General features: G+C 68.3%; 105 protein-coding genes and 1 pseudogene (1 of these 106 running past the window's edge). 39 read left to right on the plus strand and 67 right to left on the minus strand.

The annotated features are described in order from the left end of the window. Positions 1-507, plus strand: a 507-nt coding sequence (locus tag AMYHA_RS00005) for an IS630 family transposase (RefSeq protein WP_034275201.1), incomplete at its 5' end; no start/stop codon positions are given. 3 nt (positions 508-510) lie between these two features. On the opposite strand, the gene AMYHA_RS00010 is transcribed toward AMYHA_RS00005, so the two are convergent. Together AMYHA_RS00010 and AMYHA_RS00015 are read right to left on the minus strand one after the other, a co-directional pair. Next, positions 511-1902, minus strand: a complete 1392-nt coding sequence (locus tag AMYHA_RS00010; RefSeq protein WP_407919863.1) for a GntP family permease — start codon at positions 1900-1902, stop codon at positions 511-513. Further along, positions 1899-2462 carry a gluconokinase gene (locus AMYHA_RS00015; protein WP_034266634.1) on the minus strand — a complete coding sequence of 188 codons (564 nt, stop codon included), beginning with the start codon at positions 2460-2462 and terminating at the stop codon, positions 1899-1901. The genes AMYHA_RS00010 and AMYHA_RS00015 overlap by 4 nt, the downstream gene beginning before the upstream one ends. Positions 2463-2598: 136 nt before the next feature. On the opposite strand from AMYHA_RS00015, the gene AMYHA_RS00020 reads away from it, so the two are divergent. After that, entirely contained in the window at positions 2599-3309 is a 711-nt protein-coding gene (locus AMYHA_RS00020) for a FadR/GntR family transcriptional regulator (protein WP_051399372.1), read from the plus strand. A gap of 48 nt (positions 3310-3357) precedes the next feature. On the opposite strand, the gene AMYHA_RS00025 is transcribed toward AMYHA_RS00020, so the two are convergent. After that, positions 3358-4005, minus strand: a complete 648-nt coding sequence (locus tag AMYHA_RS00025) for a DUF1707 SHOCT-like domain-containing protein (RefSeq protein WP_231104580.1) — start codon at positions 4003-4005, stop codon at positions 3358-3360. 100 nt (positions 4006-4105) lie between these two features. Beyond that, positions 4106-5308 (minus strand): cation:proton antiporter domain-containing protein, encoded by a 1203-nt coding sequence (locus AMYHA_RS00030; RefSeq protein ID WP_034266637.1) that lies wholly within the window; start codon positions 5306-5308, stop codon positions 4106-4108. 86 nt (positions 5309-5394) lie between these two features. Between AMYHA_RS00030 and upp the strand changes: the two genes are divergently transcribed. From upp to AMYHA_RS00045, 3 genes are read left to right on the plus strand one after another with little or no spacing between them, the layout of a single operon-like run. Beyond that, positions 5395-6018, plus strand: coding sequence for a uracil phosphoribosyltransferase (upp, locus tag AMYHA_RS00035; protein WP_034266640.1), 624 nt, complete (start codon positions 5395-5397; stop codon positions 6016-6018). A gap of 42 nt (positions 6019-6060) precedes the next feature. After that, positions 6061-6339, plus strand: coding sequence for a FitA-like ribbon-helix-helix domain-containing protein (locus AMYHA_RS00040; RefSeq protein WP_034266642.1), 279 nt, complete (start codon positions 6061-6063; stop codon positions 6337-6339). Further along, positions 6324-6731: a type II toxin-antitoxin system VapC family toxin gene (locus AMYHA_RS00045; protein ID WP_231104581.1), complete on the plus strand. Its 408-nt coding sequence runs from the start codon at positions 6324-6326 to the stop codon at positions 6729-6731. The genes AMYHA_RS00040 and AMYHA_RS00045 overlap by 16 nt, the downstream gene beginning before the upstream one ends. Positions 6732-6763: 32 nt before the next feature. On the opposite strand, the gene AMYHA_RS00050 is transcribed toward AMYHA_RS00045, so the two are convergent. The 4 genes from AMYHA_RS00050 to AMYHA_RS00065 form a co-directional block, all read right to left on the minus strand. Further along, on the minus strand, positions 6764-8317 hold the full coding sequence (locus tag AMYHA_RS00050) for an MFS transporter (RefSeq protein ID WP_034266647.1): 1554 nt from the start codon (positions 8315-8317) through the stop codon (positions 6764-6766). Beyond that, the gene (locus tag AMYHA_RS00055; protein ID WP_034266650.1) at positions 8314-9009 is read right to left on the minus strand and encodes an LppX_LprAFG lipoprotein; all 696 of its coding nucleotides are present in this window, start codon (positions 9007-9009) and stop codon (positions 8314-8316) included. Before AMYHA_RS00055 ends, AMYHA_RS00050 begins: the two co-directional genes overlap by 4 nt. A 60-nt stretch (positions 9010-9069) precedes the next feature. Next, a complete protein-coding gene (locus tag AMYHA_RS00060; RefSeq protein WP_034266653.1) occupies positions 9070-10488 on the minus strand; it encodes an alanine/glycine:cation symporter family protein in 1419 nt (472 codons plus the stop codon). Between the two features lie 142 nt (positions 10489-10630). Further along, entirely contained in the window at positions 10631-13183 is a 2553-nt protein-coding gene (locus tag AMYHA_RS00065; RefSeq protein WP_034266656.1) for a DEAD/DEAH box helicase, read from the minus strand. A 189-nt stretch (positions 13184-13372) separates the two neighbouring features. Between AMYHA_RS00065 and AMYHA_RS00070 the strand changes: the two genes are divergently transcribed. Both AMYHA_RS00070 and AMYHA_RS00075 read left to right on the plus strand, forming a co-directional pair. Continuing rightward, on the plus strand, positions 13373-14614 hold the full coding sequence (locus tag AMYHA_RS00070; protein ID WP_034266659.1) for a hypothetical protein: 1242 nt from the start codon (positions 13373-13375) through the stop codon (positions 14612-14614). A gap of 327 nt (positions 14615-14941) precedes the next feature. After that, positions 14942-15973 (plus strand): hypothetical protein, encoded by a 1032-nt coding sequence (locus AMYHA_RS00075; protein ID WP_051399374.1) that lies wholly within the window; start codon positions 14942-14944, stop codon positions 15971-15973. A 215-nt stretch (positions 15974-16188) separates the two neighbouring features. On the opposite strand, the gene AMYHA_RS00080 is transcribed toward AMYHA_RS00075, so the two are convergent. The 6 genes from AMYHA_RS00080 to AMYHA_RS00105 all read right to left on the minus strand — a co-directional run bounded on the left by AMYHA_RS00080 (position 16189) and on the right by AMYHA_RS00105 (position 23057). Next, the gene (locus AMYHA_RS00080) at positions 16189-17469 is read right to left on the minus strand and encodes a thymidine phosphorylase (RefSeq protein WP_034266665.1); all 1281 of its coding nucleotides are present in this window, start codon (positions 17467-17469) and stop codon (positions 16189-16191) included. A gap of 42 nt (positions 17470-17511) precedes the next feature. Continuing rightward, a complete protein-coding gene (locus tag AMYHA_RS00085) occupies positions 17512-17898 on the minus strand; it encodes a cytidine deaminase (protein ID WP_269189773.1) in 387 nt (128 codons plus the stop codon). Positions 17899-17933: 35 nt separating this feature from the next. Then, a complete protein-coding gene (locus tag AMYHA_RS00090; protein ID WP_051399376.1) occupies positions 17934-19223 on the minus strand; it encodes an ABC transporter permease in 1290 nt (429 codons plus the stop codon). After that, entirely contained in the window at positions 19220-20431 is a 1212-nt protein-coding gene (locus tag AMYHA_RS00095) for an ABC transporter permease (protein WP_051399377.1), read from the minus strand. The genes AMYHA_RS00090 and AMYHA_RS00095 overlap by 4 nt, the downstream gene beginning before the upstream one ends. Further along, the gene (locus tag AMYHA_RS00100) at positions 20428-22002 is read right to left on the minus strand and encodes an ABC transporter ATP-binding protein (RefSeq protein WP_034266668.1); all 1575 of its coding nucleotides are present in this window, start codon (positions 22000-22002) and stop codon (positions 20428-20430) included. Before AMYHA_RS00100 ends, AMYHA_RS00095 begins: the two co-directional genes overlap by 4 nt. Positions 22003-22085: 83 nt before the next feature. Continuing rightward, complete coding sequence (locus AMYHA_RS00105; RefSeq protein ID WP_196776807.1) at positions 22086-23057, minus strand: BMP family lipoprotein; 972 nt, start codon at positions 23055-23057, stop codon at positions 22086-22088. Between the two features lie 544 nt (positions 23058-23601). Here AMYHA_RS00105 and sdhC point away from each other — a divergent pair. From sdhC to AMYHA_RS00125, 4 genes are read left to right on the plus strand one after another with little or no spacing between them, the layout of a single operon-like run. Further along, a complete protein-coding gene (gene sdhC, locus AMYHA_RS00110) occupies positions 23602-24030 on the plus strand; it encodes a succinate dehydrogenase, cytochrome b556 subunit (protein ID WP_034266671.1) in 429 nt (142 codons plus the stop codon). Between the two features lie 2 nt (positions 24031-24032). Beyond that, positions 24033-24461 (plus strand): succinate dehydrogenase hydrophobic membrane anchor subunit, encoded by a 429-nt coding sequence (locus AMYHA_RS00115; RefSeq protein WP_034266674.1) that lies wholly within the window; start codon positions 24033-24035, stop codon positions 24459-24461. A gap of 26 nt (positions 24462-24487) precedes the next feature. Beyond that, the gene (gene sdhA, locus AMYHA_RS00120) at positions 24488-26284 is read left to right on the plus strand and encodes a succinate dehydrogenase flavoprotein subunit (RefSeq protein ID WP_034266678.1); all 1797 of its coding nucleotides are present in this window, start codon (positions 24488-24490) and stop codon (positions 26282-26284) included. A 49-nt stretch (positions 26285-26333) separates the two neighbouring features. Then, positions 26334-27101, plus strand: coding sequence for a succinate dehydrogenase iron-sulfur subunit (locus tag AMYHA_RS00125; protein ID WP_157362417.1), 768 nt, complete (start codon positions 26334-26336; stop codon positions 27099-27101). A gap of 323 nt (positions 27102-27424) precedes the next feature. Here AMYHA_RS00125 and AMYHA_RS00130 read toward each other — a convergent pair whose 3' ends face one another. Together AMYHA_RS00130 and AMYHA_RS00135 are read right to left on the minus strand one after the other, a co-directional pair. Next, positions 27425-27775 (minus strand): hypothetical protein, encoded by a 351-nt coding sequence (locus AMYHA_RS00130; protein ID WP_034266684.1) that lies wholly within the window; start codon positions 27773-27775, stop codon positions 27425-27427. A gap of 21 nt (positions 27776-27796) precedes the next feature. Continuing rightward, on the minus strand, positions 27797-28039 hold the full coding sequence (locus AMYHA_RS00135) for an SCO4848 family membrane protein (protein WP_034266687.1): 243 nt from the start codon (positions 28037-28039) through the stop codon (positions 27797-27799). Positions 28040-28136: 97 nt separating this feature from the next. Between AMYHA_RS00135 and AMYHA_RS00140 the strand changes: the two genes are divergently transcribed. Next, complete coding sequence (locus AMYHA_RS00140; protein WP_051399378.1) at positions 28137-29387, plus strand: D-alanyl-D-alanine carboxypeptidase family protein; 1251 nt, start codon at positions 28137-28139, stop codon at positions 29385-29387. On the opposite strand, the gene AMYHA_RS00145 is transcribed toward AMYHA_RS00140, so the two are convergent. From AMYHA_RS00145 to AMYHA_RS25365, 3 genes are all read right to left on the minus strand, one after another. Then, the gene (locus tag AMYHA_RS00145) at positions 29388-30452 is read right to left on the minus strand and encodes a YhjD/YihY/BrkB family envelope integrity protein (protein WP_084036639.1); all 1065 of its coding nucleotides are present in this window, start codon (positions 30450-30452) and stop codon (positions 29388-29390) included. It lies immediately after the preceding gene. Positions 30453-30555: 103 nt separating this feature from the next. Continuing rightward, on the minus strand, positions 30556-33171 hold the full coding sequence (locus AMYHA_RS00150; RefSeq protein ID WP_034266690.1) for a bifunctional FO biosynthesis protein CofGH: 2616 nt from the start codon (positions 33169-33171) through the stop codon (positions 30556-30558). Positions 33172-33307: 136 nt separating this feature from the next. Next, positions 33308-33703: a hypothetical protein gene (locus AMYHA_RS25365; protein WP_157361668.1), complete on the minus strand. Its 396-nt coding sequence runs from the start codon at positions 33701-33703 to the stop codon at positions 33308-33310. A 336-nt stretch (positions 33704-34039) separates the two neighbouring features. On the opposite strand from AMYHA_RS25365, the gene AMYHA_RS00160 reads away from it, so the two are divergent. Next, entirely contained in the window at positions 34040-34753 is a 714-nt protein-coding gene (locus AMYHA_RS00160) for a hypothetical protein (RefSeq protein WP_034266693.1), read from the plus strand. A 46-nt stretch (positions 34754-34799) separates the two neighbouring features. On the opposite strand, the gene AMYHA_RS00165 is transcribed toward AMYHA_RS00160, so the two are convergent. The 4 genes from AMYHA_RS00165 to AMYHA_RS00180 form a co-directional block, all read right to left on the minus strand. Next, positions 34800-35537 (minus strand): Crp/Fnr family transcriptional regulator, encoded by a 738-nt coding sequence (locus tag AMYHA_RS00165; RefSeq protein WP_084036641.1) that lies wholly within the window; start codon positions 35535-35537, stop codon positions 34800-34802. 203 nt (positions 35538-35740) lie between these two features. Continuing rightward, on the minus strand, positions 35741-36418 hold the full coding sequence (locus tag AMYHA_RS00170) for a hypothetical protein (protein ID WP_051399380.1): 678 nt from the start codon (positions 36416-36418) through the stop codon (positions 35741-35743). Further along, positions 36415-37440 (minus strand): DUF3179 domain-containing protein, encoded by a 1026-nt coding sequence (locus tag AMYHA_RS00175; RefSeq protein ID WP_196776808.1) that lies wholly within the window; start codon positions 37438-37440, stop codon positions 36415-36417. The genes AMYHA_RS00170 and AMYHA_RS00175 overlap by 4 nt, the downstream gene beginning before the upstream one ends. Positions 37441-37561: 121 nt before the next feature. Further along, positions 37562-37819: a hypothetical protein gene (locus AMYHA_RS00180; protein WP_034266696.1), complete on the minus strand. Its 258-nt coding sequence runs from the start codon at positions 37817-37819 to the stop codon at positions 37562-37564. A 544-nt stretch (positions 37820-38363) separates the two neighbouring features. Between AMYHA_RS00180 and AMYHA_RS00185 the strand changes: the two genes are divergently transcribed. Genes AMYHA_RS00185 through AMYHA_RS00195 form a run of 3 tightly spaced genes read left to right on the plus strand, consistent with a single transcriptional unit; the run spans position 38364 to position 40457 of the window. After that, on the plus strand, positions 38364-38747 hold the full coding sequence (locus tag AMYHA_RS00185) for a hypothetical protein (RefSeq protein WP_034266698.1): 384 nt from the start codon (positions 38364-38366) through the stop codon (positions 38745-38747). Continuing rightward, the gene (locus tag AMYHA_RS00190; protein ID WP_034266701.1) at positions 38744-39064 is read left to right on the plus strand and encodes a glutaredoxin domain-containing protein; all 321 of its coding nucleotides are present in this window, start codon (positions 38744-38746) and stop codon (positions 39062-39064) included. Before AMYHA_RS00185 ends, AMYHA_RS00190 begins: the two co-directional genes overlap by 4 nt. A gap of 19 nt (positions 39065-39083) precedes the next feature. After that, entirely contained in the window at positions 39084-40457 is a 1374-nt protein-coding gene (locus AMYHA_RS00195) for a dihydrolipoyl dehydrogenase family protein (RefSeq protein ID WP_034266704.1), read from the plus strand. A gap of 6 nt (positions 40458-40463) precedes the next feature. Here the strand turns inward: AMYHA_RS00195 and AMYHA_RS00200 are convergent, their stop codons facing one another. Next, positions 40464-40877 carry a DoxX family protein gene (locus tag AMYHA_RS00200; protein ID WP_034275234.1) on the minus strand — a complete coding sequence of 138 codons (414 nt, stop codon included), beginning with the start codon at positions 40875-40877 and terminating at the stop codon, positions 40464-40466. 215 nt (positions 40878-41092) lie between these two features. Between AMYHA_RS00200 and senA the strand changes: the two genes are divergently transcribed. From senA to AMYHA_RS00225, 5 genes are read left to right on the plus strand one after another with little or no spacing between them, the layout of a single operon-like run. Beyond that, positions 41093-42376 (plus strand): selenoneine synthase SenA, encoded by a 1284-nt coding sequence (gene senA / locus AMYHA_RS00205; RefSeq protein ID WP_196776809.1) that lies wholly within the window; start codon positions 41093-41095, stop codon positions 42374-42376. Then, positions 42373-43347 carry a selenoneine biosynthesis selenosugar synthase SenB gene (senB, locus tag AMYHA_RS00210; RefSeq protein ID WP_034275240.1) on the plus strand — a complete coding sequence of 325 codons (975 nt, stop codon included), beginning with the start codon at positions 42373-42375 and terminating at the stop codon, positions 43345-43347. The genes senA and senB overlap by 4 nt, the downstream gene beginning before the upstream one ends. Before the next feature lie 10 nt (positions 43348-43357). Next, on the plus strand, positions 43358-44284 hold the full coding sequence (locus AMYHA_RS00215) for a putative selenate ABC transporter substrate-binding protein (protein ID WP_034266707.1): 927 nt from the start codon (positions 43358-43360) through the stop codon (positions 44282-44284). Between the two features lie 5 nt (positions 44285-44289). Further along, the gene (locus tag AMYHA_RS00220) at positions 44290-45054 is read left to right on the plus strand and encodes a phosphonate ABC transporter ATP-binding protein (RefSeq protein ID WP_157361673.1); all 765 of its coding nucleotides are present in this window, start codon (positions 44290-44292) and stop codon (positions 45052-45054) included. Beyond that, the gene (locus AMYHA_RS00225) at positions 45051-46784 is read left to right on the plus strand and encodes a PhnE/PtxC family ABC transporter permease (RefSeq protein ID WP_051399381.1); all 1734 of its coding nucleotides are present in this window, start codon (positions 45051-45053) and stop codon (positions 46782-46784) included. Before AMYHA_RS00220 ends, AMYHA_RS00225 begins: the two co-directional genes overlap by 4 nt. Positions 46785-46895: 111 nt before the next feature. Here the strand turns inward: AMYHA_RS00225 and selD are convergent, their stop codons facing one another. Further along, the gene (gene selD / locus AMYHA_RS00230; protein WP_034266713.1) at positions 46896-47963 is read right to left on the minus strand and encodes a selenide, water dikinase SelD; all 1068 of its coding nucleotides are present in this window, start codon (positions 47961-47963) and stop codon (positions 46896-46898) included. 376 nt (positions 47964-48339) lie between these two features. Between selD and AMYHA_RS00235 the strand changes: the two genes are divergently transcribed. Both AMYHA_RS00235 and AMYHA_RS00240 read left to right on the plus strand, forming a co-directional pair. After that, positions 48340-48630: a helix-turn-helix transcriptional regulator gene (locus tag AMYHA_RS00235; RefSeq protein ID WP_051399382.1), complete on the plus strand. Its 291-nt coding sequence runs from the start codon at positions 48340-48342 to the stop codon at positions 48628-48630. Continuing rightward, positions 48627-49898 (plus strand): type II toxin-antitoxin system HipA family toxin, encoded by a 1272-nt coding sequence (locus tag AMYHA_RS00240; RefSeq protein WP_051399383.1) that lies wholly within the window; start codon positions 48627-48629, stop codon positions 49896-49898. The genes AMYHA_RS00235 and AMYHA_RS00240 overlap by 4 nt, the downstream gene beginning before the upstream one ends. Before the next feature lie 160 nt (positions 49899-50058). Here AMYHA_RS00240 and AMYHA_RS00245 read toward each other — a convergent pair. The 4 genes and pseudogenes from AMYHA_RS00245 to AMYHA_RS00260 all read right to left on the minus strand — a co-directional run bounded on the left by AMYHA_RS00245 (position 50059) and on the right by AMYHA_RS00260 (position 53173). Next, positions 50059-50865, minus strand: a pseudogene (locus AMYHA_RS00245) (exodeoxyribonuclease III). 46 nt (positions 50866-50911) lie between these two features. Beyond that, on the minus strand, positions 50912-51241 hold the full coding sequence (locus AMYHA_RS00250; RefSeq protein ID WP_034266715.1) for an SH3 domain-containing protein: 330 nt from the start codon (positions 51239-51241) through the stop codon (positions 50912-50914). A 170-nt stretch (positions 51242-51411) separates the two neighbouring features. After that, positions 51412-52635 carry an NADP-dependent isocitrate dehydrogenase gene (locus AMYHA_RS00255; RefSeq protein WP_034266717.1) on the minus strand — a complete coding sequence of 408 codons (1224 nt, stop codon included), beginning with the start codon at positions 52633-52635 and terminating at the stop codon, positions 51412-51414. Positions 52636-52915: 280 nt separating this feature from the next. Continuing rightward, positions 52916-53173 carry a Prokaryotic metallothionein gene (locus AMYHA_RS00260; protein ID WP_034266720.1) on the minus strand — a complete coding sequence of 86 codons (258 nt, stop codon included), beginning with the start codon at positions 53171-53173 and terminating at the stop codon, positions 52916-52918. A gap of 193 nt (positions 53174-53366) precedes the next feature. On the opposite strand from AMYHA_RS00260, the gene AMYHA_RS00265 reads away from it, so the two are divergent. Beyond that, the gene (locus tag AMYHA_RS00265; protein ID WP_034266722.1) at positions 53367-53561 is read left to right on the plus strand and encodes a DUF1918 domain-containing protein; all 195 of its coding nucleotides are present in this window, start codon (positions 53367-53369) and stop codon (positions 53559-53561) included. A 7-nt stretch (positions 53562-53568) separates the two neighbouring features. Here AMYHA_RS00265 and AMYHA_RS00270 read toward each other — a convergent pair whose 3' ends face one another. The 3 genes from AMYHA_RS00270 to AMYHA_RS00280 are packed head-to-tail and all read right to left on the minus strand — an operon-like array spanning position 53569 to position 55718. Continuing rightward, the gene (locus AMYHA_RS00270) at positions 53569-53859 is read right to left on the minus strand and encodes a DUF3017 domain-containing protein (protein WP_034266725.1); all 291 of its coding nucleotides are present in this window, start codon (positions 53857-53859) and stop codon (positions 53569-53571) included. A gap of 1 nt (position 53860) precedes the next feature. Continuing rightward, positions 53861-54718 carry a bifunctional methylenetetrahydrofolate dehydrogenase/methenyltetrahydrofolate cyclohydrolase gene (locus AMYHA_RS00275; protein WP_034266727.1) on the minus strand — a complete coding sequence of 286 codons (858 nt, stop codon included), beginning with the start codon at positions 54716-54718 and terminating at the stop codon, positions 53861-53863. A 31-nt stretch (positions 54719-54749) separates the two neighbouring features. Next, positions 54750-55718, minus strand: coding sequence for a DMT family transporter (locus AMYHA_RS00280; RefSeq protein WP_231104582.1), 969 nt, complete (start codon positions 55716-55718; stop codon positions 54750-54752). A 175-nt stretch (positions 55719-55893) separates the two neighbouring features. Here AMYHA_RS00280 and AMYHA_RS00285 point away from each other — a divergent pair, with 175 nt between their 5' ends. Next, positions 55894-58329: a glycohydrolase toxin TNT-related protein gene (locus tag AMYHA_RS00285; RefSeq protein WP_034266730.1), complete on the plus strand. Its 2436-nt coding sequence runs from the start codon at positions 55894-55896 to the stop codon at positions 58327-58329. Between the two features lie 101 nt (positions 58330-58430). Here AMYHA_RS00285 and AMYHA_RS00290 read toward each other — a convergent pair whose 3' ends face one another. The 6 genes from AMYHA_RS00290 to AMYHA_RS00315 form a co-directional block, all read right to left on the minus strand. After that, positions 58431-61784: an error-prone DNA polymerase gene (locus AMYHA_RS00290; RefSeq protein WP_034266732.1), complete on the minus strand. Its 3354-nt coding sequence runs from the start codon at positions 61782-61784 to the stop codon at positions 58431-58433. Continuing rightward, positions 61784-63352, minus strand: a complete 1569-nt coding sequence (locus AMYHA_RS00295) for a DNA polymerase Y family protein (RefSeq protein WP_034275252.1) — start codon at positions 63350-63352, stop codon at positions 61784-61786. Before AMYHA_RS00295 ends, AMYHA_RS00290 begins: the two co-directional genes overlap by 1 nt. 29 nt (positions 63353-63381) lie before the next feature. Next, positions 63382-64119, minus strand: coding sequence for a hypothetical protein (locus tag AMYHA_RS00300; protein WP_231104584.1), 738 nt, complete (start codon positions 64117-64119; stop codon positions 63382-63384). Between the two features lie 266 nt (positions 64120-64385). Beyond that, positions 64386-65945, minus strand: coding sequence for a bifunctional phosphoribosylaminoimidazolecarboxamide formyltransferase/IMP cyclohydrolase (purH, locus tag AMYHA_RS00305; protein WP_034266735.1), 1560 nt, complete (start codon positions 65943-65945; stop codon positions 64386-64388). After that, a complete protein-coding gene (purN, locus tag AMYHA_RS00310; RefSeq protein ID WP_231104585.1) occupies positions 65938-66591 on the minus strand; it encodes a phosphoribosylglycinamide formyltransferase in 654 nt (217 codons plus the stop codon). The genes purH and purN overlap by 8 nt, the downstream gene beginning before the upstream one ends. Before the next feature lie 85 nt (positions 66592-66676). Beyond that, positions 66677-68368 carry a cell division protein PerM gene (locus AMYHA_RS00315; protein ID WP_157361674.1) on the minus strand — a complete coding sequence of 564 codons (1692 nt, stop codon included), beginning with the start codon at positions 68366-68368 and terminating at the stop codon, positions 66677-66679. 72 nt (positions 68369-68440) lie between these two features. Between AMYHA_RS00315 and AMYHA_RS00320 the strand changes: the two genes are divergently transcribed. After that, the gene (locus tag AMYHA_RS00320; protein ID WP_330758765.1) at positions 68441-69085 is read left to right on the plus strand and encodes a nucleoside/nucleotide kinase family protein; all 645 of its coding nucleotides are present in this window, start codon (positions 68441-68443) and stop codon (positions 69083-69085) included. A 64-nt stretch (positions 69086-69149) separates the two neighbouring features. On the opposite strand, the gene AMYHA_RS00325 is transcribed toward AMYHA_RS00320, so the two are convergent. The 4 genes from AMYHA_RS00325 to AMYHA_RS00340 all read right to left on the minus strand — a co-directional run bounded on the left by AMYHA_RS00325 (position 69150) and on the right by AMYHA_RS00340 (position 74243). After that, positions 69150-69956 carry a DUF5336 domain-containing protein gene (locus AMYHA_RS00325; protein ID WP_051399386.1) on the minus strand — a complete coding sequence of 269 codons (807 nt, stop codon included), beginning with the start codon at positions 69954-69956 and terminating at the stop codon, positions 69150-69152. A gap of 251 nt (positions 69957-70207) precedes the next feature. After that, entirely contained in the window at positions 70208-71095 is an 888-nt protein-coding gene (sucD, locus tag AMYHA_RS00330) for a succinate--CoA ligase subunit alpha (RefSeq protein WP_034266741.1), read from the minus strand. 3 nt (positions 71096-71098) lie between these two features. Beyond that, positions 71099-72277 carry an ADP-forming succinate--CoA ligase subunit beta gene (gene sucC / locus AMYHA_RS00335; protein ID WP_034266743.1) on the minus strand — a complete coding sequence of 393 codons (1179 nt, stop codon included), beginning with the start codon at positions 72275-72277 and terminating at the stop codon, positions 71099-71101. A 199-nt stretch (positions 72278-72476) separates the two neighbouring features. After that, complete coding sequence (locus AMYHA_RS00340) at positions 72477-74243, minus strand: hypothetical protein (RefSeq protein ID WP_157361677.1); 1767 nt, start codon at positions 74241-74243, stop codon at positions 72477-72479. Positions 74244-74857: 614 nt separating this feature from the next. Here AMYHA_RS00340 and AMYHA_RS00345 point away from each other — a divergent pair. Further along, positions 74858-75538, plus strand: a complete 681-nt coding sequence (locus AMYHA_RS00345; protein WP_034266749.1) for a M23 family metallopeptidase — start codon at positions 74858-74860, stop codon at positions 75536-75538. Positions 75539-75654: 116 nt separating this feature from the next. Here AMYHA_RS00345 and AMYHA_RS00350 read toward each other — a convergent pair whose 3' ends face one another. Further along, entirely contained in the window at positions 75655-75897 is a 243-nt protein-coding gene (locus tag AMYHA_RS00350) for a hypothetical protein (RefSeq protein WP_034266752.1), read from the minus strand. Between the two features lie 82 nt (positions 75898-75979). After that, positions 75980-78484 carry a DNA helicase PcrA gene (gene pcrA, locus AMYHA_RS00355; RefSeq protein WP_034266755.1) on the minus strand — a complete coding sequence of 835 codons (2505 nt, stop codon included), beginning with the start codon at positions 78482-78484 and terminating at the stop codon, positions 75980-75982. Positions 78485-78723: 239 nt separating this feature from the next. On the opposite strand from pcrA, the gene AMYHA_RS00360 reads away from it, so the two are divergent. The 6 genes from AMYHA_RS00360 to AMYHA_RS00385 all read left to right on the plus strand — a co-directional run bounded on the left by AMYHA_RS00360 (position 78724) and on the right by AMYHA_RS00385 (position 85288). Continuing rightward, the gene (locus tag AMYHA_RS00360) at positions 78724-79014 is read left to right on the plus strand and encodes a chorismate mutase (protein ID WP_034266758.1); all 291 of its coding nucleotides are present in this window, start codon (positions 78724-78726) and stop codon (positions 79012-79014) included. Positions 79015-79104: 90 nt separating this feature from the next. Further along, the gene (locus AMYHA_RS00365) at positions 79105-79422 is read left to right on the plus strand and encodes a hypothetical protein (protein WP_034266761.1); all 318 of its coding nucleotides are present in this window, start codon (positions 79105-79107) and stop codon (positions 79420-79422) included. 314 nt (positions 79423-79736) lie between these two features. Then, entirely contained in the window at positions 79737-81224 is a 1488-nt protein-coding gene (locus AMYHA_RS25370; RefSeq protein WP_051399387.1) for a hypothetical protein, read from the plus strand. Between the two features lie 229 nt (positions 81225-81453). Then, positions 81454-82314 carry a hypothetical protein gene (locus AMYHA_RS00375; RefSeq protein WP_157361681.1) on the plus strand — a complete coding sequence of 287 codons (861 nt, stop codon included), beginning with the start codon at positions 81454-81456 and terminating at the stop codon, positions 82312-82314. Positions 82315-82577: 263 nt separating this feature from the next. Beyond that, positions 82578-84089, plus strand: a complete 1512-nt coding sequence (locus AMYHA_RS00380; protein ID WP_034266766.1) for a serine/threonine-protein kinase — start codon at positions 82578-82580, stop codon at positions 84087-84089. 2 nt (positions 84090-84091) lie between these two features. Further along, complete coding sequence (locus AMYHA_RS00385; RefSeq protein ID WP_034266768.1) at positions 84092-85288, plus strand: serine/threonine-protein kinase; 1197 nt, start codon at positions 84092-84094, stop codon at positions 85286-85288. A 40-nt stretch (positions 85289-85328) separates the two neighbouring features. Here the strand turns inward: AMYHA_RS00385 and AMYHA_RS26120 are convergent, their stop codons facing one another. The 4 genes from AMYHA_RS26120 to AMYHA_RS00405 all read right to left on the minus strand — a co-directional run bounded on the left by AMYHA_RS26120 (position 85329) and on the right by AMYHA_RS00405 (position 89678). Further along, complete coding sequence (locus tag AMYHA_RS26120; protein WP_084036649.1) at positions 85329-86177, minus strand: DUF4393 domain-containing protein; 849 nt, start codon at positions 86175-86177, stop codon at positions 85329-85331. Positions 86178-86231: 54 nt separating this feature from the next. Continuing rightward, on the minus strand, positions 86232-87506 hold the full coding sequence (locus AMYHA_RS00395) for a hypothetical protein (protein WP_034266770.1): 1275 nt from the start codon (positions 87504-87506) through the stop codon (positions 86232-86234). 190 nt (positions 87507-87696) lie between these two features. Further along, complete coding sequence (locus tag AMYHA_RS00400; protein ID WP_034266772.1) at positions 87697-88380, minus strand: response regulator; 684 nt, start codon at positions 88378-88380, stop codon at positions 87697-87699. Next, positions 88377-89678, minus strand: a complete 1302-nt coding sequence (locus AMYHA_RS00405) for an ATP-binding protein (protein WP_051399388.1) — start codon at positions 89676-89678, stop codon at positions 88377-88379. Before AMYHA_RS00405 ends, AMYHA_RS00400 begins: the two co-directional genes overlap by 4 nt. 253 nt (positions 89679-89931) lie before the next feature. Here AMYHA_RS00405 and AMYHA_RS00410 point away from each other — a divergent pair, with 253 nt between their 5' ends. Both AMYHA_RS00410 and AMYHA_RS00415 read left to right on the plus strand, forming a co-directional pair. Further along, positions 89932-91341, plus strand: coding sequence for a PspC domain-containing protein (locus tag AMYHA_RS00410; protein ID WP_034266775.1), 1410 nt, complete (start codon positions 89932-89934; stop codon positions 91339-91341). Continuing rightward, positions 91334-91543 carry a hypothetical protein gene (locus AMYHA_RS00415; RefSeq protein WP_034266778.1) on the plus strand — a complete coding sequence of 70 codons (210 nt, stop codon included), beginning with the start codon at positions 91334-91336 and terminating at the stop codon, positions 91541-91543. The genes AMYHA_RS00410 and AMYHA_RS00415 overlap by 8 nt, the downstream gene beginning before the upstream one ends. A gap of 10 nt (positions 91544-91553) precedes the next feature. On the opposite strand, the gene guaA is transcribed toward AMYHA_RS00415, so the two are convergent. From guaA to guaB, 4 genes are all read right to left on the minus strand, one after another. Continuing rightward, positions 91554-93110: a glutamine-hydrolyzing GMP synthase gene (gene guaA / locus AMYHA_RS00420; RefSeq protein ID WP_034266782.1), complete on the minus strand. Its 1557-nt coding sequence runs from the start codon at positions 93108-93110 to the stop codon at positions 91554-91556. A 364-nt stretch (positions 93111-93474) separates the two neighbouring features. Then, positions 93475-95190, minus strand: a complete 1716-nt coding sequence (locus AMYHA_RS00425; protein WP_034266785.1) for an FAD-dependent oxidoreductase — start codon at positions 95188-95190, stop codon at positions 93475-93477. 56 nt (positions 95191-95246) lie between these two features. After that, a complete protein-coding gene (locus AMYHA_RS00430; RefSeq protein ID WP_034266788.1) occupies positions 95247-96383 on the minus strand; it encodes a GuaB3 family IMP dehydrogenase-related protein in 1137 nt (378 codons plus the stop codon). A 65-nt stretch (positions 96384-96448) separates the two neighbouring features. Then, a complete protein-coding gene (gene guaB / locus AMYHA_RS00435) occupies positions 96449-97984 on the minus strand; it encodes an IMP dehydrogenase (protein ID WP_034266791.1) in 1536 nt (511 codons plus the stop codon). A 173-nt stretch (positions 97985-98157) separates the two neighbouring features. On the opposite strand from guaB, the gene AMYHA_RS00440 reads away from it, so the two are divergent. After that, positions 98158-98544 carry a DUF5319 domain-containing protein gene (locus tag AMYHA_RS00440; RefSeq protein WP_407919864.1) on the plus strand — a complete coding sequence of 129 codons (387 nt, stop codon included), beginning with the start codon at positions 98158-98160 and terminating at the stop codon, positions 98542-98544. 121 nt (positions 98545-98665) lie between these two features. On the opposite strand, the gene AMYHA_RS00445 is transcribed toward AMYHA_RS00440, so the two are convergent. The 6 genes from AMYHA_RS00445 to AMYHA_RS00465 all read right to left on the minus strand — a co-directional run bounded on the left by AMYHA_RS00445 (position 98666) and on the right by AMYHA_RS00465 (position 103170). Then, positions 98666-99577, minus strand: a complete 912-nt coding sequence (locus tag AMYHA_RS00445; protein ID WP_051399389.1) for an anti-sigma-D factor RsdA — start codon at positions 99575-99577, stop codon at positions 98666-98668. Next, complete coding sequence (locus AMYHA_RS00450; RefSeq protein ID WP_034266796.1) at positions 99578-100150, minus strand: sigma-70 family RNA polymerase sigma factor; 573 nt, start codon at positions 100148-100150, stop codon at positions 99578-99580. A 185-nt stretch (positions 100151-100335) separates the two neighbouring features. Continuing rightward, positions 100336-100932, minus strand: coding sequence for a response regulator transcription factor (locus AMYHA_RS00455; RefSeq protein ID WP_034266799.1), 597 nt, complete (start codon positions 100930-100932; stop codon positions 100336-100338). Positions 100933-101079: 147 nt separating this feature from the next. Then, positions 101080-101553, minus strand: a complete 474-nt coding sequence (locus AMYHA_RS27695) for a hypothetical protein (protein WP_051399390.1) — start codon at positions 101551-101553, stop codon at positions 101080-101082. 111 nt (positions 101554-101664) lie between these two features. Next, positions 101665-102114 (minus strand): hypothetical protein, encoded by a 450-nt coding sequence (locus AMYHA_RS27700; protein WP_051399391.1) that lies wholly within the window; start codon positions 102112-102114, stop codon positions 101665-101667. A gap of 78 nt (positions 102115-102192) precedes the next feature. Beyond that, the gene (locus tag AMYHA_RS00465; protein ID WP_034266802.1) at positions 102193-103170 is read right to left on the minus strand and encodes a MerR family transcriptional regulator; all 978 of its coding nucleotides are present in this window, start codon (positions 103168-103170) and stop codon (positions 102193-102195) included. Between the two features lie 459 nt (positions 103171-103629). Between AMYHA_RS00465 and AMYHA_RS00470 the strand changes: the two genes are divergently transcribed. Further along, positions 103630-103932: a WhiB family transcriptional regulator gene (locus AMYHA_RS00470; protein WP_034266805.1), complete on the plus strand. Its 303-nt coding sequence runs from the start codon at positions 103630-103632 to the stop codon at positions 103930-103932. Between the two features lie 109 nt (positions 103933-104041). Here AMYHA_RS00470 and groL read toward each other — a convergent pair whose 3' ends face one another. Together groL and groES are read right to left on the minus strand one after the other, a co-directional pair. Further along, positions 104042-105640 carry a chaperonin GroEL gene (gene groL / locus AMYHA_RS00475; protein ID WP_034266807.1) on the minus strand — a complete coding sequence of 533 codons (1599 nt, stop codon included), beginning with the start codon at positions 105638-105640 and terminating at the stop codon, positions 104042-104044. 140 nt (positions 105641-105780) lie between these two features. Then, positions 105781-106074, minus strand: coding sequence for a co-chaperone GroES (gene groES / locus AMYHA_RS00480; RefSeq protein ID WP_034275274.1), 294 nt, complete (start codon positions 106072-106074; stop codon positions 105781-105783). A gap of 710 nt (positions 106075-106784) precedes the next feature. On the opposite strand from groES, the gene AMYHA_RS00485 reads away from it, so the two are divergent. After that, on the plus strand, positions 106785-108422 hold the full coding sequence (locus tag AMYHA_RS00485; RefSeq protein ID WP_034266809.1) for an alkaline phosphatase D family protein: 1638 nt from the start codon (positions 106785-106787) through the stop codon (positions 108420-108422). 33 nt (positions 108423-108455) lie between these two features. Here the strand turns inward: AMYHA_RS00485 and tsaD are convergent, their stop codons facing one another. From tsaD to tsaB, 3 genes are read right to left on the minus strand one after another with little or no spacing between them, the layout of a single operon-like run. After that, positions 108456-109532 carry a tRNA (adenosine(37)-N6)-threonylcarbamoyltransferase complex transferase subunit TsaD gene (gene tsaD, locus AMYHA_RS00490; protein WP_034266812.1) on the minus strand — a complete coding sequence of 359 codons (1077 nt, stop codon included), beginning with the start codon at positions 109530-109532 and terminating at the stop codon, positions 108456-108458. After that, a complete protein-coding gene (gene rimI, locus AMYHA_RS00495; RefSeq protein WP_051399392.1) occupies positions 109532-110056 on the minus strand; it encodes a ribosomal protein S18-alanine N-acetyltransferase in 525 nt (174 codons plus the stop codon). The genes tsaD and rimI overlap by 1 nt, the downstream gene beginning before the upstream one ends. Next, positions 110053-110715 carry a tRNA (adenosine(37)-N6)-threonylcarbamoyltransferase complex dimerization subunit type 1 TsaB gene (gene tsaB, locus AMYHA_RS00500; protein WP_034266813.1) on the minus strand — a complete coding sequence of 221 codons (663 nt, stop codon included), beginning with the start codon at positions 110713-110715 and terminating at the stop codon, positions 110053-110055. The genes rimI and tsaB overlap by 4 nt, the downstream gene beginning before the upstream one ends. A 63-nt stretch (positions 110716-110778) precedes the next feature. On the opposite strand from tsaB, the gene AMYHA_RS00505 reads away from it, so the two are divergent. After that, positions 110779-112275 carry an acyl-CoA synthetase gene (locus AMYHA_RS00505; RefSeq protein ID WP_034266814.1) on the plus strand — a complete coding sequence of 499 codons (1497 nt, stop codon included), beginning with the start codon at positions 110779-110781 and terminating at the stop codon, positions 112273-112275. A gap of 55 nt (positions 112276-112330) precedes the next feature. Here AMYHA_RS00505 and tsaE read toward each other — a convergent pair whose 3' ends face one another. The 4 genes in view from tsaE to AMYHA_RS00525 are tightly spaced (at most 48 nt apart) and all read right to left on the minus strand, a layout consistent with a single transcriptional unit that may run on beyond the window. Next, positions 112331-112783: a tRNA (adenosine(37)-N6)-threonylcarbamoyltransferase complex ATPase subunit type 1 TsaE gene (gene tsaE, locus AMYHA_RS00510; RefSeq protein ID WP_034266816.1), complete on the minus strand. Its 453-nt coding sequence runs from the start codon at positions 112781-112783 to the stop codon at positions 112331-112333. Continuing rightward, positions 112780-113925 (minus strand): alpha/beta fold hydrolase, encoded by a 1146-nt coding sequence (locus AMYHA_RS00515; protein WP_084036651.1) that lies wholly within the window; start codon positions 113923-113925, stop codon positions 112780-112782. Before AMYHA_RS00515 ends, tsaE begins: the two co-directional genes overlap by 4 nt. Further along, positions 113922-115061 (minus strand): alanine racemase, encoded by a 1140-nt coding sequence (alr, locus tag AMYHA_RS00520; RefSeq protein ID WP_034266817.1) that lies wholly within the window; start codon positions 115059-115061, stop codon positions 113922-113924. Before alr ends, AMYHA_RS00515 begins: the two co-directional genes overlap by 4 nt. 48 nt (positions 115062-115109) lie before the next feature. Further along, positions 115110-115343, minus strand: partial view of a bifunctional ADP-dependent NAD(P)H-hydrate dehydratase/NAD(P)H-hydrate epimerase gene (locus tag AMYHA_RS00525; RefSeq protein WP_034266819.1) — the end only. The gene runs 1236 nt beyond the window's last position; the window shows 234 of its 1470 coding nt (coding positions 1237-1470); its start codon lies beyond the right edge, outside the window; it ends in the stop codon at positions 115110-115112.

Raw genomic sequence — 115343 nt, forward strand, 5'->3', positions numbered from 1 at the left:
CCCCCGCCGATGCAGCCCGGACGTCCCGAGCGGCGGACCCACGACTACGTCCGCCACGGCACCACCACGCTGTTCGCCGCGTTGGAGATCGCCACCGGCACGGTGACCGCGGCCTGCAAACCAAGGCACCGGCATCAGGAGTTCCTCGCCTTCCTCAAGCAGGTCGCCAAGGCCTATCCCGATCGTGAACTGCATCTGGTGATGGACAACTACGCCACCCACAAGCGCGTCGAGGTCCGCGACTGGCTGGCGGCCAACCCACGGATCCACGTGCACTTCACCCCGACCTCCGGGTCGTGGCTCAACCTGGTCGAGGTGTGGTTCGGCATCATCGAACGCCAAGCCATCCACCGCGGCAGCTTCCGCTCCGTGCGCGACCTCAACACCAAAATCCGCGCCTTCATCACCGGCTGGAACGACCGCTGCCACCCCTTCATCTGGACCAAAACTCCAGACCAGATCCTGAAGAAAGCAAATCGTCAAACGACTTCAAACACGCGACACTAGGAGCTAGGCGATGACGTAGAAGAAGCTCGCGATCGCGAAGCCCATCAGGCCGATGAGCGTCTCCAGCACGGTCCACGTCTTCAGCGTCGTCTTGACGTCCATGCCGAAGAACCGCCCGACCAGCCAGAAGCCGGAGTCGTTGACGTGGCTGGCCATCACCGAGCCTGCCGACAGCGCGAGCACGATCGCGGCGAGCTGCACCGCGTTGTACTCGCCCGCGGCCACCACCGGCTGCACCAGCCCGGCCGAGGTGATCAGCGCGACGGTCGCCGAACCCTGCGCGATCCGCAGCGCGGTCGCGATGACAAAGCCGGCGACGATCACCGGCAGCCCGATGCCTTCGAGGCTGTCGGCGAGCGCATCACCAATACCGCTGGCCTGGAGCACGCCACCGAACATGCCACCGGCACCGGTGACCAGGATGATCGCGCACACCGGGCCGAGTGCGGAGTCGAGCAGCTTTTCGATGACGTCGCTGCCCCTGCCGCGCCGCTTACCGAGGACGTAGATGGCGACAAACACGGTGATCAACAGCGCGATGGGGGTCGCGCCGAACGTGCGCGCGACCGAGTACCAGGTCGCCTCGCCGTCCACCGCGCCAGCGGCCCGCAGCGTGTCGAGACCGGTGTTGAGGAAGATCAGCACCAGCGGGAGCAGCAGCAACCACACGACCGTGGCCGCGCGAGGCGGGTTGTCGTCGTGCTCAGCCTGCTCGCCACCGGCGAGGATGTCGCGGACCGGCAGCACCCAGCGCTTGCCCGCCCACAGGCCGAAGAGGTAGCTGGTGACGTACCAGGTCGGGATGGCCACGACCAGACCGAGCAGCAGCACGAGGCCGACGTCGGCGCCAAGCAGCTCACCGGCGGCGACCGGTCCGGGATGCGGTGGCACGAAGATGTGCATCACCGAGAACGCGCCCGCGACGGGAAGGCCGTAGCGCAGCACGCCGCCACCGACGCGCCGGGCGACGGTGAACAGGATCGGCAGCATCACGACGAGACCCGCGTCGAAGAAGATCGGAAAGCCGAAGATCAGCGAGGCGACACCAAGCGCCATCGGTGCGCGCTTCTCACCGAACTTGCCGATCAGCGCGTCCGTCAGCGCTTGCGCCCCGCCGCTGACCTCGACCATTCTGCCGAGCATCGCGCCGAGACCGACGAGTAGCGCGACGCTGCCCAGTGTCGCGCTGAAGCCCTCGCTGAGGGTGTCGATGATGTCGGCGGGCGGGATACCGGCGGCGAACGCGGTGAGCAGGCTGACCGTGACCAGCGCGAGGAACGCGTGCACGCGCAGACCGATGATCAGCACCAGCAGTAGCGCGATCGCGCCCGCCGCGATGCCGAGCAGCGGCCCAGCGCCCAGTGTCTGTACCCAGTCGTCGGTGGTGTCCATCATGAAGCTCCGTTGCTTGTTGACTGACGCGGGTCGGACGGCGGCGACGGCAGGCCGAGCCGGGCGAGCGCGGTTGCCGCGACCGCCCGCGGCGCACCCGCGGGATCGATCGAGACACCGTCCTCATCCGGCGCGAGCGGCTGGAGATCAGCGAACTGGGAACCGAGCAGCGCGGTCGGCATGAAATGACCGGACCGCCTGCTGAGCCGGTCACGCACCACGTCTTCCGCCGTGTGCAGGAAAACGAACCGCACCCGCGCGTCCGCCTTCCGCAGCACGTCGCGGTAGGACCGCTTCAGCGCGGAACACGTGACGACCACGCTCACCCCTGCCGCGCTGCGTTCACTGATCCAGTCCCGGATCGCGCCCAGCCAGGGCCGACGGTCGGCGTCGGTCAGCGGCAGCCCGGCCGACATCTTGTCGATGTTGGCACGGGGATGGAAGTCGTCCGCCTCGGCGAGCGGCCAGCCCAGCGTGTCCGCGATGAGCTGGGCCGTCGTGCTCTTGCCGACCCCGGAGACCCCCATGACGACCACGCAGGTCGCCTGCGAGCGATCGGACATCCACACCCTTCCCACAGCCCGGGCAGTTCGACAGTCCAGCCTGCCCACTGCCGTCCATTGATACTACCTTTGAGCGTGAAAGGTATCACCTAATGTGTGACACGGGAAGAGCCGCGACTCGGGATAGGCTGCGGAGGTGACCCCCCGAGCAGAACGCATCGCAGGCCAGGGCGCACTTCACGACTCCGTACTCGACGCGATCGGCATCCGCATCACCAGTGGCGAGCTGAGCGCGGGCGACGTGCTGACGCTGGAAGCGATCCAGGACCGCTACGGCGTCTCCCGCACCGTGGCGCGTGAAACGATGCGGCTGCTCGAATCGCGCGGGCTGGTGACGTCGAAACGGCGGGTCGGCATCACGGTGCAGCCGATGTCCTCCTGGCAGGTGTACGACCCGAAGGTGATCTGGTGGCGGCTGTCCGGCCCGGACCGCGACGCGCAGTTGCGCTCGCTCACCGAGCTGCGGATCGCCGTCGAACCGCTGGCCGCCGCCGCTGCGGCGCGCGGGGCGTCCGCTGCCGAACGGGACCGCGCGGTCGAACTGGCAGCCGCGATGCGCGAGCGCGGCGACGCCGGTGAGCTGAAGGAGTTCCTCGACCTGGACACCGAGTTCCACGCGCTGCTGCTGCGCGCGGGCGGCAACGAAATGTTCGCCGCGCTGACCGAGGTCGTCGCCGTGGTGCTGCGAGGGCGGACGACGCTGGGGCTGATGCCGCACAAGCCGGTCGCCAAGGCGCTCGACCTGCACGAAGCCGTCGCGGCGGCAGTGGCGGAGGGACGCCGCGAGGACGCCGAGGACGCGATGCGAGAACTGCTGGCCGAGGTCCGCGACGCCATGACGCGGTAGGTCACGTCATGGCAGAACCGTACCGTTTTCGGTACGGTTTTGCCGCGCTCAGATCATGCGGTGCTTGTCCGGCGGCGGCGTGCGGGGCTTGCGCTCGACCGAGACACCGCCCCAGAACGCGAGGCCGTTCACCGTGACGACCGGCCCGTTCGGGTCCGGCGCGGTGGTCGCGTCGCCGCTGCTGTCGAAGCCACCCATCAGGCCGATGCCGGTGACCTCGACGCGGACGTCGTCGGGCACCACGATGTCGATGCCACCCATGATCGCCACCGCCGTGATCGTAACGTGCTGCTGCGCGAACGTCGCCTGCCGCAGGTCGATGTCGATCCCGCCCCAGAACGCGAAGCTGGTGTGTTGCGCGGGCACGCACCAGTTGCCCTTGCGCGCGACGCCCGACATCACCGCGATGGAGAACGTCGACCCCGGCGTGCCGCCGATCAGCGGATGTCCGACGGCGGACTGCGCCGCTGGCACCGGTGCCGCCTGCGAGGACGACTCCGGCAGGTCGGCCGTCAGCGGCACGAGCTCGGCGTGCGTCTTGGCCGCGTAAACCGCGCTGAGCCGTTCCTCCAGCTCAGTCATGGTGATCCTGCCCTCGCCGAGCGCGCGATGCAGCACGCCGGCGACCCGTTCCCTATCGGCGTCCGACGCGCGCAGGGCGGGTGGTTGCGCCTCGTCTGGCTGGTCCTGACTCACGGCCCCGAGCGTAGCGCGCATACCGGACACGCAGGGGAGGTTTCCGGCGGCGGTTCTCCGAGACCCGGCCCGCAATCGTCGTGCCTCCGGCGCGTCCCGCCTACGAGCGTTCCGAATCCTCGCGCTCGCCGTGCGGCAGGTTGTCCGGCGGCTCGAACCGCAGCCGCTTCGCGATCGGGACGTCGGTCGAGGAGTGCAGCACGATCGACAGCGCGATGGTGATGGCGACCAGCTCGAACACGAGCTGGCTGTTGGGGATGTCCGAACGCAACACCAGTAATCCGTAGACGACCGACGCGAAACCCTTGGGCCCGAACCACGCCGCGACGAACTTCTCCGCCCACGGAAGCTGGGTGCGCAACAGCGACACATACATCGCGAGCGGCCGCACCACCACGATGATCGCCACGGCGAGCACCCACTCCATCGCGGACAGGTGCGAGAGCAGGTTCGGCGTCAGCAACGCGCCGAACAACAACAGCGCGCCGAACTTCGTCACCTCGGACAGCAGCTCACCGAACGGCTCGAAGTGCTCCGCGGCGATGCGGTCGATCGTGGCCAGCGTCGCCCCCGCCGCGAACGCGGCGAGGTACTGGTTCGCCTCGGTCAGATGACACAGCCCGAAGACGGCGACCGCGATGGCGAACCCACCGAGCGGCTGCAGCCTCGGCTCAAGGGTGAGCACCTTCAGCCGCCACGCCAGCGCGACCAACGCAGGCACCGCGATGCCGATCGCGAACCCGCCGACCAGCTCGAGGCCGATGAGCGTCCAGTGCGTGTCGGTGTGCTCCGCGATGGCGATGAAGACCAGCACGAACGGCAGCGCGAGGCCGTCGTTGAGCCCGGACTCGACGTTGAGCAGGCGCCGCACCCGCAGCGGGACGTCCTTCCTGCCGACGATGGCCGCCGCGAACACCGGGTCGGTCGGTGCCAGGATCGCACCGATCAGGAACGACGTCGTCCAGTCAAGGCCGAGCAAGAAGTGCGTCGGCAGCGTGATCAGCAGCATCGTCAGCGGCATCGCGACGCCGAGCGCGCGGCCGGACAGCCGCCACCCCTCCTTGAGCGCGGGCAGGTTGGCACGCTGACCGTCGGTGATCAGCACGGTGAACAGCGCGATGTCGGCGAGGATCGCGACGACCGGGTCCTGCGCGCTGATGTCGACGACGCCGAACCCGCCGTTGCCGAGCAGCGCGCCGCCGAGCAGGAACAGCAGCGACGTCGACAGCACGGTGCGTGCCGCGAGACCGGACAGCGACACACTCAGCAGGAGCATCAGCCCAAAGACGAAGACCAGTTCCATTCGCGACTCCCCAGGGTTGTCCGGCCGACCGGCGTCAGCGTACGGTGCGGCCTCACTCCGGTGTCCGGGGCGATACTGTCACCCCCATGGACGTGCTGCTCGTCGACCACCCACTCACCAAGGCCCGACTGTCGATCATGCGGGACAGCCGCACCGACAACGCGGGCTTCCGGCACGCACTGCACGAGCTGACGATGATGCTGGTGTACGAGGCGATGCGGGAAGCGCCGCTACGCATCGAGCAGATCAGTACACCGGTCGCGGAGACGGACGCGTATCGGCTCGCGGACCCGCCGCTGCTGGTGCCGGTGCTGCGCGCGGGGCTCGGCATGGCCGACCAGGCACATCGCATGGTGCCCGAGGCGCTGATGGGCTTCGTCGGGCTCGCCCGCGACGAGGAGACACTGCGGCCGACGCCGTACATGCAGTCGCTGCCGCCCGACCTGACCGGACGTCCGGTGTTCGTGCTCGACCCTATGCTGGCCACCGGTGGGTCGATGGAGTACACGATCCGACTGCTCGTCGAACGCGGCGCGACCGATGTCACGGCGGTATGCGCGCTCGCCGCGCCGGAAGGGCTAGACCGGCTCCGAGAGTCCGGGTTGCCGGTGCGCGTGGTGACCGCCGCCGTCGATGACGGCCTCAACGACGTCGGATTCATCCTGCCCGGTCTGGGTGACGCCGGGGATCGGCAGTACGGGGCCCGGTAAGCATGCTTGACTTTGACTTCACACTGACTGCAAAATGAATGCATGGCTGTGTTGACAGTTCGAGATGTGCCAGACGACGTCAAGGACTCGCTGGCTCGAGACGCGCGGGAGCGTGGGCAATCGTTGCAGGCGTTCGTGCTGAGCGTGCTGGAGCGGGAGGCGTCATTCGGCCGCAACCGGGAGTTGCTGGCCGAGATCGATCGCGAGTTGGCCGACGACGGCGGCGCCAACGAGGACGCGCCCGACGCGGCTGACCTGATCGCCGAGGCACGCGAGCGGCGGACGTCCATGCTGAGCGACGACGATTGCGACGAGATGTGATCGTCGTCGACGCCTCGGTGCTGACGAACATGCTGACGTACACCGACCAGCGCGGCCGCAAGGCCCGAGCAGTCCTGAGCAGGGACACGCGCTGGGCGGCACCCGAACACTGGAAGGCAGAGGTCTTCTCCGCGATCCGCGGCCTCGCACTCGGCGGCAAGATCACCACAGAGCGCGCGACCTGGGCACTTGACCGTCTGCCCCAGTTGGGCATGGACCACGTCTCGCTCGATGATCTACTGTCGCGAATGTGGCGGCTGCGCGAGAGTATTTCCGGCTATGACGCGGCCTACGTCGCACTGGCGGAGCAGCGCGGGCTGACGCTGACGACGTCCGATGCCCGACTAGCCCGTGCCGCGACGGCACACTGCCGCGTCGAGCTGGTGGCGTGAGCGGGCCCTGATAGAACCACTGCTACACCGGCTCAGCGTTGCTGCGTCGGGGCGGGCGAGGCGTCGTCGGGCCGGGACAGCGACGACGTCCGCGAGCCGATGAACGCCGCGAGCACCGCACCGGCGAGGCACACGAACGCCGTGATGAAGAAGATCTCGGTGTATTGCACGAGCAGCGCCTCATTGACCTGACGGCGGAACTCCGCCTCAAGCCGGGCGGCCTCCTGTTCGGACAGCCCGATGGTGATCGGCAGCGGCACCTCGGCCATCAGCGTGTTGAACCGGTGCAGCCCCCACGCCGACAGCGCCGCCACCCCGACCAGCATCCCGGTCATCCGCGCGACGACGACGGTGGCCGACGCGATGCCGTGCTGCGCGGCTGGCACCACCCGCAGCACCGCCGAGGAGATCGGCGCGATGACGACGCCAAGGCCGAGCCCGACGATCGCGAGGTCGGTGTCGAGTACCGGCAGCGAGACGACACCGAGGTCGTGCCGCGCGGCGAGCGGATCGGTAGGCCACGCCGACAGCAGCCAGAACCCGGCAGCGGCGACCAGCATCCCGCCGACCGCGACCCAGCGCTCCCCGAACCGGCCAGCCAGCACCCCGCCGAGCACCGCACCGATCGGCAGTGCGATGAGGAACCGCAGCAACAGCTCGATCGCGCCCGCGTCGTCGCGGCCGAGCAGCGACTGCGCGAACAGGTCGACGTCGACCAGCGTCACCATCAGCCCCGCGCCCGCGGCCGCACTGACACCCAGCGCGGCGAAGAACGGCCGCAGCCACACGCCCGTGGTGTCGATCAGCGTGGTGCGGGCTCGCTTTTCCCAGACCAGGAACGCCACCAGCGCGACGGCCGCGCCCGCCAGCAACCACGGCCCGCTTTCCGGTAGCACCTGCTTGCCGGGTTCCGGGTTGTAGAGGCCGATCACGACCAGCCCGAGGGCGACCGCGAGCAGCAGCCCGCCCACGACGTCCACCTTGCCGCGCCCATGCGCGCCCTTGCTCGGTAGCGCGATGTGCACCGCGACCATGGCCAGCACGGCGAGCGGCACGTTCACCCAGAACACACCCCGCCAGCCCGCGACAGCGGCGAGCAGCACGCCGTAGAGCGGGCCGATCACACTGCCGAGTTCCTGCGCCGCGCCGACCCCGCCGAGCACACTGGCCCTGCGGCGTTGCGCGAACAGGTCGGCGGCGAGCGCCATGGTCACCGGCAGCAGCGCGCCGCTGGCCACGCCCTGCACCACTCTGCCAGCCACGAGCACGTCGACGTCGCTGGCCAGCGCGGTGATCGCGGACCCTGCCGCGAAGCCGAACAGACAGGTCTGCAGCAGCAGCTTGCGGCCGAACCGGTCGGAGGCCTGCCCGAGCAGCGGCATCGCCGCGACGTAGCCGAGTAGGTAGCCGGTGACGATCGGAGTGAGCCGTTCCAGCCGGTTGATCGGGATACTCAGATCCTCGATGATCTGGCGGAACAGCGCGATGACGACGTAGGTGTCGAGCGCCCCGAGCAGGACGGCGAGCCCACCAGCCCCGATCGCGCTGAGCCGCGCGCCCCGAGACGGCGTCTCATCGAAGGTCATTGCGGCGGTTCGACCGTGACTGGCTCGTTGACCTGCGACAGCGTGACGGTCACCGTGCCGCCCTCACCGCCGCCACCTGGGAAGACAGCCTCAGCCTTGACCGGCTGGTTGCCCTCGTCCTTGCTGACCCACAGCGTGACGTCGACATCGCTCGACGCGCCTGGCACGAGGCCCGCGATGTCGTCTTTGGTCGCGGTGCCGGTGATCTTGTAGGTAGCGGTGCCGTTGACGTCTTCCTCGGCGACAGTCGTGGCCTCGGCGAGGTTGCCGATCAATTTGGCGATGCCTCGCTCGGGATCGAGCACGGCGGAGAAGTCGTAGACCATCGAAGCCTGCGCCGCAGGGATCTCGCGGTAGGTGCCACCGCCGGTGTCGAGGTAGAGGACGTCGTCGGCGAGCACGAAGTTCGCCTCGGCTGCCGAGCCGAACGCGGTGATCACCGCGATGCCCTTGGCCGCGACGCCGTTGCCTTCGGTAGTCAGGTCGCCGTCGATGTTCTCAACGGCCATGCCGGGCACCTCGCCGTTGACGTCAACGACGAAGTGGGTGCTGGTGATCTCCGCGGCCGTCTGCGCGGCGGTGTCGAGCAGGCCTGCCGCGCCGGGCAGGTCCGCTGCCTGACCGGACTCATCGGACGTACAGCCCGCGGTGACCAGGACGACTGCCAACAGGGCGGTCACGAATCGAAGCATGCCCGCATCGTACGGGTCCTCGGTGCCGCGCGACGCTGGACGCCGCGCGGCACCGAGTACTTACTCAGGTCGCGATGGTCGCGGGCTGAGGAAATCGTCGGCGACCTTCCAATCCGGACGCCGGAAGAACTCGCGAGTCTCGCGCACGACCAGGCCGGAGAGCACGATCAACCCCACGAGGTTGGGCAGCGCCATGAGCCCGTTGAGGATGTCCGCGATGGTCCAGACCGTGGTCAGTTCCGTGACGGCTCCGATGAAGATGGCCACGATGAAGGCGACCCGGTAGGGCGTCACCAGGCCCCGGCCGAAAAGCCGGTCCATGCACCGTTCCCCGTAGTAGGCCCAGCCGAGCAGAGTGGAGAACGCGAAGAACACGACACCGATCGAGACGATCAACCCGCCCCACTCACCGGGCAGGCCGGAGTCGAACGCCGCCTGGGTCAGCGGTGCGCCGATCAGTGCCTCACCAGCGGCGTCGAGCTGCGTCCAGGCGCCAGTGACCACGATCGTCAGGCCGGTGAAGCTGACAACGACCAGGGTGTCGAGGAACGTCTGCGTCATCGACACCAGTGCCTGCCGGACCGGGTGGGTCGTCATCGCCGCCGCTGCCGCGATACCGCCCGTGCCGAGGCCGGACTCGTTGGAGAAGATTCCCCGTGCCACACCCCAGCGCAGTGCGGCCAGGAAGCCAACACCGACGAAGCCACCGGTCGCCGCGGTGCCGGTGAACGCGTCGCTGAAGACGGTGGCCAGCGCGGAGGGAAGCTCGGTGATGTTGAGCAGCAGCACAACCGTCGCGCCGAGCACGTAGATGATCGCCATGAACGGAACGAACGCCGCGGTGAACCGCCCGATGCTCTTGATGCCGCCCAGGATGACCGCCGCCGCGGCGAACATCAGGATCAGCCCGGTGAGCCAGAACGGGATCCCCCACTCGGTATTGACGGCGTCCGCGACGCTGTTGGCCTGCACCATGTTGCCGATGCCGAACGCCGCGATGGCGCCGAAGATGGCGAACGAGATCCCGAGGACCTTGCCGAAGTTGTTCCTGATGCCTTCGCTGAGGTAGAACATCGGGCCGCCGCTCTGCTCGCCCTTGGCGTCGACCCGGCGAAACTTCACTCCCAGGAAGGCCTCGGCGTATTTGGTGGCCATGCCCACCAGACCGGTGATCCACATCCAGAACAACGCACCCGGTCCACCCAGTGCGATAGCGGTTCCCACACCGGCGATGTTGCCGACACCGATGGTCGCCGCCAGCGCCACCGTAAGCGCCTGGTAGTGGCTGATGTCGCCCTCGGCGCCCTCCTCCTTGCGCTTGATCAGCGCAAGCCAGAAGGCGTGCCCGAACCTGCGGAACTGCAGCCCCTGCAGCACCGTCGTCAGATACAGGCCGGTGAACAACAGCAGCGGGATCAGTAGCCACGGTCCCCAGATGAAACTCGAGATCTCCCCAAGCGCGGTGTCGAGCCACTCCATCGCCGAGATCCTCCCTATGTCAGCGGAGCGTGACAATCCACCGCATAGTAGACCTTCCCGGCAGCTGGGGACAGAGCCGCTGACGAAGTGTCATCGAATGGCCGCACGCTGAGTGCGCGACCGGCTCGTACGACCAGTTCGGTCAGAGTTCGCCGACGTGGAGAACGCGGACGACGGCGCTGCCCGCCTCGTCGGACGCCGCGAGATCGACCTCCGCCGAGATCGCCCAGTCGTGGTTGCCCTCCGGGTCGGCCAGCACCTGACGCACTCGCCAGACATCGGCGTCACCGTCGCCATGGCCGTCGGCTTCGATACGGAACAGCGCTGGCCCGCGCGCATCAGGCCCGGTGCCGATCTCGTCGTACTCCGCGAAGTAGTCGTCCAGCGCGTTCGCCCATGACTCGGCGTCCCAGCCGTCCTCGCCGTCCAGCTCGCCCAGCGTGTCGTAGTCCTCGCGTGCGGCCAGCTCGACGCGGCGGAACAGCTCGTTGCGCACCAGCACACGGAACGCCCGCTCGTTGCCAGTGACCGGACGCGGTGGATGGATCTCGGGGCGGGTGACCGGGGCGTCCTCATCCTCCGGATGCCGGAGCGCCTCCCACTCATCGAGCAGGCTGGAATCGACCTGCCGCACCAATTCGCCAAGCCACTCGATCAGGTCAAGCAGCGGCTCGGTCTTGGCCTCGTCGGGCACGGTGTGTCGCAGCGAGTCGTAGACGTCGGTGAGGTACCGCAGCACCAGCCCCTCCGACCGGGCGATGCGGTAGTAACCGATGTATTCGACGAAGTTCATCGCGCGCTCGTACATGTCGCGCACGACCGACTTCGGCGACGGCCAGGTATCGACCACCCACGGATGCCCCTGGCGGTAAGTCTCGAACGCGGCCTCGATCATCTCTTCGAGCGGCTTCGGATACGTGACGTCCTCCAGCGCCTCCATCCGCTCCTCGTACTCCATACCCTCGGCCTTCATCGCCGAGACGGCTTCGCCGCGCGCGAGGAACTGCTGCTGGGAGAGCACGGGACGCGGATCGTCCACGGTGGACTCGATGATGGAGACGACGTCCAGCGCGTACGACGGCGACTCGGGGTCGAGCAGCTCGATCGCGGCCAGCGCGAACGGCGACAGCGGCTGGTTCAGCGCGAAGTCGAACTGCAGGTCGACGGTCAGCCGCGCCATCCTGCCGAACTCGTCCGGCGAGTCCAGTTCCTCAACCACGCCCGCGGTGCGCAGTCCCCGGTAGATCGCGATGGCCCGCAGGATGTGCTTACGCTGCCGATCACGCGGCTCGTGGTTGTCCTCGAGCAGCCGCCGCATGGCGTCATACGCATTGCCGGGGCGACCGATGACGTTGAGCAGCATCGAATGGCTGACCGCGAAGCTGGACACCAGCGGCTCCGGCGGCGACTCGATCAGCCGCTCGTAGGTCGACTCGGTCCAGTTGACGAAACCCTCAGGGGCCTTCTTGCGCACGATCTTGCGCTTCTTCTTCGGGTCGTCACCCACCTTGGCCAGCGCCTTCGCGTTCTCCACGACGTGCTCCGGCGCCTGCACAACGACGTAGCCGTCGGTGTCGTAGCCAGCACGGCCAGCGCGTCCCGCGATCTGGTGAAACTCACGCGCCTTGAGGTGCCGCTGCCGGGTGCCATCGAACTTCGTCAGCGCGGTGAGCACCACGGTGCGAATCGGCACGTTGATGCCAACGCCGAGGGTGTCCGTCCCGCAGATCACCTTGAGCAGTCCCGCTTGCGCCAACTGCTCAACCAGGCGTCGGTATTTCGGCAACATCCCGGCGTGGTGGACGCCGATGCCGTGGCGCACCAGCCGCGACAGCGTCTTGCCGAAGCCCTTGGTGAACCGGAAGTCGCCGATCGTCTCCGCGATCGCTGCCTTCTCCGCTTTGCTACAGACGTTGATGCTCATCAGCGACTGCGCCCGCTCGACGGCGGCGGCCTGCGCGAAGTGCACCACGTAGACCGGGGCCTGCCCGCCGGACAGCAGTTCCTCGATCGTTTCGTGCAGCGGCGTCATCGCGTAGCGGTAGGTCAGCGGCACCGGACGTTCGGCCGAGGTCACCACCGCCGTCGACCGGCCGGTGCGCCGGGTCAGGTCCTTCTCGAAGAACGAGACGTCGCCCAGCGTCGCCGACATCAGCACGAACTGCGCGTCCGGCAGTTCGAGCAGCGGCACCTGCCACGCCCAGCCCCTGTCCGGCTCGGCGTAGAAGTGGAACTCGTCCATGACGACCTGGCCGACGTCCGCGACCGAGCCGGTGCGCAGCGCGATGTTGGCCAGGATCTCGGCCGTGCAGCAGATGATCGGCGCGTCCGGGTTGACGGCGGAGTCGCCGGTCATCATGCCGACCGAATCGGTGCCGAACACCTCGATGAGCGAGAAGAACTTCTCCGACACCAGTGCCTTGATCGGCGCGGTGTAGTACGACCGCCTGCCGTCGGCGAGCGCGGCGAAATGCGCCCCCATCGCGACCAGGCTCTTGCCGGAACCGGTCGGCGTCGACAGGACCACGTTCGCACCGGAAACGATCTCGATGAGCGCTTCCTCCTGCGCGGGGTACAGGTCGAACCCTTTGTCAGTAGCCCAGGTCGAGAAGGCGTCGAAGAGGGCGTCAGGGTCGGTACCGCCGGGCAACGCATCACGCAGTGTGGTGGCAGCGGACGTTCGGGAAGCAGTCATTAGTACTAAGGGTGCCATCATGGTGCGGCCATTCGAGCGGCGCTCCTACCGCGATCGGTGCTCGTTGCGGCCCACGCGCTCACGGTTTGCCGATACCGGCATCGCCCTCTCACTGGGAAACCCGTAGGCTGCGCGTGCGCGTTAACCCTATACGTGTACAGGTCGTATGGCTGTTCAGCGGAGGATGCAGTGGCAACCGACATCATCCCGATCGAACTCGGGCTGCCCCAAGGCGATCTCGTCACCCTCTGGGCGCCCCGGTGGCGAGAGGACGGCGAAGAGTGGGAGGCCTTCCTCGGCGATGAGGAGGACCTGTTCGGCTTCCCCGACGCGGCGCACCTAGCGGCCTACGTGCGCACCGCGGAGCAGCACGACCTCATCGACCACCCGTCGTGGAGCATCGTGCCAGCCCTCAACGTGCCCGAGCTGATCCCGGACGACGACCACTCCTACGACCTGGTCGGTGTGCCTGAGCTGGTTGCCGAAGAGCCAGACTCGTGGACGATCGGCGAGCTCGCCGAGATCGTCGGCATCGTGCGCTCGCTGGCCGACGTCTGCGAGCTGGACGAGGTGCACGAGGTGCTCGACGCGCACGAAGGCTTCTCGCTGCTGCACCAGGGCAGGCTGCCATTCACCGGCCGCGAGGGCGCGAAACTCTGGGACGACCTCACGGCCGCTGTCTCCGAGAAGTGGGACACCGTGCTGGATGCCATCGACGATCTGGTGACCGTGCCCGAGATCGACAAGTCCACCCTCGACGAGACCGCCGAGGAGCTGGCCGCGTTCCACGAGGAGTCAGCTGAGTCCGAGGCGGGGGTCGATAAGGAAGGCACCCGCGCGGGCGGTGGCGACGACATGGACGAGGACGCCCCGACCGGCTTCTGGGGCGAGGTCGGCATCGACCCGATCAAGATCATCACGTCCAACAACGAGTACTTCAGTCTGCGCTGCTACCTGGACGACGAGCCGTACTTCCTCGGTTCGAACAGCAGGATCGACGTCTTCACCTCCGCGCGGGCGCTTGCCCGCAAGCTCGCCGACGCCGGTGAACTCGGCGAGAACGACCTCGCCGAGATGCCGACCTGGCAGGACGTCGTCACCAAGGCGACGACCGGGGAGCTGGACGTCGAGGTCACCGATGTCAACACCTACGTGCTCGCCGGGCTGGACGAGGACATCGCGGACGGCCCTGAGGCCATCGACCCCAACCAGCTCGACCTCGCCGTCGAGCTCCTGACCGACGCGGCGGATTGGGCAGGCGACGACAGCGTCGCTGATGCGCTCGTCGAGTCCGAGCGGCTCGGCTGGCTGGCGTCGTTCGTCCTCAAACCGGACCTGAACCGGCTGGAGCCGAGCCCGCCGTTCGACGAGGAGGTCGCGGCGTGGCAGAAGCTGGTCAACGACCTTGAGGACCGGTTCAGGGTCCATTGATCAACTTCTTAACGCGATCTTGACCGCCGTTATGACACTGTTGCACCCGCGGCGGCACCGCGCATATTGTGCGTTGCGTCACCAGAACTGTGCGGTCGGTGATCTTCACAGCTTCGGCCTACACCGGCCTCACCCTGAGGTGCAGGTTCAGCCTCGTCGCCCGTTGTCGTTGGGCCAAACGGCTGACCTGGGGATGCGCGACACACCTGGGGGTGCGACAGACCGCCACTCGGCTATGGCTAAGCTCTCACACACTCCTCACCCCAAACCGTGCCGACGAAGGTCAATGCCGTGACTGAAAACTCCATTGCCCCGTCTTTCGACCGCATGCGGAATATGCTCGTGCGTGCGGCCGAAGTCCGGGAGAGCGAACAGCAGCAGGTCTTCGACGCCCTCGATGACATCTACGCGAGGTTGTCGCCCGTCGAATCGCTCGGCGCCGTGCGCAAGCGTCTGTCCGAGCTGCCCGACCGCACCGAGGTCGGCGTGCTCGCCGAGCGCATCGACGAAACGATGTCCCGCCTGGAAGCCCAGGACAAAGCGATGGCCGCGATCGCGCGAGCCGTCGACGGCATCGTCGACAAGCTCGCCAAGCCCTTCGCCGAGCTCGGCGGACGCCTCGACGGCGTCGCCGGCAAGTTCGAAGGCGTCGCAGGCCGCATGGACGGCCTCGAAGACAAGCTGCAGAACATCCACCGCAGGCTCGACGAGCTCGAGATGCACCTCGACAAGCAGGACAGCAGGCTGGAGAGCATCCCGAGTGCGGTGCACGGCCCCGTCCGCGAGCGGGTCGAGACCGCGGAGTCCGCACTGCGCGAGCGCATCGACGCACTCGATGCCGAGTCCAAGCAGCGGGCGACCGAGTCCGAGGCCGCTTACCGCGACCAGCTCAGCGAGACCGAGTCGACGCTGCGGGAGCGCATCCGCGAGGCAACGACGAAGCTCGACGCCTCCGAGACGCTCAGCTCGATCACCGACAAGGTCGAGTACCTCGGCGTGAGCCTGGAAGAGCTGGACTCGCGCATCAACAAGGTCGAAGAGGGCATGTCGACGCGCTTCGGCGACCTCGACGGCGTCGTCAAGGCCCGCATCGCAGGTGTCGAGGGCATCCTCGGTGACCGGCCGGACTCCGACGCGGTGAACTCGATCGTGCGTAAGAGCAACGAGGAATCCGAGCGCCGCATCGGTGGCCAGCTCGACGAAGCGATGGCGACGTTCGCCGAGCTGATGCTCGGCGGCGGCCCGCAGCAGGTGGCGCAGCCGACGCCGCCGCCGCGCCAGCCGCGTCGGACCCGCACCAACAATCGGGCCCGCAACGGCACCAAGAAGGAAGACACCGCAGACGTCTCAGGCGACTGACGACGTCCGGCCGGAAACGCCCCGCTGCGCACCGCGCGGCGGGGCGTTTCGTTTACCGGCGGGTGCGGGCCGGCGTCGTGCCTTCAACGCGATTCCCACGCGCCGTCCCTTGTCCCGGTCTCAGAGTGGATCTTGAGACTTTCCGGTCGTCATAGCGCCCAGAACGCCTCAAGATCCATTCGCGTAGGAATCGCGCTTACCGTGCGGCGCCGCGTCTACCGCACGACGTCGAGCACCAACGGACCCGGCTCCTGTGCGGTGTCGGCGATGCGAACACCGTCCGATAGCGCCGCCATGGCGGCGGGGATGGCGTCCGCCGTGTCGGTATGCAGCTCCGCAAGGGGCTGGCCAGCAGTGACCCGTTCGCCAGGGCGCGCGAAGAGCCGCACACCCGCCGCGTACTGCACTGGCTCGCCCGGCGCTGACCGGCCGGCGCCGAGACGCCAGGCGGCCATGCCGACGGCGAGGGCGTCCAACTCGGCCAGCACCCCATCGCGCTCGGCCTCGATCACGTGCCAATGCGCGGGCTGCGGCAGCGGCGCGTCCGGGTCACCACCCTGCGCGCGGATCATCGCGCACCACGTCTCGTACGCGTGGCCCGACGCCAGCACCTCGGCAGGATCGACGTCGGTCACGCCAGCCAGCGCCAGCATCTCTCGCGCCAGTACCAGCGTCAGCTCGATGACGTCCGACGGACCGCCACCACGCAGCACGTCCACGGCCTCAGCGACCTCGACGGCGTTGCCCGCCGTCAGACCGAGCGGACGCGACATATCGGTCAGCACCGCGGACGTCGCCACCCCGTGCGAACGCCCGATGCCGATCATGGTGCGGGCCAGCTCGATGGCGTCCTCCCGAGTCTTCATGAACGCCCCGGAACCGACCTTGACGTCGAGCACCAGCGACTGCGGCCCCGCCGCGATCTTCTTGCTCATGATGGAGCTGGCGATGAGCGGGATGGACTCCACCGTTCCGGTGACGTCACGGAGCGCGTAAAGCTTCCGATCAGCCGGTGCCAGAGCAGTGCTCGCAGCCGCGACCACTGCTCCGGCATCGGCTAGCTGCGCCAGCATGTCCGCCGTGGTGAGATCGGCCCGCCAGCCGGGGATGGCCTCCAGTTTGTCCAGCGTGCCGCCGGTGTGGCCGAGCCCGCGCCCCGACAGCTGCGGCACGGCGGCTCCGCACGCCGCGACCAGCGGCGCGAGCACCAGCGTGATCTTGTCACCGACGCCTCCGGTGGAGTGCTTGTCCACGGTCGGCCTGCCGACGTCGAGGCGCAGCGTCTCCCCCGAACCGATCATCGCGGCGGTCCAGCGGGCGATCTCGTCGCCGTCCATGCCGCGCAGCAGGATCGCCATCGCTAGCGCCGCCATCTGTTCCTCGGCGACGACGCCGCGGGTGTAGGCGTCCACCACCCAGTCGATCTGCGCGTTGGTCAGTCGCCCGCCATCCCGCTTGGCCCGGATGACGTCGACGGCAGCGAACGGTTCAGCCATACCCGCCCCCGTCACCCGCGGCGAAAGCGTCGACCAGCGCGGTCACGGTAGATCCTCCGGGCCGAAGGCGTCCGGCAGCACGTCCGACATCGGCACCACGCCGCGCGGGGTGTCGACAAGGCACGACGACCCGCCCAACTCGAACAGGATCTGGCGGCACCGACCGCATGGCATCAGCAGCTCGCCGTCGCCGCCGCGGCAAGCCACCGCCACCAGCCGTCCGCCGCCGGTCATCCGCAGCTGCCCGGCCAGCGTGCACTCAGCACACAGGCCGACGCCGTAGGAGGCGTTCTCCACGTTGCAGCCAGTGACGACCCTGCCGTCGTCGACAAGCGCGGCGGCACCGACCCGCAGCCCGGAGTACGGGCAATACGCGCTCGCCGCCGCCATCACGGCCGCCTCCCGCAGCGCTGGCCAGTCGATGGGCACGTCCACGGCGCGCTCCACGGCATCCTCCCCCGGCGTCATGACTTGAGGTAGGGCTGGCCGTTGAACGCTGGCGGCCGAATCCGCCCGACGAGACCGGCCACCGCGAAGATCGTCAGCAGATACGGCGCCATCAGCATGAACTCGCTCGGGATCGGCGAGCCGATGATGCCAAGCACGCTCTGCAGGTTGTTGGCGAAACCGAACAGCAGCGCGGCGAACACCGCACCGATCGGCGTCCATCGGCCCATGATCATCGCAGCGAGCGCGATGAATCCGGCACCAGCCGTCATCTCCGGACTGAACAGGCCGACCGCGCCGAGCGTGAAGTACGCCCCGCCGAGCCCGGCCAGCGCGCCGCCAAGCAGCACGTTGCGGAACCGCACCTCGTTCACCTGGATGCCTGCCGTGTCAGCCGCCTCCGGATGCTCGCCGACGGCCCTGACCCGCAGGCCCCACCGGGTGCGGAACAAGGCGATATGGGCCAGCACCACCACGACGTACATGATGTAGACGATGATGGTCTGGTGGAACAGCACCGGCCCGATCACCGGAATCTCACTCAACAGCGGGATTTCCAGCCGGGGGAACCGGCCCGGCGAGTTCCAGGTCTCCTTCAGCGGGCTGAGCAGCCTGCTGTACAGGAAGTTCGTCACGCCGAGGACCAGCACGTTCAGCACGACGCCGACGATGATCTGGTTGACGAAGTAGCGGACCGTGAATACCGCGAGCACCCACGCGACCAGCAGGCCCGCGATCGGTGCGGCGATCAACCCCACCCACAGATTGCCCACCAGCGAGGCGACGACACCGGACAGGAACGCGCCCGCGAGCAGCTGCCCCTCGATCGCGATGTTGATGACGCCGGTGCGCTCACCCATCATGCCGCACAGCGCACCGAAGATCAGCGGCACCGACAACGCGAGCGTGCCCTGCAACGCTGAGGTCAGCGAGATCTCCGACCCGGCGACGGACCAGGTCAGAAACGCCAGTACGAAGGCGAGGCCGAAGGTGATCGACAGCCACAACGGCACCCTGCGACCCAGGTACGTCTGCCACGTCGCGTACGCCGCGATCCCGAGACACACCAGGGCGAGCAGGATCGCGGCCAGCTTCGACGGCACCGTGATCGGCGCGAGCTGAATGGCGTCGTCGCGAAGCGAAAGGCCGAACGTGCTCTCTCGTCCGCCGTCCGGCAGGAGGCCGAAGACGACGAGGGCGAGCAGCCCGAACACACCGAACATGATCGGCGTGCGCCAGTGCCGGGTCAGGACGACGGCCGCTTCCGTCTCACGGCTTTCGGCGGGGCGAGTCGCAACCTGTGTCATGCCGCCTTCCCCCCGACCTCGGCCGCCATCGGCGACGCTGCCCGCACCTTGATCCGGAACACCGCCCGCACCAGCGGCGGCGCCGCGATGAACAGCACGATCAACGACTGCACCACCAGCACGATGTCGATCGGGGTGCCGGTCTGCGCCTGCATTGTCACCGCACCAGCCCGCAGCGCGCCGAACAGCAGACTCGCCGCGACGGTGCCGATCGGGCTCGACCGGCCAAGCAGCGCGACGGTGATCGCGTCGAAGCCCAGCTCACCGGCGATGCTGGTGGACAGATAGCTCTCGGTGCCGAGCACCTGCGACGCACCCGCGATGCCGGCGAGACCGCCGCCGATGAACATCACCGCCGTGTACGACCGCCCGACCGAGATGCCAGCCGTCGTCGCGGCGTGGGGGTTGTGGCCGACCGCCTTGAACCGGAAGCCCATGGTGCTCCGGGACAGCAGCCACCAGCTGTAGACGGCAGCCAACAGCACCACGAACAGGCCGAGGTGCAGCCGGGAGCCGTCGAAGAATCTCGGCAGCGCCGCTGAGTCAGCCACGAACGGACTGATCGGGGCGGCCTGACCCTCGCGCCGGAACAACTGCGTGGTCAGCAGGTACGCCAGCAGCAGCGCCGCGATGTGGTTGAGCATGATCGTCACGATCACCTCGTGCGCGCCAGTCTTAGCCTTGATGAACCCGGCGATGCCGCCCCAGATCGCGCCGCCGAGGAACCCGGCGAGCACCGCGAATCCGATGTGAACCACGGCGGGCAGGTCCATCCCGAATCCGACGAGGCCAGCCAGCGTCGCGCCGATGAGGATCTGGCCCTGAGCCCCGATGTTCAGCAGCCCGGCGCGGAAGGCCAGTGCCACCGCGAGCCCCGCCCCGATCAGCGGCGTCGCGTAGGTCAGCGTGTCCGCGAGCGGAATCAGCGCGTCGCCAACCGACGCGGCGTCGAAATCGATGATGGCCCCGGCGAACATCGCGGAGTAGGCGCTGCTCGCGGACTCCCAGATGGCCAGCAGCGTGTCGGTCGGCCGGGAGAAGAAGTATGCCGCCGTGCCCTGCACGTCGGGATCGGAGACCACGATCAGCACCGCGCCGATCAGCATGGCGAGCAGGATCGACAGCAGTGTCAGCGCCGTGCCGCCGGTGGTCAGCTCCCGGAAGAACCGCTGGCCGACGGTCAGTTCGTTGCTGGCGTTCTCACTCATTCGTCACCGTCCTTGCCCGCCGCGAGCCCCTCGATCAGCGTGTGATGCTGCCGCGCGCGTTCGGCCGCCTCATCGGCTGGCACTCCGGCCATCATCAGGCCGAGCACCTCGCGGTCGGTGTCGCCAGGCACGACGCCGACAACGGTGCCGCGATACATCACCAGCACGCGGTCCGCGATCGCGCTGACCTCGTCCAACTCGGTCGACACGATCAGCACCGCCATCCCCTTGTCGCGTTCCGCGACCAGGCGGCGGTGCACGAACTCGATCGAGCCGACGTCGAGGCCGCGCGTCGGCTGTGCGGCGATCAACACCCGCAACGGCCGCGACAGCTCCCGCGCGATGACGACCTTCTGCTGGTTGCCGCCGGATAGCGTCCTGGCGAGCGTGGCGCCGCTGCCCGTCCTGATATCGAACTCCGCGATGCTGTCCTCCGCGAGGCGGCGGATGACAGCGGGCTTGAGCATCGGGCCGGAGGCGAACGGCGCCTCGTCGTGCCGGTCGAGGACCAGGTTCTCGGCCACCGAGAACTCCCCGACGAGGCCGTCGACCTTGCGGTCCTCCGGCACGAAGCCGACCCCGGCGCGCAGTACCGCACGCACCGACTTGCCGAGCAGTTCGACGTCGCCAAGCAGCACGGACCCGGTCGCCCGCCGCTGCAGGCCCATGATCGCCTCGGTCAGCTCGGTCTGGCCGTTGCCCTGCACCCCGGCGACCGCCAGGATCTCGCCTGCCCGCACATCGAACGAGACGTCGTCCACCACGATGTAGTCCCGCTCGTCCACGACGGTCAAGCCACGGACGTCGACGACGACGTCCCCGACGTCGGCCGGTTCCTTGTCCACGGCGAGCGTCACCGCGCGGCCGACCATCAGCGAAGCCAGCTCGCTCTCGCTGGCCGAGACGTCCGGCTCACCGACGACCTTCCCGAGCCGGATCACGGTGATCCGGTCCGCGATCGCGCGGACCTCCCGCAGCTTGTGGGTGATGAACACGATCGAGGTGCCGTTGGCCTTGAGCTGGCGCATGATCTCGATCAGCTCATCGGTCTCCTGCGGAGTGAGCACCGCGGTCGGCTCATCCAGGATGAGCACGTGCGCGTCGCGGACGAGGGCCTTGATGATCTCCACCCGCTGCTGCACGCCGACCGGAAGGTTCTCCACAACCGCGTCCGGGTCGACATGGAAGCCATAGCGGGCGGAGATCTCACGGACCTGCTCACGCGCGGCGTCGATGTCGAGGAAGTCAGGCCCGTAGGTCTGCTCCGCGCCGAGCATCACGTTTTCCGCGACGGTGAACACCGGCACCAGCATGAAGTGCTGGTGCACCATGCCGATGCCAGCCGCCATCGCGTCGGCGGGGTTGTGGCAGACGACCGGTTCGCCGTCGACGAGAATCTCGCCCTCGTCCGGCCGCAGCAGGCCGTAGATCACGTTCATCAGCGTGCTCTTGCCAGCACCATTCTCACCGAGCAGACAGTGGATCTCACCCTGCTCGACGGTCAGGTCGATGCGGTCGTTGGCGACGAGCGAGCCGAACCTTTTGGTGATCCCCCTCAGTTGCAGCTTCACATTCTCACGCTTCCATCACGCCACCGGCATGGGCGCCGACTGGGTGAGCCGGTGCCCATGCCGGTGGCTGGTGTGTTGCTCGCCTAGGAAGAGAAGGCGGCGTCGGACTCGACCTTTAGCTCACCAGAGATGATCTGCTGCCGCAGCTCATCAACTTCCTTCTTGAGCTCATCGTCCAGCTTGTCTTCGAAGGCGTGATACGGCGCGATCGAGACGCCCTCGTTCTCCAGCGTGCCGATGAAGGACTCGTTGCTGAAGTTGCCCTCCGCGGTCGCCGTCACAGCCTTCTCCACCGCGACGTCCATGCCCTTGACCACGCTGGTGAGCAGGATGTCGCGGTACTCGGTGAGCGTCTTATAGCCGTCGGTGTCGACCCAGATGAGGGCGACGTCGCCCGCGTCCTTGGCCGCGACGGCGGCGGACTCACCGATCGGACCGGCCACCGGCATGACCACGTCGGCGCCGCGCGAGATCAGGTTCTCGGAGAGCTGCTTGGCCACCGTCGAGTTGCTGAAGTCACCGACGAACTGCCCGTCCTGGGACTTCTTGTCCCAGCCGAGCACCTGCACGTCGGCGTCGTTGACCTCGTTGTAGTGCTGCGCACCGTCGTAGAAGCCGTCCATGAAGATCGTCACCGTCGGGATCTTCATGCCGCCCCAGGTCGCGACCTTGCCCGTCTCGGAGTGACCAGCGGCGAGGTACCCCGCGAGGAAGGCCGCCTCCTGGGTGTTGAACACCAGGGACTTGACGTTGTCGATGGGCGTCGGCTCGAACGTCTCCTGGTCGACGTAGAGGTGGTCGACGATGGCGTACTTCTGGTCGGGGTTGGCCTCAGCGGATGCCTTGGTCGCGTCCGCGAGGTTGAAGCCGACCGTGACGATCATTCCGCAGTCGTCGCGGACCATGTTCTTGAGGTTGGGTTCGTAGTCGCTTGCCGACTTCGGTTCGACGTACTTCGGCTCGGCGATGACACCCGCCTCATAGGCGTTGAGCAGGCCGTTCCACGACGTCTCGTTGAACGACTTGTCGTCGACACCGCCTTCGTCAGTGACCATGCAAGCGAGGAAATCGCTCTCCGACTGCTCGCCGCCTGGCTCGTTCGCCGGTGGCGGCTCGCCGCACGCCGAGACGGCCAACGCGATGGCGCCTATGGCAGCGATCGCGCGCGTGCGCTGAATTCTCCGTGTTGGACGCCGTGTCTGACGCACAGTGTCACTCCCTCCCCGCCCCGATCCGGTGACGGTCTCTAGCAATATCCGGCTGTACCGCCGGGATCGACGGCGAGGAAGATTACCGCTCCCGGGTGAGACGCGACACGTCAACCGACGATGAAATCGCCCCGCGTAACCGAATCGTTGAGGACGTTGCGCCAGGTGGGCCCTCCTCCACCCGGTTGTCTCGTCGATCACACCAGGGAACCCGACGTTCAGCCGATGGCAAACGGCGGGTTTAGAGTCCTGCTAATGAAGGTCGTGGCCGGTCAGTCCAGGGGCCATGACGAGAAGTCGACCGTAAGGACCGCGTGCAGGGCCGAACCCCAAACGGCGAGGGCTACTCGCGGGTCCGAGCGATTAACACTGACGATGGAGGCCGTTCACGATGCCCACCACGGCTAGTCCCCCAGGAGCGATGGCGGGCACGTCACGCAGGAGCGGAACGCTCTACATCGGCGACCCCGGTATGTGGTCCTGGGTAGCCCACCGCATCACCGGCGTGCTCACGTTCTTCTTCCTGTTCGTGCATGTGCTCGACACGGCGCTCGTCCGGGTGTCGCCCAGCGCCTACAACGCGGTCATCGAAACCTACAAGACCCCGCTCGTGGCGCTGCTCGAGGTCGGCCTTGTCGGTGCGGTGCTCTACCACGCTCTCAACGGCATCAGGGTGATGCTCGTCGACTTCTGGTCCAAGGGACCGAAGTACCAGCGCCCGATGCTGTGGAGCCTCATCGGCGTGTGGGTAGTCGTGATGGTCCCAGGCACGTTCTTCCTGCTCCAGCACACCGTGACCGAGCTGTTCGGGGGTAACTGATCATGACCGCTTCCCACTCGGAGACGCTCACCCTCGACAAACCGCGCTCCCCGCGCAGGCCAGCCGCGCGCCGCAGCAACTTCGAGCTGTACAGCTGGCTGTTCATGCGGCTGTCCGGCCTCGCGCTGGTCGTGCTTGTGCTCGGCCACCTGTTCATCATGACGATCCTCGACGACGGTGTGCAGCGCATCAACTTCGCGTTCGTCGCAGGTCGCTGGGCGTCGCCGTTCTGGCAGTTCTGGGACCTGTCGATGCTGTGGCTCGCGCAGCTGCACGGCGGTAACGGGCTCCGCACGATCATCGACGACTACGCCCGCAAGGACACCACGCGGTTCTGGCTGAAGATCCTGCTCTACGTGTCCATGGCGATCATCCTCGTGCTCGGCACCATGGTGATCTTCACCTTCGACCCGAACATCCCCGTTACCTGATCCACAGCGCCCGATTCGGAGTTTTCATGCAGTTCCACAAATACGACGTGCTGATCGTCGGGGCGGGTGGCGCAGGCATGCGCGCCGCGATCGAAGCGGGGCAGCGCTCACGCACCGCGGTGCTCACCAAGCTTTACCCCACCCGCTCCCACACCGGCGCGGCACAAGGCGGCATGTGCGCCGCGCTGGCCAACGTCGAAGAAGACAACTGGGAGTGGCACACCTTCGACACCGTCAAGGGCGGTGACTACCTCACCGACCAGGACGCCGCCGAGATCATGGCCAAGGAGGCCATCGACGCGGTGCTCGACCTGGAGAAGATGGGTCTGCCGTTCAACCGGACGCCGGAAGGCAAGATCGACCAGCGCCGGTTCGGTGGTCACACCCGCGACCACGGCAAGGCTGCCGTGCGCCGGTCCTGCTACGCGGCCGACCGCACCGGCCACATGATCCTGCAGACGCTGTACCAGAACTGCGTCAAGCACGGCATCGAGTTCTACAACGAGTTCTACGTCCTCGACATCGTCCTGTCGGACACCGAGAACGGCCAGGTCGCCACCGGCGCGATCGCCTACGAGCTGGCCACTGGCGAGATCCACGTGTTCCAGGCGAAGTCGATCGTGTTCGCCACCGGCGGCTTCGGCAAGGTGTTCAAGACGACGTCGAACGCCCACACGCTCACCGGCGACGGCATGGGCATCTACTACCGCAAGGGCCTGCCGCTGGAGGACATGGAGTTCTACCAGTTCCACCCGACCGGCCTCGCTGGGCTGGGCATCCTGCTCACCGAGGGTGCTCGCGGTGAGGGCGCGATCCTGCGGAACAAGGACGGCGAGCGCTTCATGGAGCGCTACGCCCCCACCATCAAGGACCTCGCGCCCCGCGACATCGTGGCCCGCTCGATGGTGCTCGAGGTGCTTGGCGGCAAGGGTGCCGGTCCCGACGCGGACTACGTCTACCTCGACTGCACCCACCTGGGCGCCGAGGTGCTCGAGTCGAAGCTGCCGGACATCACCGAGTTCGCCCGCACCTACCTCGGCATCGACCCGGTCACCGAGCCGGTTCCGGTGTACCCGACGGCGCACTACGCGATGGGCGGCATCCCCACCACCGTGCGAGGTGAGGCGCTGCGCGACAACGACGCCGTCATCCCCGGCCTGTACGCCGCCGGTGAGGTCGCCTGCGTGTCGGTGCACGGCTCCAACCGGCTCGGCACCAACTCGCTGCTGGACATCAACGTCTTCGGCAAGCGGGCTGGCATCGCGGCTGCCGAGTACGCCAACACCGTCGACCACGTCGACCTGCCGGACGAACCAGCCGCGATGGTGCAGGGCATGGTCGACACGCTGCGCTCGGCTGAGGGCAGCGAGCGAGTCGTCGAGATCCGCACCGAACTGCAGCGGACCATGGACGCCAACGCCGCCGTGTACCGCACCGAGGACACCCTCAAGCAGGCGCTGCACGACGTCCACGCGCTCAAGGAGCGCTACGGCAGGGTCGGCGTCCAGGACAAGGGCAAGCGCTACAACACCGACCTGCTCGAAGCCGTTGAGCTCGGGTTCCTGCTCGACCTGGCGGAGTGCCTCGTCAACGCGGCGCTGGCGCGCAAGGAGTCCCGCGGCGGGCACGCCCGCGAGGACTATCCGGACCGTGACGACACCAACTTCATGCGGCACTCGATGTCGTACAAGGTGCTGCCGGACAGCTCGCAAGGCCCCGACCCGGACGCGCCGCTCGGTCTCACTGGTTTTCTTTCCGACATCCGGCTGGATTACAAGCCCGTTGTGTTCACCCGGTACGAGCCGATGGAGCGGAAGTACTGATGCCTTCCGAAGTTCTTACTCCCGCTGAGGAAGTGAAATGACTGCTGTAATGGACAACACCGCACCGACTTCAGCTGAGATTCCCGCTCCGGATGGCTCGGTCACCGTCACCGTCAAGATCCTGCGGTTCAACCCCGAGGTCGACTCCGAGCCGCACTGGGAATCCTACGACGTCCCCGCGCTGCCCACCGACCGCGTGTTGAACCTGTTGATCAACATCAAGGGCTACGTCGACGGCACGCTGTCGTTCCGCCGGTCCTGCGCGCACGGCATCTGCGGCTCCGACGCGATGCAGATCAACGGGATCAACCGGCTGGCCTGCAAGGTGCTGGTCAAGGACCTGCTGGCCAAGAAGGGCAAGCCGACCACGATCTCGGTCGCCCCGATCAAGGGCCTGCCGGTGATGAAGGACCTCTACGTCGACATGGAGCCGTTCTTCGAGGCGTTCCGTGCCGTCAAGCCGTTCCTGATCACCTACGGCAACGAGCCGACCAACGAGCGCATCCAGTCGCCCGCCGACCGGGAGCGCTTCGATGACACCACCAAGTGCATCCTGTGTGCCTGCTGCACCACGTCGTGCCCGGTGTTCTGGTCGGACGGCTCGTACTTCGGGCCCGCCGCGATCGTCAACGCACACCGGTTCATCTTCGACTCCCGCGACGAGGGCGCCGAAGAGCGGCTGGACATCCTCAACGACGCCGAGGGCGTGTGGCGCTGCCGCACGACGTTCAACTGCACCGACGCCTGCCCTCGCGGCATCCAGGTGACCAAGGCGATCCAGGAAGTCAAGCGCGCCCTGCTGTTCAAGCGGGTCTGACCACGGGGCGGGGGATGCGGTGCCCGTGTGCGCCGTGTCCCCCGTTCCCGACGCCGTGTCCGACCCTCGTGACGCTGTGTCCGACGTTCAGGACGCTGTGTTCGACGTTCAGGACGTCGTGTCCGACATTCGTGGGCGACCGCGAGCGTCATTCTCCGAAGTTGATCACCGACCCTGCCGTTAGGACCAACACAACCCGACATAGGGGACGTAATCTGGGCCTACGAGCAGGGAGGCACCTCAGCAAAGCGCGGGAAGCCGTCCAACAGCCGGGACTCGCGGCGGCCGGGGCGCGGCAGGTCGCCGCACCGCACCCGAAGGAACTACGGCCAGAAGACGGCGAGGCCGACGTTGAGCACGACGAGGCCGCCGAGGGTGAAGGACAACCACTTCGGCGCCGCTGGCTTGCGGAGGAAGCCGCCAGCCAGGCCGAGGATGACCAGCAGCACCAGTATCTTCACGCCGACCTTGACCGGGTTGTAGTCGATGTCGTCGAGCGCGGGGTCGATGCCCATCAGCGCGAGACCGGTGATCAGCTGCAGACCGCCGCCGTGCAGCCAGCCCTTGTTCAGCTTCGCGCCCTGACCGGCGTGCAGTTGCAGCATGAACGTACCGATCAGCATCGCCATGCCGAGCAGGTGCAGAAAGACCAGAACCAGCCGCAGAAACTCCATCGTCCGTCCTCAGTTCGCTCGTCAGTCCTCAGATCGCCGGGTGAGGGCGCGCAGACCACGCCAGCCGATCACGCCGATGATCGTACCCAGAATGATCGAGACGATCGTCAGCGCCGCATGTACCCAGAAGAACGACGTCAGGGCGCCGGTAGCGTCACGGGCGTTGTCGCTCTGCCACAGGTTGCGTGCGAACGTCACCCAGATGATCCACGACCATACGCCGAATGCGAGCAGGAACAGCGACACCGGCTTCGACATGCGCATCCGCCGAGCGTAACCGCATAGCGATTCGATGACCGATTGGCTACGAGGCTGGCTCAACGGCAGCCAGTGAGGTCCTCGTTACCGTACGATTGATCCGGTGTCGAGCTGGTCTATCCGCCCGCTGTCCGCCGTCGTCGTCACCCTGCTGAGCGCCCTGCTGCTCACCCCTGTCGCGACCGCCAAGCCTGACCAGTGCTCCTACCGCGCCCTGCCGCCGCCACCGGTCGACTCCTCCGAGGTCCCGGAGCCCGGCGAACCGTCCCCCACACCACTGCCGGTGCCGGACACCCCGCCCGGCGGGAAGCGGATGGCCGAGTGCGGGCACGTCTTGCCGGACGGCGCCAACCGCCCCAAGGGCAAGATCTCGGCGAAGGCATGGCTGCTCGCGGACCTGGACAACGGCACCGTGATCGCCGCGAAGAACCCGCACGGCAGGTACCGGCCAGCATCGCTGATCAAGGTGCTGCTGGCGCTGGCCGTGGTCAAGGAGCTCGAGCCGGACGACGTCATCACCGCGTCGGACGCCGACATGGCCCAGGAGTGCAGCTGCGTTGGCGTCGTCAAGGGCCAGGACTACACAGTGGACAAGCTGTTCACGAGCATGTTGCTGCGCTCGGGCAACGACGCCGCGCACGCGCTCGGCTCCGCGCTCGGCGGCAACGACGAGGCGCTGGCCACGATGAACGAACTGGCGGCCGATCTCGGCGCCGTGGACACCCGCGCGGCGACGACGTCCGGTTTGGACGGTCCGGGCATGATGACGTCCGCCTATGACCTCGCGTTGATCTTCCGCGCGGCGATGGCGGAGCCACGCTTCGCCGATGCCGTCGGGACGTACGAGATGAAGTTCAAGCGGCGGAAGCACAAGCGCCCCATCACCATCTACAACGACAACCGCCTGCTACGGGAGTACCCAGGCTTCCTGGGCGGCAAGACCGGGTTCACCAACGACGCGCGGCATACCTACGTCGGCGCGGCCGAACGCGGCGGTAGGCGGATCGCCGTCGTTCTGCTGCGCGCGGAGCAGCACCCGGTGCGGGTGACCGATCAGGCCACCAGGTTGCTGAACTACGGCTTCCGGCTGTCCAGAAACGACACCAAACCGGTCGGCACACTAGTCGAACCCGAAGCCGAGCAGCCGGATGACACCGATCTGCCGAGCATCGAGCCGCCAGAACTGGACGCCATCCCCGACAGCGACCCGACAACGGACGCCACCACGGAGCCCGTGACCCAGGAAGCCCCGACGGAAGGCCCTGGCGGTGTCACGCGGGAGATCGTGGTGCTGGTCCTCATCGCGCTCGCGCTGCTCACGACCATCGTGGTGCACCGCAGGACGCGGCGCTGATCAGCGCTTGCGCAGCCAGGTCAGCCCAGCGCCGATCAGCCCACCGATGCCAAGCAAGCCTGCCGTGCTCACCGGGTTTGGCCCGCGCCGGACGTGCACCTGCGGCCGGATCGTCACCGGAACCGGTGGCGCGATGACACCCGATTGGTTCTCCTTCGCGGTCGCCGTCCACGCCGTCACGAACAACAGGAACCGGGACACCAGGTTCGCGAACACCAGTAGACCGAGCACAGGACCGAACACCGCGAACGACGGCTTCTCCGACACCGCGCCCAGGTAGAACGTCGCCAACTGCTGCAGCAGCACGAACCCGACCGAGGTGATCACCGCACCCTTGACCGCGCTGCGCAGCTCCACCTTCTCCCGTGGCAGTCGCGCGATCACCCACAGGAACACCAGCATGTTGGCCGCCAGTGACAGCAGGATCGTCGTCCCCCGCAGCAGCGCTGTCCACGGCTGCCCTTCGAGGTCCGCGAGCTCCAACAGCTTCGCGCCGAGTCCACTGCCGGCTGCGGCCAGCGCAAACGACACCAGCAGCGCGAGGCCGAGACCGAGCAGCGCGGCGAAGTCGTTGAGCGTCCTCGTCACGATCGGGATCTGCTTCTTCTCCTGGCCCCACTGCGCGGTGAGCGCGTCGCGCAGGTTGGTCATCCAGCCGATCCCCGCGTACAGCGCGATCGCGAGACCGATGATCCCGAGGCCGCCCGCCGATTCCGTCGCGGTCTCGACGATGTCGGTGACGAGTTCGTTCAGCCCTGGCGGCACCGAACGGTCGATGCCCGAGGTGATCTGGTTGATCACGACCTGATTGCCCCGCAGCACGAGACCGACGATCGCGAACGCCACCATCAGGATGGGGATCACCGACAGCACGCTGAAGTAGGTGATCGCGGCGGCGTAGTGGTTGCCGTAGCGCTCGGTGAACGCCTTATTCGCGCGGATAATGTGATCGAGCGCAGGATACTTTCGCCGCAACCTAGGCAGCAGCTTTTCCTTCTCGGGCTTCTCGCCCTTGCCAGGCTTCCCGGTCGCGTTCTTGGCCCGCGCAGCTTCCTTTGTCGCCACGAGCGTTACGGTATCGGCTTACCGCCAGTTCCACCGACCTATGTCGACAGCGACGCGCCCGCCAACCCACGCCGCCACCGACATAGACACGGACGGGGGAACGTCAGGCCGGTGCACCAATCTGGCCATAGGTGGTGGTGCGCTGCCGTGCCGGACGTCCAGCCAGCGTGGCCAGATGCTCCAACTCCGCGACGCTGCGAGACGACCCGTGCTCCGAGCCAGCCATTCGCGAGATGGTCTCCTCCATCAGCGTGCCGCCGATGTCATTGGCCCCACCGCACAGCACCTGCGCGGTGCCGGTGTCACCGAGCTTGACCCACGAGCACTGGATGTTGTCGATGCGGCCGTGCAGCGCGAGCCGCGCGAAGGCGTGCACCGCGCGGTTGTCGCGCATCGTCGGGCCGGGCCGCGCGACGCCTGCGAGGTAGATCGGTGCGTTGTGATGCACGAACGGCAGCCCCACGAACTCGGTGAACCCGCCGCCGTTGCCGAGCTCCGACGTCGAGTCAGCGATGCCAGCGAGCACGCGCAGGTGGCCGAGCCAGTGCCTCGGGTTGTCGACGTGGCCGTACATCATGGTGCTGCTCGACGGGATGCCGAGCCGATGTGCCGTTGACACGACGTCGACCCACGTCTGCGCGGGCAGTTTGCCCTTGGTCAGCACCCACCGGACGTCGTCGTCCAGGATCTCGGCTGCGGTGCCTGGGATCGAGTCGAGCCCGGCGTCACGCAGCTCGGTCAGCCACTCGGCGACGCTGATGTTCGCCTTGGACGCGGCGGAGACGATCTCCATCGGAGAGAAGGCGTGGACGTGCATGCCGGGCACCTTCGCCTTGATGGCGCGCACGATGTCGGCGTAGTAGGTGACCGGCAACTTCGGGTCGATGCCACCTTGCATGCACACCTCGGTCGCGCCGGCCGCCGACGCTTCCGCCGCCCGCTCCGCGACATCCTCCGCCGAGAGGCGGTACGCGTCTGCGTCGCGCTCCCGCTGCGCGAACGCGCAGAACCGGCAGCCAACGTAGCAGACGTTGGAGAAGTTGATGTTGCGGTTGACGACGTAGGTGATGTCCTCACCGACGACGTCCGCGCGCAGTTCGTCTGCCAGCTTGGCGAGGGTGTCCAGCGTGGCGTCGTCCGAGGTCAGCAAGGCCATGGCGGCGTCGGTGTTGGCCTCGTCCAGCAACGCTGCCGGGTCGTCCGCCGCGACCGCGAGCCCGGCGCGAGCGTCAGCGTCCAGCCGCTCCGGTGCGCCAGCATTGGCGGTGGATGGCGCCTTCGCCGCGCTGGCCGCGGTGAATGCGTCACGCGCCGCGCCTGACGCGGGGAAAGCGTCTTTCAGCGCATCCCAGTCGCCGTACACCGAGTCGAAGTCGCCGCGCCGGTCCGCCGTGCGGCCGTCGACGTCAATGGCGGTGTGCAGGTCGGCGCGGCCGGTGGTGTCGAACCCACCGTCAGGCTCCTGCCAGGCCCGCCCCACGACGTCAGCGGAGTCGTCCGCGAGGCCGTCCGATGTGGCCAGTGCGCGGACGTGATCGTGCAGCCGGATGTCGATCCACCGCTCGGCGTCGCGGACGTACTTCGGATACGCCGCGAGGCGTTCGGACAGCTCGTATCCGGCATCCGACGTCCACTCCCTGAGCGCGTCGATGGCGGGCCACGGCCGCTCTGGATTGACGTGGTCCTGGGTGACCGGCGAGACACCGCCCCAGTCATCCACGCCCGCGCGCAGCAGCAGTGCGTGCTCGTCGCCGAGCAAGTTCGGCGGTGCCTGCACGCTCACGCCCGGCGGCATCAACAGCCGCGCGACCGCGACGGTCGCGGCGAGGTCAGTCAGGTCGGCGTCCGGGGCAGAGCGCATCGCGGTGTCCGGTTTCGCCCGGAAGTTCTGGACGATGATCTCCTGCACGTTGCGGTACTGCCGCGCGCGCTGCCGGATCGCGTGCAGCGAATCCGCCCGTTCCGTCCGGTTCTCCCCGATGCCGACCAGGATGCCGGTGGTGAACGGCACCCCAACCCGACCGGCGTCGTCGAGCACCCTGAGCCGCACCGCGGGTTCCTTGTCAGGGCTGCCGTAGTGCGGCCCGCCCGGTTCGGACCACAACCGCTCCGCGGTGGTCTCCAGCATCATGCCCATACTGGCCGCGACCGGCTTGAGTCGTTGCAGCTCCTCCCAGCTCAGCACGCCGGGGTTGAGATGCGGCAGCAGCCCGGTTTCCTCGAGCACCGCGATGGCGCACGCCCGCACGTAGTCCAGCGTGGACGCGTAACCGCGCGCTTCCAGCCACTCTTTCGCCTGCGGCCAGCGCTCCTCCGGCCGATCTCCCAGGGTGAACAACGCTTCCTTGCACCCGGCAGCCGCGCCGGCGCGGGCGATGTCGACCACTTCATCGCGCTCGAGAAACAACGACTCGAGCTTGCCGGGCACGGTGGCGAAAGTGCAGTAGTGACACCGGTCACGACACAACCGGGTGAGCGGGATGAACACGCTGCTGCTGTACGTGATGACTCCGGCGCGACCCTGGTCAGCGAGATGTGCGTCACGCACCCTGGCGGCCGCCGCGAGTAGCCGTTCGAACTGCTCACCACGCGCGTGCAGCAACGTCGCTGCCTCGGTGACGTCGAGGGTGACGCCGTCTTCCGCCCTGCGCAGTGCCCTGCTGATCGCGGAACTTGCCGGTGTCGGCTCGGACGGCGTGAGCTGCAGGGGCTGTCTCATGCGGCCTCCTGATCGCGCGCGGCACCCCGCGCCGTTGACCTGACGTCGGCCAGCATGGTGTCCGATGATTCGGACCTGCAAGCAGTCCTCATGATCGCGAGCCTACGGCCGGAGGCCGACAGCACGCTAGGACGTATCAGGCAGCGCGAGAGCCCTCTACCCGGGGTTGCTGCCCAGTGCGCTCGGCGGACGGCGCACGCGACGGAGCGGGAACGGAGGCCGAACCCCGGGAGTCGGCGACACGCTCGGCGCGAGCGGCAGTGGCGCGCTCGGCGACGCTCTTACGTGCGGCGACCGAGTGGGCGAGCTCCTGCCTGCGGCGGCGAGCGACCCCTGCGATCATGCCAACCACGCCAACACCGACCGCGACGACGCCGACCGGCCCGAGCAGGCCAAACGATGTGGCGCTCGGCGCCGCGATCACCTGACCGGTTCCGGCGAAGGCGGCACCGCTCATCGAGACCAGACCCGCCGCGACAGCGAGTGCCGCCGTCGCCACGCGGGTCACCGCTGTGGTGATCAGGTCCCGCACGTTGCGCACCTCCAACGTCTCGGCGATCCCTGTTCGTGTGACCGAATCGCCGGATACGACATTCGAAAACTACCGAGCGTGTCTACGTCACAGCCATATGGCTGACTTGGCGGCAGAGGTTATCGAACGTCGTAGTGCACGATGCATCGGGGTGACCGTCAGCACACCGACCCTGGCGGCGTGTCGACATAGTGCTCCCCAATCGAGGGACGCGGTGATGGTTCTCACCTACACGCGGCGGCGCGGTGCCGCTACGGTCGGCTACGCGTAGTTCTACGCTCCGAACTTTCCCGCGCATCCCGCGCGAACCCCTGTGTCTTGATTACTGGAGGTCCTGTGACGGCACCCGTGCGCACCCCGACAGCACCCGACCAGCAGCTCAGCGCCACCGTCGAGCAACTGCTCGATCCCACAGCGAGCCATGACCTGTGGCAGGGGCGCGGCACCATCGCCGTCGTGCGCGGGTTCGACAAGGACAGCAGAAACTTCCACCGCGCGGTGCTGCGCGCTGCGGCGACGCACGGCTGGTCGGTGACCGACGTGCCAGCCGCGCCCACCTTCGGCAGCATCCCGTGGCACACCGACGTCCAGCTCGTCGTCGCGGCCCGCGCCTCGCTGCGCGCGGTGGCCGAGCGCTGCGCCGCCCACTGGGGCGCGCACGTCATCTGCCCCGAGACCGCGAGCGACGGCGCGGACTGGCAGGCCCGGCCCGCCGCAAGCCTGGCCCTCTTGAGCGAGGGCGGATCCGACAGCGTGGCCTCGAGCCTGCACATCACCGGTCCGGTGCACTACAAGGCCGGTGAGGACGACGAGGGCACCGCCACCGCGCTGGTCATCGAGCCGTGTGAGTCCGGTGCACTGGTGACGGCCGATGGCGAGAACGGCACCCACACGATCCGCATCACCGACGGAAGCCTCAGCATCACGCTTGGCGAGCCGGCGCGGGCCACGCTCGACGGCCACCCACAGCTGCTGCCGGACGGCGACTACACCGTCACGCCGCGGCCTGCCGCGTTCCGCCACCTGGTCGCGGGCGTGCCCGCGGCCTGAAATCGTGCCGCGGGGCTGGCTCGTACCTGCCAGCCCCGCGGAACGGCTATCCCGACATCGCGGTGAGCCGGTCGATGTCGAGCAGGTCGATGGCGCCGTAGCGCACCTTGATCAGCCCGTTCCGCTCGAACTCCTTGAGCGTCTTGTTCAGCGACGGGCGCTGCACGCCGAGCATGGCGGCAAGGGTGCGCTGCGGCAGCGGCACCGCGCCGTCGACGGCCTCTTCCAGCAGAATCCGCGCGATCTGTTCGGTCAACGACCTGCCGAGCATGCCGATGATGCGCTCCTGGCTCTCCGCGAGCCGCATCGCGACGCTGGTCAGCCACCTGCGCGCGATCGAGAGCCGCTTGCCGAGCAGACCTTCGAACGACTCGCCGTCCAGGTAGAGCACCGTGGTGTCGGCGAGTGCGTGCGCGGTGTACGGCAGCGGCATACCGAGCAGGTACTGGATGTCCCCGTCGACCGCGCCCGGCCCGATGACGTGCACGACCGCCCGCTTGCTACCGGCCCCAACGGACAGCTCCAGCCTGCCGCTGCGCACGATCCACACGCCATCCGCCTCGTCGCCAGCGCGGAACACCACCGACCCACGTTCGAACGTCGTCGTGCGCAAGCTCGCGGCGAGCGCGGACAGGTCCTCCGGGGTGAACGGTGCGGCATCGCCGTGTCCGACACAGCGGGCGACCCACGCCGCCTGCCTGATCGCCAACTCCGCGGGCCCGCCACCGCCAAGCAGGCGGATCGAACGCTGCAGTGTCTCGGCCGGTTGCTTGGACAGTTCCATGTACGCTTCCTGACTCGTCGAGAAGGACCGTGGACGCGAGAACCTTGTGGGTTCCATCGTGCGCCGCCGTGCCAGCTACCTGACACGATCCCTTCCCGCAGCCAGGCTGGCGCGGGATTCGCGGCCGCCGTTCTAGCGTGGCATCACCTACGGCGTTCGGTACAGGAAAAGTGGTCCACCTGGCGGACGGCGCCAGGCACCTGTCAGTTCGAAGCGACCGACTCTCCAGATTGGTCGGCGCGAGCGAGCGTGCGCACCCGATACACGCCCCATACCAGCGCGACGAGCAACAACGCCAGCGTGAGCGGGTAGAACCACGGGCGCAGTGGCACCAGGACCGGCACGATCGCCGCCGCCGTGCCAGCGCCGAGGGCCAGCACGAACGTCGGGGCGCAGCAGGCGATGCCGAGCATGAACGCGGGCAGCACGGCGAGCGAGCGCGAGTACCCAGGCCTGCGGCACGCGACGGCTTGCTGGGCGGCGTGCGCGGCCAGCGCGAGATTCAGCCCGGCAAGGCTAGCGACGATGGCGGCGAACAGCAGGTTCACCGGGCTGGCGAACACCGCGACGTGCGCACCAGGATGCAGCTCGACGACGGGCTCATACAACCACGGCGCGCGCGACTGGAACAGCGCGTCCGGAGCGACCCGCGCCAACGGCTCGGCCGCCCACCGGCCGGACGCCGAGAGCGCGATATCACCAATGGCGAGCAGGTACAGCAGCAGAATCACCGCGGACGCGATGCCGAACACCCTCCGCCCGCGCCGGTGCGACAGCGCAGCCCGCAGTGTGGCCGGGGTGTCGCGGACCGCGCCTGCCGCTCGGTCGACGCCGTTGCCGACCGTGGCCATCACCCGCGTTACCGCGCCGAGTGCCGTCACGCGCGCACCCTCGTATCCGGATAGTAGGCGTACCAGCAGAACCACATGGCGTCCATGAAGTCCGCCTCGCTGCCGTCTTCGCGCAGCACCCGGGCGGTGGCCAGCGCGTCGTCCCACTCGGCGCGCACCGTCGTGCCGCCGACGTCGGCTTCCACGGTGCCTTCTTCCCGGACGAGGTTCTTGTCGATGGCGAGCCGTACGTTGTCGGCACGCACCCCCATCACGACGTGTTTCGGCGGAAACCGGTCGTCGGTGTGCTGCACCGAGAAGATCGGGTCGCCCGAGGCGTAGTACCCGCTCTCGCCGAGGTAGGACCCATACGGGTCCGCGCCGTAGTCGCGCAGCGCGCCGGTATCGCGGGAGAGCACCGTCGTGTCTGGGTGAGCCTCGCGCCAGGCCCGCCACGATGTCCACACCAGCGGCACCGTGTTCAGCCGTTTGCCGTACAACTCACCGGTGATCGCGACGCCTGGCACCTGCGGCCACTGCGAGTCGGTCGGCCGGTCGTACATGAGCAGGTTGGAGTTCACCAGCTTGCCGCTGGTCCCGAACGTCGCTCCCGGCCGCCCCGGCAGACCGGTGAAGCCGACGACGGTGCCGGTCAACGGGCAGTACGTCACCGAGATGGGCTCACCGGCGACGGTGTCGTTGACGATCTCGTGCCAGACGAGCACCTGCTGCGGGTAGGCACGCACGTCGCCATCGCGCACCAGCCCGAACACCGGCTCATCGTCGTGCAGGAAGTTCACCTTGCTCGCGGAGAGGAACTTCGGCTCGTCGATCGGCGGGATGCCGTCCTTACCAGGACCGCCCGGCACGATCGCGTCGGCGAGCGCGTCCAGGTCGGTGTCGCCGGACGCGCCAGCGGCCGGGGTGCCAGGGCCGTCGTCGTCGGAGAACGCCGCCCACGCCCCAAGTCCACCGGCGGCGGCGACGCCACCGATCACCCCGAGTCCCTTGAGTACCTGCCTACGACTCGGATTAGGCGTCTGATCGACCATCGCGACCATCTCCTGCCACATGACGAGCATCCGTCACCATCAAGCCAACCCCGGTGGGCGCCGCCATGCGGCCGGATTGTTGCGCCGCTGACAGTCATGGGCAGGTACCCGGCCTCGATGCGGCAGGTCGCGGCGCCAAAGGTCAGCTGGCGTCGTCGCCGTGTTGTCGTTGGTTTCGCTCAGTGAGCCAGCGCAGGAAGTCCGGATCGTCATCAGGTGGCAGGGCGCCGGTGGGGAGGTTGCCCGCAGCGGGAGCGTGCAGCGAGGCACGGAAGCGCGCCCACTGCGAAGAACCCGTGGCCATGAGCGCGATCGCACCGATGACCGCGGCCACGATGAACACGGCATTGCCGGTCAGCATCGCCACGATCAAGACAGTGATCGCTACGGTCAGTCGCATAGCGTGCTCCCTCCAGGACATCGGTACCGGCGAGCAGGGAACCCATTCGACCACCGTTGACGCGCAAGTTCAAACAACAGTTCACTAAGTTTGCGTGTTAAACCGCTAGCGGTGGCGAGTGCGCCAAGAGTCAACGTCGCGCCCCTCGCTTGGCATCGCCCGATTGCCCGAAGCTGCGCCGTATCTCGCGACATGTGCCACTCGTTGGTCGGACTAATACAACACCTCTCGCCCGGAGGTCGACCATGACGCCGGAACACCTCACCATCCCGGAAAGCTCGGATCAGTGCTGCGCCGAGTGCGCCCAGCCACTGAATCAGGGCTCTTCTTGTCGCGGTTCAGCAGCGGGCGAGCTGGTGTGCACCGAGTGCATCGAACTACTAGAGCCCGCCTTCGAGCACTACGTACCCGCCGCGTAACACCGGAGTCCCCGACAGATCCGCGGAGTCAGACCCCACCGTCCTGTCATGCCGCTGACAATCGACGAGCGCGCCGGTGTCAGCGATGCTGTGATGACACCGTGCATAACGAACAGGACGGACCCGTGACGACGAGCGACCAGACGGACGGCACTGAGCGGCAGCGCGTGCGCGACCGGCTGCCGATGTGGCGCATCGGCGTCACCAGCGGCCTCGTCGGCATCCTGTGCTGCGTCGGACCGACGGCGTTGGCGTTGCTCGGCATCGTCGGCGCTGGCACGGCGTTCGCCTGGGCGACGACGCTCTACGGCGAGTACGCCTGGTGGTTCCGGCTCGCCGGGCTCGCGGTGCTGGTGCTGCTGGTCTGGTGGAACCTTCGCAAGCGCAACCAGTGCAGCGTGGCGGGCGTCAAGCGATGGCGCGTCCGGCTCGTCGGGATGCTTGCCATCGCCGTGGCAACATATGCCCTGCTCTATGGCGTCACAACCTGGCTGGGGACCTTCGCATGACGACTGACGACACGACGGCCGTCGACTTCTACTGGCGGCCGGGTTGCCCGTTCTGCATGATGCTGCGCGCCAAGCTGCTGCGGGTCGACCTGCCGGTGCGCGAAATCAACATCTGGGAGGCCCCGGACGCCGCCGACAGGGTGCGCTCGGTCGCGGGCGGCAACGAGACCGTGCCGACCGTCTTCATCGGCGAACACGCGCTGGTCAACCCGAGCCTCAAGGAGCTGCTGAGCGCGGTGCGCACGCATGCTCCTGAGATAGCGCCGCCAGAGCCGGAGCGCACCGGATTGCGGCGCTGGCTCCCCTGGTCGCGCTGACACCGCGCAACGCTGACGCATGGACTACGACGTGATCGTGCTCGGCGGGGGTGCCGCGGGGCTCGCCACCGCCCGTGGCACGGTCGTGGCGGACGCGCGGACGCTGCTGGTCACCGAGGGCCCACCGGGCGGCGACTGCACCTTCACCGGCTGCGTGCCGTCCAAGACCCTGCTCGAATCCGCCGCCGACGGCCTGCCGTTCGACACGGCGATGGCGCGAGTGCGTGAGACCGTCGCGGCGATCGCGGCAACGGAGAACGAGGACGTCCTTCGCGCCGAGGGCATCGACGTCCGCCGCGGCAGAGCGCGCTTCACCGGGCGCACCAGCATCGACGTCGCTGGCCAACGGTTCAACGCGCCGAGGATCGTCATCGCCACCGGCGCCACGCCGCTGCTGCCACCGATCCCCGGCCTGGCCGACGTCCCCGCGCTGACCACGGACACCGTCTTCGACCTGACCGATGCGCCGGAGTCGCTGGCGGTGCTCGGTGGCGGCGCTGTCGGCTGTGAGCTGGCGCAGGCGTTCGCGCGGCTCGGCGTGCGGGTCTCGCTGATCGAGGCCGCCAACCGGCTGCTGCCCGGCGTCGACCCGCAAGCGTCCGCCCTGCTCACCGACGTCTTCCGCGCCGAGGGCATCGACGTGGCGACGGGCGCGGCAGTCGAGTCCGTGCACGGTGACGACTCCGGCATCACGCTGCGGGCAGGCGAGCGCACGATCACCGCGCAGCGGCTGCTCGTCGCGGCGGGTCGCCGACCGGCGACTGAAGGACTCTGCCTCGCCGCGGCGGGCGTCGCCACCGGAGCACGCGGCGAGATCCGCACCGACCGGCACCTGGCGACGACCGCACGCGGCGTGTTCGCGGCTGGTGACGTCACCGGGCGGGCGGAACTGACGCACGCCGCCTACGCCATGGGCCGGATCGCAGCGGGTTCGACGTCGCGGCGCTTTCGACGTCCTTCGTGGGGCACGCCGATTCCCAGTGTGGTGTTCACCGACCCGGAGATCGCCACGGTCGGCCTCGCCGAGCACGAGGTCACCGACTTGCGGGCGCGGGTGGCGTACCTGCCGATGAGCGAGGTCGATCGGGCCGTTGCCGCGGACGCGACGGCAGGGTTCGTCACGCTCATCGCTGGCCCGAAACGTCTGCTCGGCAACGCTGGTGGCGGCAGGCTGCTCGGCGCGACCGTCGTCGGCAAACGCGCCGGTGAGCTGATCGGCGAGCCGACACTCGCCATGACCAGCGGGATGTTCACCGGCAGGCTCGCTCAGGCCGTGCACGCCTACCCCACCTGGTCCATCGCGATACAGCAGGCGGCGGCACAGTTTGTCGGCGAGTTCGGCGGCCGCACCGCCAGGCCCGTCCACACACCTGGGGCGGACCGGCAGCGGTAGACGACGTCAGAACGAGAACAGCGGATCCGTGATCATCAGACCGAGATCCTCGGTGCCCGCGACGAACGCGAACACCATCAGCGCCGCGCCCGCCAGCGACATGTCCTTCATGAACTGGATCTGCTCCATCTGCTTCGCCTGGGCATCGGTCTCGCTCCAGAAGGCGTGCATCAGTACCGCCGTCGGCACGAGGAACACCACGAGCAGCAGCGCGCCGAGGTCCGCCCATATGCCGAGCAGCACGCTCAGGCCACCGATGAGCATCAGAATTCCGCTAGCGACGACCGCCGCCGACGGGGCGGGGACACCGCGCGATTTGGCGTACTCAGCCATGCTCGCTGTCTGCGTCAGGTGCCCCATAGCCGAGCCGAAGAACACCAGAACGAAGAGAATCCGCCCGATAAGGATGACCACATCCATAAGGAACCTCCCGATCAACAAGCCAGGATCGCGACGGAGATCGCTCTCTCCATGGTGGCCAAGACCTGCGCAAACGCAAATCGATGAACCCCAATGGCACGCCAACGCTCGGCAAATCGGTGGCATCACGGCGGGTGACGAGCGCATGACGAACACTGTCCGCACGCAGACAAACCAGCGGCGAACTGTCGGTGGGGCGGCATATTCTGGCCCGCGTGGACATCACGGCGGAGGAACTCGCGACGTGGGCGGTAGACGGCGTCGAGCGAGTGCTGGCACACGTGACAGACCTGACCGATGACCAACTCGTCGCGCCCCTGTTACCGACGATCAATCCGTTGCTGTGGGAGATCGGGCATATCGCCTGGTTCCAGGAACTGTTCGTGCTGCGTCGCGCATGCGGGCACGAACCGATCCTGCCGTTCGGGGACGCGATCTACGACTCGGGCGCGATCCCGCACGACACCCGGTGGCGGCTGCGACTGCCGTCCAGGGAGGACACCATCGACTACGTCCGCACCGTGGGGCAGCGGGTCGCGGATGTCGTCACCGACAGAGACACGTCGGACGTCGCGCGGCACTTCGCGCGCTACACCGTGCACCATCACGACACCCACTCCGAGGCGCTGACGTACACCAGGCAGACGCTCGGCCTGCCGCTGCCGCCATTGTCCGGATTGACCGACGCCACTGTGGACTTCGGCGTCGCGGACGACGACTGGCCCGGCGACGTCCGGCTCAACGGCGGCCGGTTCCTGCTCGGCGGGATGATGGGCGACCCGTTCGTCTACGACAACGAGAAGTGGGCGCATCCAGTCGACGTCGAACCGTTCGCCATGGCCAAGGTGCCGGTGACGCAGGGCGAGTTCGCCGACTTCGTCGAGGACGGCGGCTACACCACGCCGCACCTGTGGTCCGACAACGGGCGATGGCTGGCCGAGACCGGCGCGCGGCACCCGCTGTACTGGCGGCGCGGCACGGACGGTGGCTGGCAGCGGCGGCACTTCGACACCTGGGTGCCGCTGGAGCCGGACCACCCGGTCCACTTCGTCTCCTGGTGGGAGGCGGATGCCTTCGCCCGCTGGGCAGGACGGCGGCTGCCGACCGAGGCCGAGTGGGAGTTCGCCGCGTGCTCCGGCGCGCGCCACAAGCCCACCTACCCGTGGGGCGACGAGCTGCCGAAACCGCACCAAGCGGCGACCGACTGGCTGGGCAAGGGCACCGTCGGTGTCGGCGTCTGCGCCTCGGGTGAGACCCAGGAGGGCGTGCGGCACCTGATCGGCAACGTCTGGGAGTGGACGGCCACCGACTTCTACGGCTATCCGAACTTCGAGCGCGACGCTTACGGCGAGAACTCTCAGCAGTTCTTCGGCGAGCGCAAGGTGCTGCGCGGCGGTGGCTGGGCGACACGGGGCCGGTACCTGCGCAACACGATGCGCAACTACTTCACGCACGAACGGCAGGACGTGATCGCGGGCTTCCGGACGTGCGCGCGATGATCCTGCTGGTCACTCCGGCGGCGCGCGCTTCGGTGCACGGCAACGACGTGACAGCGCACCGCTGGCGGTCGATCCTGACCGAACTCGGCTGCGATGTGCGGGTGGCGAACGGCTATGAGCCGGGCGACTATACGGCCCTTATCGCGCTGCACGCCCGCAAGAGCGCCGACGCCATTCGCACGTTCCACGCCGAGCATCCCGGCGCGCCGATCGTACTGGCGCTGACCGGCACCGACCTCTACCCCGATCTGGTCACCAGCGGCGTCGATCCCGCGATCCTGACGCTCGCCAGCAAGATCGTCGTGCTGCAATCGCAGGCGCTGGCCCAGCTCTCCGACGAGCAACGCGCCCACACCACGGTGATCGTGCAGTCCATGCCGGACATCCCGTACGAGACACCGCGCCACGACGTCTTCGAGGTGTCGGTGCTGGCGCATCTGCGCGGGGTGAAGGATCCGCTGCGCACCGCGGAGGCGAGCAGGCTGTTACCCGCGGACTCGCGGGTTGTCGTCAGCCATGCTGGTGCGCCGCTTGAGGCGGATCTCGCCCGGCTCGCCCGCGAGGAATCCACTCGTAACCCGCGCTACCGCTGGCTCGGGGACCAACCCCGCACCGAGGCGCTGCGGCTGCTCGCGCGCAGCAAGTTGCTGGTGCTGACCTCGCATGATGAGGGCGGCGCCAACGTCGTCTCTGAGGCGATCGCTGCCGGGGTTCCTGTGCTGTCGTCGGACATCCCCGGCTCGCGGGGCCTGCTCGGCGACGACTACCCGGGCTACTTCCCTGTCGGCGACACCGAGGCGCTCGCGGAGGCGCTGCATGCGGCCGAGACCGACCGGAACGGCTACTACGAGCGGCTTCGCACGGCATGTGAACGCAGGCACGATCTGGTTGCCCCGCGCAAGGAGCGGGCCGCCTGGTCTGACGTATTGACCGAGTTGTCCCTTCCTGTTCCCCGACCGGTTGCTAGCTGAAGGAGAACCCATGCCCCGTGTCCCCCTCCGGCTCATCGCCCTGACAGCGATCGGCATGCTGCTGCTCGCTGCCTGCGGCCAGTCGCCGGGAGACCCCCGAGGCTCATCCGGCTCGGACGGTGAGCAAGTGCTGGCGGTCGGCGCCATCCCCGACCAGGACCCACAGGAGTTGCAGCGGCGGTACGGCACGCTGGCGGACTATCTGAAAGAGAAGGTCGGCGTCGAGGTGAAGTACGTGCCGGTGACCGACTACACCGCGTCGGTCACCGCATTCCGGCGTGGCGACCTGCAACTGGTGTTCTTCGGCGGACTGACCGGCGTGCAGGCACGCACTCAGGTGTCCGGCGCGATCCCGCTCGCACAGCGCGACATCGATGCCGACTTCCGCAGCGTGTTCATCGCCAATACCAACACCGAGATCGAGCAATTCGACGACCTCGACGGCTTGCGGAAGCTGGCTGGGCATTCGTTCACATTCGGCAGCGACACCTCGACGTCGGGCAGGCTGATGCCGCAGCACTTCTTGTCGGAGGCGGGAATGAGCGTTGACGACTTCTCCGGCAATCCCGGCTATTCCGGTTCGCACGACAAGACGGCGAAGCTGGTCGAGGCTGGCACGTACCAGACGGGCGCGCTGAACTCCTCGGTGTGGGATGAGCTGGTGAAGTCCGACAAGGTCGACACCAGCAAGGTGCGCGAGGTCTTCCGCACCCCGCCATACCACGACTATCACTGGATGGCGCGGCCCGACATCGACGACCAGCTCGGCGATGGCACGACGGACAAGATCAAGCAGGCGCTGCTCGACCTCGACGGCAGCGACGCCACCGAGAAGAAGATCCTCGACATGTTCCAGGCTGGCAGCTTCGTCGACACCGCGCCGGGCAACTACGCCCAGATCGAGCAGGTGGCGCAGCGGCTGGGACTGCTGAACTGAACGCCATGAGCAGCCCGATCTTCGCGCTCAGCGGCGTCGGTGTCCGCTACGGCAAGAACACCGCGCTCGCCGGGGTCGACCTCACCGTCGAGCCCGGCGAGCGGGTCGCGATCATCGGGCCGAGCGGTGCGGGTAAAAGCACGCTGATCGGCGTGCTCAACGGCACTATCGCCGCCACCAGCGGGGAGGTGACGGCGCTCGGCTGCGACTACCGGCGCGCGTCGGCACGGGAGATCAGGAAGTCACAGCGCCGCGTCGGCACCATCCATCAGCGGTTCGACCTGGTCGAGCAACTGCGTACGGTGCACAACGTCAACGCGGGCAGGCTCGGCAGCTGGCCGTTCTGGAAGGCGGCGCTGTCGCTGCTGCTGCCACGCGACGTCCAACGGGTGCAAGCGGCACTGGACCGGGTCGGCATTGGCGACAAGCTGCATCACCGCACCGGCGACCTGTCCGGCGGCGAGCAGCAGCGGGTGGCGATCGCCCGGGTGCTGGTGCAGGACCCGGTGATGATCCTCGCCGACGAACCGGTCGCCAGCATCGACCCCGCACGGGGCCGCGAGATCATGAGCCTGCTGCTCGAACTGTCGGCTGAGGTGGGTGTGACGCTGCTGGCTTGCTTGCACGACGTCGAGATGGCGCTAGGCAGCTTCGAGCGGGTGGTCGGGCTACGGGCCGGTCAGATCGCCTTCGACAAGAAGCGCGCCGACCTGACCGACGACGAGGTCGACGCGCTGTACGCGTTCGAGCGAGCGACGGAGCCGCGATGACGACGACGTGTCGGCGGGAAGCTGCGGAGTCGCCCAGTGAGTCGTCGGGCACGTCGACGCCGCCACCGGCACCGGAACGCGGCACGGGCGCGGCCGAGCGGTCCCGGAAGCGGCGCGGCTGGGCGCTGCTGATCGTCGCGGCCATCGTCATCTCGGCGGTGGCGGCGGGCATCGGCCGCGGTCAAGTGATCAAGTCCGAGGGCGCCGGATCGTTGTTCGACTTCTTCGCGGCGGCCGCCTCGCCCCGGCTGGACGCGGAGTTCCTCGCGCTGACTGGGACGGCGATGCTCACCACGCTCGCCTACGCCGTGCTCGGCACCGCGCTCAGCCTGGTGATCGGCCTGATCGGCGGCGTGCTCAGCTCGCAGGCGTGGTGGGCGTCCGGGGTGCGTTCCCGGCGCGGACGCAGACTGGCCGGGTGGGGTCTCGCCAGGGCAGTGCTCGTGGTGCCGCGTGGTATCCACGAGGTCGTCTGGGGACTGTTCTTCCTGGTCGTGTTCGGTATCGACCCCATCGTGGCCGTGCTGGCGATCGGGATTCCGTTCGGCGCGGTCACCGCGAAGGTGTTCTCCGAACTGCTGGACGAGACGGGCCGCAAGCCATACACCGCGCTGCTGGCGGCGGGGTCGAGCAAGTGGTCGGCGATGCTGTACGGGCTGCTGCCGCCCGCGTTGCCCGATCTCATCTCCTACGGCTTCTACCGGTTCGAGTGCGCGATTCGCAGCGCGGCGATCCTCGGCCTCGTCGGCGCGGGCGGGCTCGGTTTCCAGCTCGCACTGAGCTTTCAGACGTTGCGCTACCCGGAGATTTGGACGCTGCTGTTCGCGCTGATCCTGCTCAGCGTCGCGGCGGACTACTGGAGTTCGCTGGTGCGTTCGGCGCGGGCGCGTGGCCGTCGTCGTAGCCGTGATGGCGGTGGCGTCCGACGGGATCCGCTGCTGACGGCGTCATTGGTGTTCGGTGCGGTACTGATCGCGCTGTCCGCCTGGTGGGTGGGACTGGACATCGCCGTGCTGTGGAGCGGCAAGGCATGGGAGTTCGGCATCCAGTTGCTGAGCGAGGCGTGGCCGCCCAGTGTCGGTGGCACCGGTGTCAGCGGGCTGCTCATGCTGGCAGGGGTGACGCTGGCGATGTCGATCGTGGCGATCACCATCGCGTTCGGTCTCGGCGCGTTGTTCGCCGTGCCCGCGTCCACGCCCGCACAGGGCCGAGACCATGTCGAGCGCGGCGCGGTGGCACGGATCGCGCGGACGGCGGCGATGCTGGCCAGCCGGTTCGTGCTCGTGGTGCTGCGGGCGATCCCGCCGCCGGTATGGGCGTTGCTGCTGCTGTTCGTGATGTATCCCGGCATCCTGCCCGGCGCGATCGCGCTGGCGGTGTACACCACCGGCGTCCTCGGACGCCTGATGGCGGAGTCCGTGGACAACCTGGACGCGCGCCCGCTGCGGGCGATCCGCGCCACGGGCGCGTCCGCATCGAAGGTGTTCTGCTACGGCGTGATCCCGGCCGCCGCACCCAGGTTCGTCGCCTACGGGCTGTACCGGTGGGAGGTCACCATCCGGGAGACCGTCGTGGTCGGCGTTGTCGGCGCAGGCGGGCTCGGGCTCTTGCTGGACCACCAGATCGGCAGCTTCAACTACGCGGGCGCCCTGACGACGCTGGCGACGTTGATCCTGCTGACGCTGGTCGTGGACGTCACGAGCGCGGCGATCCGCCGCAGCGTGCGGTAGAAGCCGTGTCCCCACTCGGGGCGCCGTGTCCTCCTGCTCCCGACGCGATCTTGATGCGTTGTGGCGACACGTGTCACCACAACGCATTCATGTTCCGCCGGGGCCGGGCACTCAGGCCTTGACGCTGACGTGGCCCGCTTCGCCCTCGACGACACGGCCCACGGCCGCCGCGGGCAGGTCCTTGGCGCGCAGGGCCTTGACCACCGCGTCGACGTCGACACCGTCCGGTACCGCGAACAACATGCCGCCGGATGTCTGCGCGTCGTGCAACAGCACGGCGGTGTCCTCCGGCACGCCATCGCCGACGTGGACGTACGGCGCGATGTGCTCGGTGTTGGACTTCGTGCCGCCGGGCACGAAGCCAGCCGCGATCGCCTCGCGCGCGCCGGGCAGCACCGGAACCGACGCGGCGTCGATCTCGGCGGCGAGCCCGCTCGCCCGCACCATGCGGTGCAGGTGGCCGAGCAGCCCGAAGCCGGTGACGTCGGTGGCCGCCCGCACGCCGTGCTCGCGCGCGATCGCGGCCGCTTCGGCGTTGAGGGTGGTCATCGAGCCGACGGCGGCCTCGATCCACGCGTCCTCAGCGCCACCTGCCTTGATCGACGTCGAGATGACACCGGTGCCGAGTGCCTTGGACAGCACGAGCGTCTGACCCGCGGCGAGCTGGTCGATCTGGAACAGCTTGTCCGGGTGCGCCATGCCGACGACGGCCATGCCGTACTTGGGGATCGGGTCGTCGATGGTGTGTCCGCCGACGACGAGGCACCCGGCCTCGTCCGCGATCGACGAGCCGCCCTCGAGAACCTCACCGAGCATGTCCATCGGCAGGTCGTTGGCTGGCCACGCCGTGAGGTTGACGGCGATCAGCGGTGTGCCGCCCATGGCGTAGACGTCGGACAGCGCGTTGGCGGCGGCGATTCGACCCCAGTCGCGCGCGTTGTCGACGATCGGGGTGAAGAAGTCAGTAGTCAGGATGATGGCGCGCTCGTCGTCGAGCCGGTACACGGCGGCGTCGTCGCCTTCCAGCGCACCGACGAGCAGGTCACCCGTGGCTGTTCCCAGGTTGGTGCCAAACGTGGAAAACAGCGACTCCAGTTTGGACAGCGGCAGCTTGCACGCGCATCCCGCACCTTGGGACAACGACGTCAGCCTCGCAACCGGTTCCACGGACGCACTCATGCACACACTCCCTGCCAGACAGCGGACAACCCGAGCAAGCCAATCATGCTCGCCACACACCGCGCAGCACAATTGTCCGCTCCCGGACAGTGCTGCCTCTGGCGCAGTCACAACACGCCAGAGTCGGATAAAGGTGTGGCACGCTCGTCCCTCACGTGTAACACCTCTATCCAGCGACGCTCGTCGAGGCGTCGAACACCGACGCAGTCCGACCGGGGCGACTTCGCCAGGCAAATTGCACCAAGAAAACGACAAACAGATATGAGTCGGGCAGGTTTCGCGCAATATCCCTCGCGAAGCCGAGGTAGCCGAGCTGCCGCCCCGCAGCAGCCGCGCGATGCTGTCGCCATATGACGACAAATGCTATTGTCGTCATATGGCGACAATCCATGTAGCTCGCCCCGACGACCTGGGCCCCGCCCTCCGCGAAATCCGGACAGCCGAAGGCATCACGCAGTCCGCGCTGGCGCAACTAGCCGACGTCGGACGCCAGTGGCTCAGCACCTTCGAAATGGGCGAGAAACCGTCGGCTCCGCTCGACATGGTCATGAGGATCATAGCCGCGTTAGATGTCTCGGTGACGCTGTCGCGCCCCGCGCCGCCCGCACCGGTCGACGAAGAGGAACCCGTCGACCTGGATGCGCTGATCGACGGCGTCGACGCATGAACGGCGCGACAGAACACTTCCTGCACGTCGTCATGAACGGCCGCGTAATTGGCGACGTCCAGCGCTCAGGAAAGCGAAAGATGCGCCTGCGCTACGAGACCCCCAGCGCAGGACGATTCACTCCCCTTTCCGTGTCGATGCCGGGCCCGTCGGGCAGGTACCGCGAAGCCGTGCTGGTGCCGTGGTTGCAGGGGCTGCTTCCCGATCGGCCGGAGATGCTGCGTCAGTGGCGCCGTCGGTTCGGGATCGCCGACGACATCAGCCCGTTCTCTCTGCTTCGGCACGTCGGCGAGGACGTCGCAGGCGCTGCGCAGTTCGTGCGGCCCGATCGCCTTCAGGCCGTTCTCGATGGGCGCGGCGACCTTGACGATCTCCACTCTGTCGAGGTGGCCGAGATGCTCCGGCGTGCGAAGGCCGATCTGCCGGTTTCCATGAAAGAGGGCACGAGCGGCAAGTTCTCCCTGGCAGGCGCCCAAGCGAAGATCGCCCTGCATCGATCCGACAGGGGATGGAGTGATCCGTCTGGCGCCGTCCCGTCGACCCACATCGTCAAGCCGTCGATTCCCGGCATGACCGACCAAGATCTCATTGAGGCAGTGACGCTGAGAACCGCCACTGGTCTCGGGTTGCGCGCCGCACGCTGCGCCATCGAGGAGTTCGACGACGAGCGAGGCATCGTGGTCACGCGCTATGACCGAATCCAGCGGTCGACCGGGCGTTGGCAGCGCGTGCATCAAGAGGACATGTGCCAGGCGTTAGCCGTGTGGCCAGATAACAAGTACGAAAGCCAGGGCGGTCCGGGGGCGGCCACCATCGCCGATCTCCTCCAACGGACGAGCAGCAAACCTGAGAATGACACGCGCCGCTTTGCGCAGGCTCTGGTCTTCAACTGGCTCACATGCGGCACCGACGGTCACGCACGCAACTACTCACTCCTGCTGAGCGGCGAGGACATCCGGCTCGCCCCGTTGTACGACCTCAACTCTCACCTCGCCTACTCCGACGGAGCTGGCAACGATCTGTCCATGGCCGTGAACGGCAGTTTCCACGCAGCAGCGGCCTCGGTAGACGATTGGGCGCGATTCGCGACGAGGTTGCACGTGGACGCGGACTGGCTCCGGGACGAGATCACGCGTCAGTCCGACGGTCTGCTGGACGCGATGGTTCGTGCCACCAAGTCCGATGACATCGCCCGGTACGACAGCCCAGCAGTGGCTCGCCTCCTCGCCAACACCGAGGCGTGGCTCAAGCGCGTCGCGCACTCCTGAACGAGCAGCGCGGCCCGACTTCGCCGGGCAAATTGCGCCGAAAAAGCGACAACCAGGTACGCAGCCCTGGCGAAGTCGGGGGCGGCCTCGTGGCAGCAGCCGGGCGGACCCGTCGGCGCTGGTGAAGTCGGGGCGGGCCGCAGCGCAGGCGTCCCCGCCCCTACAGACCCGGCCAGTCGAACACCGCCGTGACCGGAGCGTGGTCGGACCAGCGCTTGTCGTAGCTCGGCGCGCGTTCCACCCGTGCCTCGACGGCCTTCGCCGCAAGCCCTGGCGACGCGAGCACATAGTCGATGCGCCACCCGGCGTCGTTATCGAACGCCTTGCCGCGGTAGGATCACCAGGAGTACGGGCCAGACCCCTCCGGCTGCAGCGACCGCTGCACATCGACGTAGCCAGCCCCATCCAGCACCCGGGAGAACCATTCCCGCTCCTCGGGCAGAAACCCGGAGTTGGTCTGGTTGCCCTTCCAGTTCTTCAGATCGGCCTCGGTGTGCGCGATGTTGTAGTCACCGACGACAACGACCTCCTTGCCCGCTGCCTCGGCACGCTCGCGCAGCCGCGTGAGGTGCAGCAGGAACGCCCCCATGAAGCGCTCCTTCTCCGCCTGCCTCGGCGTACCGACCTCACCGCTCGGCAGGTACACGCTCGCCGCGATCAGCGAGTCGTACTCGCACTCCACGTAGCGCCCCGAGGTGTCGAACTCAGGGTCGCCGAAGCCGACGCGCACCGACGCCGGCTCGGCACGCGACAGCACGCCAACGCCTGCCCTGCCCTTGTCGGCGGCGGGCGCGAACGCGGCGTACCAGCCGTCCGGAGCGACGACGTGGTCCGGGAGCTGCTCCCGCTCGGCACGGACTTCCTGCAGGCAGACGACGTCGGCCTTGGCGGCGGCCAGCCACTCCACGTAGCCCTTCTTCGCCGCGGCACGCAGGCCATTGACGTTCACGGTCGACACGGTTAGCACGCCGCAGACCTTACCGGCGGCCACCGACACGACGCGCGGGAGCCGACTATCCGCAGGATGCGTCCGGCAGCGGCGTCAGGAACTCCTTCGCCGCCCACCGCTGATCACCGAGCTTGCGAAAGCCCTTCCGCACGGTCGAACTAGCGTCGACGGTCTCGGCCCGTGTCACCTTGTCGACGACGTCGGCGTCCGTCGACGGACCGTCGCGCACGTTGAGCACGTCGGCCGTCACAGTGAACTGACATCCTGGTTCCGCCGAGCCCTCGACGTCGATGCCGCCGATGCCTCTGCGCTCATCACCGAGGATGTAGATGAAGAGAACCCCTGCCAGCACGGCGGTAATGATCAAAGTGCGCTTCGGTATGCCCAGTAACACCCGTGCTCCTCGCGACCCGCTGCGACTGATAACGCACTCCAGGTATAGCAACTACCGAGCCCTCGGTGGGACACGAAGGCGTAACCTCCACCCGGTCGTGAGTGCCACTCACGGGTAGCGGGACAGGTGGCGCACCCAGGACCACACGCCCGGGTGCGCCAGCGCCGGGGTCAGCCCTGCGCCATCTTCTTCTGCAGGTTCTCGTCCAGCGTGTTGAGGAATTCCTCGGTCGTCTGGTACTGCGAGTCCTTGCCGGTCAGCAGCGCGAGGTCCTTGGTCATCTTGCCGCTCTCGACGGTCTCGACGACGACCTGTTCCAGCTTGTGCGCGAAGTCGACGACCTCGGGCGTGCCGTCCAGCTTGCCCCGGTGCTCGATGCCGCGCGTCCACGCGAAGATCGACGCGATCGGGTTGGTCGATGTCGGCTTGCCCTGCTGGTGCTGCCGGTAGTGCCTGGTCACCGTGCCGTGTGCGGCCTCGGCCTCGACGATCCTGCCGTCCGGCGTCCGCAGCACCGAGGTCATCAGGCCAAGCGAGCCGAAGCCCTGCGCCACCGTGTCCGACTGCACGTCGCCGTCGTAGTTCTTGCAGGCCCAGACGTAGCCACCTTCCCACTTCAGCGAGGCGGCGACCATGTCGTCGATGAGGCGGTGCTCGTAGGTCAGGCCCTTGGCGTCGAAGTCGGCCTTGAACTCCTTCTCAAAGATCTCTTGGAAGACATCCTTGAACATGCCGTCGTAGGCCTTGAGAATCGTGTTCTTCGTCGACATGTACACCGGCATGCCTCGGTCGAGGCCGTACTGGAGCGACGCCCGCGCGAAGTCCTCGATGGACTTGCGGTAGTTGTACATCCCCATCGCGACGCCGCCGCCCTCGGGATAGTGGGCGACCTCGAACTCCATCGGCTCCGAGCCGTCGTCCGGGGTGTAGGTGATGGTCACGGTGCCGGGCCCGGGCACCTTGAAGTCGGTGGCCTTGTACTGGTCGCCGTGGGCGTGACGGCCGATGATGATCGGCTTGGTCCAGCCGGGCACGAGCCGAGGGATGGTCGAGATGATGATCGGCTCACGAAAAACGACACCACCGAGAATGTTTCGGATGGTGCCGTTGGGGCTGCGCCACATCTTCTTGAGGCCGAACTCTTCTACTCGCGCCTCGTCAGGAGTGATCGTCGCGCACTTGACGCCCGCGCCGTGCTTGGCGATCGCCTTGGCAGCGTCGACCGTGACCTGGTCGTCGGTGCGGTCGCGCTCTTCGATGCTCAAGTCGTAGTACTCAAGGTTGATGTCCAGGTACGGATGAATCAACTTGTCTTTGATGAACTGCCAGATGATGCGGGTCATCTCGTCGCCGTCGAGTTCTACGACGGTTCCCTGGACCTTGATCTTCGACATGAGCGCCAGGTGCTCCTCACTCTTTGGTCGCGGGTCGCCCGCGGGTACCACTGTTCGGGTGGACCCAGCGAGCTAACCCTCCGCGGATCTTCGCGTGTGTGGTATCTGCTCTGCTTAACGGGACAAGCGTACTGGTAAATCGCCCGCCATGGTGTCACACGTGACGAATCTCAGTCTTTCAGCAGAACAGCGCGCGAGCCAAATCGCATCCCCCTCGGAGAGCAACCGGCATCGATCCCGGCATTGACCTGGGGCTTCGCGCCCCGTTCCCGGCGGAGGATCAGCCGGGGTGAGCACCAACGGCGTCGCGAATCTCGGCGCCCTTGCTCACCGTGGTGCGGGCGCAGTGCGCGCAGCAGAAGAACCTGCCGTCGACTTCGACGCCGTGGCCGAGGATCCGGCACTGGCAGTGCTCGCACGACGGCGCGATCCGCTGCGCCGCGCATTCGATGCTGTCGAAGACGTGGACGTCGCCGCCCTTGGTGCGCACCTCGAAGGACATCCAGTAGTCGTTGCCGCAAACCTCACAGGCCGCCATGGTGCTCCGCCTCCTCTGGTCGGGTGCTTGCTCGGATGAGCGTGTCTCCCCTCTTGAGCCTGCTCCTGGTGCCACTCGTGGGCAAATCGTGCACCCGGCTGGGTGCTCTCTTCGGCGGAACAGCTCCCGGAGCAATCGTCCCCATCGACGCGGCTCGCGCCTGCTCCTACCCTGAAAACGGAGGTGGTCAGCTATGCATGCGACAGCAGGAGACCGGATCCTGGTACATGGCAGGACGGTGGGGTCCGGTGAGCAGCACGGCGAGATCGTCGAGGTGCGCGGCGAGGACGGCAACCCACCGTTCCTGGTGCGTTTCTCCGACGGGCACGAGAGCCTGATGTACCCGGGGCCGGACTGCGAGGTCCTCGGCCCTGACGAGGAGCGCTAACCGCAGCTCAGCCGGTCGGCCCCTGGGCGATCGTCAACGAGACGAACAGGATCAACGCGCTGAACGCGGTGTAGGCGAGCACGTCGATGGCGCGCCCCCTGATGACGAGCAACCCTGCCTTCTCCGGCATGAGGACGGCGCGCAGCACGGCGGCGACGAACAGCGCGCCCGCGATCAGCACCGTGCCCTCGCGCCAGTGATACTGCGCTATTCGGACGAAACCCGACGCGACGATCGCGAGGACCAGCCCGAACGGCAGATGCGCGAGCAGGTGCTCCGACGCGCGCTTGGCGGACATGTCAGCTCGCGATCCCCGCCGCGCGCTCCGCGGCCTCGACGACATTGGTGAGTAGCATCGCCCGCGTCATCGGGCCGATCCCGCCCGGATTCGGTGAGAGGTACCCGGCGACGTCGTCAACACCGGGGGCGACGTCGCCGGTCAGCGTGCCGTCAACGCGGGAGACGCCGACGTCGAGCACGGCGGCGCCCGGCTTGACCATGTCTGGCGTGAGCAGATGGGGCACCCCGGCCGCCGCGACGACGATGTCCGCGCGGCTGGTCTCCGCGGCGAGGTCACGGGTGCCGGTGTGGCACAACGTGACGGTGGCATTCTCCGAACGCCGTGTCAGCAGCAGCCCGAGCGTGCGGCCGACGGTGATGCCCCTGCCGACGACGGCAACATGCGCGCCGTTAAGCGGGACGTCGTAGCGGCGCAGCAGCTCGACGATGCCGCGCGGCGTGCACGGTAGCGGTGCCTTCTCATTGAGGACCAGCCTGCCGAGGCTGACGGGGGCGAGACCGTCTGCGTCCTTGGTGGGGTCGATGCGCTCGAGGATCGCGCCGGTGTCGAGATGCTTCGGCAGCGGCAGCTGCACGATATAGCCGGTACAGGCCGGGTCGGCGTTGAGCTCGTCGACGACCTTCTCCAGCTCTGCCTGTGTGGTGTCGGCGGGCAAGTCGCGGCGGATCGACGTCACCCCGACCTGCGCGCTGTCGCGGTGCTTGGAGCGGACGTAGGAATGCGAGCCGGGGTCGTCGCCGACGAGCACGGTGGCGAGCCCCGGTGTCAGCCCGCGCTCGGTGAGCGCGGCGACCCTGCCCGTGAGCTCGGCGAAGATCGCGTCCTTGGTCGCCCTGCCGTCCAGCACAGTCGCCACAGCTTGTTCCTCTCCTCGCCAGCCAGGGTGCTCATTCTCGCAAAGCCACGACGCGCTTCGGCAGCGAGGCGACCCCGATCGCTACCAGGGCCAACGCCGCCCCCACGACGGTGCTGGCCGTGAGGCCGCCGGTGTGCGCTGGCAGCACGGCATCCAACGCGATCGCGGCGAGCAACTGGCCCGCGATGGAGGCGAGCCCGAGCAGCAGCACGCCGATCCAACGCACCACGAGCGCGGCGGTCGCGATGAACCCGATGCCGACGAGGCCACCGAGGTAGAGCAGCGGGTTGCTGGGGAATTCGATGACGTTGTCCCGGAGCGGCGCGGTAGCGAGCCAGCCCACCCCGAGGACGGTGGTGCCTACCGCGAAGTTGACCAGCGCCGCGGTGAACGCGCTGTCCGCGACCGCGCCGACGTGGCCGTTGATCGCCTGCTGCACCGCGACCGCGAATCCACCGAGGATGGGGAAGATCAGCAGCCACGCGCGACTGCCCGCGATCGCGATGCCGCCCCACGTCGTCACGACCACCGCGACAAGCATCAGCCCGGTACCGAGTAGTCGCACCACGCTGATCGGTCGCTTGCCTGCCGGGCCGAGGCCGACCCGATCCACGAACAGCCCGCTCACCGTCTGCCCGGTGACGACACCCACGGTGAAAGTGGCCACACCGAGTACACCGACCGTCAACGACTGGCTGAAGATCATCGCGGCACCGCCGACACCGCCGAGCAGGTACCAGTGCCGGAGCCCGCGAGCGCCGAGTGCGTCACGGAGCCGCGCGACCCCAGCGCGCATACCGCGTGAAAGCACGAGCAACACCACGAGCACGGTGAGTCCGCCGCCGAACGAGATGAGCGCGGCGAGCACGGGTTCTCCCAGGTCAACGGCGAGTTGGCCGTTGATCCGAGACTGGATCGCGATCGCGAAACCGGCGACGAAGGCCAGCGCGACCCCGAGCGCCTTCGGCCGCGTTCCACCGCGGCTGACCGTGGCGATCACCCTTCACCTGTCCTTCCTGATCCCCCATACCGACGCCAAACCAGCCACGTTTCGCCGCAGCGCCGGCTACGCCACCGTAACGGCAACGATTACTGCAAGTGCATCTACTTGCTCCGATGCTGTGATCCTGGGACCTTCGTGTGCGAACCAGTCGTTTTCACGTCAAGATGTTCAGGTGGCACACGCGACTCAGCTCAACGCGACAGAGCAGGACACACTGGTCAAGCAGATCGGTCTCGCCCTGCTGCGGACGGCGCCCCGTGACTGGCAACGCATCACGGCGCACTACCGCACAGTCGGCAGGTACCACGAACTCGAGGGCGAGGTCACCCTGGCGGACGGTAGCCAGCAGGAATGGGTGGCGACCCAGGACATCGCCACGCTGTTCAACCGACTGCGCGCTGGCATGTACCGCGAGGAGAGAGGCACCTGGTTCAACGCCCACTACTCGCTGGACGCGCCCGCGAGTTACAACCTGGAGTACGACCGGGAGGAGCCGCGGTGGCGGCAACTCCCGCCACCGCAGGCATACGCCGACGAGCTACGGATGTTCCCCCGAATGGAGGAGAACATCCCCGACTGGCTGATGGAGCGACTGTCCGGCGTCGGGCCGGAGCCAGCGGGACCGCACTTCCGCTTCGCCCGGATCTTCGATGGCACGAACCAGGTCGGCCGTCCGGTGATCGAACGCCAGGAACTGAGCGTCGCCGAACAGGACCGCGTGCTGTCGTATCTCGGTGGCGCACCGGTCGTGCTGCCTGGCCGTGGCTACGACGTCGACCGGCTGGCCCCCGCACCGGAGGCGCGCGTGCCCGTCGCCTTCCACAGCGACGGCACCTGGATCTGGCCCGCCGCGGTGAACTACTACCTGCAGGAATACGGCATCGCGCCGGAGGCCGAGCTGGTGGAGCACATCAGGAACAACGGATTCCAGGTGCCGCGCGTCCCCGACGAACAGCGGGCCGCCGCGCACGACTACCTGACGAAGGGTGCCCCTGGCTCGCAGCAAGCACCGATGCCACGGGAAGCGTATGGGGCTGCTCCTGGGCAATCTGGCGCTCCCGGGGCCGCCACGACGCCCGCAACTCCCGCACCCGGCGCTCCCGCGACGATGGTGGATCCACCGTGGCGTCGCACCGCCGAGAATGGCGCAGGGCCACCGGACGCGACGGAAGAGACCCAGGTCTGGCACCCACCCGCCGACCTCGGCGCGCCGCCGCCGGATGCCACCGAGCGAACCGAGGTGTGGCACCCACCGGCCGACCTCACCGGGCGGCCGGATGCTCCAGCCGAGGACGTCGAGGAAGATTTCGAGGACCTCGACGACTCCGACTTCGACGACTCCGGCTTCGATGCGCCGGTTGACGAGCACCGCGTTGACTCGCAGCCGTTCGAGGAGTCCCGATTCGACGGGCCACAGTTCGATGAGCACCGCCACGAGGATGCTCGGCCCACTGAGCCACCTCGTGAGGAGCCACATCCCGACCGGGCGGCGCACGCGGCGATCAGCACGCAGTACTTCGATCCGCGCGATGCTGCCGACGACGGCTTCGACGACTTCGACATCGAGGAGCAGGCCTACCCGGACGAGCCCGCGATCACGCGGCTGCGCACGATGCTGAACGATCTCGGCGTGCCAGCCGACGACTACAGCATCGGCGAACCCGCGACGCACGGTTGGAGCATTGAGCAGGTCGAGCACGGCTGGCGGGTCGGCTGGTACGACGACACCCTCACCAATCCGTCGATGTTCGGCGACGCCGAGGATGCGGCGGCGTTTATGCTGGGCAAGCTGCTGCTTGAGCCTGTGGGGACGTCGGAGTCCGCTGACGTCGACGTGCACGGCGCTGGCGATCCCGGTGTCGAAGAAACCGACGAACACCCCGAAGTGAACGGAACCCACCGGGACGTTGGCGACGCGCTGTCCGCGCCGCCAACCGGCATGGCCTCCCCCGCCGCGCCGCAGCCGACGACCGTGACACCTCCTGTTGGAGCGGCGTCCGGGGCTGTTGGGGAGCACTACAACGCCGCATCCGCCGCGCCGTCGGCTCCTGCCGGCGGTCCGCCGCCCGGTGTGTCGTCTGGTGCGCCGCAGCCAACTACGGTGACGCCACCGGTGTCATCCGGAGCAGGCACCGAACGTCCGGAAGCGGCGCCAACGACGTTCCAGCCCCAGGCGTCCCGGCCAGGGACGCCTCCAGGAGGCACGCCAGCCGTCGCTGGTGCGCAGTCGTCCGGCGCGCCGTCGCAGCCGGGGAATTGGCCGATCCAGCCATTGCCCGGCGAGCCGCCGCTGACGCTGTTCCGGGGCAAGCAGATGGAAGACCTACCCATAGGCAGCGAGATCGACCGGTTCGGCCGCCCGGACGGCAACTTGACGTACGCGGCGGGCACGCCGTTCGAGGAGCGGTCGCTGGTACCGGAATGGGTGAACCGCCCGTATCACGTCTACCGGGTGCAGCGGCCCATCGAGGCGCTGTCCGGGGTCGCGATCCCGTGGTTCAACCAGCCGGGCGGCGGCACGGCATACGTCCTGCCCGCGGCCATCGAGGACCTCGTCGCGGACGGCGTCCTCGTGGAACTCGACCCCGGTGAGCCACCCGTCGACTGACGTTGCCCGGCACGCTGGCCGGAGTGACGAACACGCCTCGGGAAACGCGCCACACAGCGTCCTTGGTGACGAACACGGCGTCCGCAACACGGGACACGATGTCAGCGGAAGTCGCGGGACTTCGTGGGGGCGCGGACGTCGAGGTGCTGGAGCCGGTCGGCGAGGACGCTGACCACGCCCGTGCCGTGGTCAGCGTGCTCGACAACGCCCCGGACCAGCAGCGCCGGACTCGACCGCGCCACCTTCCGGTAGCGAGACCACAGCCCCGGCGAGCAGACCACGTTAACCATGCCCGTCTCGTCCTCGATGTTGAGGAACGTGACGCCGCTCGCGGTCGCGGGCCGCTGGCGATGGGTCACCGCACCGCCGATGAGCACCCTGGTGCCGTGCGGCACCTCAACGAGCTGCGCGGCGGGCACGACCCCGAGCCGATTCAGTCGATCACGGAGGAACTGCGTGGGGAAGCTGTCGGGTGAGATCCCCATCGCCCACACGTCCGCCACCGCGCGGTCCTTGTCGTCCATCCCGGGAAGCGGCGGCGCATCCACACCGACGCCACTGCCTGGCAGTTTCTCCGGCCGTTCTGTCGCGACCGCGCCCGCCGCCCACAGTGCTTGCCGACGGTCCTGTTCGAAGCAGACGAACGCGCCCGCCGTCGCCAGTGCCTCGACCTGCGGTGTGCGCAGCCGGACCCGACGAGCCAGATCGGCCATACTGGCGAACGCCCCGCCGCGCTGCCGTTCCTCGACGATCTGCTCCGCCACCCGCTGCCCGATGGTGCGCACTGCGGCCAGCCCGATCCGCACCGCAGGCGTCGCGTCGTCCGCTGAGACCGGCTCCAGAGTGGCGTGCGCCAGGCTGACATTGATGCAGGCACCGCGGACGGTCACACCGTGTCTGCGCGCGTCGGCGACCAACGACTGCGGCGAGTAGAACCCCATCGGCTGCGCCCGCAACAGCGCCGCGCAGAAGGCGGCCGGGTGGTAGTACTTGAAATATGCGCTGGTGAAGACCAAGTAGGCGAAGCTGAGCGCGTGGCTTTCCGGGAAGCCGAAGTTGGCGAAGGCCAGCAGCTTGTCGTAGATCCGCTCGGCGACGTCGCGCGGCACACCATTGTCGGCCGCCCCGTCGCGGAAACGCTGCCGTAGCCCTTCCATCTTGCGCGCCGACCGTTTGGCACCCATCGCCCGGCGCAGTTCATCGGCCTCACCAGCGCTGAAACTGGCCACATCGACCGCGAGCTGCATCAGCTGTTCCTGAAACAACGGCACGCCGTGCGTCTTCTCCAGCGCGTGCTCCGTCAGCGGATGGTCGTAGGTGATGGACTCTTCGCCGTTGTGTCTGCGGATATACGGGTGCACCGAGCCGCCCTGGATCGGACCCGGCCGGATCAGCGCGACCTCGACGGCGAGGTCGTACAGGCTGCGTGGTCTGAGCCGAGGCAACGTCGCCAACTGCGCCCGGCTTTCCACCTGGAACACGCCAATGGCGTCGGCACGGCACAGCATGTCGTAGACGTTGGGGTCCTCCAGGTCGAGGTGCGCGAGGTCGATCTCGACGCCTTCGTGCTCGCGTACCAGCTCAACCGCGTACCGCACGGCGGAGAGCATGCCGAGTCCGAGCAGGTCGAATTTGACAAGGCCCGCCGCAGCACAGTCGTCCTTGTCCCACTGCAGCACGCTGCGATCGGCCATCCGCGCCCACTCCACGGGGCACACCTCGCTCACCGGACGGTCGGCGAGCACCATCCCGCCGGAGTGGATGCTGAGGTGGCGGGGGAAGTCACCCAGCTCGTTGGCCAGCGCGACGACAGACTCCGGAATGTCGTCGTCTGCATGGGACCGTGACGACGACCAACGGTCGATCTGCTTGCTCCAGGCGTCCTGCTGGCCCGGCGAGTAGCCGAATGCCCCCGCGATGTCGCGCACCGCAGAGCGCGCCCGGTAGGTGATGACGTTGGCGACCTGCGCCGCCCGCAGCCTGCCGTGTTTGGCGTAGACGTACTGGATGACCTCCTCGCGGCGATCCGACTCGATATCGATGTCGATGTCGGGCGGCCCGTCCCGTTCGGAAGCGAGGAATCGCTCGAACAGCAACCCCCAGCGCACCGGGTCCACTTTGGTGACGCCAAGCGCGTAGCAGACCGCCGAGTTCGCGGCAGAACCCCTGCCCTGGCAGAGGATTCCGTTCTCGCGACAGAACCGGACAATGTCGGCGACGATCAGGAAGTAGCCGGGGAAGTTCAAATCGGTGATGATCTTCAGTTCACGTTCGAGCTGCTGGTAGGCCTCCGGGTTGGCATAGCGGTGACCGTAGTGCTGATACGCACCCTCGTAGGTCAGCCAGCGCAGGTAGCTGACCTCGGTATGACCATCGGGGACGTCGAAGGGCGGCAACTCCGGAGCGACGAGCGTCAGGTCGAACGACAGCTCGACCCCAAGCAGCGCGGCACGCTGCACCGCGCCGGGATAACGGGCGAACCTACGTTGCATCTCGGCTCCCGAGCGCAGATGCGCGCCCGCCGCAGGGGGTAGCCAGCCATCCATATCGTCGAGGCTGCGCCGCGCTCTGATCGCGGCGAGCGCGGCGGCGAGACGCCCCCGGTGTGGTGTGGCGTAGTGCGCGACGGTGGTGGCCACCGTCGGCAGACCGAACTCAGCGGCGAGGGTGGCCATGTCGTCGTTGCGCCCGCCATCGGCGGGCAGACCGTTGTCGAACAGCTCAACGAAGACGTTGTCCTTACCGAACAGCTCGGTGAGCTGCCGCAGCCTGCCCGCCGCCGCGCGGTAACCGGCTGCCGGGTCGGTGTTAGACAGTGCTGAACGGACCGGTCCTTTACGGCATCCAGTCAGCACGACGCAGTCGCCCGCTACCTGCTCGGCGACTTCGTCGATGCGGTAGATCGGTCTGCCCTTCTCGGCGCGGGTTCCGCCGTCGTGCCCGGCGAGCTGGCCCGCCGTGATGGCACGGCAGAGATTGGCGTAGCCGCGTTCGTTGCGCGCGAGCAGCAACAGGTGCTCACCCTCGGGGTCGGCGACGCCGTTTTGCGGGGAGGACAACCCCAAGCTCAGCTCGGCACCGTAGACGGTGCGCACGCCCAGCTCGTTCGCCGCCTGCGCGAACCGCACCACCCCGTACATGCCGTCATGATCGGTGAGCGCGATCGCGTCGAGTCCGAGCCGGGACGCCTCCTCGACCAGCTCCTCGGGATGGCTCGCACCGTCGAGAAAACTGAAGTTGGAGTGACAGTGCAGCTCGGCATAGGGCACCCGGCAGTCGCTGCCTGCTTGGCCTTCCGCCCGCAGGTCAGCGAGGTCGTCCGGCCGGAAGTAGCCCTCGCGACGGCGGGTCCACGCTGGGCTGTCCGAACCGTCCCCGATGACCTCGCGGTCGGAGCGCCCGGACAAGGTCCGCTCCAGCTCGGACCACCGCACCGGCGGATTGCTCCACCCCATCAGGTGTACTCCCCTTCGATAATCCAGCGCGGCTGCGTGTGCGCTCGGAACTGCAACAACAGGGCGTCGCCCTGGTCGACGACGACCTGCACCCGTGCCCGTACGCCGTCGCCGCGCGGGTCCCACCAGCGTTCATCCACCGGCCAAGGCCCTGCCCAGCCGATGACCTGCCGCGCGGACCGGCCTGTCATCTCGATACGGCGTGGTGGTCTGGTCAGCTGGCTGCGCTCAGTCACAGCGATGGGACGACCCCGACTGTCGACCACGGTGATCTCGACCTGTTCGGTGAACACCGTGGCGGGCGACGGCGCTGGCAGCTTGCCTGGCCATGGACGTTCGTCGACGTCGTCACGCGGGTCGCCCCACGGCACCAGTCGCACCCGCTCGCCCGGCCCGCGCCCGCCCACGAGCACCGGAGTGGACACCGCGGTCTGGCCGAGCATCCCCTGCACCCGAACCAGGGCACGACCAGCGCGCTCGTCGGCTTCGTCGTCCCCACCGCCAGAACGCCACAACCCGAGCTGCAGCTTGCTCGCGTCAACCAGCTCTTCCGGCCGCAGTCGCAGCTTCACGACCCCACTGTTCGGCCCGCTCGCGAGTCCGTCAGCTGGTGCGGCACGCAGCCAACTGTTGAACTGCCAGCGCACCCGGTCGGCGATACCGCCCTCGTTGACCGGTTCCGCACACCGCCAGGTGCGCGCCAACTCCTCACCGGTCTCGGTCACCGCGTAGATGCTGAGTCGTGTACAGGCAAGGTCGCGCTGGCCGAGCTCAGCGTGCAGCTTCTTGGCTAGTGTCTTTGCCACGAACGCCGCAGCATCGACCCTGTCGAGCGGTGGGTCGAACGTCTCGACCACCGCCAACTCCTCCGGCGGTGGTCGTCTGTCGATCGGTCGTTCGGACAGCCCGTGCGCGAGCCGGTGAGCGATCATGCCGACCCGCCCGAACCGCGAGGACACCGTCCGCTCCGACAACTCGGCGAACTGCCCAAGCGTGCGCAGCCCCAGTCGTCGCAGCAGGTCCACCAGCTCACCGTTATCCTCCATGGGCATGGCGCTGGCCAACTCGATGATCGGCAACGGGTCAAGGAACCGCGCGGCCGTCCCCGGCTCGACCACCACACCCCTGCGGGCGGCGAGGACCGCGGTGAACAGCCCGTCCGCGATGCCGACCTGACATTCCAGTTCCGTCCTGCCTGACACGTGATCGACCATCCGCTCGACCAATTCGTGCTCACTACCGAAGTAGCTGACAGCACCTGCCGCAGGTACCGCGACGACGCCGGGCCGTACCACTTCGACCCCGACCACCAGCTCCTCCACGGCGGCGGCGACCGGCTCGAACAGCCGCGCATCTCGTGACGGATCCACTCCGAGCACAGCGAGATCAGGACAGCAGGACTGCGCCTCTCTGCGCCGCATTTCCCGGCGCACCCCGTTGCTCCGTGCCGTCGCCGAGCACGCGACGACCCGGTTCGCTGAGAACACCGCGGCGGGGTGATGCCCCGGAATCCCTGCGGCCACACTCGCCGCAGTAACCGGCCAATCCGGACACCACACCACCAGCAATCGGGTCGTTTCTTCCCCGGACAGCGCCCTCACCCCGCTTCCAGCATCGGTTCCGACTCCGTCTCACCTGGGCGAGCGAGCCGCCCCGCAGCCCCAGGCGCCAAGAGCCGCGCCGTCACGGGGCGCACCGCCGATCCCCTGCCGCTGGTGTGAACCGTGACCTCTCGCTCGCTCAAGAACCCGTGCCCAGACGTCCCCAGCCCGGACCACCGGCCTCCCTCACACCGCAACTCGACGTCAACTCCCGGCCAGGCCCCAGCCGAGATGAGCACAGCGCCCCGATGCCGTGCTCGTGCCGACAGTTGCCGCGCGGTGCGACCGTTCACCCCACGGCCGACGACGACGAGATCCAGCCCATCCAGCAGCGCGGCGACGGCTGGCACGAGCTCGGCGCCAGGCGCAGGCACAAGAGCCAACCTGCTCACCTCGACGCCGAGCTCGGCCGCCGCTACCACCCCAAGGTCAGGCATCCCGACGACCGCTGCCCACGAGCCCCGTGCCGTGGCCTCGGACAGCAACGACAGCACCAGCAGCCGTGACCCGATCACTGACACCGTGCTACCCCTGCGTAGTCCCCGGTGGGGCAGCACGTCCGTCAGTTCGGGCACCACGGGGAGCAGCTTCCCCACGGCCGTCGCCCCCGCAGCGTCGACCGCCATTCCGCTCGCCGTGTTCAGCCCCGGCAACGACGCCAACCGAGCCACCGTGTTGTCAGCGTCGTCAAAACTGTCGGTGTCGTCAGGCACCATGAGCGAACGCACGCTCATCACCGCACATCACCCTCTCGCGTACCTCAGTCACACCACCGCCGTGACCATCGGCCGCCGTGGGGAAGACGGCGCCGCCTAACCATTCATCGAACTTATGTTCGATACACCTAGTCAACGCTACCCGGTGCGGGATGTCAAGCCACCAAGCAAGAAAGCCCGCGAGTGGTACCACTCGCGGGCAGATCTCAGCTAAAGGACCAGGTCAGCGCAAGACACAACGCCAAAGTGGCCGTATTCGGCCGCCCGGCGTGGTAAGCACGACGTCAGTGCGCGAAGTGCCGCGTCCCGGTGAGATAGAGCGTCAGACCCGCAGCCTCCGCCGCAGCGACGACCTCGGGATCACGCACCGAGCCACCCGGCTGTACCACCGCGCGCACCCCGCCGTCGATCAGCACTTGCAAGCCATCCGGGAAGGGGAAGAACGCATCTGATGCCGCAACCGACCCCTTCGCGCGGTCACCCGCGCGTTCCAGGGCAAGCCGGCAGGAGTCCACCCGGTTGACCTGACCCATGCCGACACCCACCGAGGCGCCGTCGGCGGCGAGCAGAATCGCGTTGGACTTCACCGCGCGCACCGCACGCCACGCGAAGACCAGGTCAGCGAACACTGCTTCGTCAGCGGCATCGCCAGCCGCCAACGTCCAGTTCGCCGGGTCGTCACCCGCCGCGTCGATCACGTCCGAGGACTGCACCAGCAGCCCGCCGGTCACCGCACGCGACTCGACACCGCCCCGTTGTGGCGCCGCGCCGCGCAGGATCCGGATGTTCTTCTTGCGCTGCAGGATGTCCACGGCACCTTCCTCGTACGAGGGCGCGACGATGACCTCGGTGAACACGTCGGCGACCTGCTCGGCCATGTCGACAGACACCTCGCGGTTGGTGGCGATGACTCCGCCGAACGCCGAGACTGGATCGCATGCGTGTGCCTTACGGTGCGCGTCCGCGATGCCGATCTCCGAGACCGCGATGCCGCACGGGTTGGCGTGCTTGATGATCGCGACGGCGGGCACCTCATGGTCGTACGCGGCACGAATGGCGGCATCGGCGTCGACGTAGTTGTTGTACGACATCTCCTTGCCGTGCAACTGCTCGGCCGTGGCCAGTCCCGGAGTGCCCGAGGTGTAGAGCGCGGCCTGCTGGTGTGGGTTCTCGCCGTAGCGCAGTTCGCGCGAACGCCGGTAGGTCGCGCCGATCCAGCCCGGGAAGTTCGTGCCGGGCTCGGGGGCGAGGACGTTGCCCATCCAGGACGCGACCGCGACGTCGTAGGACGCCGTGTGACGGTAGGCGTCCGCGGCGAGCCGGGCGCGGTCGGCGTGTGTGAATCCGCCACCACGGACCTGTTCGAGCACCCAGTCGTAACGGCTTGGATCGACGACGACAGCGACGCTGGCGTGATTCTTCGCCGCGGCGCGCACCATCGCTGGTCCGCCGATGTCGATCTGCTCGACGCACTCGTCCGGGGCGGCACCGGAGGTGACGGTCTGCTCGAACGGGTACAAGTTCACGACGAGCAGGTCGAACGGCGTGATCTCCAGTTCCCGCAACTGGTCGAGGTGTTCCTGTTTGTGGGTGTCGGCGAGCAGCGCGGCGTGCACCCTCGGGTGCAGGGTCTTCACCCTGCCGTCGAAAGACTCGGGGAATCCGGTGACCTCCTCGACCGGCGTGACCGGCACACCCGCTTCCGCGATGACCCGGGCCGTGCCGCCGGTGGAGATGATCTCGACACCCGCCGCGTGCAGGCCGGTGGCGAGCTCAAGCAAGCCCGACTTGTCCGAGACGCCGATCAGTGCGCGCCTGATGGGACGTGTGCCCTGCTCAGTCACGAAAACTCACCTTTCTTCCAGTTATGGTGCAGCCGTGGCGGGCGAGCGCGGCCACGACATCGACGAGAAGTCGGCGCTCGACGGCCTTGATGCGCTCGTGCAAACTCGCGTTGTCGTCATCCGATTCGATGGTGACGGCTTCCTGCGCGATGATCGGCCCGGTGTCCACCCCGGAATCGACGAAGTGCACCGTCGATCCGGTCACCTTCACGCCCGCGTCCAGCGCGTCGGCCACGGCATGCATGCCAGGGAACGCGGGCAGCAGCGCGGGGTGGGTGTTGATGACTCGGAAACCGAAGTGCTGCAGGAACTCGGGGCCGAGGATTTTCATGAAGCCAGCGGACACGACGAGGTCGGGCTGGTAGGCGGACACCGCCTTGGTCAGTGCCGCGTCCCAACTCGCTCGGTCGGGATAGTCCGTGAGTGAGACGACGAACTGGGAAATGCCTGCTTGGTCAGCCCGGTCCAGTGCGACGACGCCGTCCCTGTCGGTACCGACAGCTACGATCGTGGCCGGGAAGTCGTCCTGCTGGGTCGCGTCGAGCAGGGCCTGCAGCAGCGTGCCCGAGCCCGACGCGAGCACGACGATCGTCACCGGAGTGGCGAAGTCAAGCCTGGTGGCCGATGCCTGAGACGAGCGGTCCAACGCCTCTCCTTCTCGATTCCCGACGGGCACCTTCACCCTAGACACTGTCGCCTACCAGCGACGGACACGGTCGAGCGAGAGTGACTCAGCGCTCGTCAGGACGGGTGGCGTCGGGTTCGGGACTCCCGGCTGGGTCGTTGTCCGCGGCGTCGTCCACCTCCGCGTTCGGCTTGGGCGCACCCTGATCGGGTGCGTCAACCGACCCGGAATCCGTGTCCGCAGCGACATCGTCTGGTGCATCGACGTCACCGTCCGTCGTATCGATGTCGTGCTCGAAGTGGTCTTTCCGGGCGTCCTCCCCGTCCTCCCCGTCCTCCGCTACGCCGTGAGCGCCTTCGGACCCCGCAGAATCGCCGTCGCCAGCCGCGTCGACGCCGTCGACATCCGCCGAGTCGTCCGCACCATCACCGGTATCGGACGCCTCCCCGGGGTCAGATGCGTCCGCCGCGTCGGAGTCCGATGCTTCTTCAGCTGTGTCGGTCTCCGCGCCATCCAACTCGGCGTCCTCAACGTCGAACTCGGCGTCCTGAGCGTCGGACACGGCGTCGGGAACGTCGGACACGGCGTCGGGAACGTCGGACACGGCGTCCTGAGCGTCGGACACGGCGTCGGGAACGTCAGACACGGCGTCCTGAGCGTCGGACACGACGCGGGGGCCAGCGAGCCAGGCGACGAGGGCGCCGGGAAGGAAGATCCAGGCGAAGGCGGCCACGGACAGCAGCCCGGCGGGCAGTAGGAGGCCGGGCAACGGGCCTCCGCCGAGGCCGCCGCCTGCCAACGTCGTCAGCACGACCGTCGCGAAGCCGATCAGCGCGCCCGCCACCGCGACGCTACGGAGCCGTTCCACCGGAGCGGACGATGACGCGCGCAACGTCCACCCCACCCCGGCACCGATCAGCGCAGGCAGCAGGAACAGCGCGGGCCACCACACCGCGTAGTTCTCCGGTATCCCAGCCAGCACCGGCACGGCGGGCACCAGACCACCCTCGAAATGCACCGGACCAAGCGATGTCGCCCCGAGGGTGAACCCTGGGCCGAGCAGGAACGCCAGCACCGCGAGTACCGCGTTCGGCACATACCCGAGGCAGAGCAGCAGCATCCCGAAGCCGCTGCCGAATCCAGGCGCGTGCGCGGCGAACAGCGTCTGCATCGTCGGCACGGCGAAGGCCGTCGCCGCCGTCAGCACCAGCGCGGATGTCGCGAGCAGCCCCGCCATCCCCAGCGCGGCGGCACGCATCCCCGCGATCGCGGCGGCATCGACGTGGGGGCGCAGGACGTCGAGCAGCCCGCAACGACGTGCGACGCCGACGGTCGCCGCAGCCCCGGACACCAACCCCGGCACAGCGAAGGCATGGAGTGGATCCGCCGTGACGATAGCGCCATTGGCGAGCACGGCGATCGTCACGCCGACGACCGCGTGGGTGCCCGCGACGGTCCCGATGACGACGCCCGCCTGCCGGGGTGTCCGGTAACCAAGCCGGTCGACCGCGCCGAACGCCGACCGCGCGACCAATGCGCACACCCCGATGGTGAGCGCGAGCGGCAGCAAGCCGAGTTCGTTGCCTCCGATGACGACGGGCACTTGGTACGCGGCGAGCCACCCGGGGCCAGCCGCGAGCAGGACGCCGGTGGCCGAGAAGTGCGACTCTGTGGCGAGCGCGGCCACGGTCGCCAGCACCGTCGCGACGGCCGTGTAGCCCGTCAGCACGGGTAGCACGGCGACCGCGAGCAGTTCCTTGAACCGCCCCACGCCATCTACCCGCGCACGTTCATCCAATCGCAACATCGTGATCAGCAGCTTCGCATTGACACCTGACCGTCACGCTGAGCCACGCCGCCACGGTTGGCTATGCTCTTCGCCTCATTCCCCCGAAGGCAGGACATGATCGACACGCTTGTAGACCGCGCCACGCGCCTCGCCCGCAACGGCCAACGCGCCATCATTGGCATCTGCGGCGCGCCCGGCTCGGGGAAGTCGACGCTGGCAAGCGCCGTCAGCGACGCGCTCGGCGAGCGCGCGACAGTGGTCGGAATGGACGGCTTCCACCTGGCACAGGCCGAACTGGAACGGCTGGGGCGCGCGGAACGCAAGGGCGCGCCCGACACCTTCGACGCGGCCGGCTACGTTCACCTGATCCAGCGACTGCGCGCGAACGAGGGCACCGTCTACGCGCCGCTGTTCCGCAGGGACATCGAGGAGCCGATCGCCAACGCCGTCGCGGTGCCGCCGGAAACGCCGCTGGTCATCACCGAGGGGAACTACCTGCTGCTGACCGACCCGCCATGGGATGAGCTCCGCGCGTTGTTCGACGAGGTGTGGTTCGTCGCGCCGGACGAGTCCGACCGTATGCGACGTCTCGTCGAGCGGCACCGCGCGTACGGGCGCTCGGCCGACGCCGCGCTGGCCCGCGCACGCGGCTCTGATCAGGCCAACGCCGAATTGGTGCTGCCCACCGCCTCCCGTGCGGATCTGGTCATCACCCGGTGGCAGTAGGGCGGATGTCGCGAAGGGCTTCTTAGGGGACGTCTCATGCCCCTAGGAAGCCCTTCGCGACACCTCAACCCTGCTGCGGGGGCTGTTGCGCGAACTGGCCCTGCGGATTGGCGTAGAGAGTCGGCTGCTGACCTGATTGCGGCTGCGAACCGGGCTGACCACCAGGTACCCCAGGCTGACCTGGCTGTCCCGGCTGACCGCCGGGCTGACCAGGCTGTCCCTGGCCCTGCGGCGGCTGACCAGGCAGGCCACCAGGTGCCCCTGGCTGGCCGGGCTGACCCGGCTGGGGCTGCCCCGGCTGCTGGCCGAAGCCACCCTGGTGCGGCTGGCCGTACTGGCCGTACTGGCCCGGCTGGCCGTACCCGGGCTGCTGGCCGTAGGCGGGCTGCTGCTGGCCCGGCTTCGGCAGCTTGATGAGGCCGACGTCGATCAGGTACGCCCCGACGGCCACCAAGGCCTGCGCGATGCCGAAGATCAGCACAAGCACGCCGCCGGTCTTGAGGTCCGCGTCGATCGAGAACACGAAGAACAGGAACGGCACGACGGCGCCGAGCGAGAACACCGCGGGCCACGCACCTGGCTTGTGGTCACCTGGCAGCACCCCGAACGCGGCGGTGAGCGCCGCGATGAAGAGCAGCCCCGGCACCCAGCCGCCGAACGCCTCGAAGAAGTTGGCGTCGCGCACGAGCGCGGCGAAGCCGAAGAACAGGTTCAGCACGCCAAGCCCAGCGACCGCGAGGTACGCGATCAGACCGATGTCGAGCGTCCGACCCCCGCCTTGCTGCGGCTGCTGCGAGTAGAACTGTCCGCCCTGCTGCGGCGGCTGGTGCTGCGGCCCCTGGGCTGGAAACCCGCCGCTCGGGTAAGTCATCCGTGCTCTCCTGTGTGATCGGGAAGTTCAGCTCATCAGAATTCTGCGCTCGTGACTGCGTGGCCGATCGTGCGTCTCCAGCCACGCGGACAGTCCTCAACGCTCACTACGAACCTGCCACGAACAACCGCTCTGACGGCCACCAGGCCGGGATGGTTTCACACGAACCCGGTCCAGCGCCGAACTTACCGAAAAACAAGGCCGGACACCCGCGTCGGGTGTCCGGCCTTGGTGAGACATCTACTACTACGTCACTGCGCCTTGTACAGCTCGCGCGCGAGTTCCGCCGTCTCGCTCGGGGTCTTGCCGACCTTCACGCCAGCCGCCTCGAGCGCTTCCTTCTTGGCCGCGGCCGTGCCGGACGAACCGGAGACAATCGCGCCCGCGTGGCCCATCGTCTTGCCCTCGGGCGCGGTGAAGCCCGCGACGTAGCCGACGACCGGCTTGGTGACGTTGGCCTTGATGTAGTCGGCGGCGCGCTCTTCCGCGTCCCCACCGATCTCACCGATCATCACGATGACCTCGGTCTCCGGGTCATTCTCGAACGCTTCGAGCGCGTCGATGTGCGTGGTGCCGATGACCGGGTCACCGCCGATGCCGACCGCGGACGAGAAGCCGATGTCACGCAGCTCGTACATGAGCTGGTAGGTCAGCGTGCCGGACTTCGACACCAGGCCGATCTTGCCGGAGCCGGTGATGTCGGCGGGAATGATGCCCGCGTTCGACTTGCCGGGGCTGATCACGCCTGGGCAGTTCGGGCCGACGATGCGCGTCTTGTTGCCCTTCGCGCAGGCGTGCGCCCAGAACCCCGCCGAATCGTGCACCGGGATGCCCTCGGTGATGACGACGGCGAGGCCGATCTCGGCGTCAACCGCCTCGATCACGGCGTCCTTGGCGAACTTCGGCGGCACGAACAGCACCGACACGTTCGCACCGGTCTCGGCCATGGCGTCCTTGACGGTTCCGAACACCGGGAGCTGCTTGCCCTCGATCTCGACCGCCGTACCCGCCTTGCGGGCGTTGACGCCGCCGACGATGTTCGCGCCGGAGCGCAGCATCCGGGCGGTGTGCTTGGTGCCCTCGGACCCCGTCATGCCCTGGACGATGATCTTCGAGTTCTCGTCGAGGAAGATTGCCATGACTCACACCCCCGCGTTCGCGAGCTCGGCGGCCTTGTCGGCCGCGCCGTCCATCGTGTCCACCCGCTGCAGACCGGGCAGGTTGGCCTCGTCGAGGATGCGGCGGCCCTCGTCGGCGTTGTTGCCGTCGAGCCGGACGACGAGCGGCACGTTGATCGACTCGCCCCGCTCTTCCAGCAGCTTGAACGCCTGCACGATGCCGTTCGCGACCGCGTCACACGCGGTGATGCCGCCGAAGACGTTGACGAAAACGCTCTTGACGTCCTGATCGGACATGATCACTTCGAGACCAGCCGCCATGACGTCGGCCGACGCGCCACCGCCGATGTCGAGGAAGTTGGCGGGCTTGACGTTGCCGTGCTTCTCGCCCGCGTAGGCGACGACGTCCAGAGTGGACATCACGAGGCCCGCACCGTTACCGATAATGCCGACCTGGCCGTCGAGCTTGACGTAGTTGAGGTCCTTGGCCTTGGCCATCGCCTCGAGCGGGTCCTCCGCGTCGGTGTCGACCAGGCCCGCGTGCTTGGGCTGCCGGAACGACGCGTTCTCGTCGAGGCTGACCTTGCCGTCCAGCGCGATGACGTTGTCCTGCGGGTCCCGCACCATCGGGTTGACCTCAACCAATGTCGCGTCTTCCGCGACGAAGGTCTCCCACAGCTTCACCACGACGTCTGCCGCCTGGGAGCGGATGGCCTCCGGGTAGTTCGCCTGCGCGACGATCTCGCTCGCCTTGGCGCGATCGACACCGGTCAGCGGGTCGATCGGGATCTGTGCGACGGCGTCGGGGTTGGTCCTGGCGACCTCCTCGATCTCGACGCCGCCTTCGGCCGACGCGATGCACAGGAAGGTCCGGTTGGCCCGGTCAAGCAAGAACGAGAAGTAATACTCCTCGGCGATATCGGACGCCTGCGCGACGAGGACACGGCGGGTGACGTGTCCCTTGATGTCGAGGCCGAGGATCGCCTCAGCCTTCGCCTGTGCGTCGTCCGCGTTGTCGGCGAGCTTGACACCGCCCGCCTTGCCCCGGCCACCGGTCTTGACCTGGGCTTTGATGACGACCGGCCCACCGATTCTCTCGGCTTCTGCCCGGGCTTCTTCTGGGGTTGCTGCCACGGAGCCCGGCAACACCGGGACGCCGTGCTCGGCGAAGAGGTCCTTCGCCTGGTACTCGTAGAGGTCCACTCTCCGCATCTCCTGACGACACGCCACTGTGTGTATTCGCTTCGAACGTGCAAGCAGTTCTCAGTGGCTTTCGCTTCGAACCTGCAAGCAGTTCTCAGTGTTTTCCGCTTCGAGCCTGCGAGCAGCTCTCAGGGTTTTCCGACGCCTAGACCCTAGCGACCGGCACAGTGAATGCGCAGCCCGGAGGTGGTGAAGTCGGTCACCGCTCGGTTGATCTACCTCGAATGGCTACCGTGACGGCCAGTGCCGCGAGCACGACAATGGCGCCGATTGCGAACCACATGCCTAGGCCGATCGACACATCGTAACGCCTGCCGACGGCGTAGGACTCCAGCAACCGGAGGCCAACCACTCCAATGGCGGCAATGAGCAACGCCACGGCGGACACTCGCCCGCTGCGCGGCACAAGCACCAGCACTCCAAGCACGGCGAGGGAGGCCAACAGCACACCCCAGAACGCGAGGTCGATCCGCTCCGACAGCGCCGCGGGGACGTAGTCCACCGAGTGCACAACCGGCAGCAGGAACGCGCCGAGCACCAGCACCCCGGCGAGTGCCGCCCCCGCACCGACCAGCTTGCCGCCGATCCCGCCGGACACCTCGGCGTCGCTGACGGCGGACGGTCTGCCGGTCTCCTCCCGCTCGACGACACCAGCCACCAGCGAGCACACCGCGAGCAGCAGAGCGAAGACGACCGCGCCGAAGGTCCACCATCCCGCGGGTCCGTGTGTGGTGTCGATCGGCAGTTCGTCAGCCGCGATCGGCACCGACAGCACCTGCGCGCCGACGAGCAGCACCCCCACCCACGCGACGGAGAACACCGGACGCACCCACGCCGCGACGGCAGGCAGGAACGCCGCGACGCCGAGCAGGCCGAGCCCGAGCCCGAGCGGGTAGAGCAGGAATTGCACCGGGCTGTCGACCTGCTGCCCGTCCGGACCGATGACGAGCGGCGTCATCGCACCTGCGATGGCGCTCGCGCCGGCGAGCACGGCCAGCGCGCCCGCGATCCCGTACAGCACCCGCTGGCGTGGCAGACCAGCACCGTCGCTGCCGTCATCGCGGACAAGCAGCACGGCGAGCCATCGGCTCGGCAACGTCGCGAGCGCAGCGAGACAGCCGGCACCGACGAGAACGAAGACGGGGCCAGCGGTGGGATGCACGAACTCAAGCCGCCATGCCGCCACCAGCGGCAGCACCGCGAGTGGGAGACCGCCGAGCGCGAGCCCACCGAGGATGCCGCTGGCAACACCGCCAGCGCGGCTCGCGACACCAAGCGCCGCGGCGACCGGCACCGCGATGACGAGCAACACGGCACCGGCGAGCACAAGCGGCGGGCCATCCAAGGCGGCGGAGTCCAGCAACAGCGGGTCAGTGGAGGTGTAGGGCCCGAGCAGGGCGCCGATGCCGAGCAGCAGCCCGAACGCCGCCGCGAGCAACGCGAGCGGCTGCCTGACCCGATCGCGGCCAGACGTGTCGTCCGGCAGCGAGCGCGCGGACCGCAGCGCGATGACCCCGGAGACCGCGAGCAACAGCTTGCCAGCGAGCAACAGCCCGAGGCCCAACCACGCGGGCGAGACCTCGACCTGCGGCAGCAGCAGTTCGGGGCGGGCCATCCTGCTGGCGTCGATGGCGACCTGCGCGTCCGCGACCGCGCCACACGCGGCGACGACCCCAGCCCCAGCCAGCACGCCCGCCGCGATACCTGGCGTAGCGCGCAGCAGGAGGCCGAGCGCCAGCCCTGCGGGCAACACGGCGAACAGCACCAGCAACGGCCACGACAGGAAAGCGGGTTCCGCACCGGTTACCACCCCGATAACCACGGCGACCGACTGCGCCACTGCGGCGACACCGGCGAGGCCGACCGCCGTGACGATGCCGGTCCGCGCACCAGCGGCGGGCAGCACGTCGTGCCTGGTGGCATCGGACGCTCCCGGAGAGGTGGCGGGTCGCGAGCGCGGAGTCATCTCTGCGACGCTAGCAAGCCATATCGCCGCGGCCGACACGCCGCGCTGCGGCGAACACACTCTCGGTGCCGACGGCTGCGTAATAATGTCGCGGCAGTGTCACCGCGAGGGGCCGCGCGTTCCGCCGTTCCGGGTTGTCAAGTGAGTTACCGCATCACGGCCCGTCTCGAGGGTTAATCGAGGGTAGTAACGGTCACAACGGACGCCGAACTGTAATCCACGCCACACCGATCGGAGTAGTTTTTCATCTACTCAGCGTCATAACCGCAGTTGGGCGCAGGGCGGGCCACGCTCGTTTGGCCGACACGCAAAGTAGATCTTGCCATTGCCGGTACCTATTCGTTACTGTTCCCCGGTCCCCATTACAGTCCGGTCACGAATAGGACTGGTTCCGTCAGGAGCTATCGAGTGGCACCCCGAGCTGCTCACCGGGATCCCCCGCCCGGGTCCTTTTGGCCGGCACCGAGTAGACGGAAGGCCCCGACTTGGCTCGACACCGCTCCCCCGGCGGCGAAGAACCTTCCCCTGTGCTGGAGAGGGCGCTTGACGGCGCCGTCACCCGAGTACGGGGAACGCATCGACTTCCCCCGCCGTCCTCCGCCCTCCGCGGCAGGATGGTCGTCGCAGCAGTCGCCGCAGGCGCTTTCGCCGCCGCCACCACTGGCCAGGCCCTGCAGGGCATGACATCGGAGAACGATGTCACCCCGCTCGCCAACTCCTACGACCTCAACGGCGCGTCCGGCGTCGGCGGTGATTCCCCGGTCGCCGCTCCCGCCGTGCTTCCCGCTGACGATGCCGCCGACGCGAGCGCCGAAGTTCGCAAGGTCGCCCAGAGCAAGAAGGTGACCGAGGCGCGCAAGCAGCGCGAGGCCGAGGCACGCCAGGCCCGCATCGAGGCCATGAAGCCGGACACCGTCTCGCCGGTGAATGGTGTTCTCACCTCGGTCTTCGGCGCCCGCTGGGGCACCACCCACTACGGCATCGACCTCGCCGCCCCCATCGGTACCCCGGTCCACGCCGTCGAGGACGGCGTCGTGATCGAGGCCGGCGCCGCGAGCGGCTTCGGTCTGTGGGTGCGCGTCCAGCACGAGGACGGCAGCGTCAGCGTCTACGGCCACATCAACAGCTACTACGTGGCTGAGGGCCAGCACGTCGAGGCAGGCCAACCCATCGCCGAGGTCGGTAACCGAGGCCAGTCGACAGGTCCGCACCTGCACTTCGAGGTGTGGACCCACGAAGACGGCACCAAGCTCGACCCGCTTGGTTGGCTCGCCGAGCGTGGCGTCAACCTCTGAGCTGAGCGACTGAGCGTTTCCCACGCTGGCGACTGACCAACTGCGCCACCAGGGCCGTGACCGCTGACGACTGGCGCAGGGCGCTGACAGCTGGCCGCGGAGCAGGCCGCCGTGTCCTAAGGCGGCCTGCGCACGAAGTACCCGATGGCGACCTGCCACACCGTGCAGGAGCCAGCGTGCCCGCGTTGGCACCGCGCGCATTCGCCGCCCTCCGCGTCGTGCAGGCGTAGTAGCGCGCGCCACGCCGCGCTCAGCGTGCGCGCGTCCGCGATCGTCGGCGCCTTGCCCGGATCGCCGCTGACCGTTCCATCGAGATACCGCCAGACGCTGGCGGCGAGCACCCGGAACCACTCGTCCATGCCACCCCCCGTTGTCGAACCTGTGTTCGACACCATTTCTAGCAGGGTGGTCGGGGATGGTGTGGGAAGGTGGCTCGGCGTGTCAGAGCTTCACCATCGGCACGCTGCCCATGAGCATCAGCTTCACCGTCCCGGACGTCCCGAAGTCGATCGTCGCGGTCGCACGCGGGCCGCTGCCGTCCGTTGAGACGACCGTGCCGAGCCCGTACTTGTCGTGATTGACGCGGTCGCCGACGGCCAACTCCAGCGCGGCCGTCTTCTTCCAGTCGTCCTTCCAGCCGCTGAACGACGTACTGCGCATGCCACCAGCCGCCAGCCGCGCCTGGGCGGAGTCGTTCCCGAAACCGCCCCCACGGCCCCACGTCGTCGCCGCGCGCGGCAACCCGCCGGATGAGGCGCCGTTGGTCGGCTCCTCGCGCCGCCAGTCGACCAGCTCAGCGGGAATCTCATCCAGGAACCGCGATGCCGGGTTGTACATCGGCTGGCCCCACGCGGAGCGGACCAGCGCCCGCGAGACGTAGAACCGCCGCCGTGCCCTGGTGATCGCGACGTAGGCGAGCCTGCGTTCCTCCGCCAGCTCGTCCTCCTTGCCGAAGGTCCGCTGATGGGGGAAGACACCTTCTTCCCAGCCGGAGCCGAACACCACCGGGTACTCCAGCCCCTTCGCGGTGTGCACCGTCATGAGCGTGACGACGCCCGCGGTGTCCTCGTCGTCGTCCTCCTCGTCGTCCTCCTCGGCATCGCCGTCGGCGTCCGGGATGGAGTCGGTGTCCGCGACCAGCGCGACCCGCTCGAGGAACGCCGCAAGCGTCGCCTGCTCCGGCTCGTCCACGCCCGCCGCTTCGGCATCTTCCTCGGCGGAGACGGCGTCCGCTTCGGTCTGGAACGCCTCCGGCATCTCCCCGAACTCCCGAGCGACTGTCACCAGTTCGGTCAGATTCTCCAGCCGAGTCGCGTCCTGCGGGTCGTCTGACTCGTCGAGCTGCGCGCGGTACCCGGTCCGCTCCAGCACCGCCTCCAGGATGTCGGCGGGCGGCTCGTCGGCCTCGACCAGCTTGCCAAGCTCATCCATCAGCTCGACGAACCGCGCGATCGCGTTGGCGGAGCGCGCGGCGAGCCCGATGTCGGACCCCGACGTCGCGGCCACCCGCAGCGCGTCGGCGAACGAGATCCGCTCCCGCTCGGCGTAGGCGGCGACGGTGGCCTCCGCTCGGTCACCGATACCGCGCTTCGGCACGTTGAGGATGCGCCGCAGGCTGACGGTGTCCTGCGGGTTGGCGAGCACCCGCAGGTAGGCAAGCGCGTCGCGGACCTCGCGACGCTCGTAGAACCGCACGCCGCCAACCACCCGGTACGGCAGACCGAGCCGGATGAAGATCTCCTCGAACACGCGGGACTGGTTGTTGGTCCGGTAGAACACCGCGACGTCGGAATAGCTGGCTTCGCCCGCGTCGACAAGCGCGTCAATCTCCCCAGCGACGAACGCCGCCTCGTCGTGCTCGTTGTCCGCGACGTAGCCGACGATCTTGTCGCCCTCGCCACTGTCGGTCCACAACCGCTTGTCCCTGCGGCCGGAGTTGCGCGCGATGACCGCGTTCGCGGCGGACAGGATCGTCTGGGTGGAACGGTAGTTCTGTTCCAGCAGGATGGTGTGCGCCTGCGGGTAGTCGCGCTCGAACTCCTCGATGTTGCGGATCGTCGCGCCGCGGAACGCGTAGATCGACTGGTCGGCGTCACCGACGACGCACAGTTCGGCCGGTTCCGTGCCAGCCTCGGTCCTCTCGGTACCGGCCAGCTCCCTGACCAGCACGTACTGCGCGTGGTTGGTGTCCTGATACTCGTCGACGAGCACGTGGCGGAAGCGGCGGCGGTAGTACTCCGCGACATCGGTGGACGCTTGCAGCAGTTCGACCGTGCGCATGATCAGGTCGTCGAAGTCGCACGCGTTGGCCTGCTCAAGCCGCCGCTGGTACTCCGGGTAGACCTCGGCAGCCATCCGCTCCGCGTCGCCGGCGGCGGCCGCCTTCGCGTCGGCGGGCGTGATCAGCTCGTTCTTCCAGTTCGAGATCTGCGCCGCGAGCCCACGTGGCGGGTACCGCTTCGGGTCGACGTCGAGGTCACGGGCGACCAGGTTGATGAGCCGTTTGGTGTCGTCGGCGTCGTAGATCGAGAAGTTCGATGTCACGCTGCTCGACCCGGAGTCGGCGAGGACATCGGCGAGCACCTTCGCCTCGCGCCGCAGGATGCGCACGCACATGGCGTGGAACGTCGACACCCACATCGCGTTCGCCCTGCGGCCGACCAGCTCGACGACCCGCTCGCGCATCTCAGCGGCCGCCTTGTTGGTGAAGGTGATGGCCATCACCTGGCCGGGGTGGACCTTGCGCTCGGCCAGCAGATGCGCGATCCGGCGGGTGAGCACCCGTGTCTTGCCGGAGCCCGCACCGGCGACCACGAGTAACTGGCCACCGACATGCGTCACCGCGTCCCGTTGCGCCGGGTTGAGGTCGGCCAGCAACTCGCGGTTTCGCGGCTGCGCAGGACCGTCGAACGGGTTCTCGGGCGTAAGGTCAAACAGGGTGCTCATCGACTCTTAACGCTACCCGTGCGCACCCACAACGTTGCGCTGGCTCGACGGTTCCGTTGGCACTGTGTCAGAATGACGGCGTGCACCACGCGACGCGATTTTTCTACGGGATCCGGACTCCGGCTCCCGTGATCGCGTAGTGCACAGCCAAGCAGTCACCAAGCCCCGGAGTCGTCGGACCCCGGGGCTTTCGTCGGCTCAGGGGCTCCGGCATCGAATCCGGCTCAACCGGAGGACACATGAACACGCAAGCACGTAACGACGCGCAGGACACTCCCCTGTCCGCCGACGAGATCAACGCGCTCCGCGCGGAGATCGACGAGCTCGACACCGAGATCCTGCGGCTGGTCAAGCGCCGCATCGATGTCTCCAAGATGATCGGTGCCGCACGGCTGGCCGCTGGCGGCACGCGGATCGTCTACAACCGCGAGATGGACGTCCTCGCCCGTTACCGCGAGCTCGGCCCCGAGGGACGGCAACTCGCGATGGCGCTGTTGAACCTCGGCAGGGGCCGCCTCGGCCGAACCTGACGTCGCCGGAAGCGCGACGACTGCGACGCGCCACGAGATTCAGGGTTCTCCCCGACGCCACAACCGAGGCACAACGGGCACACTGGTGCTATGGGAACGATCGTCAACCTCATCGCGGTCATCGTCGCGATCGCGTCGGTGCTCGCGGCGCTGGGTAACGCGGCCTACCTCGCACTGCTGAGCAGCGCGGCGACCAAGCGCGCCGGGGGCGCTCCCATCGCCGCGTACGTCCGCGGCCGCTGGCCGCTGGCTGGCGGCACGACGGCGGGCGCGCTACTCGCCTGGCTGCTGACCGCGAGCGACGCGGTCCCGGTCGACTTCCTCGCCATCCTCATCGCGGCGGGCAGCGGCGCCGTGGCGACCAAGGCATTGCGGTCAACCCAGGAGCGGTATCGGAGCGGCGGCTAACACGTGATCCGCTAGAGAACAAGAGCGTCCCGGGGTAATACCCATAGACTGGCCAATATTCACCCGGTCGGTGGCGCACGTTCGGATGATGTAGCGAGTTTTTTCGGACCCGTACTGGTATCTCACTGTGAGCCTCTTACTCTGGTGCACGTGAAGATTCACAAGCAGCGCACTCCGGCGCGGCTGCGGATCCGTGCCGGAGTAGCCTACCGGCACGCACGTCCTACCGCAGTCGCAGCAGCCGACGCTGCTCCATTCGACGGAAGGTCGTGGCTTTCGTCGTCAAGTAGCCGCCGGGGGAGGGTCACCCCGGCATGAGCGAAGCGATCAGTGACCCGGGCATCCACCGGCCCGGACGGCATCGTCGCGGCGCGGGCGCGAACACATGGACGCCCGCTGTGCGCCCTCGCACGAGCGGCGCGCGGCACGGCAGTCCGATCGAGACCGCGGACACCGCTCCGCTGATCGCGACCACGGCTGACACCGAGGCCAGGTACGCCCATTACCCCCGTCAGCGCACACGCGCGCACGCGCGGCAAACCGCGAGCACGACGGCGACCGCCGCACGACAGGCCACCGTGACAGCGACCGCGGAATCCCAGCCCACCGCGATGACCGCACCTGAGCCCCGGACAGCGGCCCGCGTCACGACGGCGACGCGGGCGGCAACGCGAACGGCGACGACCACAACGCTGTCCGGCGTGCTGCCACTCGACGAACTGGCGCGGGAACCCGACGCCTGGGAAGCCGCGTACACGTTCAGCGCCGCCGGTGACGCGGACCCCCCAGCGGAAAACGAGCCACTGGGGCATCCCCTGGCCACCGCCAGCCAGGCAGAGCTCGCAACCGAGGAACAGCCGCTGGCTGAGGCCGACACCGAGGAAGTGGAAACGTCCGCCGCGACCGTGGCCGCGTCGTCCAGCGAGCAGCCAAGCGAACCCACCATCCGACGCACGAAGGTCACGCTGACCCCGTCGGAGCCGCGCCGCAGCGAACCCAAGGTGTACTACGCCCCACCGAAGGACGGGCTGAGCACATTCGACCTCGGCACCGTCCCCGCATCGGTCACGCCGCCACGGAGCTGGCGCAAAGCCGCCTGGTTCGCGACGGTCTCCTCCGGCGGTGTCGTCGTCGCGCTGCTTGTCGCGGCCTCGTACTTCGTCGGCCAGCCGACGACAGACGACCAGATCGCCGTCGACAACTGGACAGGACTGCGCGGCGAGAACCCACCGCCGATGCACAACGAGAACCTCAACGGCGCGCCGGAGCGGACGACAAGCGCATCGCCGGAGACATCGTCCAAGAACGTCATCGCCGATCGCGCCGCCGTCATCCCGTCGACGAGCAGGGCGCCGATGAGCAAGGCGCCGCAGCCGACGAGCGCGCCAGAAAGCCAAGCTCCGGCGACGTCAGCGGCGACGTCGGCCACGCCGACCACGACGAACGAGCCGCAGAAGCCGCCACCATCGTCGGCGCCGAGGGAGACGCGGTCCGACTACTTCTACCGCTTCCCGCCGGACGCGGAGACGATGGGCGACCGCTCCGAGATCTTCCTGAACCAGATCACGGAGAACCCGGAAAAGGCGCACGAGCAGACCGGCGGCGATCTCTACGCCGAGGGCGCCGAGTCGATCGCCGCCCGGTACTCTCACATCGCCTACTTCGAGATCGAGCACATCTACATCGATCAGCGGAACCGAGTCACCGTCAACACCGTCAAGGCCGTGTTCACGGACGGCACCACAGAACGGCAACAACGGACATTGCGGTTCGAAGAGGGCGACAAGATTACAGACGACTAAGCCGGACATGGATTAGGCCACTTGGGCTAACCGTTCAACCGTTAGCCGACAGTCACGCGCACTTCACCGACGCTGACTGGCACCGCGATCCGGCCACCCGGCAAGCTCTGAGCTGAGCCAGCGAGCCGCGCGCCACCTCTGGCCCCGGCCCGGTGACGTCGCGGTTCGCAGGCTCACCACCTGCGAAGACGGGCGAACCGGGAAGGCAGGCGAGCGGATGGTGCCAGGTGTGGGACGGCAGCGACGCGGCGGGAGCACCCAGACGCCGAAACGCATCGAGGATGTGTTCAGCGAGCGGGTGCTGTCCGACCCGAACGTCGACCGCGACTACCTGAACGCGCTGCTCCGCGACCCGAGCCTCCTGCGCGTCGACGAGCCAGCCGAATCGGCCACCGGCGCCGAGGACGCCGACGACGCCGTCCGGAATGAACCGGAAAGCACCGCGGCGCGGGTCGCCAAACTGACCTGCCTCATCCTCGCCGTAGGCCTGCTGTGCGGGTCGCTGGTCACCGCGGTCTTCCTCGACCGGCATCGCACCGCGGAACACCGGGCGGCGCCACCGGAGCGGCAAATCACCGGCATCGCCGCGCTGGCCGGTTTCGCGATGACCACCCCGCCACCCGAAACGACCGCGCCGGTGACCGAGCGCGCCGCCACGATCGCCGCCGACGACACGGCGACAGACACGGCTGCGTCGGCGGAAGTCGAGCCGGGCGACGCGGCGACCAGCACACCACTGGCGACGTCGAGCCCCACTACGCGGGTCGGCACCGCCGAGGAGATCGACGCGTTCATCCGCGACTTCTATCACCGCTTCACCGAGGGACCAGACGACGCGTTCGCCCTGCTCGGCGGCAGCCTGCTCGATGGGCAGCCGAAGATCCTCACCGACGCGCTGCGGCTCGTCGACGCGGTGTCGGTGCATCGAGTGAGCATGGAACCGAACGGATTGGTGCGGGCGGTAGTCACCGTGACGAGGGCCGACTCAAAGCGCTATCGGGTGACTCACTTACTCCGAGTGGAGCCGGGCCCACCTGCGCTGATCACCGAAGCGCGGTTACTCTCGGCTCAACACAGTCCCCAGCAGTGACTGACGTCATAGTGGCCAACTCTGTACCGGGTCCGTGTGCGCAGCGTGAGCACTTACCCTGAACAACAGGCCGACCAGCGGGCATGCGTGGGGTAGAGTCCCGCAGTGCGTGACCACAGGGCGAGGAGCGTCGAGTCGGTGCACATGCGGACTGCCGTCGCGCCACGTCACAGGCACTGTGACCTGCAGGCGCGTCCGCAGCAGCAGGACAGCCAGGGAGTGGAAACACCACCGATGCCAAGCACACACCGAGGGGCCTACCAGTGAGCGACGAGGGGCATCTTGTCGCCGGTCGATACCGGATAAGCAAGCGGATCGGCACCGGAGCGATGGGTGCCGTCTGGCAGGCAGAGGACGAGCTGCTGGGCCGCACGGTCGCCATCAAGCAGCTGCTCTTACAGCCCGGACTTGAGGAATCGGAGGCCGAAGAGGCCCGCCAACGGACGATGCGAGAGGGCCGAATAGCGGCCAGGCTGCATCACCCGAATGCCATCACGGTGTTCGACGTCGTCACCGACGATCAGGGCCAGCCGTGCCTGATCATGGAGTACCTGGACTCGACCAGCCTCGCTGCGGTCGTGCAGCAGGACAAGGCATTGCCGCCGCTTGAGGTGGCCCGCATCGGCGCGCAGATCGCCGCCGCGCTGGCCAGCGCGCACCGGGTCGACATCGTGCACCGCGACATCAAGCCCGCGAACATTCTGCTGACCGACGACGGCGTCGTGAAGATCACCGACTTCGGAATCTCGCGCGCGAAGGATGACGTCACGGTCACCAAGACCGGCATGATCGCGGGCACCCCCGCCTACCTCGCGCCCGAAGTGGCTATCGGCGAGGACCCTGGACCGGAGTCGGACGTCTTCTCGCTCGGCTCGACGCTCTACGCAGCGACAGAGGGCGTGCCGCCGTTCGGGCTGAGCGAGAACACGCTCGGCCTGCTGCACGCGGTCGCCGCGGGCCAGATCAACCCTCCGCAACAGTCTGGTCCGCTGACCAGCGTGCTCGCGTTGTTGCTGCACCCAGAGAAGTCGCGCAGACCGACCGCCGCCGAGGCGGAGGAGATGCTGGACGCCGTCGCACGGGGCGAGACGCCGATCGGCGGCCCCGTCGACGCCGACCCGACGACGATGGTCGCCAGTGGCGCGCTCGCCGCGGGAACGGCGGCCGGGAGCGATGACGCGGCAGCGCAAACCGGCCTCGTCGGCCACGCGGGCAGCCTCGACGACGCCGCCGCGGACGCACCCGGCGACAACCACGCGACCACATACCAGCCAGCCGCGTTCTACGCCGATAGCCACGACGGCGGGACCCGCGCCGGGATCGCCGCACCTGGCGTGCCGCCGGACGAACCGGAACCCGAGCACCGCAAGAGCTGGGCAGGGCCCGCCTTCGCCGTCGGCACCCTCGGTGTCGTCGCCGCGTTCGCGCTGTGGCTGTTCACCAGTACCCCGCCGGACGAGCCGAGCCAGCAGCAGCCGGTGGGCTCCACGTCGAGCACGACGACCGAACCGACGACGACAACCACGACAACGTCCGAGTTTTCGCAGGTCACCACGGTTCCGCAGCAGCCGCAGCCCCAGCCGGAACCAACCACGACGACTACGACCACCGAGCCGACAACCACGACGACAACCACGACCACCACGACGACTACGACCACCGAGCCGACAACGACGACCACCACGACGACTACGACCACCGAGCCGACAACGACGACGACCTCGTCCGAAACCCAGCCCCCTCCAGACAGCGATACGACGTCCGGAATGAGCTAACGGTGACGACGGAAGGCAGGCTTCTCGGCGACCGGTACCGGCTCAGCCAGCCGATCGGTCGAGGCCGTGGCGGGTTCATCTGGCTCGCCCAGGACCAGCACGTGCACCGCACGGTCGCCGCCAAACCGGTCGCGCTGCCCAAGGGCGGCACCGCGACGGACACCCAGCTCGAAGTCGCCGTCCAGCGAGCCCGCGACGCCGCACGGCTCAAACACCAGTGCGCGGTGACCGTCTACGACGTGCTTGTCGAAAGCGACGGCATCTGGCTGATCATGGAGTACGTGCCGTCGCGGACGATGGCCGACTTCCTCGCGGGGCACGGCAAGCTCTCCGCGCAGGACACCGTCGTCCTCGGCGCACAGCTCGCCGCGGCACTCTCGGCGGCCGCCGAGCTTGGCATCACCCACCGGGCGGTGGAGCCCGCGAACGTGCTGCTCGCCGACGACGGCGGGGTGCAGGTCACCGACTTCGGCATCGGGGCGCTGCACCACGATCCCGCGTTCCGCGCACCTGAGGTGATCGCGGGCGGCGCGGCGACCTCGGCGGCAGACGTCTTCTCGCTCGGCGCGACGCTGTACTTCGCGCTGCACGGCGTCACCCCGTTCGGTCCGCTCGGCACCGACCCTGGATCCGACCTCGGCGGCAACGCCCAACCCGACACCGCCACACCGGCCGACACCGCGACACTGCTGTCTCGGTTGCTCGGGGACATGCTGGCCACCAACCCGCCCCAGCGGCCGTCCATGAGCGGCTGCTGGGGGGCGCTGACCGCGATCGCGGAGGGCAGACAGCCGTCGCCGCGTCCCGCGCCACCGCAGCCACAACCGCCATCGAACGGCGCGGAGTCGGCCGCTGCGACCCCGGCAGCACCGCAGCAGGTCACACCACCTGTCGCAGCGACTCCGCCCGCCCAGTCGCATCCCACGGCCCCCATTCCGACGCAGCCAGCGCCACCAGCGCCCGCTCAGCCGATGGCGGCAACATCACAACACGCACCCGGCTGGCACCAGCCGATGCCGCCAGCGGGGTTCAACGGGATGAACGGGATCAACACCGCCAGCACCGACCACCCCGGCAACGTCGCGCAGCCCGCGACACCGCTGTCGCAGAACCGGGCGGCGATACGGGTGCTGCTCGTCATCGCCGTTCTCGCCGCCGCGATGGTCGGCATCCTGTTCACCGAGTTCCTGCTGGTCTGATCACGGGCCGCACGCCGTCAGCGCCGCGGCCGCACAGCACTCACAGCACGATCGGGCCGCCGTAGCCAGGCGAGTCGAGCGGCAGGCACGTCTTGCAGAAGTCGACGCCGAACGGCGTCAGGTGCACGCTGCGGTGCACCGTGCTCGGCGAACGGCCAGCCCGTTTCATGGCGTCCTGGACGATCGGCTGCACCTCCACGACCTGGTACCGCGACGGCTCCACCTTCTCCTTGGAGAACCACAGCAGGCCGAGCCGGAACAGGTTGTTCAGGTAGGCATTGGTGCGGTCGAGGTGGCGGCAACCAGCCTCCTCCCCGATCATCGACAGCCGCTCGGCAACCAGCTCGGACCCGACGCCGAACGGCCGAGTGGTGCGGACGTCGACGGTCGGCTGCGCGCCGTTGAGCGCGAGGTACTTGAGGATGCGGGCCTCATCCGGCGCGATTTCCTCGAGTATCCGCTCGTAGGCGGGGTGCATGTCGTCGTTCCAGCGGACATCGGCCGAGCGCTGCAACAGCGCGGCGCCCCGCGCCTTCAGCTCCTGCTCGGAGCATCGGTGCTGCGACGAGCCGTTGTCCTCGTCGTTCTCGTCACCGAAGCCGAGCGAGCGCTGCGCGATCGTGCGCAGCTCCGTTGCTGTCTCGTCCACGATCTGCGCGGGCGACGCGCCGTTCAACGCCGACTTCACGATCTTGGAGCTGGTCTGCACCGTGGTCTCCACCACAGCCGAGGTCGCGCGCCACCACCCGGTCGCCGCGACTCGCGCGAGGCCGGAGACGCCGTCGAGCAGGCCTACCTCGTGGTTTTCGGCCTCGTCCGCGCGTGCGGGCAGGTTCCTGCCATCGGGCAGGTCCTTGCCGTCCTCGTCGTCCGTGCCGTGCTGAGCCATGTCACCGTTCCTCTTCGCAACTCACCAGCGGCGCCGATCGGCGAGCCGCTGCCCTCATACGCCAAAGATAGCTAGGTGCAGGAAACCCGCACCCGCACCCAGCACAGCACCGTGCACGAACAGCAGCCACTCGTCCTGTTTGATCGCCGAGCGCAGCAGCTCGTTGAAGTCGTCGAGGCTCATCCTGCGCATCTGGTCGGCGACGAACCGGAAGATCTTGTTCGCCTGCCGCACATTGAACTCCTCGTCACCGAAGGCGCGCGGCGCGAACCGCGTCGACTCGGTGGCCACCGACTGCCTGATCCGGTCGTACGAGCGGGAGCCGACGACCATCCGCACGGCGGGTCGCGCCGGGCCGACCGCCCTGTCAATGGTGGGCCATAGCAGCTTCTCCAGCATCTGATGCGTGCGATCGGAACGCGGCCCGTGCAGGAGCTCATTCCCGACGTTATTAATGGTGATCACGTTGTCGGAAATGATTTTCGCGTATACGTCGGATATCTCGTCCTTGCGTTTGATGAACAGCCCTTGCTTCCACGGCACCCACTTGGTGCGCCGCACCGGCTCAAAAATCATCATGATGCCGAGATAGTTGACGACATAGCCGATGATGACACCGCCTACCGGCAGCACCCACCACTGCGGCACCATTTCCACGACCCATACCAGCAGGAAACCCATCGGGTAGCCGAAGTAGAAGCCGAAGTTCTGCATGAAGGTGAGCTCCTTCTTGCCCACCTTGCGGAACATGTCGTTGAGCAGCTCTGGATGTTGTTCCAAGTGGCGCATCACCATCAGCTTCGCGTCGAGCAGCTGGTCGATGTTCGCGCCGATCTCGTCGGTCAGCTCACGCACAAGCTTCGGCAGCCGCTCCACGACCCTGGCATGCACGACGTCTTTGACCTGCGGAGGAAGGTCGTTCCACAGCTGCGGCTCCTCCCGCATCATGATCCGCTCGACCACATCGCGGATTTCCAGCTCCGCGATTTCGGTCAATCGCTCCGCGATCTTGTCCGGCTCAAGCTCCCGGTAGAAGTCGGAAATGCTGCCCAACTTGGCGAGGCCCTTGTCCACCGCGATACTGGCCATCTTCGCCGCCCGCGACGGCACGATCCCCTGCCAGCCGAACCTGCCGTCGCTCGTAATCGCGGGAATGACCTGCACCCTGCGCGGCAGAAACGGGAAGAGGATCTTCAAACCCGGAATACGAATGCCGTGGAACTTCAGCGGCTGGAAGAGCATCAGCACGCCAGTCCAGTTTGTGATATAGCCGATCACACCGGTGAACAGCGGAATGGTGATGAGGTGCAGGAGCAGCTCTTGTTCCATATGCACGGCCTCCCTTACACCTTGCCCAGGGCGCGCTGCGCCTATCGTCACCGGCCCGTGTCGTGCTGACTCATCATGCGCGACCAGATCGGATTCCGCCAGACCAGGGTGCTGGAGCTATCAGCGGTGAGCAACGACCGCAACGCGGCGGGTCACGTCAGACCGCGGGTCATCGCCACACGGCGGCGGATCACACCAGTCTGCGGTCAGAGGCCCAGCGGGACAACTCGTAACGGTTGGACAGCTGGGTCTTGCGCAGCACGCTGGACACGTGCGTCTCGACCGTCTTGATCGAGATGAACAGCTCGGAGGCGATCTCCTTATAGGCGTAGCCCCGCGCGAGCAGCCGCAGGACGTCCCGCTCCCTCGGCGTGAGCAGGTCGAGTTCGGGGTCGGAGATCGGCGGCGCGCCCGGCCGGTCGGCGAAGGCGTCCAGCACGAACCCGGCGAGTCTCGGCGAGAACACCGCGTCGCCGTCCGCGACCCGGATGATGGCCCGCACCAGGTCCCGCGAGGAGATCGTCTTGGTCACGTAGCCCCGCGCACCGCCCCTGATCACCGCGATGACGTCCTCCGCGGCGTCGGAGACCGACAGCGCGAGGAACACCACATCCGGCAGCTCGGGCCGGATCTGCCGCAGCACCTCGGCGCCTCCGCCGTCCGGCATATGGACGTCGAGTAGCACGACCTGTGGCTTCGTCCGCACGATGCCCGCGACGGCCTCGCGCACCGACCCGGCCTCACCGACCACCGTGACATCGTCCGACAGGCTCTCCAGCTCGGCACGCGCTCCCGCGCGGAACAACCCGTGGTCGTCGACGAGAAACACCGTGACCGGTTCCCCCGCTTGCCTGCTGCTGCCCTCAGCGCTCACCGCGCCGCCCCTTCCGTCGTCGCGACCGGCATCTCCAGCCGGATTTCCGTGCCTTCGCCTTCGGCGGTGCGCAGCGTGCAGCTACCGCCATTGCGTTCCATCCTGCCCTTAATCGAGTGAGCGAGGCCATGCCGATCGGCCGACACGCTGTCCGGGTCGAAGCCCCTGCCCCTGTCACGCACGAACACCGACACCGTCGTCGGCTCCACCTCGGCGTAGACGCTGATCTCCTCAACCCCGGCGTGTTTCGCGGCGTTGACCATCGCCTCCCGCGCAGCCTGCACCAGCGCGGTCAGCGCGGGGGTGAGGTCGGCGTCGCCGACGACGACGTGCTGCACCGAGACGGCGAAGGCGTCCTCCACCTCGCCTGCCGCTTCACCGAGCACGTCGGATAGCCGCGCCGCAGGGGCCTGGCCGTCGCCGCTGCTCCCGTCGTCAGCGCCATAACCAGCGGCACCATACAGCCAGGTGCGTAGTTGCCGCTCCTGACCGCGCGCCAGCCGGGCCACCTCCTTCGGCGATTCCGATTGTCGCTGGATCAGCGCGAGCGTCTGCAATACCGAGTCGTGCAGGTGGGCGGCGATCTCGGCGCGCTCCTCCGTCCTGATCCTGACCGCGCGCTCCTCACCGAGGTCGCGCACCAGCCGCAGCCAGAACGGCACCGTCAGCACCGCGACCCCCACCAGCGTCGCGAACACCGCGAGCAGAGCGAACTGCACCTGGTCGAACGAGCCGCCGCGTAACGTGACGACACCGACGCCGGCGACGACCAGAGCGACGCCCGCCACGATCCGCACAACGGCGGGCCAGCCACCACCGCCGAGCACCGCCCCAACCGGGCCTGCCCGCCAGCGGCGTTGCTGCGACTCGTCCGCCTCCCGCCAGACGAGGACGGCGCCGATGAGCGCGAGCGCGAGTGGACCGGTGATCCAGCCGCTGAAGTTGCCGGTCAGCGAGCTGCCGACGACGGCGAGGCCAATGCCGAGCGCGATCAGTCCAACCGCCTGCCGCCGTTCCTTGGCTGAGCCAGGGGCCTGTTCCGCTGCGCTGCGCTGCGGCACGAACACCCAGAGCAGCCCGTAGGCGAGGAACCCCGCGCCGCCGACGACGCAGAGCGCGGCGAACAGCATCCGCACCTTGAAGACGTCAACGCCGAGGTGGTCGGCGATGCCGCCGGCGACACCCGCGAGCACGCTCCCCCTGCGACGGGTCATCTTCGCTGACGACTCCGGCTCCGTTATCGCCGTTCCCGTCGCGCGCGCGGGAACCCGGACCCCTGCCGGTGCCGTCACGATCATTCCCCCTGTAGTCGTCCCGGCCCCCCGGTCCCCGCGGCGTTCACGGACGCGCGCATGGCGGTGCTGCGAGCGATGTCGCCGCACGCTATGGCGCCGGAGCGAGTGGTGCCGTCTCGCTCCGGACCGCGCTTCGTCCTGCACGTGAGTCATGCTCACACGTAGTGGCTGCGCTGCGCATCAGGGAAGGCCCTGAGAACGCAATTCAGGGTTGTTCCCGGATGTGCGTGACCCGCGTGCGACGCAGGATGAGCACATGACCCCACCAGCAGGCAACCGGCCATCGGCGCGGGACAGCATCGAGGACACGGCCAAGGATTTCTGGTCAACACGACCACGGCGGCCACGGCGCGGCAAGAAGCTCGCGGGTGTCGCGGCAGGCATCGGCAATCGGTACGGCATTGATCCCGTGCTCGTGCGGGTGGGCTTCGTGGTCGCGACGATCGTCGGCGGGTTCGGCATCCTGCTTTACCTGCTCGGCTGGCTGTTCCTCCCCGAAGAGGGCGATGAGGTCTCCGGCGCGGAGTCGCTGCTCGGCAAGGGCAGGAGCTCGATGTCACCCGGGCTGGCCATCGTGCTCGGGCTGGTGCTGTTCCCGGTAATGGCAGGCACGTTCAGCGGCAGCTGGCTAGACGGCGGCGGGTTCGTGTTGCTCGCGCTGTTCCTGGTGGGGCTCTACGCACTACACCGCAGTCGGGGCGATGCGAACCGGCCGCTACCGACGTCGGCCGCGGCGGGTCCGGCGACGTTCTTCGCCCACAGCGAGAACGACATGAGTGCGACCGACAGTGCGGCGGCCACAACGGCGCCTATCGACGCGACCACGCCGCAAGCCACCGCCACCGCCGACACCACGCCTGGGACCACCGCCGCCGCGCCCGGCCCCGGCTACGGCGACATCCGCGGCACCGGCGCATCCGACGTCACTGGGCCCAACGGGTGGGACCCGCTCGGCGCGGCGCCGCTCGGTTGGGACCTGCCAGGCGCGGACGCGCCACAACCTCCGCACGCTGCGGCGGCACCGACCATGCCCATGGCACGCCCCCGGCCGAAGTCCCGGATCAGCTACGTCGCGGCGGGGTTGGCGCTGCTTACCGCGAGCGTCGGGCTGGCCCTTGGTGTCTCCGGCGTTGACTGGTTCACCGCGGCGCACGTCATCGGCCTCACCCTCGGCGTCCTCGGCGTAGGCATGGTGGCCGCGTCGTTCGCAGGCGCGGGTCGCGGCCTGGTACTGCTCGCCTTACCGTTGGCCGCCGTCGGTATCGCGCTGACCGCGATCCCGTTCGACCGGCTACCCGGCGGTGGGATCGGGGAGGTCAACGCCACCCCGACGTCGCTGGCCGAGCTGGAGCCGGTGTACCAGCGCACGATGGGTGCGGTCCACCTCGACCTGACCCAGCTCGACGACGTCGACACCACCGACGAGCCGATCGAAACCGCGATCGACGTCGGCATGGGCGAAGCGGTCGTGGAGGTGCCCGCCGACGCGGACGTAACGTTCACCTGCGACGCCAACATGGGTGAGGTCAGCTGCCTCGGCAAAACCAGCGAAGGAATGGGCATGGCCCCGGTGTCCGGCACATCGGATGGCGAGGGTGAAGGCGGACAGCAGATCACCCTCGACGTCTCCACCATGATGGGATCGGTGGTGATCGAGCGTGGCTGACTCAACCAACCAGAGCACCCGCCGTGTCGACCTGTTCGCGCTGCTCAGCGGCATCGCGACGCTGCTCGTCACGGGCTACATCCTCAGCGACGGCGCGTCGTGGCTGCCCGACATCGACCTGCGTTGGCTGCTGGCAGGTGCCGCTGCCGCTATCGGGATCTCGCTGCTAGCCAGCTCGCTCGGCCGTAGCGATCCGCAATAGCCGCCGCGGCTCACTCCCACTCGATGGTGCCCGGCGGCTTGGACGTCACGTCCAGCGTGACCCGGTTGACCTCGGCGACCTCGTTGGTGATGCGGGTGGAGATCCGCTCGAGGACGTCGTAGGGCAGCCGGGTCCAGTCGGCGGTCATGGCGTCCTCACTGGACACCGGCCGCAGCACGACGGGGTGGCCGTAGGTGCGGCCGTCGCCTTGGACGCCGACGCTACGGACGTCCGCGAGCAGCACCACGGGGCACTGCCAGATGTCGCGGTCCAGCCCGGCGGCGGTCAACTCCTCGCGGGCGACGGCGTCGGCGGCGCGCAGCGTCTCCAGCCGATCGGCCGTGACCGCACCGATGATGCGGATACCGAGGCCGGGGCCGGGGAACGGCTGGCGGTGCACGATCGTCTCCGGCAGGCCCAGTTCCAGGCCGACCCGGCGCACCTCGTCCTTGAACAGCAGTCGCAGCGGCTCCACCAGATCGAACTGCAGGTCCTCCGGCAGTCCGCCGACGTTGTGGTGGCTTTTGATGTTGGACGTCCCGGAGCCACCGCCGGATTCCACGACGTCCGGGTACAGGGTGCCCTGCACCAGGAAGCGGTAGTCGCCTTTGGCCTTGAGGTCGCGCTCGGCCTGCTCGAAGACCCGGATGAACTCCCTGCCGATGATCTTGCGCTTCTCCTCGGGATCGGACACGCCCGCGAGCGCGTCCAGGAAGCGCTGCCGCGCGTCGACGGTGACCAGGTTGACGCCGGTCGCGGCGACGAAGTCCCGCTCGACCTGCGCGCGCTCCCCAGCCCGCAACAGCCCGTGGTCGACGAAAACGCAGGTCAGCCGGTCACCGATGGCGCGCTGCACCAGCGCGGCGGCCACCGCGGAGTCCACCCCACCAGACAGTCCGCAGATCGCGCGACCTTCACCAACCTGCTCGCGGATCCGCGCGACCTGCTCGTCCACGATCGATGTCGTCGTCCACTGCGGCCGGATGCCCGCGATGTCGTGCAGGAACCGACGCAGCACCTCCTGACCGTGCGGGGAGTGCGCGACTTCGGGGTGGTACTGCACCCCAGCGAAGCGGTGCTCGATGTCCTCGAACCCAGCAACATCCGCACCGGCCGATGACGCGGTGACCGTGGCGCCCTCAGGCGCTTTGGTCACGCCGTCGTTGTGGCTCATCCACACCGGGTGGTGCAGCGGCAGCCCGCCGTGCAGCACGCCGCCATCGCCGGTGACGGTCAGCTCGGTGCGGCCGAACTCGCGGCCCCCGGTGTTCTCCACCGTGCCGCCGAGCGCGCGCGCCATGAGCTGGAAGCCGTAACACATCCCGAACACCGGTACGCCCGCGTCGAACAGCGCGGGGTCGATGCCAGGAGCACCCTCTTCGTACACGCTCGCTGGCCCGCCGGAGAGCACGATCGCGGCGGGTTTCTTCGCGAGCAGGTCATCCGCGCTCGCGGTGTGCGGCACGACCTCGGAGTACACCTGCGCCTCGCGCACCCGTCGTGCGATGAGCTGCGCGTACTGCGCGCCGAAGTCGACGACGAGAACGGGACCTGTCGGATTGGTCACCGGCGAACCTCCTGCGTACACGGCCTAGCCTCCATCATCCCAGGCGACGGCCGCCACACAGGGGGCGGGTTGGCGAGCACTGTCGACGTCTTGCTTCGGAGGCGCCGCACGCCACGATGTTGATCTACTTCCTGCGCGCTGCGACCACGGGAACCGGACTTTTCGGGCACAGAATGTCCATATGGCGCAGGAAGTAGATCAACATCGCCTTCGGGCCGCCGTCAGCGGCTCCAGCGAGTGGATCTTGAGGCGTTGTGGTCGCGCGAGCAGCCAAAACGCCTCAAGATCCACGCCGAACGTCGGGTGCCAGGGCCGAACGTCGGACGCCAGGGTGCAGATCGGGCACCGGCAGGACTGGGCGTCCTCAGCGCACCTCGGTGATCGGCAGCCGCAGCGCGCCGGGCGCCTCGGCTGGCACCGCGGGCGACACCGGCGCGACGGGCTTGATGCGCCGATAGCCGTCCGACTGTGTCGGGCGCGGGTCTGCCTCGCCCTTGTTCGGCCAGAACGACATCGCCCGCTCGGCCTGCGCGGTGATCGTCAGTGACGGGTTCACACCCAGGTTCGCGGTGATCGCCGCACCGTCCACCACGGACACGCCCGGATAGTTGAACACCCGGTGGTACGGGTCGATCACGCCGTCAGCTTCCTTGTCGCCGATCGCGCACCCCCCGATGAAGTGCGCGGTCAGCGGGATGTTGAACAGTTCGCTCCAGGTGCTGCCCGCGATGCCATCGATATACTTCGCGGCGAGTTGGTTGGCGTCGTAGCCCGACTTGATGAACGTCGGGTTCGGCACGCCGTGGCCCTGCTTCGACGTGTATTTCCGCCGTCCGAACAGGCCCTTCTTGGTGTACGTCGTGATCGAGTTGTCCAGGCTCTGCATCACGAGCAAGATCATCGTCCGCTCGCTCCAGCGGTAGGTGCGCAGCAGCTTCGCGGTGGTGACCGGGTTGCGGGCGAGAAAGCTGAAGAACTGCCGCAGCCGCGAGGTCTTCTGCGTGGCGTCGGTGGCCAGCGTTTGCAGCAGGCCCATGGCGTTGCTGCCCTTGCCGTACCGCACCGGCTCGATGTGGGTGATCTCGTCGGGGTGAATGGACGACGTGATCGCCACACCGGTGCTGAAGTCGCGCTCCGGGTCCACTGTCATGCGCGACGACCCGATGATCGCCTCGGAGTTCGTTCTGGTCAGCACGCCGAGCTTCGACGAGAGCTTCGGCAGTGTGCCGGTGTCGCGCATCTGGTGCAGCAGCTTCTGCGTGCCCCAGGTGCCCGCCGCGAGCACCACCTTGCCCGCCGTCAGCGTGTGGCGGAACTGGCGCGAGTGCTTGCCGGTCTTGCGGATGTCGACTTCGTACGAGCCGTCGCCGCGTGGGCGCAGCGCGGTCACCGTCGTCATCGGGATGACCTTCGCGCCGTTCTTCTCCGCGAGGTACAGGTAGTTCTTGACCAGCGTGTTCTTCGCGTTGTGACGGCAGCCGGTCATGCAGCTGCCGCACTCGACGCAGCCGGTGCGCTCCGGGCCCTCGCCGCCGAAGTACGGGTCGGCCGCCGTCTTGCCCTTCTCGCCGAAGTACACGCCGACGGGCGTCGGGTGGTAGCTGTCGGAGATGCCCATGTCGGCCGCCACCTTGCGCATGACCTCGTCGTGCGGGGTGTCCAGCGGGCAGGTGACTACGCCGAGCATCCGGCTGGCCTGGTCGTAGTGCGGCGCGAGCTCGTCCTCCCAGTCCGTGATGTGGGACCACTGCTTGTCCTGGTAGAACGGCTTGAGCGGCCGGTACAGCGTGTTCGCGTACACCAGCGAGCCACCGCCGACGCCGGATCCGGCCAAGATCATGCAGTCCCGCAGCATGTGGATCCGCTGGATGCCGTAGCAGCCCAGCTCGGGCGCCCACAGAAACTTGCGGAGATCCCAGGACGTCTTGGCGAACTCGTCGTCGGTGAACCTGCGCCCCGCCTCGATCACGGCTACCCGGTAGCCCTTCTCGGTCAGCCGGAGCGCGGCCACACTGCCGCCGAATCCAGAGCCAACGATGATGACGTCGTAGTCAGGCTCGTTCGTGTTACGCGCAGTCACACCGACCAGGATAACCCGCTCGGCGTAGTCCTGACCAGAGGTAAGTTACCGGCGAGTCATCGCCGGACGTTCAGCCCGACCTTCTGGAACTCCTTGAGATCGGAGTAGCCCGTCTTCGCCATGGCACGGCGCAGCGCACCGAACAGGTTGATGGTGCCGTCGGCGTCGGACGACGGGCCGTAGAGCAACGTCTTGAGGTCGACCTCGTGGTCCGGCCCCGCGGCGACCCGCGAACGCGGCAACGAAGGGTGCGCGGCGGCCGACGTCCAGTACAGCCCCTGACCTGGCACCTCAGCGGCCGCGGAGAGCGGCGCGCCGAGCATCACGGCGTCCGCGCCGCAGGCGACGGCCTTGGCCAAGTCACCGCTGCAGGACACCCCGCCGTCTGCGAGCACGTGCACGTACCGGCCGCCGGTCTCGTCAAGGTAGTCGCGGCGCGCGGCGGCCGCGTCGATGATCGCGGTTGCCATCGGCACCCCGATGCCGAGCACCCGGTCGGTGGTGGTGACGCCCGGCGAGTAGCCGTGCCCGACGATCACACCAGCCGCACCGGTGCGCATCAGGTGCATCGCGGTGCGGTAGTCGCTCACACCACCGGCGACGACAGGCACGTCCAGTTCGGAAATGAACTCCTTCAGGTTGAGCGGCTGCTCGCCGTCCTTGGAGACGTGTTCCGCCGAGACGATCGTGCCCTGCACGACGAGCACCTCGACACCGGCCGCGAGCAAGTCAGGCGTCAGCTCGGCCGCGTGCTGCGGGCTCACCCGCGCCGCGACCGTCACGCCTGCCTCGCGCACCTTCTTGATCGCCTCGGCGATCAGCTCCATCCGCAGCGGCGCCGCGTGCAGCGTCTGCAACCTGCGGACGATCGCGTCAGCGTCGTCGACGTCATCGGCGGCCGCGATGACCGAGTCCAGCGCTTCCTCGACATTGCTGTGCCGCGCCCACAGGCCCTCGGCGTTCAGCACACCGAGTCCGCCAAGCTCTCCGATGGAGATAGCGGTCGACGGCGACACGATCGCGTCGGTCGGATGCGTCACCAACGGCAGGTCGAACCGGTAGGCGTCGATCTGCCACGCGGTCGACACGATCTTGGACGACCGGGTGCGGCGCGACGTCACGATCTCGATGTCGTCGAGGTCATACGCACGGCGCGCGGTGCGCCCCATGCCGATCTCAACCATGTCCCGCACGTGAAAGTCCCTTCGCTCGGCGACTGGCTCGCCAACGAACGCAGCCTAACTGGCCGCCGAATCGCTCAGCGCGCGGTGTAGTTCGGCGCTTCGACCGTCATCGTGATGTCGTGCGGGTGACTCTCCTTGAGCCCCGCCGCCGTGATCCGCACCAGCTGCGCGTCCTGCAGCTCAGCGATGTCTCGCGCGCCGGTGTAGCCCATCGCCGACCGCAGCCCGCCGACCAGCTGGTGCACCACCGTCGACAGCGGCCCCCGGTACGGGGTGCGGCCCTCGATACCTTCCGGCACCAGCTTGTCCTCGGAGAGGACGTCGTCCTGGGCGTAGCGGTCCTTGGAGTACGACTTGCCACCGTCGCGCGACTGCATCGCGCCGAGCGAGCCCATGCCCCGATAGGCCTTGAACTGCTTGCCGTTGACAAGCACCAGGTCACCGGGCGCTTCAGCCGTGCCTGCCAGCAGGCTTCCCAGCATGACCGTCGACGCGCCGGACGCGATGGCCTTGGCGATGTCGCCGGAGTACTGGATGCCGCCGTCACCGATCACCGGCACCCCAGCGGGGCGGCAGGCCCGCGCCACCTCGTAGATCGCGGTGATTTGCGGCACCCCGACGCCGGCGACGACCCGTGTGGTGCAGATCGAGCCCGGCCCGACGCCCACCTTGACGCCGTCCGCGCCAGCCTCGATCAGTGCCTCGGCGCCAGCCTTGGTCGCGACGTTGCCGCCGACGATGTCGACCGACGCCCCCAGCTCCTTCTTCAGCGCGGTAACGGTGTCGATGACATCGCGGGAGTGGCCGTGCGCGGTGTCGACCATGATCACGTCCACCCCGGCGTCGGCCAGCGCCATCGCACGTTTACGCCCGCTCTCCCCGACGCCGACCGCGGCTGCGCACAGCAGCCTGCCATCGGTGTCCTTGGTGGCGTTCGGGTACTGCTCGGTTTTGACGAAGTCCTTGACGGTGATCAGGCCGCGTAGCTTGCCCGCGCCATCGACGATCGGCAGTTTCTCCACCTTGTGCCTGCGCAGCAGCCCGAGCGCGACGTCAGCCGACACGCCGACCTGCGCGGTGACCAGCGGCTGCTGCGTCATGACTTCGCTGACCGGGCGGGAGTGGTCCGCTTCGAACCGCATGTCCCGGTTGGTGATGATGCCGACGAGCGAACCGTCGGCGTCGGTGACCGGCACGCCAGAGATCCGGTAGCGCGCACACAGCGCGTCGACTTCGGACAGCGTGTCCTCCGGCGAGCAGGTGATCGGGTCGGTCACCATGCCGGCCTCGGAGCGCTTCACGACCTCGACCTGCGACGCCTGATCCTCGATGGCGAGGTTGCGCTGCAGCACGCCGATACCGCCCTGCCGCGCCATCGAAATCGCCATCCGCGACTCGGTCACGGTGTCCATCGCCGCGGACACCAGCGGCACTCGCAGCGAGACGTTGCGCGTCAACTGGGCTCCGGTGTCCACCGCGCTGGGCACCACATCGGTCTCGGCGGGAAGCAGCAGGACGTCGTCGAAGGTCAGGCCGAGCGAAGCGAACTTGCTCGGCAGAAACGCATCGCTCGTCGCCATGCTGTGGTGGGCGCCCGAATCGCTGGTCATCGGATAACTGGACCTTCCTTGCCGCCTGGCCTGTGCGCTGCCTGTGGTGAACAAACGGTGAGCGGCTCGGCAGCATTCCCACGTCCGCGGCTCGACCGGTGGAATGCGACCTATGCCTCCTGAACCGATGGTATCTGGACACAGTGTCGGCACGAGGCGGTACCGTGCGAGCCGTGACCAACGAGGAGTTGCCACCAGACCCGTTCGCGGACGATCCACACGATCCCGCGAAGGACTTGGACGAGATGCACGAAGAGCCCGGCGAACCGATCAGCGAATCGGAGCGCGCCGAACTGCTCGCCGACCTCGCTGACCTGGCCTTCTACCAGAAGCTGCTAGAACCGCGCGGTGTGCGCGGCATCGTCGTCGACTGCTCGGACTGTGAGGAACCCCACTTCCACGACTGGGACCTGCTGCGCGCGAGCCTGGAACAGCTGCTCGGCGACGGCAGGATGCGCCCGCACGAGCCCGCGTTCGCGCCGAATCCGATGGACTACGTGAGCTGGGAGTACTGCCGGGGCTTCGCCGACGGCATCAGGGCTAACGAGACCGCACACTGACGCGACGCTGACGTCGCCTCGCTGACGTCACCTCAACGACGTCGTCTCAGTCACCTCAACGACGTCGTCTCAGTCACCTCAACGACGTCGTCTCAACCGGCGTTCGCTCGTCACGCCGGTGTCAGCCGACCGGCTCCGACTGCGATTCGACCTCGGAGCCGGAGTCCGACGTGCTGTTGTCGTCGGACTCAGCTGAGGTGTTGTCGCTGGTCGAGCTACGACTCGTCGTCGTGCTCGACGGCGACTCGCTAGGGTCCGACTGCTCACTCGGGGAACTGCTCGGCGAGGTCGACTCGCTCTCGTCCGGTGGGGGGTTGATCAACGGTGGCTCCGACGTGGTGGACGACGTCTCGGAGGACGTCGAGGTCGAGGACGATGTGCTCTCGCTCGGCGAGGTCGTCTCCTCGTCGTCGGCGGGGGTGCCGTCACTTTCCCTGAGCTGCGTCATCAGCTCATTGTGTTCGCGGCTCAGCCCGTCGTGGTTTTCCTCCTCGCGGACCGAATCCAGACTGGCGCGGGCTTTGTCGAGCGCGTCACGCGCGGTGTCGAGTTCGCCATCGTCTATGGCCTCGCGCGCCCGGTTGAACTCGGCCTTGACCTCGAAGGACGCCTCGACCGAGTTCGCCCTCTCCGCGTAGAGCACCTGGGTCAGTCCCCACAGCGTGTCGCCTGGCACGGCGTCACGGGCGGCCACACTGGCGCCGCCGAACGCGATGACGAGTACCGACGCCGCCGCGGCGATGGGCACGAGCAGCCTGCGCCTGCGATCGCCGCGCTCACCCTTCTGGTCGGCGGCAGTGGCCTTGATGGTGTTGACGGCCGAGTCGACACTGACGAGCTCCGGCATCGGCTCGCCGTCGACCTCCCTGCTCCACGACAGCAGCAGGGCATTGAGCTCGGCCCCGCCAAGCTCGTCAGCCAGTTTCGGATCAGCACCGCCGAGGGCATCGAGCAGCGCGTCGTCCGCCCGCACCTGGGATAGATCGACATCGGCGTGATCGCGATCATCATCGCGACCGAAGCTCGTCGACACTCAGACCACCTCCTCAGCGGCCAGCGCCTTCCGCAGCCGCGCCAGCGCACGATGCTGGGCAACCCGGACGGCGCCGGGCGTCGAACCAACCGCCTCGGCTGCTTCCTCGGCGGAGAGCCCGACCACGACGCGCAACACCACGATCTCACGCTGCTTCTCAGGCAGGACCTGCAGCAGCCGTGACATCCGCTCGTTCAGCTCACCCTGCAGCGCGTGCTGCTCGGGACCGATGTCGTTCTCGACCTCATCGGGTACTTCCGAAACCGGTTCGGACCGATTCCGCGCGGCCGACCGATGCGCGTCAGCAACCTTGTGCTGAGCGATCCCGTAGACGAACGCGAGAAAAGGGCGCCCCTGATCTCGGTACGAAGGCAACGCCGTTAGCACCGCGAGACACACCTCCTGCGCGACGTCATCCGCCGAGGCGAACGATCGCTCTTGCCTGCCGACACGAGCGCGGCAATACCGCACTACCAGTGGACGGATAGCAGCGAGCAGCCGCTCGACTGCATGAGGCTCACCCTCTACAGCGGCGGCGACTGACTCGTCCAGTCCGTCCCCCATATTGGCCATCGCAGACAATGGTTCTGGTGTTACTCCTAGGCGGACAAAGAGTACAGCGCGCGACCGTTTGGCGGTCACTCGCGCCGGTGACCACCGTACCTGGCGGCACCGACGAGCGAACGTTACCCCAGCCAAAGCAAAGGGTCCCGCCACATTTGGCGGGACCCTTCGATGACTAAGCCATCAACGGTGATTCATGCCACAAGCCCGCGACGGAAGCCGTGCGCGACGGCCTGCGCGCGGTCACGCACGCCGAGCTTGCGGAACAGTCGACGCGCGTGCGTCTTCACCGTGTCCTCAGAGAGATAAAGCTCACGCCCTATCTGACCATTGCTTTTTCCTTGGCTCATGCCGCGAAGCACCTGCAGCTCCCGCTCGGTGAGCTGAACACCGGGATCGGAGGGCTGCCGCTGCGACGGCACCGAGGTGCTCGCGAGCGTATGCGCGAGCGCGGCGACCAACTCCGGACGGGACGCGTCCCACCTGAGGTAGCCCCTCGCGCCACCGGCGATCGCCGCGGCGATGCTTCCGGCGTCGTCCGGCGCACCGAACACGATCACGTTCGCCTGGGGGTTTGCTGAGACGAGTCGCCGGGTCGCTTCGACCCCGGTTGGCACGGCGCGCTGGGTACCGACCAGCACGACGTCGACCGGCTGCCGCGAGAACCGGGAGAGCAACTCGTCACCGTGTGCTACGCAGTCAATGCGACTGACACCGGGCACGGCGGACATCACTCGAGTGAGTCCTTCGCGCACACTGCGTCGGTCGTCGCAGATCAAGACCGTCGTCACGGGGTTTCCTTCCTGCAGCCGGGTGACGTTCCATAACCCCTATCGGACGCTTTGGGCCCGACCTTGACACGATCCGGTGGCCTTTTTTTAAAGATCTTCGCCCATATGTCTGCACGAGGGGCCGGTTAGGCGTGTTTACCCTGACTTTCAGCAGACCTTAGGTACCCATGGCGACGCCATCGCCAGGCTCCTACCCAGCGGGTCAGCCCGCCGTAACAGTACGTGCACGATGCTGCCGGCTTCGTGCCGTAACTCGCTCGCAGCGGCAGCGTCGTCGGTGCCGTTCGCGTCCGAAAGGAGTAACGCTGCGGGCCATGCTAGCGGATACAGGCCGAGTTTCCGGGTGTCATCGCGCACCTGTTCTGCGAGGGTGATCACCCTCGATGTGTCGGTCATGACACCGGACGACCCGTCAGCCGCGTCCGATTCGCCCGTGTTCTGGCCCGAAGACTCCGATCCCATCGCACCTGATGCCGCGGCGCTCAGCGCGGCCGCGAGCACCAGATCGGACTTGAGCGCATGCCTCGTGCTGCCGTGTTCCCTGGCGATAGCAGCGGCCCGCTCGGCGTGCGGACGTGCGGCGGTGGCGGCACCAGCGGCGAGTTCGACCTCCGCCGACACCCAGGCGTATCGGACTCTGGTGCGCCAGCAGGACGGCTCGGATGCCGCGACCCTGGCCAGTAGCGTGCGTGCCTCCCGCTGGCGGCCGAGCGCCAGGGCGTCCGCGGCGAGTCAGAGGAGGGCGTCGGCGACGGCACCCGCGACGTCGACACCGTCGGGGTCGACGATGACTGGACTGGGGTCGCGGCCCAGCCCAGTGTCGCCGCCAGCCTCGCCCCTGTCCGGTCCGGCCGCACGGCGTAGCCCACCTGCCAGCCGCACACCGCTGATGGCCCGTAGCGCGGCGGCGTCGAACACCCGCGCGTTCGCGTGGCCGCCGAGTTGCCTGCGGTGCGAAGCCAGCGTGCTCGCCGCGAGCGAGGCGAACACGCGGTCCCGGCAGCCAAGCAGCGGTTCAAGCAGCGCCGCCGCCCGCGCGTAATACCCGCGCGCGCCGAGCACCACGGCAGCGAGCCAGCGCGGCAGCGGACCGGCTGCTGATGCCTCGGCAACCACGGCAGCTGAGACGGCCAAGTCGCTGCCGAACGCGGCTGCCCGCAACCGGTCCTCGATGTCAGTCACCCGCTCAGTATGGGCGCGCCTCGCCGCGGCCCGCCCACCACTGCACGACAGCGCCAAACAGGGCCAGCAGCGCCGCCCTTACGGCGCGCCAGGCAGCACGTACGACACCCGCTCCACCGCGGTAGGCAGGCCGCTGAGCAGTTCCACGGTCGCCGGCAGCCGCTGACCGTCCCAGCCAGGTCCGCACGCGAACAGCCTGCTGCGCTGCTTGCCTCGTGTCAGCCGGCTGAACAGCGCCGGATCGATCGCGCCTTCCCGCTGCGCCCACAGCACGACAGCTGCTGGCATCGTGCGGCGCACCGTCGCGACCAAGACGTCGGCGGGCAGCGCGACGCTGTAAACCAGGGTGTCGATCCGCTTACGGGCGAGTGCGGCGGCGAGCACATGCACCGCGAGTCCAGCCCGCTCCGGGCGGGGACACGCCAGCAGCACCGGGTGGTGGTTGCGCGGTCGCTCCACGAGCGGTGCCGCCCTGGTAAACGCGCCAAGCGCCAGCTCGACAAGCAGGTAGCGCGCTTCCGTGCTCGACCGTCCGCGCCAACCGGAGCCGAGCGCGGACAGCACCGGCCGCACCACGTGTTCCCAGGCGAGCAGCGGCCCGTACCTGCCAACCGCTTCGGCGAGCACCTGCTGCACCATGCGGACGTCGAGGGCGATCGTGGCCGCGCTCAGCCGCCGGGCGAGCCGCGTATGGCCGACGTCCTCCCGCACGTGGTACCCGGCGTACGACGGCTCATGGCGGGAGTTTTGCTGGGTCGGCACGGCGCCCGCGAGCTCGAGCGCGGGGTCGTCGAGTGCGACGGGCTCGGTGTTCGCAGCGCTGGTGTCGCTGTCCAGGGCGTACTGGGCCGCCTCTGCCGTTGACGCACCGGACAACAGCGCCCGCTGCATCACTTCCAACCGAGCGATGTCGCGCGGCGAGTAACGGCGGTGCTTGCCGTTGGTGTGACGGCTTGGGCCGAGGCCATATCGCCGGTCCCAGGTCCGCAGCGTCGCCGGAGCGACACCGAGCCTGCGCGCGACGGCGGCGACCGGCAGCGTCGGTTCCCCCGACACAGGCTCACTATCAGGGCAGTTATCCCCAGGTTTGCCCCCATCTGGTGGGTTATCCACAACGCTGTCCACAGCTGGGGCGGCGATACCAGTTAAGCCCGCGGCCGATCGCGTCTCATCGGCCGCGGGCTCGGTGTCCCGTTCCCGCTTCGGGGAGGTCCCGGCTCGCACGTCACCAATATCCCGGCGGCACCGAAAGCCAGCAACCGGAAGAACAGCCACAGAACCAAAGTGAATTAATTACGGAATTCGGCGATTCCGACTTGACATGTGCCCTCCAATGCCAAGTCGATCTCCGATTTCATCACTCAAGCAGGGGATACCTAATGAATGAATCCCCCGAGCACTCTTGAACAAGTATTGGCGCGGTTCTAACGTTACGGCCATTGCACCAAATGGAGCAATCCACTCGTCGCAGAGCAGCACAACACACCCACCGGCTACTGGTGAAGGCGGAAACCCATGGCAGACACGCGAAGGCTTCCTGGCCCCAACGCGGACGTGTGGGACTGGCAACTGGAGGGCTCCTGCCGGGGGCTGGATAGCGCGTTTTTCTTCCATCCCGACGGGGAACGAGGCCCGGCGCGGGCGCGGCGCGAGGCGAAAGCGAAAGCGATTTGCCAAACGTGTCCCGTGCTTCAACTTTGCCGCGCGCACGCCCTCAAGGTGCACGAGCCGTACGGCATCTGGGGCGGTCTTTCCGAATCAGAACGCGAAGCGATTATCAAAGCGAGCAAGCGGCAACTCGCGCTCACCGCGACCTGACCCGGCCACTCGACCGGGCGCGGCTCATCGCGTGTCCGGCATGGCACAGACGACGGGGCGGCCCTCCCTGCTGCGGGAGTGGCCGCCCCGTCGTGTGAGTGACGTCGGCTCAGGCCGCGTCTTCGTCCTCGTTCTCCTCCGGCGCCTCGACGACGGACGAGTTCGTCGTGAGCACCATCCGGGCGATCGAGGCGGCGTTGCCCACCGCGGAGCGGGTGACCTTCACCGGGTCGACGATGCCGGAGCCTGCCAGGTCGGTGATTTCACCGGTGGCGGCGTTGAAGCCCTGGCCCCAGTCCTGCTCGGCCACCTTGGACACGATGACAGGACCTTCAAAACCGGCGTTGTTCGCGATCCACAGCAGCGGCGCGCTCAGCGCCTCCCGCACGATCTGCACACCGGTCGCGGCGTCGCCCTCAAGGCCGAGGTTGTCCTCAAGCGACTTGACGGCGTGCACCAGCGCCGACCCGCCACCGGGCACGATGCCCTCCTCAACGGCGGCCTTGGTGGACGCGACGGCGTCCTCGATGCGGTGCTTGCGCTCGGCGAGCTCGGTCTCGGTCGCGGCGCCGACCTTGATGACCGCGACGCCACCGGACAGCTTGGCCAGCCGCTCCTGCAGCTTCTCGCGGTCCCAGTCGGAGTCCGTCGACTCGATCTCGGCCTTGATTTGCGCGATGCGCGCCTTGCGGTCCTCCTCGGAGCCGCCGCCGTCGACCAGCGTCGTCTCGTCCTTGGTGATGACCGCGCGGCGCACCGTGCCGAGCGCCTCGAGGCCGACCTCGGACAGCTTGCGGCCCAGCTCCGGCGTGATGACCTCGGCGCCGGTGACGACGGCGAGGTCGTCGAGGAACGCCTTGCGGCGGTCGCCGAAGTACGGAGCCTTCACCGCGACAACGGACAGCGTCTTGCGCAGCGAGTTGACCACCAGGGTGGACAGCGGCTCGCCCTCGACGTCCTCCGCGATGATCAGCAGCGGCTTCTTGGACTCGACGACCTTCTCCAGCAGCGGCAGCAGGTCGGGCAGCGAGGAGATCTTGTCGCGGTGCAGCAGCACGAGCGCGTTCTCCAGGGTGGCCCGCTGCTGCTCCTGGTCGGTCGCGAAGTGCCCGGACAGGAAGCCCTTGTCGAACTGGACACCCTCGGTGATGACCAGCTCGGTGGCCATGGTCGAGGACTCCTCGACGGTGATGACGCCGTCCTCGCCGACCTTCTCGACGGCCTCGCCGAGCAGCGAGCCGATGTTCGCGTCACGCGACGTCACGGTGCCGACCTGGGCGATGGCTTCCCGGCCCTTGACCGGCGTCGCCTTCTCCTTGAGGACGTCAACGACCTTGTTGGCCGCCGCGTCGATGCCCTGACCGAGCGCGGCGGGGTTAGCGCCCGCCGCCACGTTCTTCAGGCCCCTGCTGACCAGGGACTGCGCGAGCACGGTCGCCGTCGTGGTGCCGTCACCGGCGACGTCGTTGGTCTTGGTGGCAACGCTCTTGGCCAGCTGCGCGCCAAGGTCCTCGAAGGAGTCGTCCAGCTCGACGTCACGCGCGACGGTCACGCCGTCGAGGGTGACGGTCGGGCCGCCGAACTGCTTGCCGAGGACGACGTGCCTGCCGCGCGGGCCGAGCGTCACCTTGACCGCGTCGGCCAGCTTGTTGACGCCGCGCTCAAGGGACTTGCGCGCCTCGTCGTCGAAGTTGATCTGTTTAGGCATGGTCTCGCCTACGTACCTTTCAGTATCGTGTGAGCACGCGGGAAAGGCCGATGCCCCGGCCCCGGCGATGCGGGGTCCGGGGCATCGGGATGTGCGTTGCCGCTGTGCGGGCGGTATAGCCCCTCACTCGGCATAGGTCGTCAGTTAACGACGGCCAGCACGTCACGGGCGGACAGGATCAAGTACTCCTCACCGTTGTACTTGACCTCGGTACCGCCGAACTTCGAGTAGATGACGACGTCGCCTTCCTTGACATCCACCGGGATGCGGTTGCCCTTGTCGTCGAACTTGCCCGGGCCTACGGCCAGGACCTTGCCCTCCTGGGGCTTTTCCTTCGCGGTGTCGGGGATGACGAGGCCGGAAGCCGTCGTCTCCTCGGCCTCGCTCGTCTGGACAACGATCTTGTCCTCGAGCGGTTTGATGTTCACGCTCACCGGGTTGACCTCCACGGTCGCATAAGCGTCGGATCGGATAAGGGATTACGACTCCCACCCCCGTCGTCGCGGGTGCCGGGCGTGTTCATCGCATGCGCTTAGCACTCTAGCTAGGCGAGTGCTAGCCGTGCAACTAGGGTTCGATCCAATCGGCTGAAATCTCTTTTTCGCAGGGCTCGCGGGCGGGCCCAAGACGACGTCTTCCGCTGCCCGCTGCCTGCCCTCCTGGGCCTCTTCACCCCCGCCCTGCCGCCGCCGTCCACGCCCTGACCACGCCGAACGTGGTCGTCGGTGTGCTGCCCAGGGTATCGCTCCGCCACGCCACCCGCCCGATGCCGCGCGCCGTCACGCGGCGAAAGACGCCTTCGCTGCGTTGGACTGAAAGACGCTTTCGCCTCGGCTTGCCGACCAAAGTTGATCAACTCCCTGCGCGCTGCGACCACACAGTGACTGTTTTGTCGGATTCTCGTGGTCACAGCGCGCAGTAAGTTGATCAACAACGCGCACGGGCGGGCGCAACCGGTGTAACGGGTACGACAGAGACGCCCGCACTACCCGGCGCCCCAGTCCCGGCACGGGGCACCCGCCGCGTCTTCGGAGCGGGCATCGGACGTTCATCCCGTCGTCACCCGATCAGGCACTTTCCGCTCACCACGGGCGATCAACCTGAAGCCGCACTGGCTGTCGATCACCCGTGGGGAGACCACCACATGACCGAGTCGCGTGACCACAACCCCCGAACCACTACCCGCCGTTCCGCTTTGCGATACGGCGCGGCCCTCAGCGCCGCGACCGGCGCTGCGGCCACCGGACTCGAGCTGCCCGCCGTGGCAGAGCCCGGCAGTCCCGGACACAGCCCAGGCAGCAACCAGGGCGCTGGCCGTGGCCTCACTACCGACCCGTTCACCCTCGGCGTCGCCTCCGGTGAGCCGGACGCCACCAGCGTCGTGCTCTGGACCCGCCTCGCACCTCGTCCGCTCGCCGAAGACGGCCTCGGCGGCATGCCGCACCGCAACGTCGAAGTGCGGTGGGAGCTCGCCACTGACGAGCGGTTCCGCGGCGTCGTCCGGCGCGGCCACGCGACCACCGGCCCGGAAGCCGGGTTCGCCGTCCACATCGAGGCGGCGGGATTGCGGCCGGGCTGGGAGTACTTCTACCGCTTCCGCGTCGGCCGCTACGTTTCGCCGGTCGGCCGCACCCGCACCACCCCCGCGCTTGGCACGCTCGGCTCCGCGCTTGCGATGAGCTTCGCCTCCTGCTCGCAGTACGAGCACGGCTACTTCACCGCCTACCGGTACCTCGCCGCCGACGAGCCCGACCTCGTGCTGCACCTTGGCGACTACCTGTACGAGTATCCGGCCAACACCTACGTCTCGCCCGACGGCAACGTGCGCGACCACGTCGGACCCGAGATGGAGTCGCTTGCCGAGTACCGGCAGCGCCACGCCCAGTACCGCGCCGACACGGATCTGCAAGCGGCGCACGCCATCGCCCCGTGGCTGGTCGTCTGGGACGACCACGAGGTCGACAACAACTGGGCGGGCGACGTCTACGAGAAGCCGCACATCCCGCAGCCGAACTTCATCCAACGCCGCGCCAACGCGTTCCAGGCGTACTACGAGAACATGCCGCTGCGCGCCCGCAACCGGCCGGACGGTTCTGCGATGCGGCTCTACCGCGCGGTGTCGTGGGGTTCGCTGGCGACGTTCCACATGCTCGACACCCGGCAGTACCGCGACGACCAGGCGTGCGGCGACGGCTGGAAGGTGTGCGAAGACGCCAAGGACCCGGCGCGCACCATCACAGGCGACGACCAGGAAGCCTGGCTGCTGGACAACTTCCGCTCGTCGACGTCGCGCTGGGACATCCTCGGCCAGCAGGTGTTCTTCGCGAGGCGCACCAGCGCGACCGGCAAGAACAGCATGGACGGCTGGGACGGCTACCGGGGCTCGCAGGAGCGGATCAGCGAGGGATGGGTCGACGCTGGCGTACGCAACCCGGTCGTGCTCACCGGCGACGTCCACACCCACTGGGCGAACGAGCTGAAGGCCAACTACGCCGACCCTGACTCCGACGTCATCGGCACCGAGCTGGTCACAACGTCGATCGCCTCCGGTGGCAACGGCAGCGACTCCGATCCGGCGGACAACCCGACGCTGGAGCGCAACCCGCACATCAAGTTCTACAACCGGCAGCGCGGCTATGTCCGCACCCGGATCAGCCGGGACGCCATGGACGTCGACTTCCGCGTGCTGGACACCGTGACCGATCGGAACGGCACGGCGAACACCCGTGCATCGTTCCGCATCCACGACCGTCGGCCGGGCCTTGACCCGCTGACGCACTGAACGACGCCTTCGCTGCGGTGAGCGCGGTGGCTCCTAGCGCACCGTCACCGTGCTCACCGGCAGCGCCGGGGTCCCGGAGAAGTCCAGCGGGGACGCCGGTAGGTCGGCCGCGACGACGTGCGCGCCGAGTGCGGCGATCATCGCGCCGTTGTCCGTGCACAGCCGGGGACGGGGCACCCGCAGCTCGATCCCGGCCGCCTCACAGCGTTCCCGCGCCAGCGCGGACAGCCGGGAGTTCGCGGCGACGCCGCCGGAGATCACCATCGTCCCGATGCCGTACTCCCGTGCGGCCGCGACGGCCTTCATGGTGAGCACGTCGGCCACCGCCTCCTGGAACGACGCGCAGACGTCGGGAACCGGTATCGACTCGCCGTTCCGCTCGGCCGCTTCGATCCAGCGGGCCACCGCGGTCTTGAGCCCGGAGAACGAGAAGTCGAACGGCGCGTCGCGAGGACCCGTCATGCCGCGGGGGAACGCGATCGCCTCCGGGTCGCCCTCGCGTGCGGCCTTGTCGATCGGCGGCCCGCCGGGGTACGGCAGCCCCACGATGCGCGCGACCTTGTCGTACGCCTCCCCCGCCGCGTCATCCACTGTGGACCCGAGTTCGGTGATCTTGCTGGCGACGTCGTCCACCCGCAGCAGCTGGGTGTGCCCGCCGGAGACCAGCAGCGCGAGGCACGGCCTCGGCAGCGGCCCGTGCTCAAGCGTGTCCACCGCGACGTGGCCAGCCAGGTGGTTCACCCCATACAGCGGGACGTCGAGCGCGGCGGCGTAGGCCTTCGCGGCTGCGACACCGACCAACAGCGCACCGGCCAGACCAGGCCCAGCCGTCACCGCGATGGCGTCCACATCAGACAACGTGAGGCCCGCGGTGGCCAGTGCCCTGCGCGCCGTGGGCGCCATCGCCTCGAGATGCGCGCGGCTGGCCACCTCGGGCACCACACCGCCGTAGCGGGCGTGCAGCTCGACGCTGGACGCGACCTCGTCGGCCAGCAGCTCAACGCGTGGCCCCGTCGCGGTGGCGTCGGCGGCGTCGTTTTCGGAGAGCCGCACCAGCCCGACGCCGGTCTCGTCACACGACGTCTCGATTCCCATGATGACTCTGGACATCACACCTCGTCCTGTGACTCGTCCGACGCGGACACTGACTCCGACACCGGAGGCCTGCGCATGGTGTAGGCGTCTGCGCCGGAAGGCTGGTAGTAGCCCTTGCGCACGCCCACCCGCGTGAAGCCGTACTTCTCGTACAGCGCGATCGCGGCGTCGTTGTCGGTCCTGACTTCAAGAAACACCGGCGCGTCCACGTCGTCAGCCTTCGTGAGCAGCGCGGCGAGCAGGGCGTCGCCGATGCCGTAGCCCTGCCACTGCGGGACGACGCCGATGGTGTGCACCTCGGTCTCGTAGCTGCCCCGGTTGCCGAGTATCGCCAGCCCGCCATAACCGAGCAGCACGCCGTCGCCGTCGTACGCGCCGAGGTAGTACGCGCCGGAGTTCAGCTCCGCCCGAAACGCCGCCGCGCTCCACGGGTCGTCGCCGGGGAACAGCAGGTGCTCGATCTCCACGCAGCGCGGGATGTCCGACCGCCGCAGCGGCGCCAGCGTCGCGGGACCGGGCGCACGTTCACTCGCGGTCATCGCGATACCTCCGTGACGCGTTTGCGCTCGCCGGGCTCGGCCGCGTCAGGGCGGCGCAGGTACAGCGGAGTGAGCGGCTCCGGTTCCCCGCGCGCCATGACGGAGCTGGCGGCCGCGCGCGCAAGGCCGTTGGTGGTCGGGTAGCTCGGCTCATTGGCCGTGTCGGTGAGCATCGCACCCGCCTGGCCGACGACCCGCGCGCCACCGATGTCGATGTCCGCTGGCGGGCTCACCGCAGGCCCCGCCTCGCGAGTGCCGTCCGCGGCGTAGCGCGCCCAGTAGACCTCCCGCCTGCGCGCGTCGGTCGCGACCAACAGCGGCGTCCCGGTACCTGCCTCGGCGGCGATGGCGTCCAGGCTGCACACGGGATACGCGGGGATGTCGAGCGCGTGCGCCAGCGAGGCCGCGGTGACCATCCCGGCACGCAACCCGGTGAACGGCCCTGGACCGATGCCGCACACCACGGCATCCAGGTCGCTCAGCGCGACCCCCGCGGTGCTGGCGGCATCCTTCAGATGCGGCGTCAGCAGCTCGCCGTGGGCACGAGGGTTGATGGTGACGCGCTCGGCGAGCACGTCCACCGCGCCCGACGTCTCATCGAGCGCGACAAGGCCCGCCGTGACTGCGGGCGTCGAGGTGTCCAGCGCGAGGAGTAACACAACTCCTAAGCCTACGACCACCGGCGATGGCACCGCGCACCCGCCAGTGGCAGAGTCGATCGCATGTTGTTCCCCGCGCTCGATCAGGCGAAAGACACCGCCGCCGATGCCGAGGCGATCCGCTTCGGCGAGCAGCGACTCACCTACCGCGACGTGACTTCCGCCACATCGGCGCTGGCCGCCGACCTGCCGCCTCGCCAGACTCGGGTGGCGATCTGGGCCGTCAAGGGCGTCGAGACGGTGCTGGCCAGCGTGGCCGCGCTGCGGGCGGGCGTGCCAGCGGTGCCGGTCAACCCCGCCGTCGGCGAGCGGGAGCTGACCCACATCCTCACCGACAGCGCACCGGAGGCGATCCTCTGCGCGCCGGACGTCGAACTGCCCGCCGAATGCGCGGGCCTGCGCCGCATCGACGTCACGACAGACCACGCCCCCGCGCCGGCGCCAGCGGCGCGCCTGGCGGACGACGACCCGGGGCTGGTGGTCTACACGTCGGGGACGACGGGCCCGCCGAAGGGCGTCGTGCTGAGCAGGGGCGCGATCGCGGCGACACTGGACGCCCTCGCCGACGCCTGGCAGTGGACGGCGGACGACGTCGTGGTGCACGCGCTGCCGCTGTTCCACGTGCACGGCCTGATCCTCGGCATGCTCGGTCCGCTGCGCAGAGGCGGCACGGCGCACCACATCGGCCGGTTCGACCCGCACTCCCTCGGCGAGGCCATCACCGCGCACCCAGGACGCCAGGTGGTCACGTTCGGCGTGCCCACGATGTATCACCGGCTGGCGCAGGCGATGGCGTCCGACGCCGACCTCGCCGCGACGATCAGCACCGCGCGGCTGCTGATCTCCGGCTCGGCACCGCTGCCGGTGCGCGACCACGAGCACATCACGGCGGCGTGCGGGCAGCAGGTGATCGAGCGGTACGGCATGACGGAAACGCTGATGAACACCAGCGTGCGAGTGGACGGCCCCCGGCGGCCCGGCACGGTCGGCGTCGCACTACCCGGCATGCGGCTGCGCATCGTCGACGAGGATGGCGTGCCGATCGAGACCCGCGACGACGAGACCATCGGCGAGATCCAGGTACGTGGCGCGAGCCTGTTCAGCGGCTATCTGAACCGGCCGGACGCCACGGCGGAATCCTTCGACGGCGACTGGTTCCGCACCGGCGACATGGCGACCATGGACGCCGACGGCTTCGTGCGCATCGTCGGCCGTAAGGCGACCGACCTGATCAAATGTGGTGGCTACAAGATCGGCGCGGGCGAGATCGAGAACGCGCTGCTGGAACACCCACACGTCGCGGAGGTCGCGGTCACCAGCGAGCCGGACGCAGACCTTGGCGAGCGCATCGTGGCCTGGGTGGTCGCCAACGGCGAGCCGGACGCGATGGCGGGAACCGGAGGCGCCGAGGGGCAGCCGAGCGCCACGGAACTGACCGAGCACGTCGGCAGGCTGCTCGCCTCGCACAAGCGCCCGCACGAGGTGCGGTTCGTCGACAGCCTGCCCCGCAACGAGCTGGGCAAGGTCACCAAGCGGTCGCTACACGCACCGGGGGCGTGACGCGGAGCGCGCCACACCCCAGCTGTCCCGGCGCCTGCGCCCGCACGATGCGCGCTCACCCCGGCAGCGCGCGTTCCGTCCACGCCCCGTGCGGCTCGAGCTCCGCGATGCGGGTGTCGTCCACCTCGCGTTCCAGCCGCACCAGCAGGTGATCCTCGGACAACCGCTCCGCGACGCCCTCGCCCCACTCCACGACGACGGCGGCATCGGCGAGGTCGGTGTCAAGGTCGAGATCGTCGAGCTGCGCCAGGTCACCACCGAGGCGGTAGGCGTCGACGTGCACCAGTGCCACACCCCGTTCGCCAGCCGGGTGCACCCGCGCGATGACGAACGTCGGCGAGCTGACCCGCCCGGACACGCAGAGGCCCTCGGCGATGCCCTTGGTCAGCACGGTCTTGCCCGCGCCGAGTGGCCCGGACAGCAGCACCAGATCGCCCGCCCGCAGCAGCTCGCCCAGCGTGCGGCCGAACCGCACGGTGTCCTCGTGCGTCGTCAGCTCAACCTTCACCGAAACCACCTCCGCAGCAAACCGCGCAATGCTTCATCACGCAGCCCGATCTTGCCGCTGACCTTGCCACCGGACTTGCTTTCGGTGTCGCACGCGAGCTGCAGCAGGTCGATCAGGTAACTCGTCACGATCTCCGGGTGTTCCAACTGCGGCACATGCCCCGCACCCGTGACCCGCACCAGTTGCGCGTCCGGCAGCTCGTCCGCGATGCGTTCGCAGTGCGAGAACGGCAGGATCAGATCGGCGTCTCCGCCGATGACCTGCACATGGGCGTGCTTGAGCCCGGCGAGCACCTCGTAGCGGTCGTGGCTGTCGACGGTGCCGACGAACTTCACCAGCTCCCGCACGGGCGTGACGTCGAGCATTTCCAGCAGGAACTGCACCACGGTCTCGCTGGGCTCCCCACCGAACGCGAGCCTGCGCACCGCCCGCTTGGTGAGCTGCCCGCTCGCGGCGCGGACGAACTCGATGATCTCCGGCTGCCACTCCGCGATGCCACCGATCCTACCGACACCCCAGCCGACAGGACTGTACTTCGACAGCACCCGTTTCGGCAGGCCACGCGCGCCGACCTCACCAGCGGCCGTGGCGATCAGCGACACACCGCACACCCGGTCGGCGAACAGCTCGGGCTCCTCCTCAGCCAGCGCCATGATCGTCATGCCACCGACCGAATGACCCATCAACACGATCGGTCCCTCCGGCGCGACCGCGCGAATCACCGAGTGCAGGTCGTGCGCCAACTGCTCCAGCGTCGCCGTCTCGGCGGTGACCGGGCCGGACTGGCCGTGCCCGCGATGGTCGTAGTACACCTGCCGCACCCTGGGCAGCGTCAGCGCGGCGAGGTCACGCCGCTGGAAATGCCAGCTCTTGGTGGACAACGCGACACCGTGCACGCCGACCAGCGTGACGTCGGCCGCGCCGCCGTCGGCCGGATCGACCTCCTCGACATAGAGCGGCACGCCGTCGTCGGCCGCCACGGTCGACACCCTGTCGGGTGGGAGCTGACCGAGCGGCTCGTTCTCGTACTGGTCACGGTGCCTGCGCTGCCGCGTCGCCATGGTCAGCGCGGTCGCGGCAGCCCCGGTCGCCGCGGCGCCGACCCCGCCGACCACTCCCATGAACCTGCGAGACGGCGTCATGGCGTCACCTCCGCCACATAGCGGCGGACGACGCGGGGCCGGTACATGCCGGTGACGATCTCGTAGTCGATGGTTCCGATGATGTCGGCCCACTCACGCGCGGTCGGCTCGCCGCCGCGGCCCGTGCCGAACAGCACCACCTCGGCGCCGACTTCGGGCTCGTGGTCACCGCAGTCCACGACGAGCTGGTCCATGCACACCCTGCCGACGATCGGCCTGCGTTGCCCGTCCAGCCAGACATCCATCCGGCCGGACAGCGTGCGCGGCACCCCATCGGCGTAACCGACCGGCACCAGCGCCAGCGTGGTCTCTCGCTCGGCGGTCCAGATCTGACCGTAGGACACCGACTCCCCCGCCTTGGCCCGTTTGACCAGGGCGACGGCCGAGCGGAACGTCATCGCTGGCACCAAGTCGTCGTCGGTCGGCACCGGGTTGCAGCCGTAGATCGCGATGCCGGTGCGCACCAGGTCGAAGTGGAACTCGGGCCTGGTCAGTGTGGCCGCCGAGTTCGCGAGGTGCCGTAGCGGGTTGAGCCCTGCCTCGCGAGCGATCTGATAAGCCTCGTCGAACCGCTTGGCCTGCGCGTTGATGGACGGATGACCCAGTTCGTCGGCGCAGGCGAAGTGCGACCAGATCGCCACGACGTCGATCGTGCCGGCGCTGTCGGCCTCGGCCGCATCGGCACACAGGCCGGGCCACTCGTAGTCAGGACAGCCGTTGCGGCACAGCCCGGTGTCGATCTTGAGGTGCACCCGCGCTGCGCGGCCGATGGCGCGGGCGGCCGCGACGATGCGCCCCAGCTCACGCCGGGAGCTCGCGGTGATGTCGATGTCCGCCTCGATGCCGGGCGCGAAGTCGACGTCGTCGGTGTCGAGCCAGGTCAGGATGCGCGCGGTGATCCCAGCGCGCCGCAGCGCGAGCGCCTCATCGAGCGAGCAGCCACCGAGCCAGGTCGCCCCGCCCGCCAGCGCGGCCTTCGCGACGGGCAACGCGCCGTGGCCATAGCCGTCGCCCTTGACGACGGCCATCGTCGCCGCACCGGACTCGGCGGCCTTTCCGCTGAGCAGTGCGACGTTATGCCGGATCGCGCCGAGGTCGATGACGGCCTCGGCACGGGGAGCACGCGCCTCGTTCACGGTTGCATGGTCGCATGACCCGGAGGGCCACCGTCGCCGTGTCGTTGGTTACGTCTTCGGCTCGAGCGCACGGATCGCGGCCGGAATAGCCTCGGCGATCAGGCTCGCGGGCGTCGGCGCGCCGGACGCGGCGATGGCGGCGGCGCTGTCGTGCAGCCAGGCGGCGCAACCCGCTGCGAACAACGGCTCAACGCCCGCCGCGAGCAACGCGCCGATGATGCCGGACAACACGTCGCCGGAACCGGCCGTTGCTGGCCACGCGCGCCCGGTGTAGTGCACGAG

The organism is Haloechinothrix halophila YIM 93223, from assembly GCF_000504245.1.
GTDB lineage: Bacteria > Actinomycetota > Actinomycetes > Mycobacteriales > Pseudonocardiaceae > Haloechinothrix_A > Haloechinothrix_A halophila.

What these genes read in the sequence shown, in the direction of transcription:
- AMYHA_RS26120 (WP_084036649.1), bottom strand. Translation starts at nt 86,177, where the DNA reads ATGGCTCAGCACGGCACGGACGACGAGGACGGCAAGGACCTGCCCGAT.
- AMYHA_RS00135 (WP_034266687.1), bottom strand. Translation starts at nt 28,039, where the DNA reads ATGCGCATGTCGAAGCCGGTGTCGCTGTTCCTGCTCGCATTCGGCGTA.
- selD (WP_034266713.1), bottom strand. Translation starts at nt 47,963, where the DNA reads ATGAGTGCGTCCGTGGAACCGGTTGCGAGGCTGACGTCGTTGTCCCAA.
- AMYHA_RS00175 (WP_196776808.1), bottom strand. Translation starts at nt 37,440, where the DNA reads ATGTGGCAGGAGATGGTCGCGATGGTCGATCAGACGCCTAATCCGAGT.
- AMYHA_RS00055 (WP_034266650.1), bottom strand. Translation starts at nt 9,009, where the DNA reads ATGCTTCGATTCGTGACCGCCCTGTTGGCAGTCGTCCTGGTCACCGCG.
- AMYHA_RS00095 (WP_051399377.1), bottom strand. Translation starts at nt 20,431, where the DNA reads ATGAGTGAGAACGCCAGCAACGAACTGACCGTCGGCCAGCGGTTCTTC.
- AMYHA_RS00255 (WP_034266717.1), bottom strand. Translation starts at nt 52,635, where the DNA reads ATGTCGAAGATCAAGGTCCAGGGAACCGTCGTAGAACTCGACGGCGAC.
- AMYHA_RS00115 (WP_034266674.1), top strand. Translation starts at nt 24,033, where the DNA reads ATGACCGCTTCCCACTCGGAGACGCTCACCCTCGACAAACCGCGCTCC.
- AMYHA_RS00340 (WP_157361677.1), bottom strand. Translation starts at nt 74,243, where the DNA reads ATGACTCCGCGCTCGCGACCCGCCACCTCTCCGGGAGCGTCCGATGCC.
- AMYHA_RS00165 (WP_084036641.1), bottom strand. Translation starts at nt 35,537, where the DNA reads ATGGAACTGTCCAAGCAACCGGCCGAGACACTGCAGCGTTCGATCCGC.
- AMYHA_RS00060 (WP_034266653.1), bottom strand. Translation starts at nt 10,488, where the DNA reads ATGGAGTGGCTCGACACCGCGCTTGGGGAGATCTCGAGTTTCATCTGG.
- guaB (WP_034266791.1), bottom strand. Translation starts at nt 97,984, where the DNA reads ATGACCAGCGATTCGGGCGCCCACCACAGCATGGCGACGAGCGATGCG.
- AMYHA_RS00360 (WP_034266758.1), top strand. Translation starts at nt 78,724, where the DNA reads ATGAACACGCAAGCACGTAACGACGCGCAGGACACTCCCCTGTCCGCC.
- AMYHA_RS00235 (WP_051399382.1), top strand. Translation starts at nt 48,340, where the DNA reads ATGGCGACAATCCATGTAGCTCGCCCCGACGACCTGGGCCCCGCCCTC.
- sdhC (WP_034266671.1), top strand. Translation starts at nt 23,602, where the DNA reads ATGCCCACCACGGCTAGTCCCCCAGGAGCGATGGCGGGCACGTCACGC.
- AMYHA_RS00015 (WP_034266634.1), bottom strand. Translation starts at nt 2,462, where the DNA reads ATGTCCGATCGCTCGCAGGCGACCTGCGTGGTCGTCATGGGGGTCTCC.
- pcrA (WP_034266755.1), bottom strand. Translation starts at nt 78,484, where the DNA reads ATGAGCACCCTGTTTGACCTTACGCCCGAGAACCCGTTCGACGGTCCT.
- sdhA (WP_034266678.1), top strand. Translation starts at nt 24,488, where the DNA reads ATGCAGTTCCACAAATACGACGTGCTGATCGTCGGGGCGGGTGGCGCA.
- AMYHA_RS00225 (WP_051399381.1), top strand. Translation starts at nt 45,051, where the DNA reads ATGACGACGACGTGTCGGCGGGAAGCTGCGGAGTCGCCCAGTGAGTCG.
- AMYHA_RS00190 (WP_034266701.1), top strand. Translation starts at nt 38,744, where the DNA reads ATGACGACTGACGACACGACGGCCGTCGACTTCTACTGGCGGCCGGGT.
- AMYHA_RS00215 (WP_034266707.1), top strand. Translation starts at nt 43,358, where the DNA reads ATGCCCCGTGTCCCCCTCCGGCTCATCGCCCTGACAGCGATCGGCATG.
- AMYHA_RS00075 (WP_051399374.1), top strand. Translation starts at nt 14,942, where the DNA reads ATGCGGAATATGCTCGTGCGTGCGGCCGAAGTCCGGGAGAGCGAACAG.
- AMYHA_RS00130 (WP_034266684.1), bottom strand. Translation starts at nt 27,775, where the DNA reads ATGGAGTTTCTGCGGCTGGTTCTGGTCTTTCTGCACCTGCTCGGCATG.
- AMYHA_RS00040 (WP_034266642.1), top strand. Translation starts at nt 6,061, where the DNA reads ATGGCTGTGTTGACAGTTCGAGATGTGCCAGACGACGTCAAGGACTCG.
- AMYHA_RS00325 (WP_051399386.1), bottom strand. Translation starts at nt 69,956, where the DNA reads ATGACTTACCCGAGCGGCGGGTTTCCAGCCCAGGGGCCGCAGCACCAG.
- AMYHA_RS00260 (WP_034266720.1), bottom strand. Translation starts at nt 53,173, where the DNA reads ATGGCGGCCTGTGAGGTTTGCGGCAACGACTACTGGATGTCCTTCGAG.
- upp (WP_034266640.1), top strand. Translation starts at nt 5,395, where the DNA reads ATGGACGTGCTGCTCGTCGACCACCCACTCACCAAGGCCCGACTGTCG.
- AMYHA_RS00125 (WP_157362417.1), top strand. Translation starts at nt 26,334, where the DNA reads ATGGACAACACCGCACCGACTTCAGCTGAGATTCCCGCTCCGGATGGC.
- AMYHA_RS00195 (WP_034266704.1), top strand. Translation starts at nt 39,084, where the DNA reads ATGGACTACGACGTGATCGTGCTCGGCGGGGGTGCCGCGGGGCTCGCC.
- AMYHA_RS00270 (WP_034266725.1), bottom strand. Translation starts at nt 53,859, where the DNA reads ATGTCCGCCAAGCGCGCGTCGGAGCACCTGCTCGCGCATCTGCCGTTC.
- AMYHA_RS00050 (WP_034266647.1), bottom strand. Translation starts at nt 8,317, where the DNA reads ATGACCTTCGATGAGACGCCGTCTCGGGGCGCGCGGCTCAGCGCGATC.
- AMYHA_RS00080 (WP_034266665.1), bottom strand. Translation starts at nt 17,469, where the DNA reads ATGGCTGAACCGTTCGCTGCCGTCGACGTCATCCGGGCCAAGCGGGAT.
- AMYHA_RS00290 (WP_034266732.1), bottom strand. Translation starts at nt 61,784, where the DNA reads ATGGGGTGGAGCAATCCGCCGGTGCGGTGGTCCGAGCTGGAGCGGACC.
- AMYHA_RS00505 (WP_034266814.1), top strand. Translation starts at nt 110,779, where the DNA reads ATGTTGTTCCCCGCGCTCGATCAGGCGAAAGACACCGCCGCCGATGCC.
- AMYHA_RS00485 (WP_034266809.1), top strand. Translation starts at nt 106,785, where the DNA reads ATGACCGAGTCGCGTGACCACAACCCCCGAACCACTACCCGCCGTTCC.
- AMYHA_RS00515 (WP_084036651.1), bottom strand. Translation starts at nt 113,925, where the DNA reads ATGACGCCGTCTCGCAGGTTCATGGGAGTGGTCGGCGGGGTCGGCGCC.
- AMYHA_RS00300 (WP_231104584.1), bottom strand. Translation starts at nt 64,119, where the DNA reads ATGAGCGTGCGTTCGCTCATGGTGCCTGACGACACCGACAGTTTTGAC.
- AMYHA_RS00030 (WP_034266637.1), bottom strand. Translation starts at nt 5,308, where the DNA reads ATGGAACTGGTCTTCGTCTTTGGGCTGATGCTCCTGCTGAGTGTGTCG.
- AMYHA_RS00065 (WP_034266656.1), bottom strand. Translation starts at nt 13,183, where the DNA reads ATGACTGCTTCCCGAACGTCCGCTGCCACCACACTGCGTGATGCGTTG.
- AMYHA_RS00200 (WP_034275234.1), bottom strand. Translation starts at nt 40,877, where the DNA reads ATGGATGTGGTCATCCTTATCGGGCGGATTCTCTTCGTTCTGGTGTTC.
- AMYHA_RS00265 (WP_034266722.1), top strand. Translation starts at nt 53,367, where the DNA reads ATGCATGCGACAGCAGGAGACCGGATCCTGGTACATGGCAGGACGGTG.
- AMYHA_RS00470 (WP_034266805.1), top strand. Translation starts at nt 103,630, where the DNA reads ATGGCAGACACGCGAAGGCTTCCTGGCCCCAACGCGGACGTGTGGGAC.
- AMYHA_RS00240 (WP_051399383.1), top strand. Translation starts at nt 48,627, where the DNA reads ATGAACGGCGCGACAGAACACTTCCTGCACGTCGTCATGAACGGCCGC.
- AMYHA_RS00010 (WP_407919863.1), bottom strand. Translation starts at nt 1,902, where the DNA reads ATGATGGACACCACCGACGACTGGGTACAGACACTGGGCGCTGGGCCG.
- AMYHA_RS00320 (WP_330758765.1), top strand. Translation starts at nt 68,441, where the DNA reads ATGCTCTTCGCCTCATTCCCCCGAAGGCAGGACATGATCGACACGCTT.
- AMYHA_RS00105 (WP_196776807.1), bottom strand. Translation starts at nt 23,057, where the DNA reads ATGGTCACTGACGAAGGCGGTGTCGACGACAAGTCGTTCAACGAGACG.
- groL (WP_034266807.1), bottom strand. Translation starts at nt 105,640, where the DNA reads ATGCCTAAACAGATCAACTTCGACGACGAGGCGCGCAAGTCCCTTGAG.
- AMYHA_RS00345 (WP_034266749.1), top strand. Translation starts at nt 74,858, where the DNA reads ATGGTCGTCGCAGCAGTCGCCGCAGGCGCTTTCGCCGCCGCCACCACT.
- AMYHA_RS00350 (WP_034266752.1), bottom strand. Translation starts at nt 75,897, where the DNA reads ATGGACGAGTGGTTCCGGGTGCTCGCCGCCAGCGTCTGGCGGTATCTC.
- AMYHA_RS00405 (WP_051399388.1), bottom strand. Translation starts at nt 89,678, where the DNA reads ATGATCGTGACGGCACCGGCAGGGGTCCGGGTTCCCGCGCGCGCGACG.
- tsaD (WP_034266812.1), bottom strand. Translation starts at nt 109,532, where the DNA reads ATGTCCAGAGTCATCATGGGAATCGAGACGTCGTGTGACGAGACCGGC.
- senB (WP_034275240.1), top strand. Translation starts at nt 42,373, where the DNA reads ATGATCCTGCTGGTCACTCCGGCGGCGCGCGCTTCGGTGCACGGCAAC.
- AMYHA_RS00180 (WP_034266696.1), bottom strand. Translation starts at nt 37,819, where the DNA reads ATGCGACTGACCGTAGCGATCACTGTCTTGATCGTGGCGATGCTGACC.
- AMYHA_RS00395 (WP_034266770.1), bottom strand. Translation starts at nt 87,506, where the DNA reads ATGGAACAAGAGCTGCTCCTGCACCTCATCACCATTCCGCTGTTCACC.
- AMYHA_RS00090 (WP_051399376.1), bottom strand. Translation starts at nt 19,223, where the DNA reads ATGACACAGGTTGCGACTCGCCCCGCCGAAAGCCGTGAGACGGAAGCG.
- AMYHA_RS00150 (WP_034266690.1), bottom strand. Translation starts at nt 33,171, where the DNA reads ATGAGACAGCCCCTGCAGCTCACGCCGTCCGAGCCGACACCGGCAAGT.
- AMYHA_RS00410 (WP_034266775.1), top strand. Translation starts at nt 89,932, where the DNA reads ATGACCCCACCAGCAGGCAACCGGCCATCGGCGCGGGACAGCATCGAG.
- AMYHA_RS00450 (WP_034266796.1), bottom strand. Translation starts at nt 100,150, where the DNA reads ATGGCCAATATGGGGGACGGACTGGACGAGTCAGTCGCCGCCGCTGTA.
- AMYHA_RS00220 (WP_157361673.1), top strand. Translation starts at nt 44,290, where the DNA reads ATGAGCAGCCCGATCTTCGCGCTCAGCGGCGTCGGTGTCCGCTACGGC.
- sucD (WP_034266741.1), bottom strand. Translation starts at nt 71,095, where the DNA reads ATGGCAATCTTCCTCGACGAGAACTCGAAGATCATCGTCCAGGGCATG.
- rimI (WP_051399392.1), bottom strand. Translation starts at nt 110,056, where the DNA reads ATGACCGCGAGTGAACGTGCGCCCGGTCCCGCGACGCTGGCGCCGCTG.
- AMYHA_RS00365 (WP_034266761.1), top strand. Translation starts at nt 79,105, where the DNA reads ATGGGAACGATCGTCAACCTCATCGCGGTCATCGTCGCGATCGCGTCG.
- AMYHA_RS25370 (WP_051399387.1), top strand. Translation starts at nt 79,737, where the DNA reads ATGAGCGAAGCGATCAGTGACCCGGGCATCCACCGGCCCGGACGGCAT.